Below are 115343 nucleotides of genomic sequence, written 5' to 3'. Positions count from 1 at the left end.
ACCTATCTCCAGTTGGTCGTATGAAGTTCAACCGTCGTTTGGGTCGTCCTTACGAAGTCGGTACTGATCAGAAATCGCGTGAAGTTGAAGGCATCCTATCGAACGAAGACATCACTGATGTATTAAAAACATTAGTTGAAATCCGTAACGGTAAAGGTGAAGTCGACGATATCGACCACTTAGGTAACCGTCGCGTACGTTCAGTTGGTGAAATGACTGAAAACCAATTCCGTGTAGGTTTAGTTCGTGTAGAGCGTGCTGTTAAAGAACGTTTATCACAAGCTGAAACAGACAACTTGTCTCCGCAAGATTTAATCAATGCGAAGCCAGTTGCTGCTGCAATCAAAGAATTCTTTGGTTCAAGCCAGTTATCTCAGTTCATGGACCAAAACAACCCATTATCTGAAATTACACACAAACGTCGTGTATCAGCGCTTGGCCCTGGTGGTTTAACACGTGAACGTGCGGGCTTCGAAGTACGTGACGTACATCAAACGCATTACGGTCGTGTTTGTCCAATTGAAACGCCGGAAGGTCCAAACATTGGTTTGATCAACTCGCTTTCTGTATACGCAAAATGTAACAACTTTGGTTTCTTAGAAACACCTTACCGTAAAGTGGTTGATGGCCGTGTAACAGACGAAGTTGAATACTTATCTGCAATTGAAGAAGTAGGTACTGTGATTGCACAGGCCGATTCTGCAGTTGATACAGACGGTAACTTATTAGAAGAAGTGGTATCTGTACGTCACCAAGGTGATTTCGTACGTATGCCGCCTGAAAAAGTAACCCATATGGATGTATCTGCACAGCAGGTTGTATCTGTAGCGGCGTCACTAATTCCTTTCCTTGAGCACGATGACGCCAACCGTGCGTTAATGGGTTCAAACATGCAGCGTCAGGCTGTTCCTACGTTAATCGCAGACAAACCACTTGTTGGTACAGGTATGGAAGCGAACGTAGCACATGACTCTGGTGTGTGTGTGATCGCGAAACGTGGTGGTCGTATCGAATTTGTTGACGCATCACGTGTGGTGATTCGTGTCAACGAAGAAGAGATGGTTGCGGGTGAGGCAGGTGTAGATATCTACAACTTGATCAAATACACACGTTCGAACCAAAACACTTGTATTAACCAAAAAGTTCTTGTGAACTTAGGTGATCAAGTGGGTCGTGGTGACGTTCTTGCTGATGGTCCATCGACTGATGGCGGTGAGCTTGCACTGGGTCAGAACATGCGCGTTGCGTTCATGACGTGGAACGGTTACAACTACGAAGACTCGATCTTGTTATCAGAGCGCGTACTTCAAGAAGACCGTTTAACATCAATCCACATTCAAGAATTATCATGTGTAGCACGTGATACTAAGCTTGGTGCGGAAGAAATTACTGCCGACATTCCAAACGTGGGTGAAGCAGCACTTTCTAAACTTGATGAGTCAGGTATCGTTTATATCGGTGCTGAAGTGACTGCGGGTGACATCCTTGTAGGTAAAGTAACGCCTAAAGGCGAAACTCAACTTACTCCAGAAGAAAAACTGCTTCGCGCGATCTTTGGCGAAAAAGCAGCTGACGTGAAAGATTCATCTTTACGCGTATCTTCAGGTGTTAAAGGTACAGTTATTGACGTTCAAGTGTTTACACGTGACGGTCTTGAAAAAGATGAACGTGCACAAGCAATTGAAAAAGCGCAGCTTGATGCTTACCGTAAAGATTTAAAAGAAGAGTTCAAAATCTTCGAAGAAGCAGCGCGTGAACGTATTATCCGTTTACTTGCTGGTCAAGAATCTAACGGTGGCGGTACAACTAAACGTGGCGATAAGTTAACTGAAGAGTTACTTGCTGGTTTAGAACTTGTTGACTTAATGGATATCCAACCAGTTGACGAAGGTATCGCGGAACGCTTAACTCAAATTCAAGTATTCTTGAAAGAGAAGAGCCAAGAGATCGACGAGAAATTTGCTGAGAAAAAACGCAAACTTTCTACAGGTGACGAACTTACAACTGGCGTATTGAAAGTTGTTAAAGTTTACTTAGCTGTTAAACGTCGCATCCAACCGGGTGATAAGATGGCGGGTCGTCACGGTAACAAAGGTGTTGTATCTAACATCCTACCTGTAGAAGACATGCCACACGATGCTAACGGCGTACCTGTAGACGTAGTACTTAACCCACTGGGTGTACCGTCACGTATGAACGTGGGTCAGATTCTTGAAACTCACTTAGGTATGGCGGCGAAAGGTCTTGGCGATCAAATCGACAAGATGATGAAAGAGCAACGTACTGTACTTGAGCTACGTGAATTCTTAGACAAGATTTACAACAAAGTTGGTGGCGAGCAAGAAGATCTTGATAGCTTAACTGACCAAGAAATCTTGGCATTATCTGGTAACTTGCGTAAAGGTGTACCTTTAGCGACTCCAGTATTTGATGGTGCTGAAGAATCACAAATCAAAGACTTACTTGAACTTGGTGGTATCTCACGTACGGGTCAAACCGTATTGTACGATGGCCGTACAGGTGAACGTTTCGACCGTCCTGTAACTGTAGGTTATATGTACATGTTGAAACTGAACCACTTGGTTGACGACAAGATGCATGCGCGTTCTACTGGTTCTTACTCACTAGTAACACAGCAGCCGCTTGGTGGTAAAGCACAGTTCGGTGGTCAGCGTTTCGGTGAGATGGAAGTATGGGCACTAGAAGCATACGGTGCTGCATACACGCTTCAAGAAATGCTTACAGTGAAATCGGATGACGTTGAAGGTCGTACCCGTATCTACAAAAACATTGTAGATGGTAACCATTATATGGACCCAGGTATGCCAGAATCGTTCAACGTATTGACCAAAGAGATCCGTTCTTTAGGTATCAACATTGAACTGAAAAATGGTGACTAATTAGTTCCATTTGATCCCCCAACCCCCTTGATAAAAGGGGGGGATTCACTCCTCTTAATCTTAAGGGGAGTTTCCCGCTTAAGTAGGCGGGATTGGACGGGGGATTAGTTCAGTTAAAAAACAATATTTGTGACCCAGTTGGGAAGCGAAAATCTTCTCAACACACGGAGAAAAAAATTGAAAGACTTGCTCGATATCATGCGCAAAAAGACGGACTCAGACGGTCACGCTCCTGTAGAGTTTGATCGCATCCGTATTGGTCTTGCGTCACCAGAAATGATTAAGTCATGGTCTCATGGTGAAGTGAAAAAGCCTGAGACAATTAACTATCGTACGTTCAAACCAGAACGTGATGGTTTATTCTGTGCCAAAATCTTTGGTCCAGTAAAAGATTACGAATGCTTGTGTGGTAAATACAAGCGTATGAAATACAAAGGCGTCATTTGTGAAAAATGTGGCGTTGAAGTAACAACTGCAAAAGTTCGTCGTGAACGTATGGGTCACATCGAGCTTGCTTCTCCAGTTGCACACATCTGGTTCTTAAAATCATTACCAAGCCGTATCGGTTTGTTACTTGATATGACTTTACGTGATATCGAACGCGTATTGTATTTCGAATCTTACGTTGTAACTGACCCAGGTATGACGCCTTTTGAGAAATACCAACTTCTTAACGATGAAGAATACTTCAATGCGTTAGAAGAACACGGTGACGAATTCACTGCGAAAATGGGTGCAGAAGCTGTTCAAGACTTGCTTAAAGACATCGATCTTGAAGCGGAAATTGCGCGTCTTCGTGAAGAAATTCCAGTAACAACTTCAGAAACTAAGCTTAAGAAAGCATCTAAGCGTTTGAAGTTAATGGAAGCATTCAACGATTCGAACAACAAGCCAGAATGGATGGTGTTAACTGTACTTCCAGTTCTTCCACCAGATCTTCGTCCGCTTGTACCACTTGAAGGTGGTCGTTTCGCAACTTCTGATTTGAACGACCTTTACCGTCGTGTGATCAACCGTAACAACCGTTTAAAACGTCTTCTTGACCTTGCAGCGCCAGACATTATCGTACGTAACGAAAAACGTATGTTACAAGAGTCTGTAGATGCATTGTTAGACAACGGTCGTCGTGGTCGTGCAATTACCGGTTCAAACAAACGTCCGCTTAAATCTTTAGCCGATATGATTAAAGGTAAGCAAGGTCGTTTCCGTCAAAACTTACTTGGTAAGCGTGTTGACTATTCTGGTCGTTCGGTAATTACTGTAGGTCCAAACTTACGTTTACACCAATGTGGTCTTCCGAAGAAAATGGCACTTGAATTGTTCAAGCCGTTTATCTTTGCCAAACTACAAGCCTCTGGTCAAGCAACCACCATTAAAGCTGCGAAGAAAATGGTTGAGCGCGAGACCCCAGAAGTTTGGGACGTTTTAGCCTCTGTGATTCGTCAACATCCAGTGATGTTGAACCGTGCGCCAACACTTCACCGTTTAGGTCTTCAAGCATTTGAACCGATTCTGATTGAAGGTAAAGCGATCCGTCTTCACCCACTCGTATGTGCTGCGTTCAACGCCGACTTCGACGGTGACCAAATGGCGGTACACGTTCCATTAACACTTGAAGCTCAGTTAGAAGCTCGTGCGTTAATGATGTCAACCAACAACATCTTGTCTCCAGCGAACGGTGAGCCAATCATCGTACCGTCTCAGGACGTTGTCTTAGGCTTGTACTACATCACACGTGATGCGATCAATGCCAAAGGTGAAGGCATGGTGTTTGCGGATACTCATGAAGTAAACCGTGCACTTGCAACAGGTCAAGTTGATTTACACGCTCGCGTGAAAGCACGTGTACACCAAACAGTGATTGACGAAGATGGTAACCGTGAACAACAAACTATTGTTGTAGACACGACACCTGGTCGTTGCTTACTTTGGGAAGTTGTGCCTGAAGGCTTAAGCTTCGAGCAAATTAACCTTGAGATGACGAAAAAGAACATCTCTAAGTTAATCAACTCTTGCTACCGTAAATTAGGTCTGAAAGATACGGTTATCTTTGCTGACCAATTGATGTACTTAGGTTTCCGTCAAGCAACACGTTCAGGCGTGTCGGTTGGTATGGAAGACATGCTGATTCCAGAAGCGAAATACTCAATTATTGAGAAAGCTGAAGCTGAAGTTCGTGAAATCGAACAACAGTTCGAGCAAGGTTTCGTAACTGCGGGTGAACGTTACAACAAAGTTGTCGATATTTGGGCGCGTACCAACGACCAAGTTGCTAAAGCAATGATGGACAACTTATCTTTCACTACTGTTAAAAACAAACAGGGTGAAGATGAGAAGCAAAAATCATTCAACTCAATCTACATGATGTCAGACTCTGGTGCCCGTGGTAGTGCGGCGCAGATTCGTCAGCTTGCAGGTATGCGTGGTTTGATGGCAAAACCAGATGGCTCGATTATTGAAACACCAATTAAAGCCAACTTCCGTGAAGGTTTGACCGTACTTCAGTACTTCATTTCAACACACGGTGCGCGTAAAGGTTTGGCCGATACAGCACTTAAAACTGCGAACTCGGGTTACTTAACGCGTCGTTTAGTTGACGTAGCACAAGACTTAGTGATCACTGAGCCAGATTGTGGCACGATGGGCGGTCTAGTCATGACTCCGTTCATTCAAGGTGGCGATGTCATCGAGAACTTAGGTACTCGAGTTCTAGGTCGTGTTGTTGCTGAAGATGTGAAGAAACCTGGTACAGATGAAGTTCTTCTACCTCGTAACACGTTGATTGACGAGAAACTTGCAACGTTCCTCGAAGACAACGGTGTCGACGAAGTTAAAGTTCGTTCTGTTGTATCTTGTGAATCAAGCTTTGGTGTATGTGCGAAATGTTACGGCCGTGACTTGGCACGTGGTCATCAGGTGAACCCAGGTGAATCTGTAGGTGTAATGGCTGCTCAATCAATTGGTGAGCCAGGTACACAGTTAACCATGCGTACCTTCCACGTGGGTGGTGCGGCAAGCCGAACGTCTGCTGCTAATAGCATCCAAGTACGTAACAAAGGTACAGTACGTTTCCACAACGTGAAAACCGTACAACATGCCAAAGGTCACTTGGTATCAACATCTCGTTCAGGTGAGATTGGTATTGCTGATGATATCGGTCGTGAGCGCGAGCGCTATAAACTTCCTTACGGTGCGTCTATCATCATTAAAGATGGCGAGAGCGTAGAAGCTGGCGGTATCGTAGCGACTTGGGATCCGCATACACATCCACTTGTTACAGAAGTTGCCGGTAAAGTACGTTTCAGCCAAATCTCTGATGGCGTGACTGTTACGACCAAAACTGATGATGCAACAGGTATGTCGACGATTGAAATCTTACCAGTGACTTCACGTCCTGCGTCAGGTAAAGATCTACGTCCTGCCGTTGTATTAGACACAACAGATGGCGGCGAACAGTTCTACTTCTTGCCACAAAACACCATTTTAACGGTTCGCGATGGCGAAACGATTGGTGTGGGTGATGTTATTGGTCGTGTTCCACAAGAAACTTCACGTACTCGTGATATTACCGGTGGTCTTCCACGCGTAGCGGATTTATTCGAAGCACGTAAACCAAAAGAGCACGCAATCTTGGCAGAAGTGTCAGGTGTTGTCAGCTTTGGTAAAGAGACCAAAGGTAAGAACCGTCTTGTGATCACTCCAGATGATGGCTCTGAGATCTACGAAGAGTTAATTCCGAAGTGGCGTACCATTAACGTGTTCGAAGGTGAGCATGTGAACCGTGGTGAGACGATTTCTGATGGTCCACAAAACCCACACGACATCTTACGCTTAAAAGGCGAAGTGGCGTTGACGAACTACATCGTGAACGAAGTTCAGGACGTTTACCGTCTGCAAGGTGTAAAAATCAACGATAAGCACATCGAAGTGATCGTTCGTCAAATGTTACGTAAAGTTGACATTACTGACGGCGGCGACACAAGCTTCATCAAAGGCGAACAAGTGGATTACATCCGCGTGATGCAAGAGAACCAAGCTGTTCTTGCGCAAAACAAATTCCCTGCGAAGTTTGAACGTCAATTGATGGGTATCACGAAAGCGTCGCTTTCTACTGACTCGTTCATCTCTGCTGCATCGTTCCAGGAAACAACTCGTGTGTTAACTGAAGCGGCTGTAACAGGTAAAGAAGATGATTTACGTGGTCTGAAAGAAAACGTAGTTGTAGGTCGTCTGATCCCAGCGGGTACAGGTTTGGCTTACCACTTAGAGCGTCGTCGTCAAGAAGCAGAAGCTGCAGAGCTTGCACTTCACAACGATTTCTCTGACGTTGACCAAGCGCTTAGCCAAGCATTTAGCGATGAGTTTAACGGTCTTTAATTAGCCCTTTAAACCAAGCATAAAAAGCCACCTTCGGGTGGCTTTTTTTATTGATCAATCATGTTTCTTTTAGCGCTGCAAAGTATGAGAAAACGCATCAAAAAATTATAACTTGGCGATTGTTTAAAAATTGCCTATATTCATTTCTAAAGCTTTATAAATAATTGTAAAAACTTAAAAATGAAGGGGCAATCTATGCAAATTAAATCAACACTTTTAACGTTGGGGTTAAGCTTAATTGCAATGGCTACAGTAGCAGCTGAAAACAAACCCATGCCAACCGCCATTGTTCTACCAGACAGTGCAGTTGTGCCTGTAGTAAAAACCCAAGTGATTCGTAGGGCTGAAGGTCAAGAGCCAGTTCGTACCACACAAGCGACCGTATTTGAAGTAAGCAATAAAGGCAAAGATATTATTGCGAAAGACATTTACTTTGCTGACAAAGACATGAAATTTTCTGAAGCGGGTATGGCACCTCCTGTGGTGCGTCGCGGTAGTATGATTGTACCCACCTTTAAAATTCAAGAAAGTAAACGCTTAACGCAAGAAGGGCAATTGGTATCTGAAAGCACACATATTGATGCAGCAGGTATGGAATTTCGTCGTGGTGAAATTGAACCTGTAAAACGCCAATTAAAGCTCGAGATGACAAAAGACCCAAAAAGCACACAACAAGTTGTACATAAAGTGGCTTCTGAAAATGGAGTAGTCACGAGTGATGTGGTGATTTTAGAAGATCAGAACTAACTTTGCTCTGACAAAGAAAGTGATTTTTACATCATTACAGCAATTCATTGCCAGCTTTAACAGTTTCAAAATAGTTAATCCTTAAATAAGCTTTAAACTAGTGCTAAACAACATGAGTTAGGATCAAAGCAATGAACAAATTTATGGGTGCAGCTGCAGTAGCGACATTGGCAGTTTTTAGCTTAACAGGCTGTGAAAGCATGAACTCTAACCAACAACGGATTGGCGCAGCAGCACTAGGCGGTGCTGTAGGTGGTGGTTTGGGCAACAGCGTAGGCGGTGGTGTGGGTTCTGCTGTAGGTGGCGGTGCTGGTGCTGCTGTAGGCAGTAAAGCACAAGGTGGTTCAAATCGTAATGCAACTTACAGTGGCGTAGGCGGTGCAATTGGTTCTGCTGTTGGTAAAAGCGTCTTTGGTGGTAACACTGGTGCAGCGATTGGTGGTGCACTGGGTGGTGGTGCCGGTGCAGCAATTGAACAAAAAAATCGCTAAAATGTAGACGAAAAAGAGCATCCAAACGGGTGCTTTTTTTACGCCTAAAAACTATTCATATTTCTAGCAAACGCCTCTTTTTTGCAAACTCTGATAAAATGCTGTTTTTATCATTCCTTCTCTTCTCTTATGTTCGCGATTCTAGCTGCTATCGGGGTCATGTTTGGCCTGTCGTTGGCTCGTGTGCCTGTGGTTTTCGCCCTAATTATTGGTGCCGTCACGGGTGGTTTGTTGGCAGGCTTAGGACTGCAAGGTACTTTAGAAGCCTTTAATAACGGCTTAGGTGGTGGGGCACAAATTGCCTTAGCCTATGGTGTATTAGGTGCATTTGCCTTGGCATTAGCGCGTTCTGGGTTACCTGATCTTTTGGCTTATAAATTGATTGAAGCCTTAAAAGGTGATGCCAGTGCAAAAGCACAAAATAAAGTCAAAATGATTTTATTCTTTACTGTTGCTTTAGCTGCGATCAGTTCGCAAAACGTGTTACCTGTACATATCGCCTTTATCCCTGTATTAATTCCGCCACTGCTGAGCGTATTTAACCACCTTAAACTTGACCGTCGTTTAATTGCCTGTTTATTGACTTTTGGTTTAGTTGCGACTTATATGCTGGTACCTGTCGGTTTTGGTGCAATTTTCTTAAATGATATTTTAGGGAATAACATCAATAATTTTGGTAAGCCGTACGGCTTTTCAATTAGCTATGACCAAATTCCAGCAGCTATGGCGATTCCTGTGTTGGGTATGTTTATTGGTTTGCTGATTGCAATCTTCTTTAGTTATCGTAAACCACGTGACTATCAAGATGTACAAGTTGAAGCATCAGCCAGTATTGCTGATGAAATTACAACTGACCAAACTGGTGCACCTAAAATTGCTAAATTTACACTGTACATGGCAGCATTTGCGGTAGTAGCCACCTTAGCGGTACAGCTCTATTCAGATTCAATGATTCTAGCAGGCCTAGTAGGTGTTTCTATTTTAAGCTTTGCGGGTATCTTTAAGTGGAAAGAAGCAGATGATGTAATCATTAGCGGTATGCGTATGATGGCATTGGTTGGCTTTATTATGATTTCCGCACAAGGTTTTGCTTCTGTCATTGAAGCAACCAACCAAGTGCCGGCACTGGTTGAGGCATCTGTACAGTGGATTGGTAATAGCCAAGCCTTAGCTGCATTTTGGATGCTATTAATTGGTCTTTTAATTACTTTAGGCATTGGTTCATCATTCTCGACTGTACCAATTTTGGCCATTATTTACGTACCACTTTGTTTACAGTTTGGTTTTAGTCCAGCGGCAACCATTGCCATTATTGGTACTGCGGCGGCCTTAGGTGATGCAGGTTCTCCGGCGTCTGACTCAACTTTAGGTCCAACATCAGGTTTAAATATGGATGGTCAACATGACCATATGAAGGACAGCGTGATCCCAACATTTATCCATTATAATATTCCATTAATGGTATTTGGTTGGATTGCTGCCATGGTGCTTTAAATCACGCTTTTATTAAAATCTGATAAAAACACTCAGATTTTAATTTAAAGATATAACCAACTTGGTCACACTTTTTAAAATTGACCAAGTTGGTTGGATTAAAATAAATTTATATAAAAATCAATAAATTAAAAATAAATGAATTAAATGCTAATTTATAGATATTGCATATTAAATATACTCTATGTTTAATATCTGTATAAATGATTTAAAGAGTAAGACTTTATGTTAAAACAAATTGCAATTGTAGCATTATTGGGGATGTCTACTGCAGCAGTGGCAGGTGAATGGCAAGTTAAAATTGGTGCATCTGCTCTAGCGCCAACAAGCGATACTCAAATCGATCTAGGTACAGTGAAAGCAGATAGCGAGCTTGGTTTTACTCCATCTGTTGAATATTTCTTTAACGACAATTTCTCTACAGAATTATTGCTGGCTACACCATTTAACCATGACGTATTACTCGATGGTGGCAAAGCGGCTAAGATTAAACACTTACCACCAACTATTACAGCAAAATACAATTTTAAAAACTCAACACGCTTCACACCTTATATTGGTGTAGGTGGTACTGCATTTATTGCTTGGGATGAAGAAGGTGCAGCGAAAGAGGTAAAAGAAGAGTTTGGCTTTGCGGGTCAAGTTGGTTTTAACTACCAACCTGCTGATGCGAAAAACTGGGGTGTGTATGCAGACGTACGTTATGCAGATTTAAGCCCAGAAGTGACTTTAATTGATGCAGTTGGTGGCGATAAATTTGATCTAGATATTGACCCAATTGTTTATACATTAGGTTATAGCTACAAGTTCTAATTGTAAGCGTATATATAAGCCTCCATTTTTGGAGGCTTTTTTATGTTTTGCAGAAAATAGCAGATTGCTAACAAAATTAGGCTATTGAATTTACAAACAATCTACTAAGCTTAACTGAAATATTGCCATGAATACTTGTATGAAAACACTCGCTTTAGTTTGCCTGCTTGGATTAGCATGTTCTGCTGCTGCGACACAAGCAGCGAGCTTTGTGTGTGAGCGCGCGCAGACGGCAACTGAGAAAGCCATTTGTAAGCACAGTGAGCTTAATGATGCCGATGTTAAAATGGCGACCACGTATAATATTTTGCGTAAATTGGTGCCGATGGGTACTCGTTCAGTAATTCAAGAAGAACAAATCAAATGGCTACAGCTACGTAATCAATGCCAAGATAATGTCAGCTGCCTCTTAGATGTATACAAAATGCGCCAACAAAAACTCGATTTACACCTAAATCGGATTTATAAAATGGGCCCATTTTAAATTTTTTTAACTTTCGCTATTGAAAAAATTTAAGGTCACTCCAATAGATATTGCATCTATAAATCGAGGAATGACCAATGAGCGAAGCAAACGCACAAAAACATAGTTTCCAAGCAGAAGTTGCCCAATTGCTACACTTGGTAACGCATTCTTTATATTCTAATCCAGAAATTTTTCTGCGTGAGCTGATTTCGAACGCTTCAGATGCCTGCGATAAATTGCGCTTTGAAGGCATCAATCATCCTGAATATTATGAAAACGACCCAGAACTACATGTTCGTGTCACTTTAGATGCCGATAAAAAACAAATTATTATCTCAGATAACGGTATTGGTTTAACTGAAGCGGAAGCGATTGAACATTTAGGCACCATTGCTAAATCTGGTACCAAAGACTTTATGTCAAAATTATCAGGTGATCAAAAATCTGATGCACAATTGATTGGTCAATTTGGTGTAGGTTTTTACTCTGGCTTTATTGTGGCAGAGAAAATTACTGTTGAATCGCGCCGTGCAGGTGTAGAGGCGAACCAAGGTGTGCGTTGGGTCAGCAATGGTACCGGTGAATTTGAAACAGAAAGCATTGAAAAGTTAAACCGTGGTACAGACATCATTTTACACTTACGTGAAGATGCAACTGAATACCTCGACCGTTTTAAAGTCAAACAGATCATCAATAAATACTCAGACCACATCAGCTTGCCAATTGAAATGCAAAAGCAAGTCTGGCAACAAGAAGAAGCTGCTGAAGGTGAAGAAGCAAAACCAGGTCAATATGTGACGACAGATGAGTGGGAAGCGATTAACTCAGCCAGTGCGCTTTGGACACGTAATAAAAACGAAGTCAGCGAAGAGCAGTACCAAGAGTTTTATAAAAACCTCACCCACGACTTTGCCAATCCTTTGGCATGGGCCCATAACCGTGTAGAGGGTAGTACTGAATATACCCAATTGCTGTATATCCCAAGCAAAGCGCCAAGTAATATTTTTACCCGTGAAGCCAAAGCTGGGATTAAGTTGTATGTAAAACGCGTATTTATTATGGATGATGCGGATAATCTGATTCCAAATTACTTACGTTTTGTACAAGGGATTGTCGACAGCGCCGATTTACCACTGAATGTCAGTCGTGAGTTATTGCAAGAAAGCCGCGACGTGAAAACTATTCGTGAAGGTAATGCACGCCGTATCTTGACTATGCTAGATGGCTTAGCTAAATCTGACGATGAAAAAGACCAAGAAAACTTTAAAACTTTCTACCGCGAATTTGCGTCGGTACTTAAAGAAGGTTTAGGTGAAGACTTCACTAATCGTGAGCGTATTTTAAAATTATTACGCTTTGCGACCTCAAGCAATGATGAAGTTAGCACTTCATTAAGTGATTACAAAGCACGTATGAAAGAAGGGCAAAAAGCCATTTACTACGTGACGGCAGAGAGCTTAAATGCTGCGAAAAACTCACCACAACTTGAGTTATTCAAGAAAAAAGACATTGAAGTGTTACTCATGACAGAGCGCGTCGATGAATGGGCAATGGAATTTGTACATGAGTTTGATGGTACACCGTTACAAAACGTGGCCAAAGGCGCAGTCGATTTAGGTGACTTACAAAATGCTGAAGAGAAGCAAGCCTTAGAACAAGCTGCAGAAGCATTTAAACCTGTGGTTGAGCAACTAACCACTTCACTCAAAGACAAAACCAAAGAAGTGCGCGTGACAACACGCCTAGTTGATTCACCAGCTTGTTTGGTGACTCCTGAAGGTCAATTGTCACCACAGTTAATTCGTATGCTTAAAGATGCAGGCCAGCCTGTACCAGACAGCAAACCAATTTTGGAAATTAACCCAAGCCATCCATTGGTACAAAAATTACAAGGTTCAGCACAGTTTGATAACTTAGCCAATGTGATTTTTGACCAAGCGGTGATTGCAGAAGGTGGTTTGCCTGAAGATCCAGCTGAATACGTAAAACGTATCAATAGCTTACTTTTAGCTTAGCGTGCAATGCTTAAAAAGCTCCCTTAGGGGAGCTTTTTTTTGCCTTTTTAAATATTTGATTTTACGAATAATATAAAAAACCGATGCTCAAAATAAGAAAATCCCGTCCAGTTTTAATCTATTGAATGAATTATTTTTTAATTAATGATCTATAATAGCGATCATTAACAAATGAAGTGGAAAGCGTATGAAAGTGCTGTTGAGTTTAGGTTTAGTGGCTATGTTAGGTCTCTCTACGCAGCTAATGGCTGCATCTACAGACATGCTAAAACGTAACGACCGTGTGCAAATTGCCAAAGTGACGACAATAAAGTCCGATACTGCAATGCAGAGTGTACAACGCACAGACCGTATTCAATTCAAAACCTTAGTCGCAACAGAAATTAATAAATTTTCACAGCGTCAGGATTTTATCCGTGAAAAACGCAATGATCGTGTCACGATCACACGCCGTGCCAGCTCTTAAATCAAGCCCATTGATATGGGCTTTTTTAGGCCTAAAATAAAGCTTCTAAACGAACTAAGGCACCTAAATGATGACTTTCATCTTCGCGATCATCATTGAGATAGTTTAAGTCGCCTTGTACAAAAAACCATTCACGCAGTACAGGTTGACGCCAAGAGACAAACGGCCCCCAACTGTTCAGACGTAGTTGATCCGCATTGTAATAACCACTGGTATGTAGACCATAGTTAAAGCGGTTGCCTTGGAAAAATTGATGTTGTCTAAAGCTATAGGTCGACCAGTTAAGATCATCTTCTGACTCATCTGCATAGATTAATGAAAATTGATTGGATAACAAAGCTTCATTGGGGCGTTCATGTACCAACTCTACATTGGTGCGTAGATAATTTTCGCTATCACTGCCATAGCGGTAGATTTGCTCGGCATGAAAGCGGAAGTCATTTTCGAGTTGCCAATCTTTTTCGGCTTTTAAGCGTAAATAGACGTCATCACCTGAGCGAATGCCAATATCTGCATCGCTATCAAAAGCTAAGTTTTTAGAAAAGTTATTCCAACGTAAGGCAATTGAACTGTTATCTTCACGGGTACGCTTACGATCATAGTTTTTGTCATCCGCTAAAGCTGGATTTTCATTGGTAATACTGACTTGGGTATCCAGTTGATCATCCAAACTATCGTCACCAAACACCAAGCTAAAGCGTTTTTCTAAAGTCGGTAAGTCAATTTTACCGCGAATACGAGGGCGGATTTCATAGCCATCATACTTGTCCCAGCGTTGATCAAGCAAAATTCTTAAAGTGGCAGAAGCTGGCTGTGCGGGATCGGTTTCACCAAACCAATCATCTACTTTATGTGCAGTGCCATCGACCCAGTTGCGTAGGCCTTTTTGTTTATGGTCAAACCAAGTTTTGTCTTCAGTGACCTGTGTGGTTGGCACAATAGGATGATTAGATTGTTTAGGAAATACGGTAGGTGTGGCATCAATGACACGAGGAATTTGATAGAGCAAACCTGTGGTTTGGCTATCATCTTGTGCCCAGACTAGATTACTGATGAGTACTAAACCGCCCCAAAGTGCTATTTTTTTAGTGATTGCCATTATTATCATTAAACATCAAGTTTTGGCTTAGTGTGGTAAATATAGGCAATTAAAAGCAAGATATTGCTACAAAATTACAGCAATCTAACTGCTTTGCTGGCAAATGGCTTGGTAAAGCGTAAGTGGATCGACAGGCTGTGCTAAGGTCTGAATGACCTCTTGAATAAGCTGCCAACTCACGCCTTGCTGACGATCAAGTATTAAATAAGGGTAAGCAATTTCATTGAAGGGCAAATGCAAACGCTGATCACCGTGAATAACACGAATTTTTTGGCGTTCTTTGAGCAGTAACAGCGGTGTATGAGTTGTGGCTGGTGCTTCAATAAATTGAATAAATTTATGTGTTTGAATCAGATGGAGTGGAATAAATGGATAATAGGGTTCCTGACTCCAAATTAATTCTGCTAGTGCATCATAGGTATAAAATAATTTATCAAAATCAAATAGATTCTGCTCTAAGTTGGGCCAGTCAATACGGCTGACAGCAGCCAACTTATTGGCTTGAGCATGACTGAAAATATGTGCCAAACGAATGGCTTGTAATTCACCTTGAGCACCAAACAAAGCTAAATATTTGACAAAACGACCTTGTCTATCGGTTTGTTCGGCTAAATAAATTGGTTGCTGAAAGACAGTGTTGATGTCCTGATCATGGAGCAGTAGATCAACATGTTCACACTCAATATGTTGAGGTTGGATGCGATAGAGCTGCTTTTCACGTGCAGCTTCAAATGAGAGTGCACTAATTTGACAAGGGTAGCCCTGTATCAGCAAATCTGGCAAAGCTTGTGTTTTTTTAAAGCGTAAGTTTTTCGAGCTAATCTTTGTGCTGCTTATAACCGCCCGTTCAGTAGGTGATGACTCACTATTAAGCGAAATGCGCTGCAATTGTTGTAAATCTTCTAGTCCTGTAGAGGGATGTGCTGCGGGCTTAAAATCAAATGCTTCAAAACTTGGCTCACGGCTTACTTGAGTAAGATTTGGCGCTACTGCCCCAAATGCTGCGGGAATATGCAGCGGAGGGGTTAACTTTAAATCTAAAGGCTCTAGACCTAAGTCAAACGACAGACCTTCGCTAATATCAGTCTCTTGTTTGCGTAATAAACGGCTCAGCTTAGGCGAAGGCGGTTGATTGGAGTCAAATACAGCCTCCTGCAAAACGCGTTTTTGAATCTGCTGTTGAGTATTATGCTGAGTCAGATCTGGCAAATGACTTACAGGAATTCGCATCGCTTGCTCAAGCTGCTGCGTCCGTGAAGAAACGGGTTCATGCTGCTGTGCCACATGGGGGTGATCTGCATTTCGTCCCATATTGTGTGGTGCGACTTGAAGCTGCTCAGGATCTAGAGCATCTTCAGGTGCTGCTACATGCGCTTTAAAACATTGATATTTCATTTGCTGGCTGACTAACCATGCATAGACACTTTCTAGCTCACCACTGTCACTAATTAATAAGGTTTGATTTGGCATTTGCAGCAGCCAAATTTGCCAACCTTCGCTTGGTTCATACAGCAATGCCCAACTCGATTGATCTTGTTGATATAAAATATCTTCTAAAGTACGATCTTTGCTAAAGACGCCACAACAAAATTCACGATAACGACATTGGTAGACGAAATCTTGAGCATATAATAGCGGTTCGAGTTGTTGTTGTTTTGGGCTTTTTTGTTGCAATACATAGCTACACAGTTGCTGTATTTCCACTATACGCTGCTTAGAACGAGCATGATCAAAATAAGACAAATTGCCATTCTCTAAACTTCTAATCAGTTCAGACAATTCTTGTGTTAATAATGCTTTATCTAAGGGCTTCATTTGGCTTCTCTACAGATACTCTTGCGCTTGTTTTAAATAACTGGCCAATAGTAGGTTGCTGGCAAGATCAATAATTTCGTATTCGGTCGAATCTGGATGAGGATGTAATAGCGCAAGTTCGACTAAACGTTCTAAACAGATCGCTTGAGGCGCAATTTGACCCTGAAGTAAGGCTTGTAATTCTTGCATAGGATTAATTTAAAAAGAAAAATATAAAAATGAATAGGTATTTAATTATAGAGTTTTCGATTCAAAAAAGGTAAATAGATACGAGTCTTTATTATACATATAGTCTAAGCTTATAGAATACAACAATAATAATGCAACTTAATTTTGCATATACACATACAAAAGGCAGAAGATGATCTGCCTTTTAGGATCTATTTTATTCTGCGCTGGTTTCAGTGGCGGATTGTGTTTGCGGATTAGATTCAGCTTTAACATCCTGACTTTGAGTAGGGAAATAAGGTAAATACACAATTTCAGCAGCTGCATGTGTTGCCAATGCCAATACAGTAGTTGCTAAGAAGACACGAATAGTATTCATAATATTAACCTTCAATTTGAGAGATATGTTCAATATGAACCGATTGAAAAATCAAATGAAGTTTAATGAAAAATAAACACAGGTAAATAGATTTAAGATGAATGGCAAGTCATTTTATTGTTATAAATCATATAATTAGAGTTTTTATTCTAAATTTGGAGCTTAAGTCTAAGCTCCAGATTTATAGGCTTAAGTTTTTAATATTTAGGCTTATTTAGACATTTTTTTTCATAGACCTTACCGCCAATGGCCCCAATAATTGCACCACTAATGGTTCCAAATACAGGTAATACGCTGCCTGCAACTGCACCAATTAAAGCGCCCTTCGCTGCAGGTGAAAAGCGCGATTTTTTAATGGGACAACTGGTGTCTTCTTGTTGTCGCTCTTGTGAAGGAGCATCGTCTAAAGCTGGATTGGGTTGTTGTAGATCATCATTATTTAGCATTGTCTTATTCGCCTCTGGTTTTATGCTATATATTGGATGTTTCTTAGCCTAAAGCGATTTTTTGATTGGGTGTGTAAAAAGGCCAACGCTTTTTGTAAATAAATGCTGCTAATGTAAAAAATCCCCAGTCTTACTGAGGATTTAAGCTTATTTATGTGAAGAATTAAAGCTTAGCGCCTTAAGCATCATCCTGTTCTGGTGCTTTTACTTCTGGAATCTGTTGGGCTTTTTCTAAGACTTTTAAAAACACATCACGTGGCTGTGCGCCAGCAAGAGCAATACGTTGGTCAAAGACAAAAAATGGAACGCCAGTCACTTTGAGTTGATCAAGAGCAACTTCTTGGTCAAATTGAACAAAGTCGGCAAATTCATCTGAATCAAGTAGATCATCAACTTCAACAGGATTAAGTCCAATACGCGCTGCGACATCCTCTAAGGTTTCGCGTTCGCCAATCGCTAAACCTTGGGTCATATAGCTATAAAATAAGGCTTCTTTGGCTTCATTACCTAAGCCTTTGCTTTGTGCCAAATGAATCAAGCGATGAGCATTGAAGGTATTGCCTGAATTGGCGTGTTGCCAGTTAAATTCAATCCCCTCAGCTTTGGCCATATCAGCAATATTACGCTGCATTTCTTCAACTTCAGCCACGGTACGACCATACTTTTGTGCAAGACGTTCAGTATTGGAAATGCTTTGACGCTCAGGTGCTTCAGGGTCTAACTGATAACTATGCCAATGTACTTCTAAGTCAACGCCTGCCTCTGCAGCAACTGCTTCTAAACGTTTCTTACCAATATAGCAAAACGGGCATACTACATCTGACCAAATATCTACGCGCATGGGACTTCTCAAATTCTATTTAAACTTTACATGAGGCTGATTGAGTAAATTTAAAGTTTTATGCTTGGAAAAAAATAGCGCAAAATATATTTAATGAAATTTTGGCGAAAAACACAGCAATGTAGGTATGATAAATAAAACTCAGCAATACTAGGAGCTGTCTATGCGCCGCGTGGTTGTGATCATTAGTACTGTGACTTTAGTGATTTTTGCTACCTTATTTTACCAATACAAACAACAACAAAATGAAGTGGCTCAGTTACATCTGTATCAAAGCGTACTCTATGAAAAAACTGAGCAGTTATATTTGCAAGCTCAGGACTGGCAAAAACCTATTCAAATGAGCACCCAAGATCAGCGTCTAAGTGGTGATTATCGAGTAATGGCAGACTTTATTTTAACTTATTTAAAAGACAATGCTGAGGCACGTAATTTATATTTGCGTGAACTTAAAAGTATTGGTTGGGATGAGTTTTTAGAGGTGAAGCGTTTAAGTATTGATAAAAAAAATCAGTACCAACAAACTCAGCAGATGCTAGATCATGCGCGTAGTTTGGCGCAGCAGTATGAACAAAATAGACTTGAGCGCCATCAGAAAGCTTTAAGTGCAGCCAAACACTTAGATATTCAAAGTCATTTAAAGCAGACCTTATTTGAGGGTCTAGAATACAGTGATGATCAGCAGAGTAATGCTGTATTTGCTTTGGAGCAACAGATTTTAGCCAAAGCTGAAGCAATGTTTGTGATTTTAAAGGCGCATCGTTGGGAAGCTCAACAAGGTAAGTTCTTTTTTTATGAGGATCAACCTTTAGCGCAATTTAATCAGCTCTATCAGCAAGTGTTAGACCTGAATAGTCAGATTGAAAGCATAAAAAACACGCATAAAGCCGAAGTGGAAGCTAAATTGTAAGTAGCGCTTGTCAGCAAAGTGTCAACAGCATAGATTAAACTGATACAACGCCATAACAACAATAAGAGTTTAAAAATGCTAAATACAACCTATTTGCCTGATTTAAAAGCCTACTATGTGCAATTTATTCATAGTCCAAAGCGCCCACAGCTGAAACGTCTAACTCATTGGGGGAAGCAGCGGTTTTTCTTGGCACAATATTTTGATGTGGTAGAAGAAAGCTATGAAAGACAGCAGATTGTACTGCGTTATCAGCAGCATTATGTTGAGCTAAATTTAAACCAAGCCCCTGACTTTATGAATCAAAGCGCTTACTTGGATTGGCTTAAACAACAACTTGCGCTTTAAGTCTTGGTATAGCTTTTGCATTGCTTGAGCTTTTGACTTGAGATAAGTTGTCATGTCTAGACTATGGATCAAACAGCCCTTAGCCGTATTTACCGGAAATGACTTAGATGCCAGTAACGGCATTGTCATTGAAGGCCAGCACATTGTAGAAGTACTCGGCCAAGGGCAATTGCCTAGCCAACCGGTCAGCGAAATATTTGATGCCAAAGATTTGGTGGTTTTACCGGGCTTGATCAATAGCCATCATCATTTTTATCAGACTTTAACTCGTGCTTGGGCGCCTGTGGTGAATGTGCCCTTGTTTCCATGGTTGGTTAATTTATATCCTGTTTGGGCACGTTTAACCCCTGAGCAATTACATGTGGCTACTCAAGTGGCATTGGCTGAGTTGTTGTTATCTGGCTGTACCTTTGCCGCCGATCATCACTATTTATTTCCGCAGCAATTAAGCGATGCCATTGATATTCAAATCAATGCCGCACAAGACCTAGGCATGCGCGTTATGCTAACCCGTGGTTCAATGAGTTTGGGGCAAGCAGATGGTGGCTTGCCGCCACAACACACTGTACAAGATATGCAGGTGATTTTAGAAGATAGCCAACGTTTGGTGGAAAAGTATCATCAGCGTGGTGCAGGGGCAATGGTGAATATTGCATTAGCGCCGTGTTCGCCTTTTTCTGTTACGCCAGAGATTATGCGCGAAAGTGCCAAACTCGCAGAACGCTTAGATGTACGTTTACACACCCATTTAGCCGAAACCTTAGATGAAGAGCAATTTTGTTTACAGCGCTTTGGTTTACGCACAGTTGATTACTTAGAAAGCGTAGGCTGGTTACAAAATCGCACTTGGTTGGCGCATGGGATTCATTTTAATGCAGACGAAATCACGCGTTTGGGGCAGGCGGGAGTTGGCATTTGTCATTGCCCACATTCCAATATGCGTTTGGCTTCTGGAATCTGTCCAAGCCTTGATTTACTGGCAGCAGGCGCGAAAATTGGCTTAGGCGTCGATGGTTCGGCATCGGGTGATGCTTCCAATTTAATCTTAGAAGTGCGCCAAGCGATGTACTTACAACGGCTCAAATATGGTGCAGAAAAAATCACCCCAGAGTTGGCTTTAGGCTTTGCGACTACAGGTTCGGCACAAATTTTAGGTCGTAGCCAAGATTTAGGTCAAATTGCGGTGGGTTATCAGGCCGATTTCGCTTGCTATAAGCTTGATGAATTAAAATTTTCCGGTAGTCATGACCCAATTGCAGCATTATTACTTTGTGGGGCAGATCGTGCCCATGATGTGATGGTGGCAGGTCAATGGCGAGTAAGGGCTGAGCAGATTCAAGGTATTGATATTGAAGAATTAAAATTTAAACATCGTGCTGCAGCCAAACAACTGTTAATGGCTTAAAATTACTTTATTTTTCAATTATATTTTCAACCTATTAAGTTCTGTTGTTGTCGGGAAGTTGCTCAGCTTGGCATATATATTGCTCCATGCCTTTTTAATCAGTTGCCAAGTGTTGGCAATTCACAAAAATGACAAGGGATGGGGCAGAATATGAGCGATCCAAAAAATACATCTCCCGAACATGAGTTTTTAGGGGTAGGTACCAGTTTTACCTATGGGTTACAGCATGTACTCACCATGTATGGTGGGATTGTTGCGCCACCACTGATTGTAGGTACAGCAGCAGGTTTAACTGGCGCACAGATTGGGATTCTAATTACTGCATCTTTATTTATTGGCGGTTTAGCCACTTTATTACAAACCTTAGGGGTGAAATACTTTGGCGCGCAGTTGCCTTTAGTGCAAGGCGTGTCTTTTGCAGGTGTTGCCACCATGATTGGCATTGCGACGACGGGAGGCGGCTTTAATGCCATTTTAGGCGCGGTGATCGCCTCATCTATTATTGGTTTACTCATCGCACCATTTTTTGCCAAAGTGATTCGCTTTTTCCCACCTGTGGTGACCGGCTGTGTGATTACCATTATTGGTCTATCGTTATTACCTGTGGCAGTACGTTGGACCATGGGTGGTAATAGTAATGCGCCAGATTGGGGTTCATTACAAAACATCGGTTTAGCCGCCATGACGCTTGGTATTTTACTGTTACTCAGTCGTTTTGGTTCAGAAGCTATCCGTCGTACAGGAATTTTGCTGGCCATTGTTTTGGGTACGATTTTGGCCTATGCACTTGGTTTTGGTGATTTTTCTAAAGTGGGTGATGGGGTGTGGTTTGCAGTACCTGAGTTTTTAGGCTTTGGTATGCCAACTTTCCATTTGTCGGCTATTTTAGCTATGACCATTGTCATGATTGTGACTTTAACTGAAACCACAGCAGATATTATTGCGGTGGGTGAAATTGTTGGCACAGAAGTGGATGATAAGCGTATTGCCAATGGTTTACGTGCTGATATGTTGTCATCAGCCATTGCACCGTTCTTTGGTACGTTTATGCAAAGTGCCTTTGCTCAAAACGTAGGATTAGTTGCGATTACAGGTGTCAAAAGCCGTTTTGTGGTGGCAGCAGGCGGTTTAATTTTGGTGTTTTTAGGCTTATTGCCAGTGATGGGACGTTTAATTGCCGCTATTCCAACGCCAGTTTTAGGTGGGGCAGGATTAGTGTTGTTTGGTACGGTAGCAGCCAGTGGTATTCGTACCCTTGCGAAATTAGATTATAGCCAGCAAAAGAATTTGATTATTGTGGCCACTTCTTTGGCAGCAGGGATGATTCCTATTATTGATCACTCTTTTTATGCACAGTTCCCTGTATGGTTTAAAACTTTATTCCACTCAGGTATTAGCGCAACATGTGTAATGGCAATTTTACTTAACCTATTATTTAACCATACTCATTTTGGGCACAAAATTGTGGGCGAGAAATCAAATTTGCCTGTGTTGCCTAAGCACGAACATTAAGAATAAACATAAAAAAAGGATGGTTTTAACCATCCTTTTTTTTATTGCAGCTTAAGCAAATTTGCTTTTAAACCAAGAGAAAATTGATTTTTTCTCTTCAGTTGCTTCTGCTTGTACTTCAGCTGTTTTTTCAGCAGCTTCTGTTGCGATCTGTGCTTTTTCAGCTGCTGCTTTTTGCTCTACAGCAGTCACTTTGTCAGCAGCTTGTGCTTGTACTGCAGCAGTTTCAGTTTGAGCTTGGGTATTTACAGCTGTAACTTTAGCAACAACAGCATCTTTAGCTGCTACAGTTTTTTCAGCAGCAACTTGTTGTGCTGTTACAGCTTTTGCGACAGCAGCATCTTTTACTTCAGCAGTTTTAGCTACAGCATTAGCTACAACAGCATTTTTTACTTCAGCTGTTTTAACCACAACAGCATCTTTAGCAGCTAGCGTTTTTGTTACAGTTGCTTCTTTGACTGCCACCGTTTTTTGAGCTGCTGCTTGGCCTGTAGCAAGAGCATCTGCTTTAACATCCTGTAATTGTGTAGTCACTGTTTGTTTTAAAGTTACTGGTGCAACTGGCGCAGTTGTTTGTGCCATTGCTGCAGTTGAGCCAGCCACCAAAGTTACAGCCAAAACTGTTTTGATTGCGTTCATGTGTATCACTCTTTAAAAAAAAGATAAAATTAAGGTGTTGATACTAACGCTAAAATTTTAAAGCTTTATAACAAGAAAAATTTAAAAAGATGATTTTGCGTGAAAAATACACTAATTTAACAATCTTATAACAGGATGTTGCAAAGGGGATACAGAGTGGGTTTTTCAGCAGTCCATAAAAAATCCCCCGCATAAAGCGAGGGATTTTTTAATATTTTATAACTTAAACACGTTCAATAATGGTCGCGATGCCTTGACCGACACCGATACACATGGTTGCTAAACCAATTTGAGTATCTTGTTGTTCCATCACGTTGAGTAATGTAGTGGTAATACGTGCACCTGAACAACCCAGTGGATGACCAAGCGCAATCGCACCGCCATTTAAGTTTACGATGTCTTGCTTATCAAATAGATCTAAACCTTTAAGTACTGATAAACCTTGTGCAGCAAAGGCTTCATTCAGTTCTACAGTTTGAATATCGTTAATTGACAAGCCTGCACGTTTTAACGCTTTTTGCGTTGCAGGGACAGGGCCATAACCCATAGTCGCAGCATCACAACCTGCCACAGCCATAGAGCGAATTACGGCACGCGGTTTTAAACCTAAGGCTTGCGCGCGTTCTGCCGACATTAACAGCATTGCTGATGCACCATCCGATAATGCTGAAGACGTTGCCGCAGTGACATTACCTTTTGGATCAAATACAGGGCGTAAACCACGGAAAGTTTCAATGTTGGCGTCTGGACGAATCACTTCATCGATGTCACATAACACTTTGAAACCAGCGGCATTATGGCCTTCAATGGCAATAATTTCGTTTTTAAAACGACCTTCTTGCGTGGCAGCCCAAGCACGTTGATGCGAAGTCACACCAAACTGATCTTGTTCTTCACGCGTAATATTAAACTGACGACCTAAAAGTTCTGCAGTTAAGCCCATCATATTGGAAGCTTTAGCAAAATATTTAGATGACTCAGGGCTAATATCAATGCCATGACCCATAGGAATATGGCTCATATGCTCGACACCACCAATGATAAAAATATCACCTTGGTTGGTTGCGATTTGTGCTGCTGCCGTGTGGATGGCTTGCATAGAAGAACCACATAAACGGTTAACAGTTTGACCTGCTACAGTTTTTGGTAGTTCAGCCAATAATGCTGCATTACGGGCAATGTTAAAGCCTTGCTCTTGGGTCTGACCGACACAGCCCCAAATCACGTCTTCAATTTCGTTTACATCAAATTGGTTACGAGCAACTAGAGCACGAATCAGATCAGCTGATAAACGTTCTGCACGTACATTACGGAACATACCGTTTTTGGTTTTACCCATTGCTGAACGTACGCCATCAACGATGACAACGTCACGAGGATTTAAAGTAGCCATTCGTGTCGCTCCTTAACCGTAAAATTTCTTGTTATTAGCAGCCATGTCGCGCAGCATTTGTGGCGCTTCGTAGCCTTTACCTAAGTGTGCATATTTGTCACAAAGCGCGACGTATTCTGCAACACCTGTTTGGTCGATATAACGACATGGACCACCGCGGAATGCAGGGAAGCCTACACCCATAATCATGGCCATATCGGCTTCAGCAGGGGTTGCCACGATGTTATCTTCTAAGCAACGGACGGTTTCGTTGCAGAAGGTAATCATCATACGGTCAATAATTTCGTCGGCATCAAATTCGCGTTTTTCAGCAGTGACACTTGGGGCAATCACGTCATACGCTGTTGGGTCAACAGTTTTGGCTTTTTTGCCTTTTTTATCCAGTTCGTATTTGTAGAAACCAACGTCGTTCTTTTGACCTAAACGCTTGGCTTCATACATCAGTTCAATCGCGCCTTTAAAACCAAGTTGCATACGGTCAGGGAAGCCTTCTGCCATCACTTCTGCGCCATGTACGCCAGTATCAATTCCCACAACGTCCATGAGGTAAGCAGGACCCATCGGCCAACCAAAACCTGACATGACTTTGTCAATTTGTTGGAAGTCTGCACCGTCACGGATTAATTGATCAAATGCGCCAAAGTACGGGAACAACACACGGTTCACTAAGAAACCTGGGCAATCATTAACCACAATTGGGGTTTTACCCATTTTTTGTGCCAATACAACCGTGGTGGCAATGGCTTCTGGTGACGTTTTTTCACCACGAATCACTTCTACCAATGGCATCAGTGGCACTGGGTTAAAGAAGTGCATACCGACAAAGTTTTCAGGACGTTCTAAGCCTTCAGCCAAGCGTGTAATTGAAATGGTTGAGGTATTTGAAGCAATAATGGTATTTGGCCCAACTTTGCTTTCTGTTTCACGTAGCACGATGTCTTTGATTTTTGGATTTTCTGTGACCGCTTCAATCACAATGTCCACGTCTTTAAATTCGTAGTAGCCTAGAGTTGGACGGATACGCGCCAAAGTTTCGCCCATTTGTAGAGGCTTCATTTTTTTGCGTTCAACTTGTTTAGTGAGCAGTTTGGTCGCTTCATCCATACCCAAAGCCAGCTGCGCATTACCAATATCTTTCATGATAATTGGTGTGCCTTTACTGGCTGCTTGGAAAGCAATACCACCACCCATGATGCCAGCGCCAATCACGGCTGCTTGCTTAACTTCATGCGCGCCTTTTTCGTATTTCTTCGAAGTTTTCTTGACCACTTGGTCGTTTAAGAACAAACCAATCAGCGCTTCTGATTGTGGTGTAACCGCTGCTTGAGCAAAGGCTTTGGCTTCTTCAGCTAAGGCTTCATTACGGCTTAAGCTCGCGCCTTTTTCTAATGAATCAAGCAGGAGTTTTGGTGCAGGGTACTGTGCAGGTTTGGCTTTAGCAAACACTACGCCTTTGGCTGAGTTAAAGGCCATGATTTGTTCAATGGCGTTTAACTTCACCGGCTCTAATTTTTCTTGGCGTTTAGCTTTCCAGTCTAAACGACCTGCAATGGCTTGCTTGACTAAGTCAATTGCTGCATCTTGCAGTTGCTCATGCGCAACCACAGCATCGACAGCACCTTCTTTCAGTGCTGCTGGGCCACGACGTGGTGCTGAAGTCGTAATCCACTCGACCGCGTTATCGACACCAATCACACGGCTTAAACGCACCGTACCACCAAAGCCTGGGATTAAGCCCAGTTTTACTTCTGGTAGGCCGACTTGTGCTTTGTCTGACATGACACGATAGTCACATACCAGGCACATTTCAAAACCACCGCCTAAAGCTACACCATTAATAGCAGCTACTTTAGGAATATCTAAATCTTCAAATGCATTGAACGTGTTATGTAGTGCTAACACCCAGTCCACAATTGCATCTTCGCCTGCGGCAAAGGTGGTTCCAAATTCAGTGATATCAGCACCGACAATAAAAGTCGATTTACCTGAAGTCACAATCAGACCTTTAACACTGCTATCGGCTTTTACAGCGTCAATTGCAGCTTGAAAGTCATCAATGGTTACACGGTTAAATTTGTTAACCGACTCACCTTGTAAGTCAAAGCGGAATTCTGCAATTCCGTCCGTAAGCATTTGGACGGTAATGGCATTGCCAGCGTGGATCATGCCTGATCTCCTTTATTCTGGAGGACTTTTTAGGTTAATGTTGTGAAGTGTGTGCGTATATTCCTGCGCACATCAAACTTGCTTCATCTTACGATAACTTTGTGTCAAAAAAACATCACAAATGCTATCTAGCTGTGACGCGAGGGTCATCTATTTATCTAGAGTTTCACCTCAAGCTTATATAGGGATTTTGTAACGCTTGTTTTAAGACAAATTTGAAGCAGCTGTTTCTATTTAAGTTTTTGTCATAAGACATGCTTTAGATTTAAGCAAGAATGTTCAGATTTGCAAGCAATTTTATCTTAGCTTTTAGTCAATATGGTCAATCACTAAGTTACAGCAGAGTTTTGCGCTTTTATTTGGGCTTGCTAAATACATCAAGCCTATAGAATCAAAGTGGCTAGCATTTTGTGGCTTGCCTGCTTATGCTGCTTTTAATATTTAGCTAAGATGTTCACTCTATTTCTTAATGAAGATTCAATCTATGAAAAATATAATAAGCAAAACTTTAGTGATTGTTCCTGCGCTATTACTCAGTTCAATGAGCTTTGCAGATTGTGATAACAACTTAAATCAAACCGATTTAAATATATGTACCGCGCAAGAATATAAAAAAGCGGATCAAAAGCTAAATAAGCTGTATCAAGCCTATACAGCCAAACTGAGCAATGCTCAGCGTAAACAATTTACCGCCATCCAAAAATCTTGGGTGAATTACAAGGACAAAGACTGCCACTATGCTGCCCAAGATTATAAGGGGGGCTCAATTTATCCAAGTCTATTAAACAGCTGTTTAACCGAAAAAACTGAAGATCGTATTGATGATCTAGAAGATTATTTACAAGAACAAAATCGTTAATGTATGACAAAAGACCACGCTGTATGCGTAGTCTTTTGATTTAAGTTATTTGAAAATGACCATTTTGGTAATCAAGGTTTAATTGAAATACATCAGGATGTTGTAAAAAATATATAGCCAACACTGGTTCAAGTTCGGTACGGATTTTACGCCCCAAATGGCGTGCGCCATAACGAATGTCATGATCTTGATAAAAATGTGCTTTGGCGGCATCAGTTAAACGCACTTGGCGTTTTTGGTGCTGTAGACGTTGATTGAGTTTAGCCAGTTCAATCTCTACTAAACGCGGTAAGGCATCGTCTTGTACTGGTGCATAATGCAAAGTGCGATCAATACGGTTTAAAAATTCAGGATCAAACTTACGCTGCATGACTTTTTCAATAATGCTTCGTGTTGGAACACGTTTTAAACATAAGTCTTGCATTTTCTTGGGTAAGAAGTTGAGTTTATCGAGATATTGCTGCGCCGCCTGCGCACCGACATTACTGGTCATAAAGATCATGCAATTACGAAAATCTATGGTTTTTGTGCCAGCGGTTAAGGTCAGTTTGCCCGTGTCTAGCACGTTCATTAAGCCGCGCAGGACTTCAGTCGATGCTTTTTCTAGTTCATCAAACAGCATAATGCCAGGGCGAGTATGACTCCCTGCAATTGCTGTTTCGTCAAATAAGCTATGACCTTCTTTAGAGCCCACATAACCCGGAGGGGCACCAGTGAGTGCCGCAGCATAATGTTCTTGCGCTAGGGTATTCATATCAATACGACAAAAAGCATCTGGACGACCATAAATCGCCTCGGCAATTAAACGTACTGTTTCTGTCTTGCCTACACCTGTTGGCCCTAGCATGAGGGTCACTGCCAAAGGACGTTCAGGATTAGAAAAGTCAGCTTTCACCACATGCAGCATTTTTTCAATTTCGTTCAGCGCGGCATCTTGGCCAATAATACGTTCACGCAATTTTTGCATCACTTGAGCAGGTTCAAAGTGAAAACGTGGTTTACCAATCAAGCGGTCTTTTTCTGAAAGACTATGGGTGGATGTGGCTGGTTGAATAATATGCATGGCAGGTGAAGATTGCGTCATAACATGGTTTCCCTAAAGCAGGGTTTAAGCATAGCAAAAATGTGCTGCTAGACCCATGAATTTTACTGATCATACAAGTGGTTAAAATTGCTAAGCTACATTTATTGGCTTGAAAGTTGAGCTTGAATCATCACATTATGTCCATAGAGATTGCCAGTTATAGGTTTTACGTGAACGAAAATGCCCGTCCTCATATCGAAAAAATCTTAGCCAACATGACCACTTTACCGGGGGTGTATCGCATGCTGGGCAAAGAGGGCGAATTGTTATATGTGGGTAAGGCTAAAAATCTAAAAAATCGTGTCTCGAGTTATTTTGTTAAAACCATTGAGCATCCTAAAACTCAAGCGTTGGTGGCGCGAATTTATGATATTGAAACCTTGGTGGTGCGCTCAGAAACCGAAGCCTTATTGCTGGAGCAAAATTTAATTAAGCTGCATCGTCCGCCCTATAACATTATGCTGCGCGATGATAAATCTTATGTCTATATCTATGTTTCGGCTGATAAACCTTATCCACGTATTGCCAGTGGACGGGGAAAAGGCAAACATCAAGCAGGGAAATTCTTTGGTCCTTATCCAAGTGCTGCTAATGCCAAAGATACGCTGCTGGTTTTACAAAAATTATTTAATGTACGCCAATGTGAAAATAGCTACTTTGCCCAGCGTAAACGCCCATGTTTGCAATACCAAATTAAACGCTGTAGTGGACCCTGTGTCGGGTTAATTTCGCCTGAAGATTATCAGCAAGATGTCGCCAACTCGCTACGTTTTTTACAAGGCGATACCAAAGAGCTGAATCAAGAATTAATTGGTAAAATGGAGACGGCAGCGGAAAGCTTAGAATTTGAAAAAGCGGTGTTTTATCGTGATCGTTTGGCGCTGCTGCGTGATGTACAAGCCAATCAAGCTATTTATAAAATCAAAGGTGAAGCGGATATTTTAGCGATTGCCTATCAAGCTGGTGTGACCTGCGTGCAAATTATGCATGTGCGTAATGGCAAAATGTTGGGTGGCAAAAGCTATTTTCCAGATATGCAAGGCGATGATTCGGGGCAAATGCTGAATGATTTTATCGCTAATTTTTACTTTCAGGTCGCTGATGAAGTGCCGAGTGAATTGATTGTGAATGTGGAATTACCAGATCGCAAAGAACTAGAGCAAGGTTTAAGTCAGCAATTTGAGAAAAAAATTCAAATTAAACATAAAGTGCGTGAAACCCGTGCCGAATGGCAAGAATTAGCCGAAATGAATGTACAACATGCGATTAAAGTGCAACTGGCCAATCATTTAGAACTCAATGAGCGTTTTCACCAACTAGAACAGGTGGTGGAGCGTCCTATTGATCGGATTGAATGTTTTGATATCTCGCATACCATGGGTGAAGCGACCATTGCCTCTTGTGTGGTGTTTGATAGTGGTGGTATGCGTAAACGCGATTATCGTCAATTTAGTATTGAAGACATTACTGAAGGCGATGATTATGCTGCGATGCGTCAAGCACTCACACGACGTTATCGCAAACATCTATTGCCAGATTTACTTTTGATTGATGGGGGTAAAGGGCAACTGAGTATGGCCATGCAAGTGATGCAAGATTTAGGACTCACTGAACAGGCCTTTTTGGTGGGTGTATCCAAAGGTGAGGGGCGTAAACCGGGCTTAGAAACCTTACATTTCACCGATGGACGTAAAGTACAGTTGCCTGAAGACCATAAAGCCCTGCACCTCATTCAGCAGGTACGCGATGAAGCGCATCGTTTTGCCATTACCAAGCATCGTGCTAAGCGTGATAAACGCCGCAGTTCTTCGGTATTAGAAGCCATTCCCGGTTTAGGGCCAAAGCGGCGCCGTGATTTACTCACTCATTTTGGTGGGATTCAAGGGGTGCTTAAGGCATCGGAAAAAGATTTAAGTTTAGTGCCGGGTTTAGGTGCTGTGATGGCGCGCACAATTTATAAGGTGTTACACGAATAAACTCAAGTGACTCAACTAGGGCTATTGGTTACAGCTAGTGACACTGTGGGTCATTTCGTATAAAGTGGCGCTATTCACACGAAAAAACCAAAATCATTGGCTGGTTTGATTACAGCATGGGGAAGCGTTGGCGGTGTCTATGACAACAGGTCGTATCCTGAATATTCCTAATATCTTGACCTTAGCGCGTATCGCGTTAATACCCGTATTTTTGCTGGTTGCCTATTGGCCACCGGCGGTAGGGGTGGATGGTCACGACGGTAGCATGACGCGCCATATTGTGCTGACCGCAATTTTTGTTATTGCAGCAGTGACCGATTGGTTTGATGGCTATTTAGCGCGTACTTTAAACCAAACCTCAGCCTTTGGACGCTTCTTAGACCCTGTGGCAGACAAGCTCATGGTCGCAGCTGCCTTAATTGTGTTGGTGCAATGGCAGCCGACGATTTCAATGGCATTTGCGGCAATTGTGATTATTTCGCGTGAAATTACCGTCTCGGCTTTACGTGAATGGATGGCGGAATTGGGCGCGCGTACCAGCGTTGCTGTGTCTGCGGTGGGGAAATATAAAACCGCCTTTCAAATGATTGCGATTTCAGTCTTTTTACTCAATTGGCCGCCGCTTGAAACCTTAGCGTATTTACTGCTGTATACAGCGGTGATTTTAACGCTGTGGTCGATGTTTATTTACTTAAAAGCAGCATGGCCATACTTAAAACAGCCGTAAAATAAAAGCTCCTCGCTGAGGGGCTTTTTTGATGAGCTACAAAAATTATTTACCTTATGATGGTATTGTTGAAGATTATGGGCTGATTTTTAGCGCCCAAGAGGCTGCCGATTGGTTTAACTATTTACAGCATCAATTGCCATGGCAAGCCGATGAAGTGCGCATTTATGGCAAGCATCATGTCTTAAAACGCTTAGTGGTGTGGTATGGCGATGCAGGGCAGAACTATCAATATTCAGGGATCGAGCGTATTGCGCTGCCATGGTCTGATGCAATGTTGCAACTCAAACACTATATTGAACAGCTGACCCAAAGCCAATTTAATTCCTGTTTAGCCAATTTTTATCCCTCAGGTAATGAAGGTATGGGTTGGCATAGCGATGATGATATGTCGCTCGAGCCAGAAACTACAATTGCATCTTTAAGTCTGGGCGCCAGTCGTAAATTTTATTTAAGCCATAAACATAGCCAAGAAAAAGTGAGCTTGGATTTAGCAAGCGGACAATTAATTGTCATGCGTGGTCAAACCCAGCAGCATTGGCAACATCAAATTCCTAAAATGCTGCGTGTGCGTGAGCCACGCATTAACCTGACTTTTCGGCAATTTTTGCTTTAGCTATGGGTTTCTTCTTCGCTATCATCTTCAAAGGTTTTGGCAATTTTTTCAATGTTTAAGCTTTTGGCCATGGCATCAAAAATTTCTTTATACACGCCATCTTGGTGATAGAGTGCCTCATGTTCACCGTGTTCGGCAATCCGACCTTCTTGCATCACATAGGTATAATCAGCATCAATAATTTGCGATAAACTATGGGAAATAATCACCACGGTGCGGCCTTGTTTAATTTCATCCAAACTTTGCTTAATTTGTTCACTGGCAATGGCATCTAAACTTGCGGTTGGTTCATCTAAAAAAATAATCGGTGGATTTTTTAAAAACATGCGCGCAATGGCAATCCGCTGTTGCTGTCCGCCAGAAAGCATCAAGGCATCACTGTGATAGCCCTCAGGTAATTGTAAAATTTGGCTATGAATTGAGGCTTTTTCTGCTGCCAAATAGACCTCTTCTTCTGTGGCATTCATTTTGCCGTAACGGATATTGTCAAAAATAGAGCCTTGGAAAATATGATTTTTTTGTAGCACCAAACCAATTTGATCACGCAGATATTGGGTGTCTATATGGTTTAAGTCTACGCCATCTAAAGTAATACTGCCGTCTTTAGGTATATAAAATTTATCCAGTAAACTAATTGAAGTTGATTTGCCTGCGCCAGATAAACCCACCAAAGCGGTAATTTTGTTGGGTTGAATGCTCATACAAATGTCTTTTAGTGCATGATGACCATTAGGGTAAAAGAAATTGACATTCTTTAGTTGAAATTCACCGCGAATGACGGGTTTTTGTGCACCACTGGCTTCAATTTCATCATCCGCTTCTAAAATTTTAAAGAAGCTTTCTGAATAAATCATGGCGTCATTGACTTCATCATAAATACGATGCAAGGAACGAATTGGGGCAGAAACATTATTAAAGAGCAACACATGATACATAATCATGCCAATACTCATTTTCCCATCCAATACAAAATAAGCAGTTAAAATAATGATCAGCACAATGCCAATTTGCTCAATAAAGGTTTTTAACCCATCAAAGATAAAACTGGTTTGCCGGGTCTGCATTTGGTTTTGGGTCAGCTCACGCTGTAAGCTTAATTGTTTATCAGATTCAATTTTTTCCCGATTAAAGGATTTAATCACGGTAATAGAGTTAATAATACTTAAAATGCCTTGGCTTTTTTTCTCGCGTCCATCGCGTAAATTTCGCCGCCAACCGCCCAGTTTTTGCGCTTGGCGGTAGGTCAGCCAAAAGTAAAGCGGCACAATCGCAGTGGCGACCAAACCCACATAGATATTGGCATAGTACATTAAGCCTAAAGCCACAATGGCACTGGTAAATAAGGGTAAAATATCAATAAAAAAGATTTGCACTAAACGGGTCAGTGAGCCAATACCACGGTCAATACGGGTTTGTAGTTTACCTGCTTGGTTATTATCTTGATTAAAAAAGCTCAGTTGATAGGTGAGAAATTTCTCAATAATGCCTTGGGCTAAATCTTGTGAGACAAAGATTCTGAGTTTCTCGCCATAAAATTTTTGCCCAAATTGTACAAAGGCATTGATGATTTCTTTACTAAGTAAAATCACCGAGATCGTGATTAAAATATGCCAACCGGCATCTAGACCTAAACCTTGTTCAAGCAAGGTATTAATTTGATCGACAGCATATTGTAAGGTCAAGGCATTAACCTGAGCGGTAAACGCAGCAATAAAGGTTAATGCTAAAGTGGCAAAAACTAATAACTTATAGGGCTGTACAAAAGGACGTAATTTTTGAAACAGTTGCCATAAATTCATAACGACAGCTTTATTGTTGTAAAGTCATTTTAGTGTAGCGAGATCTGATGCTTAAACTGTGGAAAAATTGTCAAAAAAAAGCCCATGTTGAACATGGGCGGAGTATAAAACCTTAGGCCTTGCCTTGCTCAAGTGCCAGAAATTTCTTTTCAATTAAAGCTGCATTCTCTTGTAAAATCTCAATAAGTTTCTGTAAATTTACAAATTCAAAACGATTTTTAGACGCAAGTAAGGTTAAAGCCAAAGGTGGCTCTTTAGTTGAGAATTTAACTGGTACCGAAAGACCGGCAATATGGGGATCGAGCTCACCATTTGAAAAGTAATAGCCCTGTTTTTTAATTTTTTTCATTAAGCTTAAAAATTCTTCTTCACTATGGGCAAAGTTAACTTCGGCCAGTTGAGCAGAAAAGCGTTGGTAATAGTCTAAAATTTGCTGTTTAGGCAAATGTGAAATAATCGCTTTAGGCGAAGAGCCTACATAGACAGGACGTGGGCAACCTCGTCCATAAGACAATAAGCTCATGTTTTTAAATACTTCATCATGTAGATCAATACATGAGTCGTAGTTTAGATGCGTCAGTAAACATGAAAACTCGGTGCGCTCCACAATATCTTTAATAAACGGAATGCTAATTTGCACTAAAGGGTCAGTGGTTCTAGAAATATAATCCAGCACAGCAATTTTAGAGCCTAAGGTGTAATCGCCTGAAGTACCGCTTAAGCGCTGTAATAATTCGGCAGAAACCAATTCTTTTAAATAGCGGTAGCTAGTGGGTTTAGATAGGCCAAGCTCTGCACTGATAATATCGACATTAATCACCGGTCGGGACACCGAAAAAAGATCTAAAACAGTCAGAATTTTACCAAAACTAGAAAGCGCCATAATTACCTGCGTACTCAAAAAAGGGTTTAATCAATAGTAATTCTCGATTACTTTACAACAAAAACGCCAAGCCGCGGCAAAGCTTTTACTTGGCTTTAGTAAAATGACTGATATTTATAAATAAATTTAAGAAAAGCATGTAATTTTAGAGACTTATGATGCTGAAGTTTTATTTTGATTCTTTGTATAAGAGATTAAGAGCTGAAAAAACTTAGATTTGGGAGAGATTAGGTCTGTCATTCACTCATGCTGTTTAAATCGACAATAAAAAAGCACCTCATCGGTGCTTATTGTGATTTAAGGTTTTAGACCTTGAGGGTCGCGGTACCAACTTTCGATAAACAAAGCCGCAGCGATACTATCCGCGGCAATATTTTTACCACGACCATTGGCTTGATAAGATACAAGTTCATCGCGTGCTTCACGGGTGGTTAAGCGTTCATCGACCATCAACGTTTCAATATTGGTTTGATGACGTAAGCGACGTGCAAACTTACGTGCGCGTGCAGAAAGTTCAGATTCTGTGTCATCCATATTTAAAGGCAAACCCACCAAAAATAGGCTAGGTTGATATTGTTGCACGATCTTCAGTAAGTTGTCCCATTGAGGAATCCCATCGCGCATGGGAAACAAGGCGAGGGGATGACTACTTTGAATGAGTGATTGCCCAACGGCCATGCCCATTTTTTGTGTACCAAAGTCAAAAGCCATAATCATATGGGGCTGATTTAAATCAGGCATGTCCAATCTCAGAAGATAACCAAGTGCGGTCGAGGCCTAGTTTTTTATAGGCTGCATCCCAGCGCTCGGCATAAGGTAAGTTAAAAATTAAATCCATATCAGCATCACAGACTAACCATTCACCGCGGGCCAGTTCTTGTTCAAGCTGATTTTTATCCCAACTGGCATAGCCAAGTGCAATTTGATAATTGCCTACACCTTGATTATGGGCAATCGCATCTAAAATGTCTTTAGAGGTCGTAATACACACATTTTCACCGACCGCGACTGAAGAATGCCAAGTGGGCTGTCCTGTGTGTAGGACAAAGCCCGCCTCAGGGCGCAATGGACCCCCTTGTAAAACTTCGTGTGGGTTCACATGGTCAGCAGTGATTTCAAGGTCATGTAATAACTCTTTCACCTGAATACCAGATGGGCGGTTAATGATAATGCCTTGGGCACCGTCTGCGTCATGCCGAGCCAGATAAATGACGGTATTTGCAAAAAAGTCATCCGCTAAATCCGGTGGGGCAATAAGGCAACGGTGCGTCAAATATTGTTTATTTGGCAATGCGGCAATTCTCCTTTTTTGCGTAAATCTCTCTATCCAAGTTACTAGAGTCAGACCAATAAACCAATGTCTTTTTGTGTATTTACATTACAACTGTTGGAATTTGAGCTGACGTAACTGTTTGGCATGTTGTAAGGTGGTTTGATTAATTTCAATGCCACCTGTCATACGGGCTAATTCTAAAATACGTGCTTCTTCATCCAACTCAAAAATGGTACTGCTGGCTGGGTCAGTCTGTTGTTTTTGCACCAATAAGTGCTGATCAGACTGAGCTGCGACCTGCGCTTGATGGGTAATACATAAAATCTGCACATGTTGTGCCAAGTCAGCCAATAGGCGTCCAACAATTTCCGCAGTACCCCCACTGATACCCACATCAATTTCATCAAAGACTAAAATCTCGGCATCGGTTTTCTCAGCATTCATGACTTGCATCACTAAAGCAATACGCGATAACTCACCGCCCGACGCGACTTTGGCCAAAGGTTGTGCTGGCATGCCTTTATTGGCAGTAAACAGCAATTGGATCAGGCTTAAGCCTTCAGCATTTGGCTGCTGTAAAGCTTCAAATTTAAACTCAAAATGCGCCTCAGGCAGCGCCAGTTGTTTGACATGTTCGGTCAGTTTAAGCGCCAAAGGCCCTGCTGCATCACGGCGTAATTGATCTAGGGCTTGGGCGTGTTGCATAAACGCTTGTTCAGCAATCAGCACTTGCTCTGCTAAGGTTTCAGGGTCTTCGAGCTGCTGTAATTGTTCAAGTTCAGTTTGCCAGGCCTCATATTCTTGTTTGAGTTGTTCTGGTTGGCTGCGGTATTTACGCGACAAACGATGGAAGACTTCCATTTGAGTATTTAACTCTTCCATACGCTCAGGATCAAAACTTTGACGATCAATAAACTGACGAATGCTGCTGGTGGCATCATCGAGTTCACTTTGTGCATTGAGCAAAGCATTGTAAATATTGCCAAGTTGTTCACTACGTCCGGCATGATCTTCTAAGCGGCGAATAATACTAGAGAGTTCTTGATTAAGATTTTGTTCAGCATCATCTAAAGCGGTGAGGGCATAACCGCAATCTTGCATAATACTTTCATGATGACTTAAGCGATCAAACTCTTGCTCAATCTCTTGATAGTCGAGTTGTACGATGTCCTCGAGTTCTTCAAGCTGTAACTCAAGAGTGGCGAGGCGCTGTTGGCGGCTTGCTTGTGCATCAAGGGCAGCTTGATGCTGACGAATGGTATTTTGCCAAATTTGATACGCATCGCGTACAGTTTGTGCAGGTTGTTGGAGTTGGCTATAACGATCTAACCAATGTTTAGGATAGGGCTGTTCTAGCAATTGTTGCTGACTATGCTGACTGTACAATTGGACCAATAAACGGCCCAATTCTTTGAGCTCAGTTAAACTACTTGGTCGGCCGTTGATCCAAGCTTTCGAGCGACCAGTGGCAAAAATCACTCGGCGTAAATGGATTTCGCCTGAATCATCATCTAGCTCTTGTTGTTTTAGCCACTTGGCTTCGGGGCTATGCTCTTTATAGCTAAATACCGCGGTGACATCGGCCTTATCGCAGCCAAAGCGTACATAATTGGTATCAGTACGTTCGCCTAAACAGGCAGATAAAGCATCTAATAATAAGGATTTACCAGCACCGGTTTCACCTGTTAACACATTAAAACCACTGTTAACGTCAAGGGCAAGGCGTTCAGCTAAAGCAAAATTGATCAGAGTTAAATGTGTCAGCATAAACCCATCCAGGCTGCAAAAAAATGAATTAAAAATCGTCAGCTTTTTTTTGTCATCGCCAGACTTTTATTCTAAGATGACGTAAAACATAACAATTCTATATTAAATTAAATATGAAAATACAATTAAGTTTTTCCAGTTCGCCTTATAAAACATTAAAACAACAACCTGAAGCAATACCGGCTGGCAGTGTGCCCACAATCCCAGATCAAAGCGCCTTAAAACAACGACTCGATACATTGAGTATTGCTTTTCGTAATGCAATTGCGCTTTCAGATTATGTTGCTGCACATCAAGCTGTGACTGAGGTTTTAGCCTTAATGCCCAATCATCCTACTGCAAAGATGGATTTAGCTTTTACTGAGCTACGTTTAGCGCGCTATTCAGAGGCGTATCAACATTATTTAGACGTATTGCAACTGCAACCCAATGAGCAAATTTACCATGTTTATGATGGCTTAGTAGAAGTTTGCTTGGCCTTAAATTTAACCCAAGAGCGACAAAAATATGGTGCTTTAGCGTTGTTACATAAACAACGCCAAGTGGAAAAAAATCATATTTTGACTTTTCCTCAACAGCGCCCTGAGTTTGATCCGAGTCAAGCCGAAGCAAATATTATTAGTTTTGCTTTAAATAGTGCAGACCCACGTTATTGTGAAAGTGCCATTTTAAATGTGCGTTATGCGCGAGATATTTTCCCTGAATGGACTTGCCGCTTTTATATCAATGATGCTGTGCCAATCGACGTGCAGTTACGTTTAAAAATTGCTGGGGCAGAGCTTAAAAAAGTCCCTCAGCATCAACAACATTATCCGGTTGAGTTTTGGCGTTTTTGGGTTATGGGTGATCCACAGGTTAAATTCTTTTTAATTCGTGATGTGAATACGTTGCTATCACGCCGTGAACGTGCTGCGGTCAACGATTGGTTGGATAGTGAATATTGGTTCCATCATATGCGAGACTATGCAACGCATACCGAACTTTTACTGAGTGCTTATTTAGGCGGTTGTTTTGGACCGTTTAAACATATTGAAAGCATTTTGCAGCAATATTGGCAATTGCATCAGCAAACACAAAAAAAGGACCAAGAATGGTACTTTTTAAGACAAATGTGGCCCACTATTTCACGTAGTTTACTGACTCACGATTCCCAAGGCTATAGCAGTGACGGTATCGCATTTCCGGATTACGTGGCCAAAAATGATTATGAAAAAGCCAACTATTTTTACGTTGGTGCAGATTTAGCAACTCCTGTGGTGGAAGTCAAAGTACACGAACCAGATGCACAACAGGTACGTTGGCATTTAGTGGATGAGCAGCATAATACGGTCTGTGCTTATGATGCCAAGGTAGATACAGGCAAGATCCGCATGAATTTACCGCGTGCTTATGCCGAACATTTAACGACAGGGCAGTGGAAAATATGCCTGCAAGCGTATTGATCAATTGATTAGTTGTTGGCGCAGATTTAAACTACAGCGATTGGAAGATTACAACATACTATTTGTGGAGAAAAAGCATGTCGACGCAGTTTGATCATGTATCTGTGGTAAAAAAATCAAATGTTTACTTTGGCGGTTTATGTATCAGTCACACGGTACAATTTGCTGATGGAACAAAAAAAACCCTAGGCGTGATTCTGCCAACGTCGCAAGCATTAACGTTTGAGACGCATGCTCCAGAACGTATGGAAATTATTTCTGGTGAATGTCGTGTGCAAATTGCTGACAGCACTGAAAGTGAATTGTTCCGCGCTGGTCAATCTTTCTATGTGCCAGGTAACAGCCGTTTTAAAATTGAAACAGATGAAGCACTAGATTACGTCTGTCACTTCGAAGGCTAATCCAAGCAATTTTACAGTGAATCAGTTAAACTGTAGCAATCGAAATCCTGTAAGGTGTACTTTGCAGGATTTTTTGTTTTTGGCATTGTCACAGTTAAATTTTGAGGTCGTTCATGGCTAAATTAGAATATTTTTATGGCGTTCACTCTGTGGAGTCATTGTTAGAGCTTGAGCCTGAGCGCGTTTTGAATCTATTTACCTTAAAAGGTCGTGATGATCAGCGCTTAAAAAATATTTTGGCTCTTGCAGAACCCTTTGGCATTAGCGTACAGCAAGCCAGCCGCGATAAATTAGAAAAAATGGCAGGCCAACCCTTCCATCAAGGCGTAGTGGCAGCGGTACGTCCACATCCAACCTTAAATGAACAAGATTTAGAAGATTTACTTAAACAAAATCCCAAGGCCTTGTTATTAGCTTTAGATCAAGTCACTGATCCGCATAACTTAGGTGCCTGTATTCGTACCGCAGCAGCGATGGGTGCAGAAGCAGTGATTGTACCGCGTGATCGTTCGGCAAGTTTAACGCCTACCGCACGCAAAATTGCTGCCGGTGGTGCCGAAAAAGTTAAATTTATTCAGGTCACTAACTTAGCGCGTACCCTTGGCAATATTAAAGATGAGTTTAATGTGCAAGTGGTCGGCACCATGCTAGATGAAAAAGCCTTACCTATCCAAGAGTTTGATTTTACGGGTACAGGGATTTGTATTGTGATGGGCGCAGAAGATACGGGTTTACGTCCAATTACCCAAAGTCAATGCGACCAAACTGTTTACATTCCAATGGCGGGTAATTTACAAAGCTTAAATGTAAGTGTGGCAACGGGTATGGCGCTATACGAAGCATGCCGTCAACGTAACGGACAATAGGCATGTCACCCAGATACCAAGGTTATTTATTTGTTCTGATTACCATGTGTATCTGGGGCGGCTTTACCCTGACAGCCCGCCTCAGTGCCAATTGGCATATTAGTGCTTGGGATATTACCGCGCTGCGTTTTGCCTTGGCATTTTTAATCTTAATGCCGATTCTAATCTACAAAAAAGACACTGCTTTTTTATGGAGTAAAAAGGCATTTAGCTTGGCAATGATTGGCGGTTTAGGATACTGCTTGATTTGTTATCAAGCCTTTCATTACGTACCTGCCGCGCATGCTGCGATTTTTTTAAATGGTTGTATTCCGCTGTGTACTGCACTTATGGCATGGCTATTGTATAAAGCACCATTTGATAAAAACACATGGATCAGCGTGGTGATTATGCTGCTGGCGATTGGCGGGATGAGTTACCTCATGTACCAAGAAAGCGGAATTGCTTTTGGCTTGGGTGATTTACTGTTTTTTATCAGCGCATTGCTGTGGGGCACATTTAGTGTGTTGCTACGTCAATGGAAGCTCTCTGCTTGGCATTCAATGGCCAGTGTTGCGATTTGGTCAGCTCTGGTTTACATCCCAATTTATCTGCTATTTTTGCCTAAAAATTTAAGTGAACCTGAGCCAATACATTTGCTGCTACAAACTATTTTTCATGGCATCTTTGTGGTGATTATTGCGACTTTAACTTATGTTGAAGCCATTAAACGTTTAGGGGCATTTAAAGCGGGCAGTATTGTGACCCTCGCGCCTTTTATGGCGGCTATCTTGGCAGTTCCGCTGCTCAATGAGCCTTTAAGTATGGCGATTATTTGCGGTTTAGTGGGGATGGCGATTGGTGCTTTGCAACCATGGCGTTGGCTGGGGCGTAAAGATCCTCTAGCCGCTAAATTGGCAGAAAAAAAGCAGTCTTAAGACTGCTTTTTTATTGTTCGCTTAAGGCTAAATAGTGTAAATGCAGCGGTCTTAATTGTGCATATAAATGCTCAAGCTCGCCATCATTGAGCACAATATCATCTGCCAACGCTTGTTTTTGCTCACGCGACATTTGGGCGGCAATAATACTTTGGATTTGTTCTAAACTTTGTCCATCACGTTGTGAAGCGCGCTCAATTTGTAACTCGACACTCGCATCAATCAATAGTGTACGTGAGGTGAGTTGGTTTTGCTGACTTTCAAATAAGAGTGGCGAGACCAAAATCACATAGGGGCTAGTGGCTTGTTCAAGCTGTTGAATAATCGATTGGCGAATCGCAGGGTGGGTAATTTGATTTAAGGTCTGCCGAGCATCTTGATGGCTAAAGACATGCTGACGTAAGGCACGACGATTAAGTTCGCCATTGTCGAGTAATACCCAGTCACCAAAACTTTGCACCAATTGTTGTAGTACAGGTGAACCTGCTTCGACCACTTCTCGTGCCACAATATCAGCATCAACTACAGTGATGCCTTGTTGTTCAAACCATGCACTGGCTGCAGATTTTCCGCTGCCAATACCACCTGTTAAACCCACAATCAACCGCATCTCGTTTTCCTTAACCTAGGTAAATTTGCATGATTTTCTCGCCCCATAAAAAGGCAATCCAACCCGCAATTGCAATATAGGGACCAAAGGCAAAAGCCTGATTCTCTTGGCGGATTTTTAGTAAAATAATGCCAATAATCGCGCCTACCACAGATGAAAGTAGCACAATCAAAGGCAGCATTAAAGGGCCCATCCATGCGCCTAAAGCAGCCAATAACTTAAAGTCACCGTAGCCCATGCCTTCTTTGCCTGTCACCAATTTAAATAGGTAATACACGATCCATAAGCATAGAAAACCAATCACATAACCCCAAATGGCTTGGGTAGGGGTGATATACAAGGCATAACTATTGACGATTAAACCTAAGGCTGCCAGTGGGAGTGTGTAGCGATCAGGAAGTAATTGGGTATCAAAATCAATAAAGGTCAAAGCAATCAGCACATAAGTCAGCACTAAACCAAACAGCATTTGCACTGTAGGGCCCAATACTGCCACCACAGTTAGCGCACAGGCTGCGGTTAGCAATTCAATCAGCGGGTAACGCATGCTAATGGGATTTTGGCAAGTGCTACATTTGCCGCGTAACACTAACCAACTTACGACTGGAATATTTTGATACCAGCGAATAGGGGTCTTACATTGAGGACAGCTCGAGGCAGGTTGGCTTAATGTTAACTTGCTGTCATCAATGATGGGGTGTTCAGGATGAATCAGCATTTGGCATTCATTGTGCCATTCTTGCTGCATCATTTTTGGGGTGCGATAAATCACCACATTTAAAAAACTGCCAATACACAGACTAAATAGTCCAACCACGATATACAGCGCAGTTGGGTTGTTGCTTAGAAAATACACAATGTCTTGCATTAGACCACAGAGCCCATTTGGAAGATTGGCAGGTACATGGCAATGACTAAACCACCCACTAACACACCTAAAATTGCCATAATTAATGGCTCCATCATAGAGGTTAAGCCATCCACTGCGTTATCGACTTCGTTTTCATAGTGCGTTGCGACTTTATCCAGCATGGCATCTAAAGCACCTGATTCTTCACCAATCGCCACCATTTGAATCGCCATAGAAGGGAATTTGTTGGTTGCGCGCATGGCAAACTGTAATTGTTGACCAGTTGAAACATCATCACGAATTTTGAGTACGGCTTCTTCATACACCACATTATTGGTAGCGCCAGCAGTTGATTCCAATGCATCAATTAACGGTACACCCGCGGCAAAGGTGGTGGCTAAGGTGCGGCTGTATCGCGCAATAATGGCTTTATAGATTAAGTCACCAAAAATTGGCAACTTGAGCGCAGCTTTATCTAAGCCATCACGGAATTTTTTACTGCGTTTTTTCGCTTCTAAAATCAGAGCAATCGCAATGGCAATACCAATAATAAGAATAAACCAGTAGCTTTGCATCCAGTTTGACATATTCACCACCATTTGCGTAAAGGCAGGTAAATCGGCACCAAAGGAGCTAAACAGGTCTTGGAATACAGGTACCACTTTGACCATCAAGATAATGGTAACAATCACCGCCACTACAATCACGGTGGCTGGATATTTCATGGCTTTTTTGATTTTTTGCTTGAGTAGCTCACTCTTTTCTTTATAGACCGCCACACGGTCGAGCATGGTTTCTAAAGCACCAGATTGCTCACCCGATTCCACCAGTGAACAGAATAACTTGTCAAAATGCTGCGGATATTTACGTAGCGCGCCAGCAAAGGTATTACCACCTTCAACTTCGCCTTTAATCCCCAGTACTACTTCACGCATGGCAGGGTTGTCTAAACCTTCTGCCACAATTTCAAAGCTTTGTACCAAAGGCACACCGGCTTTCATCATCGTTGCAAGTTGACGGGTAAAGATGGTGATATCTAAGGTCGTAACCCGTTTTTTGGTAAAAGCTTCAAGAATATTTTTTTTCTTTTCTCGAATGGTCTTAATGGTAATCCCTTGCTTACGGAGGGTGACTTTAGCCAAAGCCATATTCCGTGCTGGAATTTCCCCCTTAATTTTTATCCCCTTACGATCAACACCATCGTAGATGAAAGTTGGCATCATCTGTGCTTTTTTGACAGCCATGCAAGTTATCCTTATTTTAAATACTTGGTCTATTCGCTGGTTACGCGGTTAACTTCTTGTAAAGACGTTACCCCTTGCATCACTTTAAGTAAGCCTGAACGACGCAGGTTACTAAACCCCAATGCTTGTGACTGCTTAGAAATTTCAATCGAGTTGGCATCTTCCATAATCAATTTAGAAATTTCAGGCGTAATTTTCATGACTTCATAAATCCCCACACGCCCTTTGTAGCCTTCACGACATTCACTACAGCCCACAGGCTGATAAATTTGAAACTCTTGTTGTAAATCTTCTTCGGTAAAGCCCATTTCCAATAAACTGTTTTTGGGAATCTCAATTGGTGCTTTACACTGTTTACATAAACGGCGTGCTAAACGCTGTGCAATAACCAGGTTTACCGAAGTGGCAATATTAAACGAAGGCACACCCATATTACGTAAACGGGTTAAAGTTTCTGGCGCACTGTTGGTATGCAGCGTTGACATTACCATATGACCGGTTTGTGCCGCTTTAATGGCAATTTCTGCTGTTTCTAAATCTCGAATCTCACCGACCATGACAATATCTGGATCTTGACGTAAGAATGAACGCAGTGCCACGGCAAAGGTTAAACCGACTTTAGGATTGACGTTAACCTGATTAATACCCTCTAAGTTAATTTCAACCGGATCTTCGGCAGTGGAGATATTGGTATCTTCACGGTTTAAAATATTTAAACCTGTATACAGGGATACGGTTTTACCCGAACCTGTTGGCCCTGTAATGAGTAACATGCCTTGCGGTTTATCTAAGGCTTCCATAAACAGGGCTTTTTGCTCGGGTTCATAACCTAAAGCGTCAATACCCAGCATGGCACTCGATGGATCTAAAATACGCAGCACGATTTTTTCACCAAACAGGGTAGGCAGCGAGTTGACACGAAAATCGATGGCTTTAGTTTTAGAAATTTTAAGTTTAATGCGTCCATCTTGCGGCACACGTTTTTCGGAAATGTCCATTTGTGACATGACTTTTAAACGTGCCGATAAACGCGTGGCCAATTGCAAAGGTGGAGTGGCAATTTGACGCAGTACACCATCAATACGATAGCGCACACGATATACCTTTTCATAGGGTTCAAAGTGCAAGTCCGATGCACCCATACGAATCGCGTCAATCAGCAACTTATTAATATATTTAACAATTGGTGCTTCATCTTCTTGCGTTGGTTCATCGTGATCATGATGCGGTTCGGCATCGGCTTGTAAATCTAGATCAAGATCTTCGTCAAAATTAAAGGTGGTATCTTCAGCAAAGTTGGCTTCAATCGCACGTTCGAGTTTGTCGTGTTCAACAATCACCAATTCAACATTTTTTTTGCTGTTAAAGCGAATGGCATCTAAAGCATCAATATTGGTGGGATTACTGGTGGCTAAGTAAAGCAAGTGACCGCGTTGATAAATGGGTAAAACGCGATATTTTAAAATTAACTTGTCTTCAATTAAGTCATGAACTAAGTGAGAGGAGTCGTAAGCGTTTAAATCAAAGAGTGGTTCACCAAATTCTTGAGAAATTTTTTCAGCAATCGCATAAGGTGAAATATTTAAATGTTCAATTAAAAAAGGGACGATATCTTGTTCAGTTTTTTTGGCACTTAAGATCGCCTGTTGCATTGCTTCAGCGGCAATGATGCCGTCGTCGACCAAGCGTCGAATAAAGCCTGTGAATTTAGGCGCCCCGTGTGTAAATGACATGCCCCAATCGTCCTCAACATAAATTGTTTATAATACGTATAACAAAATTATACTTTTGTTGCGTGAAAATACTATATCCCAAAGTGTGGTGTTTACCTTAAATATAGATTAAAAATTGAATGAGTTAGAATTAAATCCATGCTTTTTCAATATTTAAGCTCAAGGCATCGACTGACTTGGAATTTGTAAATTCGTACAGTGTAAGAAAGTATGCTTGAAAATTTACAATTCCGTGTAGAATATGCGCGTTTTTATGAATTGTTTTTTATAGGTCATCTATGTCGGCTTCGACCATTACCCCTTGGGTTGTAGGCAACTGGAAAATGAATCCAGTGCAGGCACAAGCACAGCAATTGCTCAATGAATTTAAACAATTATTGCAAGAGCAACCCATTGCAGAAGAAAAATGTCACTTAGGTATTGCGCCCACTATGTTGGCTTTAGGTACTGTACAAGCACAATTGGCTGATGCTGTCCGCCCTGTGTATAGCGTCGCGCAAGATGTGTCGCGTATTGCAGGTACCGGCGCTTACACAGGTGAGGTGAGTGCTGAGTTGCTGGTGGATCATGGCATTGCTTATGTATTGGTAGGTCACTCAGAACGCCGTGAAATTTTTGCTGACGACCGTGAACGTTTAAATGCCAAAGTTCAAAATGCCTTAAATGCAGGTCTAAAAGTCATTTATTGCGTAGGTGAAAGCTTAGAACAACGTGAAGCGGGTCAAGCAGAAGCTGTGGTATTACAACAGATTTGTGATATTGCGGCCGTGGTGTCAGGTGATGCATGGGCCAATATTATTGTGGCTTATGAACCTATTTGGGCCATTGGTACCGGTAAAACCGCTTCTCCTGAAGATGCACAAGCCATGCATGCCAAAATTCGTGAAGGCTTAAAGCAAATTACTAGCTACGGCGCCAGTACAGCAATTTTGTATGGTGGTAGTGTAAAAGCTGAAAATGCAGTAGAGTTAGCGGCCTGTCCTGATATTAATGGTGCACTTGTTGGCGGTGCATCACTCAATGCCCAATCTTTCCATCAGATTGCTTTAGCATTTGCCAATACACAATAATTAGGAGTACAGCATGCAAACTTTTGTGCTGGTCGTACATATTATCTTAGCCTTGTTAATGATCGTATTAATTTTAGTACAGCACGGTAAGGGTGCAGATGCTGGCGCTTCGTTTGGTGGCGGCGGTGCAGCAACAGTGTTTGGTGCCTCAGGGTCGGGTAACTTTTTAAGTCGTTTAACTGCAATTTTAACGGCATTATTTTTTGTCACCAGTTTAACCCTTGCAATCTTTGCTAAGAATCAAAGCAATGACTCGTATAGCTTAAAATCGGTCTCTAGCACACAGACTGCACCGGTAACATTGCCTGAAACTTCACCAGTTGCACCAAAAACTCAAGAATAAGCTTCCCTTTTTGTCAAGGAAGGCTTAGAATGCGTGCTGCTGCGGTGGTGGTGGAATTGGTAGACACGCTACCTTGAGGTGGTAGTGCTTTCGGGCGTGGGGGTTCAAGTCCCCCCTTCCGCACCAACTTTAATCCAGAAGTTAAGTTGGTGTAAGCAGCAAATCTGTTGATGCGGGATGGAGCAGTCTGGTAGCTCGTCGGGCTCATAACCCGAAGGTCGTTGGTTCAAATCCAGCTCCCGCTACCAATCTTATTTAGCATACAAACTAAATGAGGGTTTAACTTGAAGTTAAATCAGAAAATTTTGTATATCGTTGCGGGATGGAGCAGTCTGGTAGCTCGTCGGGCTCATAACCCGAAGGTCGTTGGTTCAAATCCAGCTCCCGCTACCAATCTTATTTAGCTTGCAAACTAAATAAGCATTTAGCCTTTAAGTTAAATGAAAAAATTTGTATATGTTGTTGCGGGATGGAGCAGTCTGGTAGCTCGTCGGGCTCATAACCCGAAGGTCGTTGGTTCAAATCCAGCTCCCGCTACCACTTTTAATTAAGCCAGAACTTAATTAGTGCGATTGATTTTTAGATTGAAAATTAACCGTAATACAGATATAATTTTTGCACGTTGATGCGGGATGGAGCAGTCTGGTAGCTCGTCGGGCTCATAACCCGAAGGTCGTTGGTTCAAATCCAGCTCCCGCTACCAAGTTTTCTAAAGGCTCACAAAAAGGTGGGCCTTTTTGCACAGTGGGCATTTGTTTTCTGTGTAATAATGAGGGCGATTGACGCCCTTTTTTATTGGCTATCGTGTAGTGTCGACATCAATTGGTCAAATAGTCATGTTTCACTACTATTATAGTCCTGTCCAATCTTATGGTCGTTCTGACCATTGAATCGCACAAAATTGACGAGAGTAAATGAAGCTATCAAATAAAACTCAAGCACTCCAAGACCTAATCGCTCCGGCTGTGCAAGCTTGTGGTGTTGACCTATGGGGCATTGAATTCTTGCCACAAGGGAAACGTTCTTTATTACGTATTTACATTGACAAAGAAATCGATCAAAACGCAGCGCCTGTTTTAGATGAAGACGGTGAAGAAGAGCAAGGTCGTGGTATTGGTGTACAAGATTGTGTTCGCGTAACACAACAAGTTGGCGCAATGCTCGACGTGCATGATCCAATTTCAGGTGAATACTCATTAGAAGTATCATCACCAGGCTGGGATCGTCCGTTTTTCCAATTAGAACAAATGCCGGCTTATGTAGGTCAGCAAGTGGCATTACGTTTGATCAGTGCTGTAGATAACCGTCGTAAGTTCCAAGCAAAACTTGTTGCTGTGGATCTTGAAAACGAAATGATTCAAGTGGAAGTTGAAAAACAACAAGTGTTGGACATCGACAGTCACAATATTGATAAGGCAAATTTGGTCTACCAAGACTAATTTATAAAGAATCTGAACGAATAGGTGACTTATGGCACGTGAAATTCTTACCGTAGTAGAAACGGTTAGTAACGAAAAAGGTGTACCTCGTGAAGCAATTTTCGAAGCGCTTGAGCAAGCGTTAGTTGCTGCGACGAAAAAGAAATTTTACGAAGGCACACACTCGGAAGAAGCACAGTTACGTGTAGAAATCGATCGTAAAACAGGTGATTACCGTACTTTCCGTCAATGGGAAGTGGTGGCTGATGAAGATCATGAAATGCCAGCATGCCAAGATGCGATCTCTGATGTTGATCCTGCAAAATGGTCAATTGGCGACATTCGTGAACTTGAAGTTGAATCAATCGATTTCGGTCGTATTGCTGCGCAAATCGCAAAACAAGTCATCGTACAAAAGATTCGTGAAGCAGAACGCGCGTTAATCGCAGATGCTTATGAATCGAAAGTCGGTGAGCTGATTTACGGTGAAGTGAAAAAGCAAACCAAAGATGGCTTTATCATTGACTTAGGTGAAAATGCTGAAGCGTATCTTGCACGTGAAGAAATGATTGCAAAAGAAATTTTGCGTCCTAAACAACGTGTTAATGCGATTTTATTTAACGTAAACCGCGAAGGTCGTGGCGCACAGTTACAACTTTCACGTGCTAAACCTGACATGCTGATTGCGTTGATGAAAAAAGAAATTCCAGAAATTTCTGAAGAAATCATCGAAATTAAAGCAGCTGCACGTCAACCTGGCGTTCGTGCTAAAATCGCTGTAAAAACCAACGATCACCGTATTGATCCTGTAGGTGCTTGTATTGGTATGCGTGGTACACGTATCCAAGCAGTCCAACAAGAACTTAATGGTGAACGTATCGACGTTGTGGTATGGTCAGATGATCCAGCGCAATACATCGCAAGTGCTTTAGAACCTGCTGATGTATCAAGTATTGTGATTGATGAAGATGCAAAAACTGCAGATATCATCTTTGCAACCAGCGATCAGCTTGCTCGTGCCATTGGTTCACAAGGTCAGAACGTACGTTTAGCGTCAGAATTAACTGGCTTTAAACTCGATATGATGCTTGAATCAGAGTACCAAGCACGTCAACAAAATGAAGCACAACAATATCTAGACATGTTTGTGTCGCGTCTTGATATTGCTGAAGACCTAGCAATGGCTTTAGTGGAAATGGGCTTCACTTCGTTAGAAGAAATTGCATATGTTCCAGCGGAAACATTCGATGAAATCGAATTAGATGCTGCAACAGTTGAGATGTTACAAGGCCGTGCTAAAGAAGTAGCTTTAGCAGACGCACTGAAACAACAGGAAAATATCCAGGATCCAAGTGCTGAACTTCTAGCAATGGAAGGAATGACACAAGAGATTGCCTACGCGCTTGCTGCTCGTGGCGTGGTCACTGTCGATGATTTGGCAGACCAAGCTACTGATGATATCGCAGATATCGAAGGTTTAGGTGCTGAGAAAGCGGGTCAACTCATTATGAAAGCGCGCGAATCATGGTTTAACTAGGAGGTAATATGGCGGACAAGTCGATTAAAGATTTGGCATTGAGCGTTGATCGCTCGGTTGAAACACTTTTAGAGCAAGTTCGTGATGCAGGTTTACCGCAACGTAAGCCTGAAGATATTATTTCCACAGAACAACAAGATACCCTCGTGAACCATTTGAAGAAGATTCATGGTCAAGACGTGGGTCAAGCAGGACAAATCACGTTGAAACGTAAAACAACCAGCACCGCTAAGGTAGCAAGTACCTCAGGTAAGGCGAAAACTATTAACGTAGAAGTTCGCAAAAAACATACCTTTGTTAAGCCTGATCCAGAACAGATCAAAGCTGAAGCATTGGCAAAAGCTGAAGCTGATAAAGCGGCGAAAGCTCAAGCTGAACAAAACCAACCCGTGTCTGGCGCAAACAAAGCAAGCCAAGCTTTAGAAGCAATGCGTGCCGCTGCAAAACAAAGCAGCGAAAAGCAAGAAGTGTCTAAAGCGGCTGTTGTGGTAAAACGCAAGTCAACCAACAAGCCAGTGGTAAAATCACAGATTAAGCCTGTGGAAACCCCTGAGCAAAAACGTGCGCGTGAAGCACAAGCAGCACAGTTAAAAGCGACTGAAGAAGCAGCACGTCGTCGTGCAGCGGAAGAAGCGCAGCAACGTACGCTTGAGCAAATGCGTCAAATGGCGTCTAAGTATTCAGCTGAAGACAACGCGCCAACGATTCGTGTTGTAGATGATTCTCCACTTGCTGCGGGCCTTGTGGGTCAAGCATATGAAGATTCATTTAACAAAGAAGACCGCGAAATCAAGCGTGGTACCAATACGCCAGCTGCACGTTCACCGAAAAAGGGTGGTCGTCGTGGTGAAGAGCAATCTTTCCGTGATAACTCGCATAAACGCGGTTTAAAAACAAGCCAATCAAACAAACATGGCTTTGAAAAACCAGTTAAAAAGCAAGTTTATGATGTAGAAATTGGTGAAACGATTGTCGTTGCTGACCTTGCTGCCAAAATGGCAATTAAGGTGCGTGAAGTGATTAAATCGCTCATGAAAATGGGTGAATTGGTTACACAAAACCAAGCGATTGATCAAGAAATTGCAGCATTAATTGTAGAAGAAATGGGTCATAACCCAGTTCTTGTGTCTGATACGCAAGCAGAAGACAACCTTCTTGAAGCGGCTGAAGAAGCGCGTGGTGCGCAATCTACTCGTGCGCCAGTGGTTACCATCATGGGTCACGTTGACCATGGTAAAACTTCGCTTCTTGACCGTATCCGCCGTGCCAAAGTTGCAGCGGGTGAAGCAGGCGGTATTACACAGCATATTGGTGCTTACCACGTTAAAACTGAGAAAGGTATTATCACTTTCTTAGATACACCAGGACACGCGGCGTTTACTGCGATGCGTTCACGTGGTGCGAAAGCGACTGATATCGTGGTGCTTGTTGTTGCAGCAGATGATGGTGTAATGCCACAAACTGCAGAAGCAATTGACCATGCACGTGCTGCGGGTACGCCAATCATTGTTGCAATCAACAAGATGGATAAAGAATCTGCTGATCCAGATCGCGTATTGAACGAATTAACGACCAAAGAAATCGTGCCTGAGCAATGGGGCGGTGACGTACCAGTGGCAATGGTGTCTGCGCATTCTGGTCAAGGTATCGACGAACTTCTTGATTTAATTCTTATTCAATCTGAATTACTTGAATTAAAAGCATCTGAAGAGGGTGCGGCACAAGGTGTTGTTATTGAAGCACGTGTAGACAAAGGCCGTGGTGCGGTAACGTCTATTCTGGTTCAAAACGGTACTTTAAAAGTAGGTGACCTTGTTCTTGCAGGTGCATCTTACGGTCGCGTTCGTGCCATGACTGATGAAAACGGTCAACGTATTAAATCTGCAGGTCCTTCAATCCCGGTTGAGATTTTAGGTCTTCCAGAAGCGCCAATGGCGGGTGACGAAGTTCTTGTTGTCAATGACGAGAAAAAAGCCCGCGAAGTTGCCGATGCGCGTATGGATCGTGAACGTCAAAAACGTCTTGAGCGTCAATCTGCTATGCGTCTTGAAAACATCATGGCGTCTATGGGCAAGAAAGATGTGCCTATCGTCAATGTTGTTCTTAAGACTGACGTACGCGGTACTTTAGAAGCTCTTCACGTGGCGCTTGCTGAACTTGCAACTGACGAAGTGAAAGTACGTATTATTGGTTCAGGCGTAGGTGCAATCACTGAGTCTGATGTAACACTTGCTGAATCTTCAGAAGCGGTTCTTCTAGGCTTTAACGTCCGTGCTGATACTACGGCACGTCAAAAAGCAGATGCAGATAGCATCGATATTCGTTACTACTCAGTGATCTATCAATTGATTGATGACGTGAAAGCAGCGATGAGCGGTAAACTTGCCCCAGAACACCGTGAAACAATTCTTGGTGTGGCGCAAGTACGTGAAGTATTCCACTCAAGTAAATTTGGTGCAGCTGCCGGCTGTATGGTGCTTGAAGGCGTATTACATCGTAATAAACCGATTCGCGTATTACGTGATGACGTGGTTGTATTCCAAGGCGAGCTTGAATCACTTCGTCGTTATAAAGAAGTGGTTGAAGAAGTTCGTGCTGGTATGGAATGTGGTCTTGCGGTTAAAGGCTATAAAGACATCAAACCACTTGATAAGATCGAAGTGTACGATGTGCAATTAATTAAACGGAGTCTTTAATGGCGGGTAGTCAACGTCTGAAGCGTATGGCGGATACAGTACAACGTGAGTTGTCTGAGTTAATCCGTCAGGAGCTGAAAGATCCGCGCTTAGGTGGTCTAGTGACCATCTCTGCGGTGAAAGTCAGCCCAGACTTAGGTTATGCGGAAGTTTATGTGACTGTGATGGGTCGTGAGCTTGGCGATGAGCAAAGTGAAGTGGCAAATAAAGAAACCTTGGAAGTGTTAAATAAGGCTTCTGGTTTCTTACGCCATGAACTCAGTCGTCGTATCAACACACGTATCACACCACGTTTACGTTTCCATTACGACAAAACCAATGCATATGGTAACTATATGTTTGGTCTTATTGCAGAAGCTGTTAAGGATTTACCTGCAGCGGATGACAAGAAAGACGACGAATAAGTTGCTATAAAAAAAGCCACCTTCGGGTGGCTTTTTTTTGGCTATTCATTTTGCTTAAGTGATATCACTATTATCGTGTTTGACTTGCTTTTGATAGCGCTTAAAACTGCGACGATGCTTTTGCCAAGGCAGTGGTCGTTCTAAGCTTTCAGGCACATCACCACTCATAGAGCGTAGGCGTAAATGCAGTGCAGCTTGTGCCATGAGGTTGGCTGATACAGGGGCAGTAATAAAGGCAAATAAGGTAATTAATACCTCTGCAAAACCAAAACGTCCATGGGCAGCTGAAAATACAATGGCTGCCAACAAAAAGCCACCTAAACCTAGAGTACTGGATTTAGTTGGAGCGTGTAAGCGCATAAATAAATCCGGTAGGCGTACCATGCCAATCCCACCGACCAACATAAATAATGCCCCAATCACCAAAAAGATCGACACTAAAATTTCTAAAGCTAAATACATCATTTTGCTCCTAGTCGATCACATGGCCAGTGGTAAAATAACGTGCCAAAGCAGCGGTGGATACAAAACCAAGCATTGCAACCAAAAGTGCGCCTTCGAACAATGAAGTGCTGGTCCAATAAATCCCTAACACCACCACTAGACCTGTCGCGTTTAAAAATAAAGTATCCAACGCCAAGAGACGATCTACAATGGAGGGCCCAATCACTAAACGATACAAGCACATTAACATAGAGATGGTGATTGCCAAGAGACTAATTCCTAAGGCATAAGGCAAAATTGTGGTCATGCCGCATCTCCTATCTTTACATCAAAAATTTGTAGTAATGGCTGCTCATAGCGGGCTTTAATGGTGCGAATTTCTTCTTCAACATTATCAGTGCTTAACGCATGGACCAAAATATCGCCACGGTCTTGGTCAATACCGGCAGTGACTGTACCTGGGGTAGTGGTAATGATCATCGCCAGTAAAGTGTTGACTTGTTCATGCTGGGTTTCTAGCGGTACACGAAACCATTTTGGCTGTAATTGATCGGTGGGTCCTAGGACTAATTTAGCTACACGCACATTAGAAATCACAATATCCCAAAGCACGACTAAAAACAGTTTGATGGACGGCAGCCAGTGAATATCTGGTGTGCGTTCTACAAAGGGTCGAATTAAGCGTGGAATAACAATCGCCAAGATGAATGCCATGACTAAAGTGCCAATCGCTAGACTATGAGCCAGCATAATCCAACTGGCGGCAACTAAAACCGAGACAAAGGGATGTGGAAACCAGCGCTCAAGAAAGCTGTATTGCATTAATGCGCCTCCTGTACAGGTTGTAGTTTGTCACCTTGTGGATCATTAATTTCCTGTTCTTGTGCAGCAATTTGACGCTGTTTAAACTCAGAAATATGCTCACCTTTTAGTGTGTTTTCTGAGATCACATACGGGATTAAATGCGCATTTGGATCAAGACTTTCACCACCATATTTGGTTTCAGGTAAATTTTTCGGGTCATAAGGTTGTACGCTAATGATCTGATTATCACCATCACGTTTTAAAATCGTCTGCTCATAGAGCGGATTATTTTGTATTTGTGCTGCAGTATTTTGCATATAACGCTGAATCGGCGCTGCAAAAATGACATAAGCCATTAACATACTCAGTAAAATATAAATCGCAGCATCATTACGTAGAGGTGCTTTGTTTGGCAGGGCTTGATAGGCCACATAAGCTTCTGTATTGACGTCATCTTCAGGTTTGGTAGCGCGCCAAAATAAAATAAAGCCTACACGGGTAAAGCCAATAATACTGATTAAACTCACCAGTAAAATAATGCCAATAATCCAGCCTTGATAAGCATGACCTGCTGTGGCTTGCAAGATAAATACTTTACCTAAGAAACCACTAAACGGCGGTAAACCGGCCATCATTAATGCAATGACTAAAAAGGTGAGCGATGCTGCTTTTTGCTGCTTCATTTGCGGAGCAACTTTTAAATGATCTTTAAACTCGCCGCGTTGTGAAGTGATCCAGCCACTTAATAAATATAAGGCCGCAGCAATTAACGTACTATGCAGCATGTAATATAAGGCACCTGACCAAGCTTGAGTATTTTGCATGGCAATTGCGACTAAGATCGTCCCCACAGAGGATAAGATCATAAAGCCAACAAAACGACGTAAACGCTCAGCTCCTAAAGCGGCAACTGCACCATAGAGTGAGGTGACTAAACCAATCACCAATAACCAAGGCATTAAAATGTTGTGACTGAAATTGTCGTCAAACACGGTGCCATTGACACGTAAAATCGCATAAACCCCGACCTTGGTCATGATGGTAAAAAATGCAGCGACTGGAGTTGCGGCAACAGCATAAGTTTTAGGTAGCCAGAAACCGACAGGCAACATGGCAGCTTTAATACCAAATACCACAAACAGCATTAAGCCACCTGCCACAGCCAGTTTATACTGGTCGGGTTCAAGCAGGGGCATCAGACGTGCCACATCGGCCATATTTAGGCTACCAACACTGCCATAAATCATACCTAAACCAATTAGGAAGAGGGCAGAGGCCAGGAGGTTAATGGTGACGTAGTGAATGCCCAACTGAAAACGTGCCTTGCCTTGACCATGCAAAAGCAGCACATAAGAAGCCATTAACAGGATTTCAAAGAACACAAACAGGTTAAATAAATCGCCTGTTAAAAATGCACCACACAGTCCCATAATTAAGAAATGAAACATGGCATGGAAATAGCGACCGCGTTCATCCCATTGACGGCTGGCATACCATAAAATTGGCATGGCCAAGCCATAAGTCAGCATTAGCATCAGAGCAGAGAGCTGATCTAAAACCAAAATAATGCCAAACGGTGCTGCCCATTCACTTAAATTATAAGTAATGATCTGCCCGCTGCTGGCATAGCTCAAATAGCAAATGGCAGTGGCTAAGCCTAAAGCCGTCGATACATAGCTGATACCACGTCGCCATGGCTGACGCCAATCATAGGCCAATGAGCCTGAGCCAGGGTTGCCTAGCAGCACTAAAATAAATGCAGTGCAGGCAGGGATTAAGATACTAAAAATAGGTGCATGTTGCTGCCAAAATTGGAGAAGATCAGTCATTATGGCTCATCCTCACGTGGGTCAATGGCAGGCAAATCTTCTTTTGAGTCAACGTGATCTGTCCCGGATTCATAACGACTACGTAATGCAAGTTGCACAATAAAAGCGGTAGTGGCAAAACCAATTACAATTGCAGTCAGCACCAAAGCTTGTGGCAATGGATCAGTGGCCTGTGTGGTTTCAGTTAATACCGCTGGTGCATTAAGTTGTACACGCCCCATTGTGAATAAGAAAATATTCACTGCGTAACCAATCATGGCAAGTCCCAACACCACCGGAAAGGTACGCGCGCGTAGGATCAAATAAATCCCAGCTGAGACCAAAAGACCAATGGCAGAGGCTAATAAAAATTCTAAGCTAATCATCTTATTTCCCCTTTGGTACAGGACCAGTCATGGTCGAGTGACGTGAGTCGCCAAGTACAGAAATCAGTAGCATTCCTGCGCCAACGACGGTGATGTATACCCCTAAATCAAACAGGGCAGCAGACGCTAAATGCATCTCACCAATCAAAGGTGGTGAGACATAAATGTGGGCGCTGGTGAGGAATGGGCGACCCCAGAACCATGAACCTATGCCAGATAGAACAGCAATGACTAAACCTGTACCAATCCAAATCTCATACAGACGACCGGATTTAGCTTTCAACATCTGTTCAGTTTGATCTTGCCCAAGGGCAATATATTGAATGACTAAGGCCATAGAGGTAACTAAACCAGCAATGAAACCACCACCGGGTAAGTTATGACCACGCAAAAAGATGTAAACACTTACTACTAAAGCCAGCGGTAAAATCCACGAAGCGGTCATGCGTAGCATTAAAGGTGATGGATTAAAGCGATAGGTCAAACCTTGGGTAATGGTGGTGCCATGCGCGCGCATACCATCCATCATACATAGTGCACCAATGGCAGCGATGCCAAGCACAGTAATCTCGCCAAAGGTATCAAAACCACGGAAATCTACTAAGATCACATTCACAACATTCGTACCGCCACCGAGTGGAATAGATTGCTGCATAAAGAACCATGAAATTGAATTGTGATCACGGGTCATAATGAGCCAAGCAATCCAACCGACGGCAAAGCCACCCCCAATGGCAATAATGGCATCACGCCAACGACGTGAGCGACTAGATTCATAAGGCGTTAGCTGTGGCAATAACGATAAGCTCATCAACAGGAGTACAGTGGTCACGACATCAACTGTAATTTGTGTTAAAGCTAAATCTGGCGCAGATAAGCCGACAAAAACCATGGTGACAACTAAGCCAATTGCACCACTGATTAATACCGCTTTAATACGCTCATGATGGAACCACAGCATCATCCAGCACGCTGAGAACAATAACAACCATAATACGATAGCTAAAATTGGCGCTTGAGTGAGTTCGCGTGTACCTGTACCTAAACCTTGGAAGATCAGTGGCATGCCAACCAGAGTAATGGTAAAGACAATAATATAAAACAGATAGCTTTGTAAGGAGCCATTTTCGGTGCTGCGCTTGAGTTTTCGCGCAAACTGTAATAGATGTTTTAAAGCATCTTCAAACAGTAATTTACCTTGTAGCTTGCCTAAATATGGGTCGAGGTCAATCTCACGTAAGCGGCCACCTTTGGCGAGCGCGAAATAGAAGACTAAACCACCGATCAATGCAATTACACTCATCAATAAGGGTGCATTAAGACCATGCCAAATGGCCAAATGCGTGCCTTCAAAGGCAAAGTTTTGTGTACTGGCGCGTGCTGTCGCGTTGACAATCGGTTCAACCAAAAGTGCAGGCAACAAACCCACTAAAATACACAGTACAGCTAACAAAGTGGCCGGTGCACGCATACCAAACGGTGGTTCATGCGCATCTTTATTGGGCACATTTTTGCCAAGTGGGCCATCAAAAAATACGCCGTGCACCAAACGGGTTGAATATGCCACAGCAAAAATGCCAGCTAAGGTTGCGACCACAGCAGAGGCAATCATGACAGGGCCACTTAAATTGGCCAATAGCTCAGTAAAGAACATTTCTTTAGACAAGAAGCCATTGGTCAACGGTACGCCTGCCATAGATGCTGCAGTAATCATGGTCAGGGTGGCAGTAAAAGGCAGTAACTGCCAAAGACCAGATAACTTACGTAAATCCCGGGTACCGGATTCATGGTCGATGATCCCTGCAATCATAAACAGGGCGGCTTTAAAGGTGGCATGGTTAATAATGTGGAAAATCGCCGCAGCAACAGCCAGCGGTGAACCAATCCCCAATAAACACATGATTAAACCAAGATGACTAATGGTCGAATAGGCCAATAGACCTTTGAGATCTTCTTTAAAGATGGCAAAAAAGGCTGCCATACATAAAGTAAATAGACCCACAAAAGTCACAATATTATGAAATAGTGCGGCACCCGCAAAAATAGGTAATAAACGCGCTACTAAGAAAATACCAGCTTTCACCATGGTTGCCGAGTGCAGATAAGCCGAAACTGGTGTTGGCGCTGCCATGGCATTGGGTAACCAAAAATGGAAAGGAAACTGTGCACTCTTGGTAAAAGCACCCAGTAAAATCAACAATAAAGTGGGTACAAACAAGCCATGACTTTGAATTTGATCGGTCATGGTTAAGATCCGATCAATTTCGTAGGTGCCTGTGATTTGTCCAAGCAACACAAAACCACCCAGCATAGCCAAACCGCCCATACCGGTAATGGTTAAGGCCATACGTGAACCACGTTGGGCTGCGTCGTAATTGCTCCAATAACCGACCAATAAAAATGAGGAAATACTGGTCAACTCCCAAAAGGTCAGCAATAAAATTAAATTATTAGAGAGAGAAATTCCTAGCATAGCTGCCATAAACAGCATCAGCAGTAAGTACAACTTACTTAAGGAATTTTTAGGGCTTAAATAATAATAAGCATAAGTAAAAATTAAAGTACCAATACCGGTAATTAATAGGGCAAAAAGTAGGGCGAGCGCATCCAAGCGGAAGCTAAAATTTAAACCTAATTCTGGCAACCATGTCCAAGTTTGCGTAATGACCTGCCCATCAAAAACATCGGGGGCGTGTAAAAGCAAAAGAATCAAACTGCTTAAACTGACCCCGATTGCCGCGAAAGCCGTTACCCCGCGCGAAAAATTCTTCAGCCACGAGACAAGGGTGGTGCCTAGTACTAGCGGTAATAAGATAATAATCGGTAGCACACTGATATCCATTGTCGTGATAGGTCAAAAACCTAAGAGTGAATCTTATTTTTTCAAGCTTACAGGATCACAAAGAGTCATCCAAAGAGGCTCAAGCTTGAAAACCAAAGGTGTTTACAGGTGTATATAACAAGTTGTGTTGCGCAACTTGATGAAAAAAGCTACAGTAAAATCGGATTTTACTATAAAAGTGTTGATTTTATCTGATCTTATTACATGAACAAAACAACTTCAAACACTTTCGCGCAGACATAACAAAAACATTATACGCCTACCTTTTTGAGATATTGCTTGATGATTGAGCAGATAGCGGCTTTTAAAGAAGGTCTCTCACTCAGCTCATTTTTAATTTAAATCGGCATTGGGTTGATCTAAATGTTCATCATGAACAGCATACTGTTGTAAATCTTGTAGTAATTGTTGTTTTTGTTCAGGTGTTAAGTCATTTTGGATTTGGCTAAGCAGTTGGTTATAACAGGCTTGCTGATCGCTTAAGGGTTCTGAAATCGCTAACGCCTCTTCATCTTGTAATAGGTGGGCATAGAGTTGGCTATATTGCTCATCTAAAATTTGCGCTTGAGTATGTAAGGGTTTCAGTTCTAAATCTTGAAATTGTAAATAATGATAGCGATTTTTTTGTTGTAGCAGTTCAGGTTGTGAGCTGCTTACAATAATTTGTAGTTTTGGAAAGGCTTGTTCAAGGCGGCTTAAAATCTCAAAGCTATGTGGCTCATCAAGCTGTTGCTCAATTTGATCAATCATTAAAATGCCATCACCCATTACACAGGGTTCAAGCTGCTGCGGATTTAGCACACATAAACGCCGAACCACATCACCTACGAGGGCAATCCACACTTTTAAACTATTCGAAAGCTGCTGATAAAGTAGCACTTGGCCGCGGAGTTTGACCTTAAGTTGAATTTTGGGTTGATATTCTAAAATTAAATCTTCAACTTCAGGTAACACAGTGTTTAAGCTTTTTTTGAGTGCAGTTAAATGCGGACGTAGCGGCTGCATATGAAACTGCGCTTGAAAACTGTCGAGATCAATTTGGCTTAAATGTTCTACATAAGCTGCACTATGGGCATTTTCAACATCGTGCATTTCACGTAGCCATTCAAAAAAACGGCTAAAGGTGGTGTAAGGAATATGGGCTAAATCATAAGCATGGATGGGCTGCAGAACTTGAGGATTATTTTTACTGAGTAAATTAACGTCGTTAATAAAGCGTTCTGCTGGATAGTAGGCAATTAGAGGTAAACCATAATCTGGATCATGCTTCAACACCCGTTGATACAGCTTGACTAAGTTTTCGAGTTGCGTGGTTTCCACAGTGCTCATGCTGCTGTTAGCCGTCTGGGTTTTTTTTAGTTGCCATGTGTAAAGTTGGCTGGTTTGATCAGTAATATTGAGTTGCTGGCTACTTTCAAATAAGGCTTGAGAAATTTTGACACTGATGCGTATTTTTGAAGCTTGGGTTTCATGGCGAATATCCTGCGCGACCATCACCACACCTGCAGTCTTTAAATCGCGATAACGGCCTTGGAACCAAGTGAGTGCATGATAAAGATTTTTCAGGAGTGTGGTTTTACCACTGGCTTGTGCACCGCTAATCACGGTTACGGGGCAGTCTTCAGGAATAGTCAAATCGAGTTTAGAAAAATGCGCAGTATTATGCAGATGTAATGCGTAAAGCTTCATAGGTCACCTTATAGTTGTTTACCCTATCTACACATTGATGGCGGCGTCTTCTTTTTTAATAATTGCATCAAGTCATAAATATGGTGAATATTTAGACTTACTTTAGCACGGGTACAGGCTACGTAAAGTAAACGTAACTCTTCGTCACTAATTTTATAATCGTTTTGATTGAGTTTAAATTGGTAGTCATCTTCAATATGCACCCGATTCCACTCTAAACCTTTGGCTTTATGCGCCGTGGAAATAATATAGTCCGCCTGACCAATGGGGGTGATTTTGGCTAAAGCGCGCTTTAAGGCATCAGTACCATGATCGTCCACCAATTTCACTAAAGGCTTAATATCACTGCCTTCATTGGTTTCGCAGTATTCATGTACATCATGCCAAGAATTAAACCAAGCCAGTTCTGGTACATCGTTAGGGCGGCGGCCTTGTTTGAGCATACTGGCTGCATCAACAAAACGACCTAATTTGGCATGATCCGCTTGTAAGCTAACTTTGTCACCTTGCACCAAACCTGAAAGCAAAAGTTCCATAGCACGTGCATTGGTGCGGCATAAAATCGCATCACGTTGTTTGCTATGCGCTTTACGAATCACTTCTGAGTTGAGCGCATCATAACCCAGCAACGGTACCGTTTCACCCAAAGCACTTAACAGGGCATTGGCATTGGCTGCAATTTCAGGGCCAAAACGAAAAGAGGTGGTGAGACGTGATTCAGGTAAAGGCAGTTTTTGCATAGCATTAATTGCACCGCGCCATGCATAAATTTGTTGATGTGCGTCCCCCACATAGATGACTTGTGAACTCTGCTGACGCAGCAAAATACCGAGCATTAACGGGTCGGCATCTTGGGCTTCGTCAAACAAAACATAATCGGCAGGGATGTTGGGTTCAGAGAGAGCCCAAAGCTTGAGATAAATATCATGCCCAATACCGGCTTGATGATTCGGATCAATCGATTCCAACCAACGCCGTTCCACCGCAGGATACAAATGTTTTTGTAAACTTTCGATATCGTCAGGATGCAACCAACTGGGTGCTTGTAAATGTCTAGGTGCAGGATATTGTGAACTGGTGGAACAGAAAAAGCCCACTGCATCTGCAACTAAACTGGCCAAGCGCGAGGGCATCAATACGTATTTTTCGTAGCGTCCACCCATGAGGCGACGCAAGGTGATGGGTTGTAATTGATATTCTTTGGCTAGAAAACTTGGACTTAAACGGGGCAGGCGCAGTTTGTCGGTAATGCCACGCCCAACGTTGCGATAAGCCAGTGAGTGAAAGGTACGGCAATCAACATTGCTACCAAATTTTTGTTGGGCTTCGGTAGCAATGGCTTTGTTAAAAGCCAAGTACATGCCACGCCGCTTGGGCATGGCATGACTCATCATCTGTAAAGTAGTGGTTTTACCTGTGCCAGCATAGGCAATCACTTTAAAAGAATGACCTTGGCAAGCTTGTTCAACGGCAACGGCTTGTTCAGCGGTGGGCTGATGATTCAATGCAGACACAGACAGCACTTAATGTTGACGGTTAGCTTTTTCAAGCAAACCTGATAGACCTTGGCGACGTGCCAATTCATTGAGAACCAATTGCACATCAAGGTCAAAGTAACCGAGCATGACAATGGTATGGAACCAAAGATCAGCTACTTCATAGACTAAATCGTTTTTGTTGTCGTCAGAAGCTTCAGCTTTAAAATCTTTTGCGGCAATAATCGCTTCTACGCTTTCTTCACCGACTTTTTCTAAGATTTTATTTAAACCCTTGTGATACAGCTTGGCTACATAAGATGAATCAGGATCAGCGGCTTTACGTTCAGCCATCATCTGACCCAAGTAAGATAACACTTCGACTTGCTCAGCTTGAGCCTTTGAGGCATTCATGGCAAGCGTATGGGGATTTGTAGATTTTTCGCCATAGATCGCACTTGGATCTTTAAGCTGTGCATCAACAATTTCCCAACCATTTGGCGTGAGTTTACGGTAGAAACATGATTCACGACCAGTATGGCAAGCAATACCGCCATGTTGTTCAATTTGTAACACAATCACGTCTGCATCACAGTCTAAACGGATTTCATGTACCGTTTGGAAATGACCCGATTCTTCACCTTTATGCCATAATTTTTGGCGTGAACGGGAGAAATACACCGCTTGGTTTTTCTCAGCAGTTAAGGCCAACGATTCACGGTTCATCCAAGCCACCATCAACACGCGTCCAGTTTGATGATGCTGTGCAATAGCAGGTACCAGACCTTGTTCGTTAAATTTTACTTCATCGAGCCATTGCAGATTGTTCATTGGATTCACCTAGTGCGTATAAAAGGAAAGTGCAGAATTTTGCGTGACTCATCTTAGCTCAATCATGGCGATTTTGACATGATCAGGACCAAAAAAATCCGATTAAGCGACAGTGCATGTCGTTATAGCCAAAAGCACAGCAAGCACTTTGGTGGTATCGTTGATATGCTGATGTCAGCGCAGATGGATTTATAAATCTTGTAGTACATCGCCCCAATTTTGTTTTTCGAGCAATTCTAAAAATTCATCCCCCAAACGCTGACTTTCACTTACGCTTTGCTGCCAGTATTTAATGCGTGTGGCCTGATCTAAACCTTTTAAAGAAAAGTCTTTACGATCGGGTAAACGACCCAAAGGCAGACTGCTTAAATATTCAGATGAGGGTGAAATCAGTAAGGTACGTGCTTGATTGCTTGGATTGGCACGGCGTTTGATGGTTTTATCAAACCAACCGGGAGTAATGGAATCAGTAAAATGCGGATAGAGCACAATGCCTTGGCTATTAAAAGGCAGGTCAATATGATAATCAATTAAACCGCCATCGCGATAACTGCCTTTGGCATTTGGAATATCTTTGACCGCATTCATCACTCCGGGGATAGATGCCGATGCCATCAGCCAACTTAAAATATTATCTTGATTGAGTTGATGATAATGCGTAGTAAATTGATCTTGTACCTGAAATTGTGAACCATGCGCAGGTTGACTAATCACGCGTTGCATAAATAAACGGTTGTTTTTACGCGATAAGGCATTGGTGCCAATAATTCCAACAATTGAAGCCAGTAAAGGAAGCGCACGATCACTTTGAAATACATGCCGAGCTTTGGCAGAAATAATGGTCAGATGGTAATCGGGATGATGAAGCATGTACTGTTCACGGCCTTGGACTAAATCCAGCAGCATCTGCTGACAAATTTGACCAATGTCGTGCATTTTCATATGTTTATCAAAATACAAATGCGTGTATAAATCAGCTAAGCGGCTTAAGCCTTGGCTTGCACCCCAAGCAGTGATACTGGCAAAACGCCATGCCCCAATGGATGAGCCAATTAAGGTGCGGCGTTTTGGGGCTTGGGCTAAAAAGTGGTCAAAAATGGCTTGGTCTAAACCAAAAATGCCAATGCCTTTTGGGCCGCCTGCGGCGCCGGGAATAATATCCACATCTTGCGCTTGTAAGCCGTGTTGTAAAAGATGTTGCTGAGCGACATGACCAGCACGAAGACTTAAAGCAGGAACAGATTTTTTTAGAATATAGCGCATTGTGAAAATGGGGATGCGTCAAAATAAAAAGATCAACAAGCTTAGCATAAGCCTGTTGATCTGCTGCTATATGAGATGGGCTTAAGGTGCGATTTTAAATTTAGCTGTTATCCCTGAACCGTAGCTATTTTCATTCAGCTGATAACGTTGACTTAACACGATTTTTTCTTCAGCGTTGTTATTGGCAATATGAATGTCAGGATGATCAATCACAGCGGTCAAAGTAACTGTTTCACCACTGAGCGGTAAGCGAGTTAAACCTGCAAGATGCGGTGAAATTTGTGACAGTACATTGCCGTTTAAGGCCACTTGACCATTTTGTAATACGTTAGTGGCAGTATTTAAGGTCAACTCTATGCCACGTACACTGCTTAAATTTGACTCTAAATTGAGTTGGGTACCAGCGGGTAGACTAGCACTTTGCAAGCTACCATTGGCATTAAAGCCTAAATCTAAGCGATCTACCGCAATTGTGACTTGTTTGTTGCTAAGGGTGTTAATTTTTAAGCCAGCACTTACACGCAAGCTTTGATTACGCAATTTGCCATAGCTTTCTAAGCCTAAGCTGATCCCGTTGAGTTCAGATAAGCCAATTGGATTAAGCAAAGATGCATTGAATTGGTTGAGGTTATAGCTTTGATTTAAAATATTAAAACTTGCCAATTTTAAATAATCAGCATAAAACGCATCAATATTACTCAAATCGTCAAATAGCGTATCGGGATCAATATTGACATTAAGATCAGACTCTTGAATCAGTTCAAGTAATTGATCAAGTGGTGCAAGTAAGGCATTTTCACTGTTGCTACTTAAGGCTGCTGCAGCAATTTCTGCCAATATTGTGCTTGTTTGTTCAGCAGGTAAGACTAAAACCTCAGCCAAATTGTCAACCAATTTACTGGTCACGACTGACTCTTTAGCAGCTTGAATATCTTCTTGGGTTGCTTGCTGAATCGCTGCTACACCTTGATTGAATGTGTTAAGTGGTAAACTTTGTAAGGTGCTTTCTACAGCTTGTACATTTTCTAAAATAGCAGGAGTAGCTAAGGCAGCTAAATTGGCACTCACTGCAGCGAGATTGTCTTGATATTCAGGTGGCAAATAGTCTTGCACAGCACTCAAGGTTTGAGTAATGGTGGCTTGAATAATTGCAGGATCTTGTAAGCTGCTAGGTTGATTATCTGCAGTTAAAGCTGAGCTTAGCGCAGCAAAAGCGGCTAAAGTAAACTCTTCTTGTGCAATACCCTCAGTCAGCGGTGCAATACTGCTTTGAATTTGTTCAATTAACTGTTGTACCACCACAGTTTTGGTATACAGCTCTTTATTTCGCATTGGATCAGCAGAAAGCAAGTTAGTGCCTTGCAGACCTAAGACGCGCGCAATTTGCTGCGCTGCAGCATTGACATTTTGACCCGACTCAACTTGCGCTTGAATTAATGTCGTAAGTGGCGACACAATGATGTCATTGGCATTAGAGCGTGGTGCCTTTAAGGTTGAGCTAAACGGTAAATTGGTGGCGCGGTCAAGACCACCACTAACATGAATCGTACTAGAGCTACAGTTCGTCGGAAATTTAAAGAAACCATTTTCATCAGTTTCTGCGGTTTCTGGGTTTTTTGTCGTGGCATTCATACAGTTTTTAAAAACCACCAATGCCCCAGCTAATGGACCATCGACTGCACGACCTTGTGTTGCAGTTACACTGCCACCACTACTACTCCCACCCCCACCGCAGCCAACCAATATAGCTGCAATAGATAAACTTAAAAAAGATGCATAAAAGGCTTTATTTTTCATTCTGATATCCATGTTTAGAGTAATTTTGTTAATAGTTATAACAAAAAAAATATAAAAAAAAACACTAAGCTAAAAACAGATTTTTGAAGCAAAAAATATTTCTTATGTCTTTTTAAGTGGTTTATTTTTATAAACATTTGTTTATTAATTGGTATTTAATTTAAATTTAATGTGAATCATAAAATAAAAAAAGGCATTTAATTTTTAATTAAATGCCTTTTTAGTCAAAATGTATTAAAAACTATGTAAACGTAGTCCAAGCGACGCTAGACCATAACGGCGCTCTAAACGTGAGGCAGTGGTGCCATTATATAAAAAGGGGATATGACCAACAAAGTTGTGCTGATACAGTTCACCTTGCACAAAAGCGCTCATTTTTGGAGTGAAATCATAACTTAATTTTAGTCCAAGCACATGATTGTCTTTAATCGCACTGTGACCAAACTGGGCAACACGATCATCAATATCTTTGCGCCATAAACGTTGATATTGGTAAGCGACTTGACTCTCAAATTGTTGATAACGCCAATTCCATGAGCCGCCTAGGCTGGCAAAATAGCTATCGTAATTGAGATCTTTATCTACCTCTAAACCGTAGTCTTGGGCATCGCCGGTAATCTCAAGTTGATGTACGGTTGAACCGCCAATTTTACAGGGTTCTGCCAATTGACCGCTATATTGGTTATTGGAATCTACGCTGATATCAGCTAAACAACCTTGATAACGGGTACGTAATTTAAGCTGATCAACCTCGACTTTGCTGTAACCTAAACTAGCAAAGGCATTGATCTGATTCATATGGTCAATTTTACGCGAGAAGAGCGCATCAAATTGCAGTTGTAAATCTTGTGGTTGATCGACGCTGACCTTGTCAAAACTATGCCCATTCACTTGGGTGGAGGTTGATTTGCTTAGTTCATCGCTACGATTGCCCCAAACACTGGCACGTAAAGCCAACGCGTCATTTTTTGCTAAAAATGGTAGTTCAGGCTGATAACGTACGCCCAATAAACCGGTATGGATGGTATTGGTATCAGGTGCTAAGTCGATATCACGATAATAATAGCTGCCTTCAATACTCCAATGGGGATTGAGTTGGTATTCAGCTGCAATATGTCCGCCAATATAGTCGCCACGGTCACCGCGCACACCTTCACTTTGACGCATATCAAATATATCAATGCTGTCGTTGACGGCATCAATTGCAACAGTGACCTTAAGTGCTGAGTCTTGTGCTTTAAAGTCATCGGCTTGTAAAAATAGATCATTGGGTGCAGCCAAACTATAGCTACTTAGACCTGAAGCGAGCGCAATGATCAGATATTTTAATTTCATGTCGTTATACATATATTTGAGGGTCGTAAAAAAAGGTCAGCACATGTGCTGACCTTAGGTCTAAATTATTTCAGTTTAAAGTAAGCCGCTAGACTTGGTGCCGAAAAGCTATAGTTTTTAATCTTCATCGTTGAGACTTGTAAACCTAAAGCAGGATCAATCTTGTAGCTGCTTGGTTCCACAAAAATCTTAGCATTCATTGTGTTGCCAGAGACAAGATTACCTTTATAGGTATTATAAGCTGACTCTAAGCGCGGATCGCTTTTCAGGAGTTGGCTCAATGAGATGGTGCGGTCATTGCTCACAACAAAGGTACGTGGTGCTTCAGTTTGAATATAAGAGACGCTGCCATTTTGACCTGGCACAGGGAATTTCATGCTTGAATCAACAGTCAGTAAAGTACCTTCTGTAATCGTTGCTGTCGCAATACGACCCGTCTTATCAAAAGTAACTTTGACTTCATCTAAAATCACGTCAATGGTTTCGCGACGATCACCACCTTGTGCTTGAACGCTAAAGCCTAGACGGAATTTATCTTCTAGCGCTTTTTGAGTGTTTTGAATACCAAAATTAAACTCTAGCACGCGATCTATGTCTTGAGGATCAAGCAGAATAGGTTGTGCTTGGCTTGAATTTTTCAGATCTAAGACACTGTAGTCAGCTACAGTAAAATTGCCATAGATCGGTTGCGTGATGATCTCAGGTGCCGGCTCTTTTAAGGTCTCTTCAAGAACAGCCTGATTTTCTGGCTTTTTCAATTCTGCTAATAACTGGTTTGCATCACCGGCTTGTTCAATCAAGGTTGCTAAGAGCGTTGATAATTTCATTGCGTCAGCAGCAATACCATCGATTAAGCTTAACGGAATGGTTGCATCTGGATTTTTTGCTTGTAGTTGTTGTTCTGCAACGCTAAAAGCTTGATCAAGAACAGTATTTAAAATATTTTCATCAAAGCTAACGCTACCATCTTTAAATAATGGCTTGTCTTTAACAATGTCAATCACAGCTAAGAAAGCGATTTGTGCAGCTTGATTGCCATTAAATACTGAATCGCCATTTATGCTTAAGTTTTCTAAGTTGTCTTCAATTTTGTTGACCAATTGCTGTAGAGCAAATACTGCTGCTGCAGTTTGGGCACTACCGTCAGTCACAGGGTTAAAGCGACTTAAATTTTGAGCATCTACATCAGTAATGCCTAAGTTTTCTAAAATTTTAGCCAATTGATCTTGTTGACCTGCATCAACCAAATGTTTTTCTAAGGTTGTTAATGGGGTCACTGCAAGTTGAGTAGCTTGGTTGAAATCTGTGCTCTTTAATTGTAAGCGACCGGTAAATGGTAAGCCTGTCCCCGTATCTGTACCGCCTGTGATCAGCATTTCTGAGTTTTGGCAGGCTTGTGTGGTTTTAAAGCTAAATTGACCTTGAGCGTTGGTTTTAATCGAAGCACAGTTTGGGTTACTAAACGCAACCGTTGCATCTTTTAAGTAAAAGTCTACCGCTACACCATTAACTGTGGTGCTGGTATAGGTTGGAGCAGAGCTGCCACCGCCGCCGCCACATGCGGCTAAAGACGCCATTGCAGCACAAAGTAGAGAGATTTTTAAATTTTTGCTAAACATACGTAGACCAGCCCCAGATAAAAATAATGATTTTTTTGATAGCTTTAATTGCAACAAAGTAGCATTAAACTAATACGTAAAATTACATTGAGTTTGAATTATAGGCAGAATTTTTAGAAATACGAGTCTTTATGTACTGATTTTGTAGTTTTTTTAAAATATTGAACTCGGTCACAAAAAAAGACCGTTGCTTGAACGGTCTTTATGTAGTTTTATTTAGCAACTCGCCATAGCGCGAGTAAGCTACTCACAGCAATGAGTACCCAAGAAACGTACCAAGGAGCAATCACAGCAATCGCCAATAAAATGGCCATGATACTGCCAAATAACCATGAGCGCTTTTGTTGATGTTCCATTTGCAAGCGTAAATGTTGTAATTCACGCAATTGTTTTTCTTGCCAAGCAGACTGATTCTTTAAACCATTGAGGCTATCAATCATTAAGGTTGGGAGATCTTGGGCACCTAATAATAAATCTGGAATTCTTTCACCCAACTCTTTTAAGTTTTTCTGTGGGTTCATTTGCGCTTTTACCCAATCAGTCAAGATGGGTTTGGCCAATTTCCAAATATCAAGCTGCGGATAAAGATCTGTGCCTAAGCCTTCGACATGCACCAAAGTTTTAAGTAGCAGCATCAATTGTGGCGGAATTTCTAAATGGAAACGACGCGCAATATCCATTACTTGTAGCAAGATACCAGCAAAATCTAATTGGTCCATGGGTTTAGAGACCATAGGACCCACGGTACGGCGCATTTCACGCGCTAATTCATCTTGATTAGTCCCAGGTGGAATCCAACCCGCTTGATGCACAATTTGAATGAGCTGTAAGAAATTACTGTTCATCACGGCAAGTAACATGCGCGCTACCGTCATCTGGTCGCTTTTTGACAGTTCTCCCATAATGGCACAGTCGAGCGCGATATAACGTGGATTACTTGGATTAATGGTTTCGACAAACACATTTCCCGGATGCATATCGGCATGGAAAAAGTTATCACGGAAGACTTGGGTAAAGAAAATCGTCAGACCTTTTTCGGCTAAATCGGCGCGATCCATGCCCATTTCATCAAAGACATGAGTTTCAGAAATCGGCACACCTGTAATCCGTTCAGCCACCATCACATCGACGCTATCCATATACACTTCAGGCACATACATCATGCTTGAGCCTGTAAAATAATGGCGCATACGACGGGTATTGTCCGCTTCTAAGGTTAAATCCAACTCATTTAAGATGGTTTGACGATAGTTTTGGATGATTTCGGATAAATGTAGGGCACGCGCAGCTTCAAGGCGTTTTTCTAAAGTGATACCTAACCATTGCAGGATTTCAAAGTCTTGTAATAGTTGACGTTTGATGTCGGGACGGGTGACTTTAACCACCACTTCGCGACCATCATGCAGCGCTGCGGTATGCACTTGCGCAATTGAAGCTGCGGCCAATGGTTGTTCGTCAAAACGCGCAAACAGGGTGGCAATATCGGCTTTTAAGGCGTTTTGAATACGCATTTTAGCCACATCAGAACCAAAAGGTTTGACCCGATCTTGTAATAACACCAACTGCTGTAAGACTTCAGGTGGAATTAAATCACGACGCGTAGAAAGCAGTTGACCTAACTTAATCGCTAAAGGCCCCATATCTTCTAAAGCTTGTTTAAGCTTTAAAGGATTGTCTTTTTCTTTGCTTGACCACGCAGCAGGGTGCAGGCGAATTAAATTTAAAATGGGGCGGGCTTTGGCAGGTAATTCTTCGGCAGGAAACAACGTGTCGAGTCTATAGTGCGCGGCGATGCGCCAAAGTTCGAGTAAACGTGAAACATGCGGAATCATAAATGCCATTACCTAAGTTAAGAAATTTTTTGTTGCAGCGCTAAAATTTTCGCTTCAGCACGATCAAGATTTTGTTGTAAGCGACGCGTCGCTTGTTGTAAGTCATCCATTTGCCAACGTGGGGCAAATAGACCGGAATCTTCTTTTAAATAATCTTCGGCAATAAACGCTTGGCTTTGCAGTTGATCTTTGAGGACTTTGGGTAAGTGCTGTAGCTTGCCAATTTCATGCGCAATATTTGCACCTATCCACGGGCTTAAATGTGCTGCTAAATCCAGCTCACTGCTTTGCATAATGCGTTGCACATCTTGCAATAAACGGTAATCACCTTGCAGAGGGATTGTACCCACATCTTCACTCACGAGAAGTTTTAGCAGTTCAACTACGCTGCCTACATGCAAAGTTGCAGTGGCGCTTATGGGTACATTGACTGGATCAAAAGGGCGCTGTTCAAAGATTGATGGTGCTTGACTTTGACCTGTGGCAGTAGGTTCTAAACGTACCTTGCCATGGTCAAAAAATACATCCACCGACAGTTGTGGTGAGTCAATCACCACACGCAGCATTTTGCCTTGCAAGCTGTTGAGCTGAATGCGCGTAATCGCATCCAGATCAATCAAATGATGCATAAAGCGCTCGATTGCCCCTAAGGCAAGAATCGACCACATAATCAAGCCTTAGAGTTTAAAGCCACGGTGCACTGCGACAATACCACCTGTTAAGTTGTGGTAGTCACAGTTGCTAAAGCCAGCATTTTCCATCATACCTTTTAAAGTACGTTGGTCTGGATGCATACGAATCGATTCAGCTAAGTATTTATAGCTTTCTGCGTCATTGGCAATGATTTTGCCCATCACAGGCAATGCAGTGAATGAGTATAAATCGTAAAGTTTTGAGAAAGGTTCAAACACAGGTTTAGAGAATTCTAACACCAGTAAACGACCACCTGGTTTAAGTACGCGGTACATCGCTTCTAATGCTGCATCTTTATCGGTGACATTACGTAGACCAAATGAAATAGTTACTAAATCAAAGCTGTTGTCTGCAAATGGCTCTAAAGTTTCAGCATTGGCTAGAACAAAATCTACGTTGGCACAGCCGGCATCTAATAAACGATCACGACCGACATTCAGCATCGATTCGTTAATGTCAGATAACACTACGTGACCCGTAGGGCCAACTTCACGGCTAAAGACTTTGGCTAAATCGCCTGTACCGCCTGCAATATCCAGCACGTGTTGACCACGGCGTACACCTGACATGTTAATCGCAAAGCGTTTCCATAAACGGTGAATACCAAATGACATGAGGTCATTCATAATGTCGTATTTAGCGGCCACTGAATGGAACACTTCAGCGACTTTTTGCGCTTTTTCTTCGCTATTCACAGTTTGATAGCCAAAGTGGGTTTTTTCACCCACGTTACCGGTATTGGCACCGCGCGGTAAGTTGTATTTGGGAATAGCACGTGGCGCATCTTGCTGTACGCTTTGTTGCTGACCCTGAGGCGCACCTTGTGGTAGTGGCTCAGTTAAGAATGGGCTCACTTTGTCTGTGTTCTGTGCGTTAGTCGGCGTTTGATTTTCGTTAGACATGAGTCTCACTCCTAACCGGGAAATAGAGTTAAAAACAGTGCTGCATCATGACAGATTATAAAGCGTTGTACAGTCATGCAGCCTTGAATGTGTTCCATAATATACAGAAAAAAAGCACACTTGTTGTATTTATAGCGCAACTAAACATGCTTCAATCTGCTTAAGTTAAGCAAAAGGTGTTGGGTGACCAGCATGCACTTTAGCGACAATTTCGCGTTCTTGCTCGGTAAAATCACGAACAAATTTTTCGGCTGATTTTAACGGCTTCATGGCAGCAAAACCATCTTGCATAAACTCATACATCACATCAAATCGATGTTTATAAGCGGTGCTTTTACACATTTTAAATGCGGTATGAACCACAAAAGAACGTAAGTACTTGTCTAAGCTTACACCCAATTGATCCAGTTGACGCAGTTGTTCCAAACGCTGCGCACCTTGATCAAGCTTAAGGTAAGTAATACGCATAATTTCATCGGTCAGCGGGGTGTTTTCTGGATAATCTTCTAATAACTGTACGGCCACTTGTTCATCAAGCTGTACCGCCAAAATGGCCAATTGAATCCCAGCTGTACCGGTTTTAATGGCATTTTCTGGAATGAGTTTTTCAGCTTTATGAATTTTGGGAATTAAACGCTCAATTTGTGCTGCTAAAGCATCAAAATCAGGGCCGCCATAGAGGCGATTCATAAAATACTCTGCCATTAACACATTAGACTTTTGCTTAAATTCTTGTGCATGAGTACGAATAATACGTTGCTTTTGCCAATTTTGTACGTCGCGTAAACGTTGCAATAACTGCGGATTTTGGTGATAGTTTAAGTGTTGATAGTTAACTAAAAGTTCATTTAAAACCGCAAGTTTTGACATACGTACTCCAAGCTGATCATTGAGTCTTAAGCTTAATGACTTCGGCTGTGCTCGGCTATGACCAAAACCGATTTAAATATAAAAAAATGTATATCTCGATTGCAGAATGGACAAAATCTTTGTACACATAGCCATAAGCACAACAAAAAACAAATCTAAGGCGGTGGTCAATGAGTGAAAAATTCAAAGTCATGGATGAGGATCAGCTGTCTTTTGATCTCATCGAAGCGCAGTTTGCTTTACGTGAAAGCCGTGACCAGAAAAATGCCAAAAGCTTACTCATTTTGGTCAATGGGATTGATTTAGCAGGCAAGGGGGAGGCAGTTAAACAATTACGCGAATGGGTTGATCCACGTTATTTAAAAGTCAAAGCCGATCAACCCTTGGTGCTTGATCAAACCCAACCGTATTGGTTGCCTTATATGGGTTCTATTCCCAAAGAAGGGCAAATCACCATTTTATTTGGCAATTGGTATAGCGACTTAATCAATACTGCTATGCATGTATCTCATCCGATAGATGATAGTTTGTATGATGAATACATTAAAAAGATGGCAATTTATGAGCAAGATTTAAAAAATAATCACGTTGATGTGATTAAGGTCTGGTTTGATCTGTCATGGGAAACCTTGCAACAGCGCATTGAAGACATGCCACCGAGTGAAGCACGCTGGCATAAGTTGCATGGTATTGATTGGCGCAATCAACACAAATACGACACTTTACAACGCCTACGCAAACGCTTTAGCGATGATTGGTTTATCATTGATGGTGAGGATAAAAATCGCGATCAAATTTTTGCCCAGTATATTTTAAAGGCGCTCAAAGACTGCCCCGAACACCATCAAGGCAGTCAAACCAAATGGAAAGCCAAGCCTATTCCACAAGCATTGCTCCAACCTGAGCAGAGTGTTTTAGCAAAGGCTGAATATAAAGATAAACTGAAAAAGCTCACTGCAGAAGTGGCAGATGCCTTACGTTTTGATCCACGCCATGTGATTATTTGTTTTGAAGGTATGGATGCTGCAGGCAAGGGTGGTGCGATTAAACGCATTGTACAAAAGCTGGATCCGCGCGAATATGAAATTCATAGTATTGCTGCGCCTGAGCCTTATGAATTACGTCGCCCGTATTTATGGCGTTTTTGGCGACGTTTACAAACCGATGGTGATATTAATATTTTTGACCGCACTTGGTATGGGCGAGTTCTGGTCGAGCGAATTGAAGGCTTTGCCCATCCTGTCCAGTGGCAACGCGCCTATGCTGAAATTAATCGTTTTGAACAAGATTTAATTGATCATCATCACGTCATTATTAAATTTTGGCTGGCGATTTCTAAAGATGAACAAGAAGCACGGTTTAAAGCGCGTGAAGACACCCCACATAAACGCTTTAAAATTACCCAAGAAGATTGGCGTAATCGCGAGCGTTGGGATGATTATTTACAAGCCGCTGCGGATATGTTTGCCTATACCAGTAGCCATGACGCACCGTGGCATATCATTGCCACCGATGATAAAAATACAGCGCGAATTCAAGTGTTAGAAGCCATTTTAAAACAGCTCAAAGCCACATAAAAAAACGCTCAGATGAGCGTTTTTTTATAAAAAAGCTGCTTAGTTTTTAGCGGCATCATCTTGTTGCTTTTCAAGGCTTGGTACATTGGTTACAGGTGGGGCAACCGACTCACCACGTTCAACGCCTTGTTTGAGTTGAATGCCTTTGGCCAGTTTATAGCTTTCTTCAACATGTGCTTCGGCTACTTTTTTCATCACCATATAGCCGAGGCCGGCGGCAATCATTTGTCCGCCTAAAGGAATAAATTTAGTCACTTGTTTGGTGACATATTTGGCTGCAATATTATTAAACGATTTTTTCATGGCGGTCCGTGCTACCACCAAACCTGAAAACTCAATGCCACGTTTTTTGAGTTCATTCCAATGAATTTGTTTGGTTTTAGGATCAAAGACAGTAACTTGCTCAGGTGCTAAACCAAAGCGTGCGTTAATCTGTGGAATGAGTTGTGACAAAATTCCCACATCAATAAAAACATCTAAAAATGGAATAGGAATAATCGCAGCACCTGCAGAAACATAGGCACGTTTTTTGACCAATTCCAAGCACTCAGCACGGACTTGTTCTAAATTTAATTTGGGATCAATTGTTTGTGGAATATTATCAATTTTCATCGTGAAATACCTTAAACTAGTGTTGGATTTTTCTTGGTCTATAAAGTGGTGCATGACATCAACTTGGCTTTAATCTGACATAGCACAGGTCATGGGTCTAGTACTGAATCTTTATGATTTTGTAGACAAATTAATACTTTGATTGGGTTTTTGAGGACATTATGGCAATTCATGTGATGCAAAGTCAGCGGATTGAAGTGTTGTTTGAAGCAATGCTACGTGCCGTGCAACAAGCACATAGTAATCCAGTGATGGTATTAAAAGCCCAGCATTTTATTGTCCCTTCAGTTGCCTTAGAAACGTGGCTGACCCAGCGTTTGGCGGAAAAGCACGGCATTAGTGCCAATAACCAATTTCATAGCCGGATTCGTGGTTTTCAATGGTGGGCTTATCAGGAAGTTTTGCATGATCAACGGGATGAAGTGCGTAAAGCCAACTTACCGCGATTAATGATCAAATGGCGGATCTATCAAAGCCTTAAAAATTTTGTGCAAAGCCCGCTTAATCCTTTAACTCAGCAACACCCGTTATATCCCATTATTCAACGGATTTATGCCAGCGCCGACCGTTTAGAAGGCTTTGAACAACTCAATAAAAAACAAAGTATGTTGTATTGGGTGGCTGAGCAAGTATCACGTTTATTTTCCAACTATATGGAATATCGGAGTGATTGCAGCACATGTCATGGCATATGCCGCTGTGGCAGTAATTGGCTGCAAACATGGGGCGCCAACCAAGCCTTAAATGTCGAGCAGATGTTCTTTAATGTGGGTACAGAAATTGAACAATTTCAGTTACAGCAGGCTGTAGAGCTTGAAGCATGGCAACGTTGGCTGTGGCATGTCGTCTTTGCTGAAGATTTTAAGCAAGTGGCGCATATTGATCAGTTATTTTGGCAACGTCTAGAGGATGAAAGTACGCGGCAAGAGGCGCTCAAGCGTTTACCTAAACAGTTGGTGTTGTTTACCTTATTGGATTTACCACCAGTACAACTGCAGTTTTTACGCCGTTTAGGCCAATACCTTGATATTTTTGTACTGCATTACAACCCCTCACAAGAATATTGGGCCGATATGGTCGACCCGCATTGGAAAGCGCGTTATGACGCCCAATTAAGGCAGCGTTTTATTGAACGTGAACAAGCCCAAGGGCGCACGGTCGATGATGCAGCTATTCAAGCTTATGTACAAAAATTTAGCTTAGAATTTCATGCTGAAAAGCGTGATTCACATCATCCGTTACTTACTCGTTTTGGTAAGCAAGCCCGTGACCATTTCTCGTTACTTTCGAGTTTGTCATCCAATGAAGAAGGGCAGTGGTTTGATTTGTTTCCTGAGGATTATCCCAAGACTTTGTTGGGTAAAATCCAAAGCGATATTTTAAATTTAGTCCAACCTGAAGCCAACAGCTATGCTTTAGCAGCCGATGATCGCTCTATTCAAATTCATGTCTGCCATTCGAGTTTGCGCCAACTTGAAGTTTTAAAAGAACAAATTACCCATTGGCTGAGTCAAACTACACCCGATGCGCCGCGCCGTGCCAGTGATATTTTGGTGCTGTGTCCCAATTTAAAAGACATAGAACCGCAAATTCGCAGCACCTTTGCCGCGCCTGTCTCTGAGCGGGAAAGGAGCGAACAAGACAGCGTATATTTACCTATACAAATTGCCGGCGTGACGCAACTTGATGCACAAAATGCATGGCGTGCGGTGCTCGGTCGTATGCAACTGTTACAAGGGCGTTTTACTTTAGAGGAATTTGCAGATTGGCTCAGTTTATTGGCCACCCAGCAGCGTTATAACTTAGATGTCAATGGCTTAGAACGCATTTATGAGTTGCTACAAGCGGCTGGTTTTAAACGTGGTTTTGATGCGCTACATTTACAAGACAGCCTAACCGAAGGCGACGAAGATTATCGCTTTAGCTTTAAATTTGCCTTAGATCGTTTGGCGCTTGGCATTGCGATTCCTGAGCATACGCTGTTTGCACAGACCTTAAGCTATGCGCATGTTCGCCCCAGTGATTTCGCTTTAATTGGTACCTTAATTGAAATTTACCAAGATATTGCGGCACGGCGTACATGGCTCAATCAGCATGAAACCGAAGCCGAGCAAAGTGCAGAACATTGGCTCAATTGTCTCATGCAAGAGATTAACGAGTTTAAAGATGCAGGAGTTACGGTTTTAGATCAGGTTTACTTGTTGGTGAAAAAGCAAGAACGAATGCTGACTTTAACCAGTTTCTATGATGATGCTGAACAAGATGCGCTGCGTAGTTTAACCTTACCATTACCTTATATTTTAGCTGAAGTCGAAAAAAGCTTAACCACGCAATTAGAACACGCAGAACCGACAGGGCATATTACCTTTAGCCAAATGGGACAAATCCGTCCAGTGCCGTATAAATTGGTGGTAATGCTGAATTTAGATAGCGGTAAATTCCCAAATCGTGATCAGCATATTCCCTTTGATTTAATGCAAATTCTGCGGCCAAAATTGGGCGATCGTTCACGTTTAGAAGATGATCAAGGCGCATTTTTAGATGCCATATTGTTGGCCAAAGATAATGTTTGGTTGTTTTATAACGCTTTTGATTTAAATGACAGCGAAGTGCGTGATCCATCTAGCGTAGTACAAGAGTTTGTCCAGCACTTAAATTTCATTACGCAAAAGCATCCTAATCTTGCAGCCAATACTGATGTGCATGGCGTTGAAATTCCAAGTCAATTGCTAAGTGTCTATCAGATTCATCCTCTACAACCCTTTGATCCTGTAGGTTTTCAGCAAAACAACTTAATTCGTTATAAAAACCAATGGTTTAAGGTGGCTCAACAGCTCACTAGTGCCCAGCAGCCACGTCAAGCATGGAGCCGAGGTAACTATCAGTTACAGCAGCTCGATGCGCAGCTAGAAGTGTTGGACAGCGAGCAATGGATAGCAGATATTTTGTTTCCCGCGCGCAGTTATTTAAAAAACTTAGGTGTTAAAAACTTAAGCCCAGCTGATTTGGTTGAAACACAAGAGCCTTTACTCCTCAATGGTTTAAAAAAATATCAGTTACGCGAGTTTATGTTGCAGCAAGGCCAAGCGGAACCTGACCTGGTAAAAGATATTTTACCAGTTGGCAAAACCCAGCATGCGACTTGGCAGCAAAGCCTGTTAGAGCAGGAAAGTTTACTCGAGCGTTTATATGAGTTTGCGCCGCAGCCCAGCACGACCACACGCCAAGTACTAAAAATTCAGCCGCATTTGCAGATCAGTATTCAAGTGCCCAAACACGATACTGATATTTGGGTCAATGTGATGGCAGCAAGTGCTCAGCCTAAACGCCGTGGTCGGGTATGGTTAGAATATTTGTTATGGCTCGCTTATCTTGATTTAGGCCAAGGCGGCACACATTTAAAACGTGTTGCAGTCTGTAGCAATAAAACGCTGGTTTGCCAAGGGGTAAGCTCTGAGCAAGCAAGAGTGTGGCTGAATGATTGGCTTGAGGCGTGGCATTATGCCAAGCAGCAACCACTCTTGTTGCCGGCAGAATTAATTTTAAAAGATGAAGTCAAAGTCGAATGGACGGATGTGTCCAATGGTTTTATGCAAGTCAAAGATTTAGACAAATTATTTAAAGAATGGCGCAAGTCAGATCACTTCGCTGGCTATCGCTATGACCATCAAGAATGGAATATTAAACACCGCGATTGGCAGTTTATTTTACGTGATTGTGATAGTAATCAATTATTAGAAGAAGCCTGTTTAAACTTCTCTTATCGGCTTTATCAACCCATCTTTTGGCATCAAGAGGTACAGGACTAAATATGAATAGTTTTTATCAGCCTGAAGCTTCTTTTGCCCCGATTGTCGATATGCAATTTAAAGGCCTACACTGGATTGAAGCCTCAGCAGGTACCGGCAAAACCTATACGCTGTCGAGTTTAATGGTACGGGTATTGTTACATGATTATCTTCCACATCAAGTGATTGCCACCACCTTTACCCGCGCTGCTGCTGCAGAACTTAAAACCCGTATTCGTAAACGCTTACAAGAGACTTTACATTTCTTACACGGTTATCAAGTGTTTAGCCCAAGTGAAGTGTTGGCGAAAGCGAGCCTTGAACAAGACGTGCTCTTTCAGAAAATCTTACAGGATTATTTTGATAAAATTGGCTATGCCTGTGAGCGTTTAAAGTTAGTGCTTGATCAACTCGATGAGCTGTTTATTGGTACGTTAGATAGTTTTAGTCAAAAGCTGCTGACAGAGTTTTCTTTTGAAAGTGGCAAGATTGAGCATGTCGCAATTAGTGATAACGCGAAGCTGTATACTCAGCAAATTATTCACGATGTATTACGTGAATGGATTCAGTTGCAACCCCAAGTCGTGATTGATTATCTCCTGTTAAATCAAAAGCTAAAATCGGTAGAAAGCTACGCTGCTGTCGTAGAAAGTAGTTTGAATTTTGCATCAGCCAAACTCCAAAACATTCAAGCGCCTCGCCTTGATGTAAAGCAATTTGAACATGCCATTGATGCGCTGCTTGAGCTTGATCTTGCTAGCATTGAGACCTTACGCGATTATTATGCACCCGATGGCAAGCAGCATAGTTTCATTGCTAAAAAATGGCGAGATAACTGTGCCATGCAAGTACTACTCACAGAAAAATTACCGCCATTTTTACAGGCTTTAAAGCTGCGCCGTGGTCAAGCACTCTTTGCACAATCCTTTGAAAGCACTTTAAAAGGCATGATTGATTTAGCCACTAAAAAGGTGATGAATAAATGTAGTGCGGAGGTCTTAGCAGGCTTTGAACAACATCCAACGATTATGGCTTTAGCGAAGTTCTGTGCACAGCTTAAAGATTTACACTTAAATTTAGATGCTTTAGATACTTATCTTAAATATCATTTAGCCAGTGAAGTGAAACGTCGCTTACCGCAGCTTTTACAACAAAAAGGCGAAACCACGTTTTCGCAGCAAATGCGTAGCTTAAGTGAGGCATTACAAGGTGAGCAGGGACAGCGCTTTGCTCAATATGTGCATAGTCGCTATCCGTTGATTTTGGTGGATGAATTTCAAGACACCAACCAAGATCAAGACAATATGCTCAAGCACATTTGGCGTAACCCCAAATGGTATAGCCAAGGCTGTATGATTATGGTGGGCGACCCTAAACAGGCGATTTACGGCTTTCGTGGCGGTGACATGCTTACCTATAGTAAGGCACGTCAAGATGTATTGGCGAAGCAAGGGCGTTTGTATAGTTTAAAATATAATCAGCGTTCGGTGCGCGAGTTGGTTGAAGTGGTCGATGCACTGTTTCAACAGCAAATGGATTTTGGTGAAGGGGTGATCTATAGCCCTGTAGAAGCTGGTGCACGTTCACATCCCATTTGCTATCAACATCAAATCGCCAATCCGAAACCACTACGTTTTATTACGTTGACTGATGCTGACCAAGAGTCAATCCAAGTGGCTTGGCAGATTCGTCAGCTACTGAATTTAAGCGCGCAACAGCAGCTACATTTTGGTGAGCTGGCCGAGCAAAAATTCTTACAACCTGATGATATTGCCGTCCTATCACGTAATCATGACGCTTTAGATAAAGTGCAATATGAATTAAATCGCTTAAATATTCGTGTCAATCGTGCTTCAAAACGCAGTGTCTTTGACAGCCTTATTGCGCAAGATGTAGGTGCGCTGTTAACTGCCATTTTACACCCCTTTGATGAAGCCAAAGTCAAACGTGCACTGCTCAGTCGTTTAATTGGCTTAACGTTGCAAGATTTAACCCAATTGCACAGCCAACCTGAAGGTTTGAGTCAATATATGAATGACTTTGAACATATTCGGGAGATGTGGCTCAATAAAGGGTTCTTAACCGCTTGGCAATACACCCTAAACGTATTTGGAGTGTGGCAAAACTTAGTCCGTTATCAGCATCGTGATAATGAGCGCAGTGTAGTCAACTTACGCCATTTAACCGAAAGCCTGACCCAATACAGTGAAAGCTATCAAGGCGCACAGACTTTATATGCGTGGTATTTAAAACAGATTCAAGCACCCGGGCAACGTGATTGGGAAATGGAGCGTAGTTTAAGCAATAGTGCTGGCGTACAGCTCATGACGATACATCAATCTAAAGGCTTGGAGTTTAAGATCGTATTTTTATTGGGTGCGAGTTCTGCAGGGCGTGAGATGAATAAAACCCTGAACTTCTCTACTCAAATGCTGCCCAATCCGGAGACAGGCCAAGCCGAGCCACAGCGGATCGTGGCGATTAATGATAAACATGGCTTAGATGATGAGGCTATTGCTCAGCACGACGCCCGCCTTGAAGCCGAGCAGCATCGTTTATGGTATGTCGCGCTCACCCGCGCCAGCCATCGTGTATATGCCATGCTCAGTGCTAAAGCCTTGGATAAACCTCATGGTTTACTGTTTTGGAAAAATGCTGCAAATGGCTTTAATCATCCCGGCTGTGTAGATGAGCCCTTGATTTTAGAATGTCCTGAGTTGATTGGTTCGCAGCAAAAGCTTGAGCAAGTGGCTTTAGATGCACTGCCATTGCCTATACAGCGTTTTTATCCGCGTAGTAAAACCAGTTTTAGTGCTTTATCGCAGCATTTAAGCCGTAAACAAGCCATGGATGCACTAGCAGCACAACGTGAACACAATGACAGTGCGGGTGATGATGTGCATGTTGAAGTTGCAAATCAAGTCATCCATCAACCCTTGTCTTGGATCAAACGCAATTTCCCTATGGGAACTTTGGCGGGTGATTTTCTACATGAAATTTTTGAGCATATTGATTTTCAAGACAATAGTGACTGGGGCTTAGAGCTACATCGTCGCTTTAAGAACACCTATCCTGTGCTATGGCAAGAATTACAGCAAAAATATGCCGCTGAATTTGGCGCGCCGCATGATGAGCAGTTATACGCCATGCTAGGTGAATGGTTAGCAGAAGTGTTAATCACACCGTTATTTGATGACTTTAGCTTAAGCCAACTTGAGCCTGAGCAGCATAGTGCTGAATTTCCGTTTTATCTGTCGCTAGCGGATCGCGTGTTTGGGGTACAGCGAATAAGTGAACTATTTCGTGAATACGGCATAGAGATGCTGGCCCTTAATCATGCCAATTCAGCGCGTTATTTAACAGGTTCAATTGACCTTGTATTTTATGATGGTCAGCGTTATCACATTGCTGATTATAAAAGTAACTTTTTAGGCCAAGATCAAGCAGATTATGCCAACGCTAAAATTCAAGCCAATATGTCACAAGCCAGTTATTGGTTGCAAGCGGGTTTGTATTTGGTGGCCTTACATCGGCATTTAAGTGTGCAACTGCAAGATTATGATATGGCAACCCATTTAGGCGGAGCCAGTTATTTATATTTACGTGGTATGAATGGGCACAGTCAGCAGGGCATCCATTATTTTAAACCTGAAGATGAGTTTATTTTACGTTTAGATGCCTTATTAGGGCGTATGCAGGATAAAGCCTAATGCAACAGCAACAACTTGAAACACCGTGGCTCGCGGCATGGAGTCAATATCTCGGAGGTGATTTATCGGCTCAAGCGCAGAATCTGATGCAAGAGGTGTTAATGGCGATGCAACATGGCCACAGCTGTGTTACAGCCTTACCCAAACAGGTACAGACACTGGGTAACTTGGTAGCACCACCTGATCAGGTCGCACCATTTATTTATGATCAAGAATTATTGTATTTGTATCGTTATTGGCAGCTTGAGCAGCATTTAGCTCAGCATGTGCGACGCTTACAACAAGCACAAGTCAGCTGCTTTGCTGTGGATGCCTATAAAAACCTGTTTACAGACCCCCATCAAAATGCTGCTTTAGAGGCTGTTGCGCAGCAAGCATTGACGATGATTACTGGCGGGCCTGGAACCGGTAAAACCTATACCTTGGCCCGTATTATTGCTGCCCTCAATCAAGCCTTGCCCAATTTACGGATTGCTATGGCGGCACCGACCGGTAAGGCTGCCCAGCGTATGAAAGAGGCGCTACAAAAATCCTTTAATGATGACAATATTCGTAACTTAGTCACAGAAGATTTAAAAAATTTAAATCCCATTACCTTGCACCGTTTATTGGGTTTAGGTACGCAGCACCAAGCGCGTTATTCAGCCCAACAGCCATTACCTTTTGATGTGGTGGTGGTAGATGAAGCTTCGATGCTGGATTTAAATCTGGCGAGCCTATTATTTGCTGCTATTGGTGCGGGAACACGTTTGATTTTATTGGGGGATGCCAATCAGTTGGCTTCTGTAGATGTCGGCGCAGTGTTAGCAGACTTACAGCAAGTCAATGCTTTAGCGCCACATCGGGTGCATTTACATACCAGTCGACGTTTTAAGCAAGGTGCCCGTATTGGTGAAGTGGCAGGCTTTATTCAAAAGCAGCATCAGGCAGATCGTGTATTAACTGAATTTGAACAGTTGGTACCCAATGCGATATGGCAAGCAGTTGAACTCAAGGATGAAATGAATGACATTGTACAATTGCAATATTTACCTGAAAGTCTAACAGCAGAGCTTTATAGTCAATACTATGATCAATTGATGTTGGGTTTTTCAGGCTATGTAACTGCATTAAAAGATTATTTAGAGAGCCAAGAACCAGAAACACATGTGGCAAACGTATTAGCACGTTTTGATGACTATCGTATTTTAACCGCCATTCGACAAGGTCAATTGGGACTTTATCAAATTAATCAACAGATTGAAAAACGCATTTTGCAGCAATTAGCCTTACATACGACGAAACAAGGCGATTGGTACGTTGGACGACCAGTCATGATGACCTATAACGATTATCAACTGGGCTTATCGAACGGTGATATTGGCATCTGTTTGCAGCGTTTTCGTGATGGTGAATGGCAGTTTGATGTGTATTTCCCAAGTTTAGAAAAGTGGCTGCCTGCAGCACGCTTACCCAAAAATATTGAAACTGCTTTTGCTCTCACCATTCATAAGTCACAAGGTTCAGAGTTTAAACATACGGCTTTGGTGCTAGATCGCTATGCAGCTAATTTGTTGAGTCGTGAGTTGATTTATACGGCAATTACGCGAGCCAAGTCAGTAGTGAGCATTTTGGCAGATAAACATAGCCTCCAACAGGCGCTGCTTGTCATGACAACCCGTCAAAGTGGTTTGCAAAAAAAACTAGCTTAAAAGTGATTTTTTTTGACTATTTGGTCTAAAACCTCACTTTGTAAGCAATGGCTTACAAGGATTCGAGAAATTGACGCATAGAGCTTAACTTGAGTTTCTGCGAATATAGCTTTAACAAAAGCTCAACACGGAATGTTGAGAATAATCGCATAACGATAATCATAAGTCGAAATGACAGCGAACTTACAGGAAGGTAAGTCACAGAGGAAACTTACAGCCGCTAAGCCTTGTAGTTTTGGGAGAGACTACAAGGCTTTTATTTATCTGCGCTGTTCACGTAAGCCAAAGCGCACAGCATAAGCAGCCAAATTCGACTTGGTTTAACCTCACTTTGCTTTACAATTGTTGATATAAGGAAAGCAAAACTCACAAGGAATAAGTGGGTATTACAACAAAAATATATAAAAGCAAAAATAAGTGAAGAAATTACAGCGCAAAAAGCCCAAGTTCTGCTTGGGCTTTTTTATTTTGTTTATTGAATAGTGACTAAGATTATTAAGTTTTCCCATCAACTTAGCCTGATAAATCACATTTAAGCGAAAGCAATTTTGCAATCGTATGCAATATGGCTTAAAATAGTTGCCTTGCTGTAGTGATGCACGGCAGTCAATTTGCAGAAATTGATTAATATCGAATTTTTTTACAAAAGCATCTCGGAGAAATCGAATGGCTTTAACAAACGCAGATCGCGCAGAGATCATCGCTAAATTTGCTCGTGCTGAAAACGACACTGGTTCTCCAGAAGTTCAAGTAGCGCTTTTAACTGCTCAAATCAATGACTTACAAGGTCACTTCAAAGAGCACAAACACGATCACCATAGCCGTCGCGGTCTTATCCGTATGGTTAACCAACGTCGTAAGCTTCTTGACTACCTTAAAGGTAAAGATGCTACTCGTTACAGCGATTTGATTGCTGCTTTAGGTTTACGTCGTTAATTCGATTTAAACTTTGTTTTTGGATTATTGCATGCTAAGTGCCGTAGGACTAAAAACAAAAGTATATCTAACTTCGGTTAGATAATGGGGAAGGGGCGAATGTTCGCTCCTTCTTTGTGTTTAAAATCTAGTGAGGTCGGCTTCTAAGCTTTGTCATTTATGCTTTGGCTTAAAAAAGTACCGATGAATGCCAAACCTTAGGGGTCTCCACTAGAATAAAATCAGGAAAGAATAGAACATGTCGATGTTTAATATTATTCGTAAAGAATTCCAATTTGGTCAGCACCAAGTTGTGTTAGAAACAGGTCGTGTTGCACGTCAAGCAAACACTGTTGTGATTACTATGGGCGGTGTAACTGTACTGGTTGCAGTTGTAGCACAGCCTACAGCAAAAGCGGGTCAAGATTTCTTCCCTTTAACTGTTAACTATCAAGAAAAACAATATGCTGCGGGTCGTATCCCTGGTGGCTATGGTAAGCGTGAAGGCCGTGCTTCTGAGTCTGAAACTTTAATTTCACGTTTAATCGACCGTCCAATTCGTCCATTGTTCCCAGAAGGTTACTACAACGAAATCCAAGTAACGGCAACGGTTGTATCTTCTGACAAAACGATGGAAGCTGACATTGCAGCCATGTTGGGTACCTCTGCAGCACTTGCGATTGCAGGCACACCATTCCGTGGTCCAATTGGTGCGGCGCGTGTGGGTTTAATCAACGGCGAATACGTTTTAAACCCAAGCCATGAGCAATTAAAAGAATCTGACCTTGACCTTGTGGTTGCAGGTACAGAATCTGCAGTACTGATGGTTGAATCTGAAGCGAAAGAACTTTCAGAAGACCAGATGCTAGGCGCAGTACTGTTCGGTCATGACGAAATGCAAATCGCGATTCAAGCGATTAAAGAGTTTGCTGCAGCAGCTGGCGCGAAAGAATCTGATTGGGTTGCACCAAGCAAAAATGAAGATCTTCGTGCAAAATTAAAAGAAGCTTTTGAAGCGAAAATCTCTGAAGCTTATACCATTGCAGTGAAACAAGACCGTTACGCGGCACTTGATGCATTACACGCTGAAGCGCTTGCTCAATTCGTTCCTGAAAATGATGAAACAGGCATTGCAGACGAATTAAACGAATTATTTGAAGATCTTAAATACCGCACAGTACGTGACAACATCTTGTCTGGTAAACCACGTATTGATGGTCGTGACACTAAAACTGTACGTGCCCTTGATGTACAAGTCGGTGTATTAGACCGTGCGCACGGTTCTGCATTATTCACACGCGGTGAAACTCAAGCGTTGGTAACAACGACTTTAGGTAACACGCGTGATGCATTAATGGTTGATACTCTTGCAGGTACCAAAACTGATAACTTCATGCTTCACTACAACTTCCCTGCATACTCTGTAGGTGAAACTGGTCGTGAATCTGGTCCTAAACGTCGTGAAATCGGTCACGGTCGTTTGGCACGTCGTGGTGTGCAAGCGGTTCTTCCACCAGCTGATCGCTTCCCGTATGTGATCCGTATTGTATCTGACATTACAGAATCAAACGGTTCATCTTCAATGGCTTCTGTATGTGGTGCTTCATTATCTCTTATGGATGCAGGTGTTCCACTTAAGGCGCCAGTTGCGGGTATCGCAATGGGCTTAGTAAAAGAAGGCGAGCGTTTTGCAGTCTTGTCTGACATCTTAGGTGATGAAGATCACTTAGGCGACATGGACTTTAAAGTGGCTGGTTCTGCTAACGGTATTACTGCGCTACAAATGGACATCAAGATCGAAGGGATTACCGAAGAGATCATGGAAGTTGCATTAAACCAAGCATACGCTGGTCGTATCCATATCTTAAATGCAATGAACCAAGTGATTTCACGTGCGCGTCCTGAAATCTCTATGCATGCGCCTACATTCCAAGTGATCAACATCAACCCTGACAAGATCCGTGATGTGATTGGTAAAGGTGGTGCAACTATTCGTGCTATTACTGAAGAAACTAAAGCGGCGATTGATATCGAAGACAACGGTACAGTTCGCGTATTTGGTGAAACGAAATCTGCTGCAATGGCTGCAATCGCTAAGATTCAAGCACTGACTGCTGAAATTGAACCAGGTACAATCTACACAGGTAAAGTGATTCGTATTGTTGAATTTGGTGCGTTTGTGAATATCCTTCCGGGTACTGATGGTTTACTTCACATCTCACAAATCTCAAATGAGCGTATTGCAAACGTTGCAGACGTACTGACTGAAGGTCAAGAGATTAAAGTACAAGTGGCTGATGTCGACAACCGTGGTCGTATTAAATTGACTATGAAAGACATCGAACAAGCATAATTGTTGATGACTTGAAAAAGCCCGCATTCGCGGGCTTTTTTTATTGGCTTTGCGCCTGTAATAACATCAAATACATTTGATCTTTAAGTTTTAATTTCTGCCGTTTGAGCAGTTCTATGTCGTCACGAATTTGCTTGACTGGATCTTGTTCCAATAAATTCACCTCACGATCGAGTTGTTCATGCTGTTCGAACATTTTGGCAAAATGGGGATTTTCTTCGCGTAATTTGGGAATTAAATCCTTAAATTCCGGAAACATGAACTTGGTCTTTTTATTACATTCTTTGGTCTTCATAGCGTGTTAATGATCTCAACAAAGCGTCTATAGACATACAGCAGCTTAAAAGCTGCTGTGCGAAGGGGATGGAGCAATTTAACTATGCATAAAGTTGCAATGTTTAACCTGCTTACGTAATTGTTGCACTTCATCAATTAAGTCAAGCATCATGGCAACTGCAGAAAAACTGGCGTTAAAATCGCGTTGCAAACGGTAGGCTTGTTGGGCACGCACAACATCAGCAGCAAAAAACTGATGAATGCGTTCTTCAGGTCGGCGTGGCAGAATGTCGTATTCTAAGAGCTGTAATACCCACTCTGGGCTTTGCTCACACGCCTCAGCAAAGCTTTGTAAGTCAAAACTTAATGGCTCATCAACATGGTCTAGGGTTTCACGATAATGGATTGTGGTCATGGCCATCTCCTTATAATCGGGTGTAGCAGTATTACTTTGCTACAAAAAAACTCTATTAAGCATAAAAGATTGCGGTTGTGATTACACAATGAGTTCAGTCTTGAAAATGTGTATTTATTGTTGGCCAAGACTAAGGTGGCAATATGCTTAATCTGTCTATTATTTAGTCATTATTCTATGTTTTGCTAAATACGCCTAGAGGGTATTTGTGAGGCTTTGTTGCAAAGTGATAAACGGTTAAATATAAAAAAGGCAGCTAAGCGCTGCCTTTTTTGATGATAGCTTAACTTAAGTGTTCGCCAAATAAGCCTAAAGCCTCTTCTGCGCTAAAGGTATACACTGTGTTACAGAATTGACAGTTCATATCAATTGGGTTTTGATGTTCTAAAGTTTCACGTACACCGCTGACGCCCAATTGTTCTAGTGCAATCGCACAGCGCTCTTTCGAGCAAGTACAGCCAAATTTGAGTTGTTCAGCTTCAGGTAAGCGCACTTCTTCTTCGTTATATAAACGATATAAGATATCGGTTGCAGTTAAATCAGTCAGCTCTTCAGCTTTTAACGTGCTGGTCAACATAGTTAAACGTGGCCATAAATCTTCATCCACGCGTTGCTGTTCTTCTTCACTGTTACGTGGTAACAGTTGGATGAGTAGGCCACCAGCACGTTGTTCATTGCTGGCAAGGACAATACGCGTTGCAATTTGCGCAGATAAATCATAGTACTGCATTAAGCAGCCGGCTAAAGTGTCATGCTCAAGCGGCACAATACCTTGATAACGTTGACCCACATCTGGCTCAATATTAATAAATAATACGGGTTTGACTAAAGTCTTTAATACTGTGCTTGAGTCAATCGCTTGGTTAAAATGCGGGTCAGCTTCGTATTCGGCTAAGGCACGGACTTCACCTAAATGGTTACATTCAGCCATGGCCCATTTTAAAGTGCCTGATGCTTGAATTTGTAAGCTAATACGACCTTGAATTTTTAAGGTGCTGGCTAATAATGCTGTGGCGCTCAGCATTTCACCCAATAAAATTTTAATGGCAGGGGCATAGTCGCGCTGCGCTAAAATGGTGGTTAAGGCATGCTCAAGATGCACCACTTCGCCACGAACAGGGCTATCTTCAATAAAAAAACGTTGACGTAAATCAGACATAAAATTCTCCAAACCCTGTCTTAATGGTGGCTATATTGTAAATCACAAGTCATTTGCCTTCATCTGTTGTAATGCGGAGGCTGGTGTTAAATCATCCACTGTCGCTGCACTTCGTTGACTTTTGAGTTGTAGATCTTGTTGCATTAAATAATGCAATTCATCTAAGGCCGCTTCTTGGGTTTGATATAGTTTAATATCATCGTATTCAATGTGCTGTTGCTGACGTTGTAGTTTTTGGTCGTGAATACGAAACTGAGTAATATGCTCTTGGGCACGATCTTGAGGTACGCCTAAATATTGCAAGCTGTGTTGAGCTAAATCTAAGGCCGATAAATAGGTTTCACGCCAAATATGCTCGATACCTAAATCACGCAGCAAATGGGCATGATGCCGATCTCGGGCACGGACTAAAAGCTGAAGATCAGGATAATTGAGCTGTAAATAACGCACGATATTGATATTGTCTTCTACATCATCTACAGCAATAACAACAAGTTTTACATCGGCTAAAGGAAGTTGTTGTAAAGCTTGCTCATCGCTAGCATCCATTTTAATCAAGCAGCCGCCATAAGCACTTAAATCTTGCTGAGGATGGATATGGTTATCAATGGCGCTAAAGCCAATATGGTTTGCATGCGCCACGCGCGCCACCAATTGTCCAACGCGGCCAAAACCAATAATTAGCAGGTCTGCCAGCTCGTGAGAATAAGCAGCATTCTCTTGATGATGGAGTCGTGGTAATACATAACGCTGAATGAATTGCATGATCAATGGTGCACTGATAAAGGACAGTAGCAACAGCAGTAAATAAGGCTCAAGGATGTGCGCAGGAGCAAGTTGGCTGGCAAAGGCACTGTATAACAGAATAAAACCAAACTCACCGCTACTGATGAAAGCTGTACTGATTAAGCAACTCTCTGAGCACGGCACTTTAAAATAACGTGCTAAAGCGAAGTAAATGCTGGTTTTTATAAAAATGAGCAGCAATAAGCCTAGTGCTAAAAACAGTGGCTGCTCGAGTATAAGATGCAGGGGCAGGCTCATGCCCAACACAATAAAAAATGCCGCAAACACCAAACCTTTAAACGGAGCACTATACTGCGCAATGCGATGATGAAAGCGCGAGTCAGAAATTAAAAATCCAGCCAATAACGCCGCTAAAGTATCATGAATACCTAAAGCATCTAAGGCAATAAAGCTTAAACTTGCAGTCAGTACAGCACTGGCCAAAACTAGTTCATGGGTATGTGTTTGGTCTAAATAGTCAAAAATAGGTTGTAGCACATAGCGCTGTAATAAAACTAAACCACTCAGCGCAGCAACAATGCTCATGACATAGGCCAAGCTATGTTGGGGAGAGGCGAAGCCGGCTAAAATGGGCAGACAAGCAATCAACACCACTGCCCAGATACTCTGTACGATCCCAAAGTTAAATAGTTGCTGACCCAGCGATTGATGAAATTGCTTGGGTAACTTAATTTGTTGTTGTAACAGGCTAAAACTGACCAAGATTAAAGCTGAGCTTATGATAAAACTGACCAACAGCGATAAGTCCAAACACCATATGCCAATACTGCTGAGCAGCAATATACTTAGTCCTAGGGCATAACTGGGCAGTTGAATGTCTAGTGCTTTAAGCTGCATCAAACGTGGTACTTGCAACTGCATACCGATTAAAAACAACAACAGCAATAAACCAAGATGTTGTAATTGTTTAAGCTCCACACTTAAAGGGATGACATCCAGTAAGTAAGGGCCAAGGGCAATACCTGTACCAACATAGCCGATAAGTGTGGGTAAGCCTAGCCGTTTGGTGAATGGCACCAAAACTAAGGCAAACGCCAAAATAATCGTCAATTGAATCAGTAAAGACATGCGCCTTCCTTTGCATTTTAAAGCATAGAGTGTACTGAATTAACTCAGTTCTTGTGGGTCAATATCTAGACTAAGTTTCATATGTGATGGCTTTTGTTGCAATAGATTTGGCCACCATACGCCCAACTGTAAGTGCAATTGGCTACGCTCTGTGGCTAAAAGCACCATATGCGCATGAAAACGTCCAGCTTTGCGTTCCATTGGCGCGGGAATCGGGCCCCAAATTGTGATCTGATGATCTGACATATCACGTAAAAATTGTGCATGTTGAGTCAGTATATCTAGATTTTGATCTTGATTACGGGATTCGCAGCGCACTAAAGCGGCATAACGAAATGGCGGTAATTGCGCAATTTCACGCTCCGCCAAAGTTTGCTTGGCAAAAGCGCGATAATCATTGTTGACCAAGGTACTCAGCAGTGGATGATCAGGTCGTAGGGTTTGTAAATAGACATCACCTTTACGCTCACCGCGGCCAGCACGCCCCGCTACTTGAATAATAAGCTGTGCTGTACGTTCGGGCGCGCGAAAATCCACGCTAAGTAAGCCTGAATCAATATCTAAAATGGCAACCAAAGTTACATATGGAAAATGATGACCTTTGGCGAGCATTTGCGTCCCCAATAAAATCAGCGGCTCGCTGCTATGAATCTTGTCATAAATTTTTTGCCAACTGCCGACCCGACTCGTCGAGTCCCGATCGACGCGTAACACAGGATAATCGGGGAATAAATCTGCGAGCTGTTCTTCGACTTTGCCTGTGCCTAAACCAATCGGTTTGAGGTCTTGATGATTACAGCTTGGACAAGTATCGGGTTTACGTTGAATCGTGCCGCAGTGGTGACAATGTAAATGTACATAAGGCTGATGATGCACGGTAAAGTTGGCATCGCAATTGGGGCATTTGGCTTGCCATGCACAGCTATCACAAAGTAAAACCGGTGCATAACCCCGTCGGTTTAAAAACACCAACACTTGTTCTTTTTTTTCTAAGCGCTTTTTAATTTCGCCAATTAAGCTTTGGCTAATGCCATGCACTTTGGGTTCAACTTTTAAATCTAAGACATGAATTTTCGGCATTAGCGCCGTGCCTGCACGCTGATTGAGTTGCAACGCGGTCATTTTACCTTGTTGCACCAAAGCATAGCTATCAATACTTGGCGTGGCTGAACCTAAAACAATTGGGCATTGTTGTAAATGCGCCCGATACAGCGCCACATCCCGCGCATGATAACGGAAGCTTTCTTGTTGTTTAAACGATAAATCATGTTCTTCGTCTAAAATGATCAGGCCTAAATGGGCCATAGGGGCAAAAATGGCTGAACGTGTGCCTAAAATAATCGAAGCTTTACCCGTTTGTGCATGTTGCCACGCTTGTAAACGTTTGGAGTCATTTAAGCCTGAATGCATTAAGACAATATTGCAGTGGAAACGCGATTGAAAACGGCTAATGGTTTGCGGGGTCAGCCCAATTTCAGGCACCAACACCAAAACTTGTTTGCCTTGTTTTAAGACCTCTTGCATGACTTGCAAATAGACTTCGGTTTTACCACTGCCGGTTAAACCATCGAGCAAGAAAGCTTGGTATTTGTTTTTGGCTTTTAAAATACTTTGAATTGCGGCTTTTTGCTCATCATTGGCAGTTAGTGGCATTTGTGCCAAGGTCATTGGCATGGGGCTAAAATCTTGCGGTTCTAGCACACAATCTACAATGCCTTTTTTTTCTAAAGCTTTTAAGGTGGCGGTTTCAATACCCGCTAAATTTAAAATATTTTCTGCGGTCCCCGTCGGATGTAATTTTAAAACTTTATAGGCTTCGCGCTGTTTTTCCGAACGTTTTAGTTTATCTTCGGCAATCACATCCAATACTCGCCACATACGCGCCAACAAATTATAGGGTTTACCTTGGCGTAACAGAGTGGGTAGTGCGCTATGTAATACTTCGCCGAGTGGAAATTGATAATATTTAGCAGCCCAATACAGTAGTTTTAAAGTAGTTTCATCAAAAATAGCGTCGTCATCTAATAATTCGGTAATACTTTTTAGTTTAATATTGGGGTCTAAGGGCGCATCAAGTGCGAGTTTTTCAGTAATGATGCCCACTAAGTTTTGTCGACCAAATGACACCGCCACCCTTGCGCCCACTTTCGCTTGCTGATATTGGCTTTCAGACAGCATATAATCAAAGCAATCGTAAAGGTGTACCGGTACGGCAACACGGACACGATAGTGAAGATGGGACATAGCACGCTCAACTTTAGCAAGTAAACTCAACTGAGTGTGTGACAAGTAGTTATGTTAGAGTGACACACAATTTTATAGCCCTCACTATGAATGATTTTGCGCTTTCGACGCAACTGAAGTTCGGGGATTTTTTGGAAAAATTAGAGCATTGACATGCCTGCATATCAATTTACTGCACTCGATGCGGCAGGGAAACAGCAAAAAGGTGTACTTGAAGCGGATTCAGCACGGCAAATTCGTCAGCAATTGCGTGATCAACATTTACTACCAATCCACGTTGAACCTGTAGAACAAAAGCAAGATGCTGCACGTGCAACGTGGTGGCAAAAAAAGGTCAGTGCCTACGATTTAGCCTTGATGACACGCCAGCTTTCGGTATTGATTGCCGCAGCAATTCCCTTAGAAGAAGCGCTACGCGCGGTGAGTAAACAGTCTGAAAAAGCCCATGTACGCAACTTACTGATTTCCGTTCGTTCTAAAGTTCTAGAAGGTTACTCACTGGCCAAGGCCTTAGATCAGTCTGGACGTTTTCCTGAATTGTATATCGCGACGATTGCTGCAGGTGAGCGTTCTGGACATTTGGATCTTATCTTAGAGCAATTGGCGGATTACACCGAAAATCGTTTTGCTATGCAAAAAAAGATTCAAGGTGCAATGATTTATCCCATTATCTTAATGCTCATGTCTTTTTCGATTGTTATGGGGTTAATGACTTATGTGGTTCCTGATATTGTCAAAACCTTTGATCAAAATCCTGAAGCATTGCCCTGGATTACGGTGGCTTTAATGTATGCCAGTGATGTGATTCGTATGGCATGGCCAGCAATGTTGCTGATGAGTGGAGTAGGACTGGTACTGTGGCTACGCTTTTTAAAAACCAATGCTGGGCATTATGCCTTTGATCGCGTAGTCCTGAAGCTGCCTTTGTTGGGTAAATTATCACGCGGGATTAATGCGGCACGTTTTGCCAGTACCTTATCTATTTTGACCCAGTCGGGTGTACCTTTAGTGGATGCCTTAAAAATTGCCGCAGCAGTGAGCAATAATTGGGTGATTCGTGATGCTGTTAATTTAGCTGCAGAAAAAGTCACCGAAGGTGGCAACCTAGGTACGCAACTAGAGCGCAGTGGCTATTTCCCACCCATGATGGTACAAATGATCAAAAGTGGTGAAAGTTCTGGTGAGCTAGACCGTATGTTAGAACGCTCTTCAACCATGCAAGACCGTGAAGTGACCAGTTTGATTAGTACTTTATTGGCGCTACTTGAACCTTTAATGTTGGTACTCATGGCCAGTATTGTGTTAGTGATTGTGATTGCGGTGATGCTACCGATCGTCAATATGAATAATATGATTTAACAAAAACGTGTATGAACGAGATGAACATGAATACAGCAAAACAAGCGCTGCCACGTTTTAAACGTGCTGCGGGTTTTACCTTAATTGAAGTCATGGTGGTGATTGTGATTTTAGGGGTGTTAGCAGCGCTGATTGTCCCAAATGTGATGGGGCGTGGTGAAAAGGCCAAAGTTGATACCACAGTGATTACCTTAAAAGGGGTCGCAGGTGCTTTGGACCAATATAAATTAGACAACAGTCGCTATCCAAGTATGCAAGATGGTGGTTTAGAAGCCCTAGTCACGCAACCTGAATCAGCGAAAAACTGGATGCCAGGTGGTTATATCAAAGGTGGTTATCCAAAAGACAGTTGGGATAATGACTTACAATATATCGCACCAGGCAGCGATGGTCGTGCCTTTGATTTATATTCATTTGGTGCAGATGGCAAAGAAGGTGGTGAGGGTACAGACGCCGATATTTTCTACCAACCTTAATTAAGAATCATTCTAGATTTTTAAGTGATGGAATATATCACTTCAGTTAATCGGGTCTTTCTATTTATACTGAAGTGATAATACATCTTAATTAGAAATATTATATTAAGTTATTGATTTATATTTATTAAAATAATAATCGCGTGATGCGATTTATAATAAGAATTATTCCCATATTTATTGATTACAATAATTGAAAAATATGCAGATTAATGGGGTTTTTATTTAAAAAATAAAATCGCATAATGTCCTCAAGGCAACATTTTTGACTAAGGAGGATGGAATGAAAGCATTAATTTTGTCGGATGAAATCAACCAATTCCATTGGTCAATGTTAAAGTCGGTACTACTAGTATTAAGCTTATTACCGATGAGCCAATTATTTTTAAATTTATGGCAAAGCACTGAAGGCAGCAGCCAAATTATGCTGGGATTTTTTGCGATTAGCTTATTTAGCGCTTTAACCTTATTAAGTTTTTGTTTTGCGCTACAGGCTACAGTGACCAAGCTTGAGCACGCTGAAGTGAGCCGCTTTGAACAAGCTGTGGTGCAGTTATATCGTTATGTACCTATGTTGTCTTTGGCAACGATGTTGTCCTATTTAGCGTTACAAGCATAAAAAAAACCGAGGCCTAGACCTCGGTTTTGAGTATTTAGCGTCGTGATTTAAACGACACATCGACTGTTTTGGGGCGGAATATCCAACCTAAAATCAGCAATAACAATGACAAGATTAAAATAGGCCAATCACTTAAACGGTTATATAAGGTTTGACCTTGTATGGCAGGTAATTCACCACGTAACACAGTACGTTGATCCATTGCGGCTTGCTTAACAATCTGACCTTCATGGTTAATGATGGCTGTGACCCCTGTATTGGTCGCGCGAATAAACCAACGCCCATTTTCTTTGGCACGCATTTGCACCATTTGCAAATGTTGCAGCGGGCCCGCAGTGCCTGTAAACCAAGCATCATTAGACACAGTCACCAAGAAATCACTTTGGCTCGCGTTACGACGGGTTAAATTTGGATAAGCCACTTCGTAGCAAATTGCCGCACCCAAGTTTTGCTGCTTAATTTTAAGTGGCACTTGATCACTGGCACCACGGCTAAAGCCACTCATAGATGGGTCGTTTTGCAAGGCAGGAAGGACCCAACTGAGTAAACCAGACAATGGAATATATTCACCAAAAGGCACTAAACGTTGTTTTTTATATAAGCCTTCTGCTTCTGCACCTGAAGCCATAATACTGTTATAAAACATGGGCTGTGCTTGGCGTTTTGATTCAGCTAAATCCCAATACGGAATACCTGTGACCCAAGCTGTGCCGGTATTTTTGGCTTGCTGCTGCATAAGCTCTAAAAAGGGCTGGATATCGGTTTGGAACATTGGAATCGAAGATTCTGGCCAAACAATCAGATCACGTCCCCATTCTGTGCGGCTTAAATCGGCATAAATACTCAAAGTTTTGCCTTGGTATTCGGTGAGCCATTTTAAGTCTTGCGGAATATTGCCTTGAACTAATGAGACAGAAAGCGGTTTTGTGGCTTTTTGCTCAACAAATTCAATTTGGCTGGCAGCCCAAGCACCCAATAATAAAATGGCTGATGGAATCACCCAAATCAAGCGTTTACGACATAGCTCGACCAAAGCACAGGCTAAAACAATCACCACAAAAGACACACCAAACACACCAAACAGCGGTGCATAGCCATCTAAGAAATAACCGGTAAAGGCATAACCGGCAAACAGCCACGGAAAACCAGTGAAGACCCAAGTTTTCGCCCATTCAAACAGCACCCAAAGTGGCGCAAAGGTTAATGGGGTTTCTGGGAAGAAACGACGGTAGCTCCAAGCTTGAAAAGCACTAAATAAGCCCATGACGATCGCCATAATGGCAATCATTAAAATGGCCAGTGGTGCGGCAGTATCACCATAGACATGGATTGAGGTGTAGAGCCAAAAAGCACCTACAAACCATAAGCCAATCCCGTAGCTTAAACCAATAGCAAAGGCATGTTTGGCAGAGCGTTTATGTAAGGCCGCATACAATAAAGCCGGTGACAGCAGTGCAATATACCACTGCTCAAAGGGTGCTAATGCAAGGCTAAAAATGGCACCAGCAAATAGCGCCAGTAATAATGGATAAATCAGCGGCAATGCTTTTTTCTGCTCTACATCACGCGCTAATTTTGTAAAATAAGCTCTCATTGACGCACAGCCTGAATTAACTGAATGCTACGTGCATCGGCTTGTAAAATGGTAAATTGCCAATCATCAATTTGGATGGTTTGACCCTGTAAATCGCTCACCAAACCAATTTCTTGCAGTAATAAGCCGCCCATGGTTTCCACTTCATCATCTGGGAATTGGGTATCGAGCATATTGTTAAAATACTCAATTGGGGTTAAGGCTTGTACTAACCATGTATTAGCAGTTTTGGGATCTTGATCTGGCACAATATATTCTGATTCTGGATCAGCTTTATCGTGTTCATCTTCAATCTCACCGACAATTTCTTCTAAAATATCTTCTAAAGTCACCAAACCTGAAGTACTGCCATATTCGTCAATTACAATAGCAATATGGGTTTGGGTGTTTTTAAGCATACGTAACACTTGGTCAGAACGTGCGCTTTCTGGCACAAACAATGGCTGACGCATTAAGGCATGCACATTAATGTTTGGATTTGGGTGGATCAAAAACGGCAATAAATCTTTGGCCAATAAAATCCCGACCACATTGTCTGGTTGATCAACAGAAAACACAGGAAAACGTGAATGCGCTGATTCAACCAAAACTGGCAAAATATCGATGAGCTGATCATCTTCTTGTAGGCTGACAATCGCAGGGCGCTGGGTCATGACTTCGCGAATTTTAGTCGCAGGTAAGTCAAGAACACCTTCTAGCATTGCAACTGTGTCGGGCTCTAAAAAACGACGTGAATCTTGTACTAATTTTAGCAATTCATCGCGGGTTTCTGGTGCGGTACCTAACCATTTACGTAAACCGCGCATACCCCACGATGGGCCTGATTCCTCGTGCATGATCTTTCCTAAAGACTCTTAATATCAAAAAAACATAATTTTAATCATACCGAAGAAAATACGCTTGTCTATGTATAAACATGCCTGAAGCGCGGCAGAATTTAACTTTGTCTGAGATATGTTAAAATAATTCAGGTTTTTTATTCTGAGCGTCAGCATGGCCGATCTTGTTCCCAGTATTCAACTTAATACCCGCGGTTTACGTTGCCCTGAACCAGTGATGATGTTGCATCAAGCGATTCGTAAATCTAAATCAGGTGATGTAGTGGAAGTATTTGCCACGGATAACTCAACCTCTTGGGATATTCCAAAGTTTTGTATGCACTTAGGTCATGAGCTGTTATTACAAGAAGAGCGCTTAGATGAAAATGGCAATAAAGAATTTCATTATTTAGTGCAAAAAGGCTAATTGGCTGTGTAGTCACAAACAAAAAAATCCCTGCACTTGGCAGGGATTTTTTTATGTATGTGCAGAGTAGAATTCTACTCAATGCGAATTACATATTTGGGTATGAGAAGCAATGCTTCGCAAGGTTACCCTAACATTACATGTTAGGGTATGAGCTCGCGTAAGAACTAGCCGAATTACATATTCGGATAGTTTGGACCACCGCCACCCTCAGGTGTTACCCAAGTAATGTTTTGTGATGGGTCTTTAATATCACAAGTCTTACAATGTACACAGTTGGCCGCGTTAATTTGGAAACGCTTAGAACCGTCTTCATTGTCCATGATTTCATAAACGCCAGCAGGGCAATAGCGCTGTGCAGGTTCATCCCATTTTGGTAAGTTTACATTGACAGGAATCGAGGCATCGGTCAGTTTTAAATGCGCCGGTTGATTCTCTTCGTGCACCGTATTCGATACAAACACTGACGATAAACGGTCAAAAGTCAGCTTACCATCTGGTTTTGGATAGTTCGGTTTAAAGTTCACCGCATCGACAGTTTTCAGTGCGCTAAAGTCAGGCACTAAGTCATGTAAAGTAAATGGTACTTTAAATACGTTTTGATCGATGAAGTTAAATGCACCACCGCCAAAGGTACCAAATTTATGCATCGCAGGGCCAAAGTTACGCGCACTGTGCAACTCTTCTTTCAGCCAACTGTTGTTAAATTTGTCGGTATATGCCGTTACTTCTTTAATAAAGAAATCTTCGCCTTCAGTGACACGGGCAATGGCTAAATCACCGCCTTTTTCTACACCAGCAGCAATCGCTTCAAAGACGGCTTCACCACACAGCATGCCTGATTTCATGGCGGTGTGTGAGCCTTTAATTTTGGCAAAGTTTAAGAAACCTGCGTCATCACCAATTAAACAACCACCTGGGAAGGTGAACTTCGGTAGTGAGTTTAGACCACCTTTGACTACAGCACGCGCGCCATAAGAAATACGCTTACCACCTTCTAGGAATTGCTTAATCAGCGGATGGGTTTTCCAGCGCTGCATTTCCATAAATGGATACATGTGTGGGTTTTGGTAAGAAAGATCGACAATCATACCCAAGGTCACTTGGTTGTTTTCTGCATGGTATAACCACCAACCGCCTGAAGAGCCAGTTTCAGTTAAAGGCCAACCTGCACCGTGCATTACAGTACCGGCTTTATGTTTGGCAGGATCAATTTCCCACAGCTCTTTAATCCCAATACCGTAATGCTGCGGATCGGCATCTTTGTCTAAATTAAATTGCGAAATTAAACGCTTACCTAAATGACCACGGCAACCTTCAGCAAATAGAGTGTATTTGGCATGTAATTCGTAACCTGGCATAAAGTTATGCGTTGGTTCGCCATCTTTACCAATGCCCATGTCGCTGGTTTGAATACCTTTTACCGTGCCATCTGCATGGTACAAGATTTCAGAGGCAGCAAAGCCTGGGAATACCGATACTTCTAACTCTTCAGCTTTGGTATTTAACCAACGCACCACATTACCGAGTGAAATGACATAGTTGCCATCATTGTGCATGGTTTTTGGCACCATCCAATGTGGCATTTCTTGTGATTTTTCATCAGAGAGTAAGAAATACGTTTTATCTTCTGTTACTGGAACATTGAGCGGTGCGCCTTGTTCTTTCCAGTCTGGGAACAGTTCATTCATGGCGCGTGGTTCTAACACTGCGCCTGATAAAATATGTGCACCGACTTCGGAGCCCTTTTCCACGACACAAACGGACAAATCGTTTAGGTTATTTTCAATTGCAAGTTGACGAATTTTAATCGCAGCAGAAAGGCCAGCAGGACCTGCACCAACGATGACTACGTCAAACTCCATCGATTCACGTTCGATGTGTTCCATGTAGGACTCCTCATATAATTGACGGGTGGCAACCGATGATTTCCTTAATCGGCGCTGCCATGAGTGTGCTTAATACTTCGGCATGATGATGATCATACCTTGATTGTGGGTTAGTATAGTTTTAAACCGAGTTCTAGCCAATTGGCTGAATCCTATTATTTTTACGTCAGACAGGTATTTAACTATGGAAAATCAAAATAATTCCAATCATCCGACGCAAAATCCAGTCAACTCTGATAATAAAAACTTAAATTCAATAGCACAATACGCAAAAAGTGCACAGGTGGGTCACAAAAAGTCAATTCCCCCTGTAGACACTTGGCAACCAAAACGTTGTGGATCAATGGATTTGACTGTAAAAGCCAATGGTGAATGGTGGCACGAAGGTCAATTAATTAAACGTAAGGCCTTAACGGACCTGTTTGCCAGTGTGCTTTGGAAAGAACAGGGTAAGTTTTATTTAAAGACCCCAGTCGAGCAGATTGAAATTCAGGTTGAAGATGAACCCTTGTTTATTCAGTCGGCTTGCCAAGTGGACATACAGGGCAAACGCTATATTCAACTCATCAGCGACCATGAAGATGAAATTATTGTTGATTCAGAGCATGCCATTTTTATGCGCGATTACCAAGGTGAGATGCGTCCTTATGTGCATGTACGTTTTGGCATTAATGCCTTAATTGGTCGTGCGGCATTTTTCCATTTAATTGAAATGGGCGAGCTGAGTGAAAACGAAGAGGGCGCTACAATTTTACAGCTACAAAGTGGTGATTTACGCTTGCAATTACAAAGTTGAGGTTTAAGCTTGTCAGATTATTTCTCGCATTTTACTGGCTATGAGCACGCGTTATCCTCTACCTCCTTTAACTCATCCCATGCCTAAAGCATCTAATGATGCACCGATTGGGATTTTTGATTCAGGAATTGGCGGATTATCGGTCGCACAAGAGATCGCACGCTATTTACCCAGCGAACGCATTGTCTATTTCGCCGATACAGCCCATGTGCCTTATGGACCACGCTCTGACCAAGAAATTCGCGAGCTGACCGCGCATGCCATTGAATGGTTATATCGTCAGGGCTGTAAGGTCGCTGTGGTGGCCTGTAATACTGCGTCTGCCTTTAGTTTGGATTATTTACGTGAGCATTATGGCGAAAATTTTCCAATTATTGGCTTAGTGCCTGCACTTAAACCTGCGGTTTTACAGACAAAAACTAAAAAAGTGGCTGTGCTAGCTACCCCTGCTACCTTTCGTGGCAAACTTATTAAAGAGGTCATTGCCCGTTTTGCAGACCCTGCTCAGGTCGAGGTATTACCGGTCACTTGTTTAGATTTAGTGCCTTTTGTTGAAGCAGGGCAGCAAATGAGTGCAGCATGTTTAGAAACTTTGCAAGCCTTGTTAACCCCAGTGGTGGATCAGGGCGCGGATCATTTGGTTTTGGGGTGTACCCATTATCCATTTTTAAAACCAGCAATTGAGCAGCTTTTTGCACGGCGATTGAGCTTAGTTGATTCAGGTTTAGCTGTAGCACGACAAACTGCGCGAATTTTGATTAAAAATAGCTTATTAGCTGCGCCGCAGCAGACGACACCACGACTATGCTGTTATGTTAGTGGTCGTAATGCCAAACAATTGCAGCCAATTTTACAACACTTAATCACACCAGATATTAGCTGGACGATGGCTAACTTGCCTTAGTCAAGCAGCATAAAAATAACTACAGGCATGACACGGGGAGCAGGCATGCAAGACAAGCGTTATCAAGTCTTTATCGCAACTTCAGGGCCAGATATGCGCCCTGAACGGATGAGTTTGAGCCAAATTTTAATTGGGATGGGCTTTTTCTCGTGGGGACTTGAACAGCGTACACCATTGAGTACTGCCTTTGCACGTCGTCAAATCGATGAAAGTGATTATGTGGTGCTGTTGCTGGGTAGCCAATATGGTGAGCTGTCGGTGTCTGGGGTGAGTTACTTGCATCTAGAATATTTGTATGCCAAAAGCAAACATAAACCAATTGTGGTGGTGATGTATGAAGCGCCAGACAGCCGTGCCCCAGAACTACGTGAAAGTAAAGCCGATCTGCTTGAAAAATTTAGTAGCTTCCGTCAGCAACTGACCAATGAAAATGAGCATGTTTTTAGCTATCGCACACTACGCGATTTAGAGCTGGTGGTGCGTCAACAAATGCCACAAATGCTAGAGCGTTATCCTGCTATTGGCTGGGTACGTCCTGAAAGTACACAAAAATTACTGGATGAAATTGAAAAGCTCAAGCATCAACTCACCAAACTTGAAGTGGATCAAGGGCGCCGTGATGCAGATCCTGTGATGAATATACAAAAAGTGGCCATGCACGATGACTTCGAATTTGAATACCGTATTCATGCTTATCAAGATGGCAACTTTAAAGAATTAAAACTGCTGCGCAAAATGACATGGGCACAACTGCTCTTGGTCTTAGGTGAAACTTTTACACGTACGATGCCAGAAGAATATTTTAGTAAACGTTTAAATGATTATCTTAATGACACCGCGATGGATGAGGCGAGAATGCAAATGCCGCGAGTACATGCTGTGGCGCGAGCGCAAATTCACATTCGGGCTTTACATCATATTAAATCGCAAATGCGTCAGAATGAATGGATCAGCCCACATGGGCGCGATGAAAGACAACGTTTATTGTGGAAAATTACGCCTAAGGCACAAAAGCTTATCGAGAGTCGTATATTAGATAATCATCGTGTTTCTCAATTAAAATCCTCGAATTAATCCATATAGCACAGGCTCAAAAAACTGTTAAAGTAGGCTCACATTCATAAGGGTGCCCATGTCATGACGTCTGTACAAAAGCCAAAAGTGAGCATTATTGTTGCCAATTTAGGTACGCCAGATGCGCCGACCATTGCTGCGGTTAGGCGATTTTTAGCACAGTTTTTATCAGACCAACGTGTCATCGAGATTCCCAAACCCCTATGGCAAATAATTTTACGCCTGTTTATTTTACCGTTTCGTCCTAAACGCGTCGCTGAGGCTTATGCAAGTGTGTGGAAGCAAGACTCGCCCATGCGTGAAATTTTATTCAAGCAAGTCGAACAACTCAAACAACAACTGCCTGCTCAATTCCCTGAATTTGAGCTGAATATTGTGCCTGCCATGACCTATGGCAACCCAGGAATTACGCAGTTATTAGCGCAGTTGAGCCAAAACCCACAAGATCATGTGATCTTACTGCCGTTATTTCCGCAGTATTCAGCCACATCGACTGCACCATTGTATGATGCTTTAGCCAAATGGATGTTAAAGCAGCGCAATTTGCCGGGCATTAGTATTGTGCGCGATTATTATCAGCATCCTTTGTATATCCAAGCTTTGGCGCAAAGCGTACAAGAATTTAGAGCCCGCCATGGCAGTGCAGATAAGCTATTAATGTCATTTCATGGTATTCCACAGCCTTATGCGGATAAAGGTGACCCCTATGCCGACCGCTGTCGTATCACGGCGCAATTGGTGGCCAAACAGCTAGGTTTAGCTGATGATGAATGGGCGATCAGCTTTCAATCACGCTTTGGAAAGCAAGAATGGGTTAAACCTTATACCGATGCTTTACTACAAGATTGGGCAGCCCAAGGGGTCAAGTCGGTACAGATTATGAGTCCGGCATTTTCGGCAGACTGTTTAGAAACTTTAGAAGAGCTGGCCATTGAAAATGCAGAAAATTTTAAAGCGGCAGGTGGCCAAAGCTATGCCTATATTCCAGCTCTGAATACGCGTCATGATCATTTACAATTGCTAAGCCAATTGCTTCAAGCTAATCTTGAGGCCTTACGCCAGACACTGGCCATTTCGTCTTGAGGATTGCCCATGTTGCAAGTTCAAATTGTGCCGGTGACGGCATTTGCCCAAAATTGTTCGATCGTTTGGGATAAAGACAGTAAAGATGCCATTTTAATTGATGCAGGTGGCGAGCCAGAAAAGCTGCAAGCTGTGGTTGAAGAATTAGGTTTAAAGGTTAAAGCCTTATGGTTAACCCATGGCCATTTAGATCATGCTGGAGCGGTCGGTAAACTCAAAGCCTTATGGCAAGTCCCTGTCATTGGACCACATAAAGAAGATGCGTTTTGGCTAGATCAAATCCAAGAAGTGTCAGCGCGTTATGGTTTTCCAATCCCTGAAAAAGTAATAGTTGATCAGTGGCTTGAAGGCGGTGAAGTACTCACTTTAGGTGAAGAAAAGTTTGAAGTGCGTTTTGCACCCGGACATACCCCAGGGCATGTGATGTTCTATAACCAAAACTACGGTTTACTTTGGACAGGGGATGTTTTGTTTAAAGGTTCCATTGGACGTACCGATTTTCCACGGGGCAATCATCAACAGTTGTTAGATTCAATTGAGCGTGAATGTTTTAGCTTACCCGATGAAACACAATTTATTTCAGGGCATGGCCCGCTTTCAACCATTGGTTATGAAAAACAACATAATCCATTTGTAGCCAGCAAAGCAGGTTAAGTCAAAAGGCCAGTTGCACTGGCCTTTTTTAATTGTTGATTAACGGAATGGATGGCGAGTAATTTTCTTAATCTCTGTAAATACAAGCAATGCTGCACATTCGATTAAAGCTCCTATTACTAGACATAGCATATCACTGGCATATAGGCCAATGCCTAGGAAAAAAATCCCAAGCCCTATCAAGGCGACCAGTAAAAATTTTAACCCCCATGCTGTCATTTTATTTCCCCTCAATTATTATAAAAATTAAATTTTAAGAGGACATTGTCGACTAAATAAGCTGCATTTTCTAGCACTAATTATAATATCAATCTCATTTTTTACGCTATTTAGTGTTGGTTTTCGTCGGGGTCGCCTTGGGCTTGTGGGGCATCTTGAGTAGGTAAACGGTATTCATCATTGGCCCAAGCACCTAAATCAATCATTTTGCAGCGTTCAGAACAAAAAGGACGAAAGTCATTGCCTTGCCATGTGGTGGTTGTGCCGCAGCGTGGGCATTGCAGTGTGGTGGGCATAAGTTTCTCCGAGAAATAAGCAATAGATTAGGCAAATACGAGCACACTTGATAGACTTGTGCGGATTTTTCTAAGTTTGATCTGATTATGCCAATTCGTCAATTTCAAGCCCAACGTATGCGTGCACCACGTGACTTTCAAGCGATAAGCAATCACCCAATTTGTGTGGAAATTGGTGCAGGTAAAGGTAAACATGCTTTATTGTTTAGTGCCAGCCATCCACAGGAACAATTGATTGCCATTGAACGCACGCGCGAGAAATTCTTGGCCATGCAAAAGCAGCATCAACTTGAAGGTCAGCAGAATTTAACACCTGTACATGCCGATGCATTGCCTTGGGTGGTACATGCGTTATTTCCGCAGCAAGTGAAGCAATTCTTTATTTTATATCCAAATCCAGAACCGCATAACCCAGCACAGCGCTGGCTAAATATGCCGTTTTTTGAATTTTTATTGTCGCGTTTGCAGCCCGGTGGTCAGATTACTTTAGCCAGTAATATTCCAGAATATATCCAAGAAGCGCAGCAGCAATTGATTGAGGTGTGGCAACTGCCTTTTGTCAAAGAAAAAATTGCTGCTACATCGGCTCGTACCCATTTTGAAGTCAAATATTTACAGCGTGGGGAATTGTGTCAGCAGTTAATCATCACTAAGCCTGCGGATTACCGCACTCGTTTTGATGACTTTGCACCCTTACAAGGGCAAAACATGGTGACTGATTAAGCCATGAAACGCATTGCAATTATTGGTGCAGGCCCAGCAGGTTTAATGGCCGCAGAAGTCCTGAGCCAGTATGACTATCAGGTACAGGTCTTTGAGCAAAAGCCATCTGCCGCACGTAAATTTTTAATGGCAGGTAAAACAGGTCTTAATATTTCCCATGCTGAAGCGTTACCACAATTTATTGCCCGTTATGACCAAGCCGAGTGGCTGGCACCTTGGATCCAACGGTGGGATGCCACATGGATTCAAGATTGGATGCAAGGTTTAGGCATTGAATCTTATGTGGGGTCATCAGGGCGAATTTTCCCAATTGAAATGAAAGCTGCACCTTTGTTACGTGCTTGGCTTAAACGTTTAAGTGCAGCAGGGGTTGAATTTTTCTATCGACATCAGGTGAAAGCTCTACAAGATAAGAGTCTGAAACTGCATGATTTAAAACAAGATCAACTCCGTGTCGAAGAATTTGATGCGATTGTTTTAGCCTGTGGTGCGGTGTCATGGTCACAACTTGGCAGTGATGGAGCATGGCAAGAATGGCTCAGTCCAAACAGCATTGAACCCTTTCAGGCCAGCAATGCTGGGGTTGAATATCCGTGGTCTAAGTTTATGCAACCTGTTTTTGGTCAACCCTTAAAACGTGTTGAGGCATGGGTTAACCCTAGCGACAAAAGCACAGGGGATATTGTAATTAGCCATTATGGTTTAGAAAGTGGTTTGATCTATAAACAAGGTCGCGCGTTACGTGCCATGCTTAAAACTGGTTCAATGCAGCTGAATTTGGATCTAATGCCAGAGCTCAGTGTAGCGGAACTGGCGAAAAAGCTGCTCCCCAGTAAAAAGCAATCTCTTAGCAATGTTTGGCGTAAAGCCGGTCTAGACAATGCCAAAGCCAATCTAGTACGCGAATTGGTGGCTAAAACGCTTTGGCATGATGCTGAACAATTGGCCTATGCCATTAAACACTTAAGCCTAAATTTAACTGGCTTTCGTCCTATTGAAGAGGCGATCAGCTGCGCTGGAGGCGTGCGCCGTGAGGTACTGAATTCGCATTTGGCATTTCAGCAACAGCCGTATTTATTTGCTTGTGGTGAAATGCTAGATTGGGACGCACCCACTGGTGGCTATCTACTTACAGCTTGCTTTGCCACAGGCCGTGCTGCAGGCCAAGGTGTACACGCTTATTTGCATCAATAAGCTGTATTGCTTTGATGATATTGTGCTTGCCAGTGTTCTAATTGTTCATGCGCATGTAAAAAATCTCCAATCCCTTGCATTGGAATTTGCTGTTGGGTGAGCTGGGTTTGGCCGGAAATTTTATCGGCATATAGCTGATCTTGCTGCTCCCAATAGCGATACATAATGCCTTGAATATAACGGCCTTGCTCAGTTTTAAGGTGTAAATCTTTTAGCATCAGCAGCGCAGATTGAATATTGTCACGTTTACGCAATAAGGCAAAATCTTCACTTAAGCTGCCTGCTTGGCGCATCTGAATCAGTTCATCTTCAGTGGCATCACTCATGGCTGAAAAGCGTTGATCATAGTCGGTGAGGGTATTGAGATCATCGAGATCATCCGCGCTGAGCTCAAAGCTTTTTACATTTTGTGTGATGAGTTGTTGCATGACACTGTTTTGTGCCTTAGGGGGTTCTGGTTGTTCTTTACAGGCGGTTAGGTTGATGACTGTACCAAGTAACACCGGAATAATCAGGTACGCAATGTGCATCTTCAGTTCTCATTATTTTGGCTTAAGGCAATCTTGTAAAATGGTAGGCGAAGGTTTGGTAAGGGAAACAGATTTCCTCATGTGGCCGACGACCAGTATAGTCCAAGACAATTTTTTCAAATTGTTGTTTAAGTTGTTGTTGCTCATCCTGAGGCAAAGCAGCAATAAAGCTGGTGGAAAGTAGGCGTTTAGACACCACTTGTTCAACGCTACCTGTATGCTGCTGTGGAAATACTTTTAAGTTTACAATATCAAATAGATTTTGATTTTCAAAGACTTTTTCCCATTGGTCATCATGGTAACGTGGTGTATTCGCTTCTAAAGGGGCAATATGTTCTGCTAAAGCTTTGACCCAAGGTATGCGGCAATCACGCTGATTCCAAATTAAAGCCAAAGGTGCATTGGGTTTTAAAATACGTGCAATTTCTGCCAAAGAGGTAGGGTTGGCAAACCAATGAAAAGATTGTGCACAGATCACGGCATCTATACTTTGATCGGCTAAAGGTAAATCTTCACTTTTGGCTTGTATGCTCGAGATTTCAGGAAATTTTTGTCGCAATTGCGCTAGCATTTCAGCAATGGGTTCAACTGCGCTAATATGCGCAGTAATGTGCTGCAAATACGGTAAAAATTTACCAGTTCCTGCACCTAAATCGACAATATGGCTGTGGCTGCTTAAATTCAACTGTTGTAACAGCCAAGTGGTCATGGCATTGGGATAACTGGGTCGCACATTTTCATAAAGCACTGCTGCCACGCTAAATCCTTGTGCTGCGGCAGGATGCAATGATTGTGTCATATTTTGTGCTTTTTAATCTGATTGATATCTATAAAATAGCATTATTCATCGCGCTGACAAGTAGCTTTGCGGATTGTACCTTGGGAATAAAAATAAGCGCCTAACGCTTTGGGTTAACACATGGAAAAACAGATTATTTTTGAAGATCAGCATATACGCGTGATTTGGATGCCGGGTAGCTCTGAGCAATTGATCTTCTCGTTTGGTGATTTAATTACTCGAGCCAAAGGTAATAACATCAATGCTGAAAAGTCATTAGCCAAGTATCAATTTAATGTGATTGGTATTATGCCAAAAGAGCGTTCATGGTTTCCCGAGCAATCGATGCATGCCATGTTAGACGCAATTCGTCCGATTTTGGCCAAGTTTAAACAACATATCGCTTACGCAGGTTCTATGGGCGGTTATGCTGCCATTAAATATTCCAAAATGTTGGATTGCCAACGGGTTGTGGCTTTGGTGCCGCAGTACTCCATTGATCCACAGGATGTTGATGATCCGCGCTATAACATGTTCTTTCATCAAGAGAATAATCACAACATGCGTGTGCAGGCTGAAGATGTCTCCAGCACATGTGAATATCTGATTGTCTATGATCCCTATTGTGTTGAAGATCGTCGTCATTATGAAAAGCTCAAAGCCGTATTGCCCAATCTGCATACCCTAAAATTGCCTTTTACAGGCCATGATGCAATTGCGGTTTTGGCCAGCTCTGAGCTATTAAATGAGTTTTTAACTCATGAATTTGATGCCGAATTTTTCTATAAAAAAATGCGTCAAGTGAAAAAGAACAGTAAATTCTATTATCGTAAAGTCATTGAAAATTTACTGCCAAGGCATCGTTTTGCGTTGGGACGCATTTTAAAGAACAATCATTTAGCACTTGATCAGCAATTTTTTGACAGCAAACTCAAACAAAGTTTGGTACGTGAATTACTTAGTAATAAGCAAGTTAGTCAGCAAGATTTAGAAAAGCTCGGCATTAGCTTTAACTTGCCGCAAGAAAATCAAAATCATTTGCTTGATAGCTTTGGGCATGCCTTGGTATTTAATGTCATTAGTCAAAATATTGAAAGTTATACCTTTGATGCAATCGATTTAAACCATAAATTCTTAATTCCTATTTATGCGCAGCACAATGCCTTGGTTAGAATTTTGGTTAATGACGAGCCCTACTTAATTACCATGAATGATCGGCATATTATGAAGCTGTGTAAGATACAAGATCCTCTAGGTGTAGGCATGCATCCATTAATTTTAAAGAAATATAGTGATTACTATGTTTTAAGCTATAAACACTTGAATTTAAGTAGTAATGCCTTTGGTGCCACCGAATTTAGCGACAGCTTAAACGAGCACAGCCAGTTTGTGACCCAATTGGATTAAGCAGTAACTGTGCCATTTAAATTGGGACTATAGTCTAAAATTTAAGCACTTGCTTTTGTCTGCCAATGTCTTAAGATCAAATTGAGGTCATGAGCATGGCACATAAGGAGAGTGTAATGCCGCAGTGTATTTCAATGATGTGGGTGCTAGTGGTTGCTTGTAGTCCTAGTCTTGCCTTTGCAGAAAGTATCGCTGCAGCGGCATATATCACCATGGGCAGTGGTATTTTAGTGGTCATAGGACTTGCCGCTTATATCATTCGACAAATGCGTTATCTGATTCGTCAACATCACAATAAGCCTGCAGATTAAGCAGGCTTTTTAATGCTTGAATCTTAAGGCATAAATTGGCTTTAATAAGGCTCTCTCTTTGCCAAGGATAGCCCCATGCAGGCGGTATTTTTAGATTATCAATCTTTAGATCAACATGACCTAGATTTAACTGGGCTGGCTCAAGATTTTAGCCATTTAGCGTTATTTGCGGCAACCGATCCTGAGCAGGTGTTAGCGCGTATTCAACAAGCTGATGTCGTGATCAGCAACAAAGTGAAGATAGACGCAGAGATTTTAAAACAATGCCCACAGCTAAAACTGATTTTGATTTCTGCTACAGGCACTAATAATGTGGATTTAGCCCAAGCCAAAGCACAGGGTATTGTAGTATGTAATTGCCAAGCCTATGGCACAGCTGCCGTAGCGCAGCATACCTTAATGCTCATGCTTAATTTAGCCACTTCCTTTTTAAACTATGATCGTGCGGTACGGGCTGGAAAATGGCAACAGTCGCATCAATTTTGTTTACTGGATTTCCCTATTCTTGAGCTAGCAGGTAAAACTTTAGGTATTGTCGGTTATGGCGAGCTTGGTCAAGCGGTGGCGAAACTGGCCGAAGCATTTGGTATGCGCGTGTTGGTAGCACAATTACCGAATCGTCCACTACAACAACAGCGTGTGCCTTTGGCAGCGTTATTGACAGAAGTGGATTTTTTAACTTTACATTGCCCGTTAACTGATGAGACACGTGATTTGATTTCGAGTGAGGAACTTGAAGCGATGAAGTCATCGGCATTTTTAATTAACTGTGCGCGTGGTGGCATTGTTAATGAAGCTGCTTTAAAACAGGCATTGGTGAGTGGTCAAATTGCGGGTGCTGCAACTGACGTATTAACTGTTGAACCACCTGTTGCGGGCAATGTATTACTTGACCCGAGTATTCCAAATTTAATTATTACTCCACACAGTGCATGGGGCAGTGTTGATGCAAGACAGCGTATTGTGGAGCAAATGCGCGAAAACTTTGCTGCTTTTAAGGCCGGTCAGCCCATCCGCCAAGTCAATTAAGTTACGCCGTGCCCAGCACGGCTTTTTTAAGGGCTATTATTGGAAAAATAGTCATCTTCAATTTCGGCTGGAATTTGTTCAATAATAATGCGTGGTTCTCGGACATTGAGACGCGATAAATCCACTAACTGCGGAATATGAATGACGTTATGGGTAGATAAAGGCGCTAAATTGGCTGGGTGCTTTGCTATTTGCTTGTGTACCACTACGGCTTGTGCCTGCGGTATTTTTTGGGGTTGTGGCGCTTTAGGGGTAAGGGGTAAGCGAATCAAGTGTTGATTGACTGCTTGTAAATCTAGGCTGGGCTGTACTTGGGTTTGAGGGGCTGCAACTTGTGATGTATTAATGGGAGGCGCTAAAACGGTGGAAGATGGTAGTAATTTTTGTTTGGTTTTATACAGCAGCACCCGCATTAAATTGGGGTTATCGCCATAGCTAGGTTGCTGATATGCCATGTGGCTAGACGCAAAGCTTGGCGTTATAAGTGTGAGTGTGACCATACTCGTGAGAATCTGAGCTGCAAAGCGTAGTTTAAATATCATAGCCATTGATAAACGAAGAGCTTTTAAAATCACTGGAATTGTAAAGTTTTTAATAAAAATGTGATACAGATTTTAAAAATATTATTTTTAGTGATGTATATCTGTTTTATCCCTAAGCCAAAGCTCAGGGATAAAAGGATTTAGTTTATTGGCATTGCTTCAAAGCATCTTTATGGAAATGATTTTTAAGTGCCATAAAGTTAGCTTGTCTGTCTTGGTCGTAAAGATCAAATTTAGTGGCAGTACTGGTGCCATCTTTGGCAAAGACTGCTGAACCACCTGAAATTAAGCTATTGCCCGAGAATGACCATTGTTCTACGACTTTGCCGCCTTCCATAAAGCCAGTAAATTCAATCACGCAGTTGTCTTTGAGTTTGGTAAGTTTGGCTTTATTGTTTTTGGTATCAGGATAGACTTCGAGGTCTGTGACTTCTTGCAATACGCCAGCTTGCAGTTGTGGGATTTTTGGTGCAGAGGTACATGCAGTGATTGAAAGGCAAGTAAGACCTGTAAGTAGTAGCGTTTTTAGTTTCATAGCTCGGTTCTTGTTGGTTAGTTGTTAAGTTAAGTATAGGGAATTGAAATAAAAATGACTACTTCTTGTTAAGAACGCTATTTAACTTATATCGTACTCATTGGAGTAATAGAAGAAAAAGGCATGACACATTCTTTTTCTAATAAAATAGAACATAATTGATATAAAAATTGATTCGGGGAAAGATTAACAAATTCACTGACAACAGGTCTTAAAGTACCTTCTAGTAATTCATTTGCTTCATTAGGTCTATAACGTGCTACTGAGCCTAAATAAAACATACATAGTAATGTATATGCTAAATGTGGTAATTCAGGATTTTTTAAGTCAACATAATAACGATAACCTGTATTGGTTAAAATTGGAACAATATCAAATTTACAGTAATCTTTTAAAATATTTTGATAGATCGTATTAACATTATCTTTAGTAAAAGATTTTCTTCGCTTTGAACGATAAACTATTTTACCCTCACGCGGTAAGCCATTTATAAAGTATTTCTCTCGTTCATTTTTTAAAAACTTATTCATATCAACTTTAGTTTTTTGCTCATTAGATCTCTTTCATAAATCAAAAAATGATCTTCTTTTTGATTAATATTTGCACTCCATATTTCTTGACATTCGTGCATAATCTGCGGATGAAATACATCGATTCAAACAAGCTTTCTGATCCTCAGTTCAAGCGATACACGGGCATCTCATGGTCAACCTTCTATTTGATGGTTGTGCAATTGCAGAAGCATGTCCCTGCCAAAGGCAGACCACCCAAGTTAAGCCTGGAGGATCAGGTTCTGCTCTGTTTGAGCTATTGGCGGGAAAATACCGAACCTTATTTCACGTTGCGACGAGTTACGGGGTTTCAGAGCCCACAGCCTCAAGAATTGTCCGTCATGTTGAAGACTGCCTGATTCGGTCCAATCTTTTTAATTTACCTAAAGATTTACCCGAGGGCAAAGGCATAGACTGGAATGTGGTGATCGTGGATGCCACAGAAATTCCAATCCAAAGGCCTAAAAAAACAGAAGAAAAGCTATAGCGGCAAGAAAAAGACCCATACCTTTAAAGTACAGGCCATGATTCACTACAAGACTCAGCAAATTCTGAGTTTATGTACCAGTCGTGGTGCTGTACATGATTTCGAGCTCTTCAAACGCAATTTAAACCAGATTCCTTCAGGAGCCTTTGTTCTTGCAGATAAAGGTTATCAGGGGATTTATACTTTGTATCCCAATAGCCTGTTGCCCTTAAAAGCCAAAAGACGCTGTAAATTGGATCCTGAACTAAAAATCTATAATCAGGAAATCAATAAAAGAAGAATAGCAATTGAGCATGTATTTGGCAGCCTGAAAACCTTCAAGATCCTTGCGGAACGTTATCGCAATAGAGCTAAAAGACTTGGTTTGAGATTCAATCTAATTGCTGGAATTTATAACTTGGAGCTGAGTAAAAAATGATTTATGAAAGAGGTCTATTA

The 115343-nt window shown here is 42.1% G+C and carries 100 protein-coding genes and 5 tRNA genes (1 of these 105 running past the window's edge); 54 read left to right on the top strand and 51 right to left on the bottom strand.

The features are described 5' to 3' along the window. From rpoB to AC5YCI_RS09100, 9 genes are all read left to right on the top strand, one after another. Positions 1–2900 carry the 3' portion of a DNA-directed RNA polymerase subunit beta gene (gene rpoB / locus AC5YCI_RS09140; RefSeq protein WP_496129355.1) on the top strand. The gene continues 1189 nt to the left of window position 1, outside the view, so the window shows 2900 of its 4089 coding nt (coding positions 1190–4089); its start codon lies off the left edge, out of view; the stop codon is at positions 2898–2900. Positions 2901–3077: 177 nt separating this feature from the next. Beyond that, complete coding sequence (rpoC, locus tag AC5YCI_RS09135) at positions 3078–7277, top strand: DNA-directed RNA polymerase subunit beta' (RefSeq protein ID WP_496129356.1); 4200 nt, start codon at positions 3078–3080, stop codon at positions 7275–7277. A gap of 195 nt (positions 7278–7472) precedes the next feature. Continuing rightward, positions 7473–8024 (top strand): hypothetical protein, encoded by a 552-nt coding sequence (locus AC5YCI_RS09130; RefSeq protein ID WP_496129357.1) that lies wholly within the window; start codon positions 7473–7475, stop codon positions 8022–8024. Positions 8025–8155: 131 nt separating this feature from the next. Further along, a complete protein-coding gene (locus AC5YCI_RS09125; protein WP_496129358.1) occupies positions 8156–8515 on the top strand; it encodes a DNA transfer protein p32 in 360 nt (119 codons plus the stop codon). 129 nt (positions 8516–8644) lie between these two features. Continuing rightward, positions 8645–10009: a Na+/H+ antiporter family protein gene (locus AC5YCI_RS09120; RefSeq protein WP_496175444.1), complete on the top strand. Its 1365-nt coding sequence runs from the start codon at positions 8645–8647 to the stop codon at positions 10007–10009. 225 nt (positions 10010–10234) lie between these two features. Beyond that, positions 10235–10822 carry an OmpW/AlkL family protein gene (locus AC5YCI_RS09115; protein WP_496129360.1) on the top strand — a complete coding sequence of 196 codons (588 nt, stop codon included), beginning with the start codon at positions 10235–10237 and terminating at the stop codon, positions 10820–10822. 139 nt (positions 10823–10961) lie between these two features. After that, positions 10962–11306 (top strand): lysozyme inhibitor LprI family protein, encoded by a 345-nt coding sequence (locus AC5YCI_RS09110; protein ID WP_496129449.1) that lies wholly within the window; start codon positions 10962–10964, stop codon positions 11304–11306. A gap of 77 nt (positions 11307–11383) precedes the next feature. Continuing rightward, complete coding sequence (htpG, locus tag AC5YCI_RS09105; RefSeq protein WP_496129361.1) at positions 11384–13303, top strand: molecular chaperone HtpG; 1920 nt, start codon at positions 11384–11386, stop codon at positions 13301–13303. A 187-nt stretch (positions 13304–13490) separates the two neighbouring features. After that, positions 13491–13769 (top strand): hypothetical protein, encoded by a 279-nt coding sequence (locus AC5YCI_RS09100; protein ID WP_496129362.1) that lies wholly within the window; start codon positions 13491–13493, stop codon positions 13767–13769. 31 nt (positions 13770–13800) lie between these two features. Here AC5YCI_RS09100 and AC5YCI_RS09095 read toward each other — a convergent pair whose 3' ends face one another. The 6 genes from AC5YCI_RS09095 to AC5YCI_RS09070 form a co-directional block, all read right to left on the bottom strand. Beyond that, positions 13801–14877: a hypothetical protein gene (locus AC5YCI_RS09095; RefSeq protein WP_496129363.1), complete on the bottom strand. Its 1077-nt coding sequence runs from the start codon at positions 14875–14877 to the stop codon at positions 13801–13803. Positions 14878–14952: 75 nt separating this feature from the next. After that, the gene (locus AC5YCI_RS09090; RefSeq protein ID WP_496129364.1) at positions 14953–16683 is read right to left on the bottom strand and encodes a hypothetical protein; all 1731 of its coding nucleotides are present in this window, start codon (positions 16681–16683) and stop codon (positions 14953–14955) included. Positions 16684–16692: 9 nt separating this feature from the next. Continuing rightward, on the bottom strand, positions 16693–16872 hold the full coding sequence (locus AC5YCI_RS09085; RefSeq protein WP_496129365.1) for a hypothetical protein: 180 nt from the start codon (positions 16870–16872) through the stop codon (positions 16693–16695). Positions 16873–17068: 196 nt separating this feature from the next. Continuing rightward, positions 17069–17230, bottom strand: coding sequence for a hypothetical protein (locus AC5YCI_RS09080; protein ID WP_496129366.1), 162 nt, complete (start codon positions 17228–17230; stop codon positions 17069–17071). A 197-nt stretch (positions 17231–17427) separates the two neighbouring features. Then, on the bottom strand, positions 17428–17676 hold the full coding sequence (locus AC5YCI_RS09075; RefSeq protein WP_496175443.1) for a glycine zipper family protein: 249 nt from the start codon (positions 17674–17676) through the stop codon (positions 17428–17430). A gap of 178 nt (positions 17677–17854) precedes the next feature. Next, on the bottom strand, positions 17855–18517 hold the full coding sequence (locus AC5YCI_RS09070) for a DsbA family oxidoreductase (RefSeq protein WP_496129368.1): 663 nt from the start codon (positions 18515–18517) through the stop codon (positions 17855–17857). A gap of 163 nt (positions 18518–18680) precedes the next feature. Between AC5YCI_RS09070 and AC5YCI_RS09065 the strand changes: the two genes are divergently transcribed. The 4 genes from AC5YCI_RS09065 (at position 18681) to AC5YCI_RS09050 (ending at position 22692) form a co-directional block, all read left to right on the top strand. Next, the gene (locus AC5YCI_RS09065; protein ID WP_496129369.1) at positions 18681–19427 is read left to right on the top strand and encodes a hypothetical protein; all 747 of its coding nucleotides are present in this window, start codon (positions 18681–18683) and stop codon (positions 19425–19427) included. Positions 19428–19502: 75 nt separating this feature from the next. Beyond that, on the top strand, positions 19503–19775 hold the full coding sequence (locus AC5YCI_RS09060) for a hypothetical protein (protein ID WP_496129370.1): 273 nt from the start codon (positions 19503–19505) through the stop codon (positions 19773–19775). A 52-nt stretch (positions 19776–19827) separates the two neighbouring features. Then, on the top strand, positions 19828–21180 hold the full coding sequence (locus AC5YCI_RS09055) for an 8-oxoguanine deaminase (protein ID WP_496175442.1): 1353 nt from the start codon (positions 19828–19830) through the stop codon (positions 21178–21180). Between the two features lie 150 nt (positions 21181–21330). Then, on the top strand, positions 21331–22692 hold the full coding sequence (locus AC5YCI_RS09050; RefSeq protein ID WP_496129372.1) for a nucleobase:cation symporter-2 family protein: 1362 nt from the start codon (positions 21331–21333) through the stop codon (positions 22690–22692). Positions 22693–22743: 51 nt separating this feature from the next. Here the strand turns inward: AC5YCI_RS09050 and AC5YCI_RS09045 are convergent, their stop codons facing one another. From AC5YCI_RS09045 to fadB, 3 genes are all read right to left on the bottom strand, one after another. After that, a complete protein-coding gene (locus tag AC5YCI_RS09045; RefSeq protein ID WP_496129373.1) occupies positions 22744–23331 on the bottom strand; it encodes a hypothetical protein in 588 nt (195 codons plus the stop codon). 223 nt (positions 23332–23554) lie between these two features. Further along, positions 23555–24724 (bottom strand): acetyl-CoA C-acyltransferase FadA, encoded by a 1170-nt coding sequence (gene fadA, locus AC5YCI_RS09040; protein WP_496129374.1) that lies wholly within the window; start codon positions 24722–24724, stop codon positions 23555–23557. Between the two features lie 12 nt (positions 24725–24736). Further along, positions 24737–26890 (bottom strand): fatty acid oxidation complex subunit alpha FadB, encoded by a 2154-nt coding sequence (fadB, locus tag AC5YCI_RS09035; RefSeq protein ID WP_496129375.1) that lies wholly within the window; start codon positions 26888–26890, stop codon positions 24737–24739. Between the two features lie 484 nt (positions 26891–27374). On the opposite strand from fadB, the gene AC5YCI_RS09030 reads away from it, so the two are divergent. Then, positions 27375–27749, top strand: a complete 375-nt coding sequence (locus AC5YCI_RS09030) for a lysozyme inhibitor LprI family protein (protein WP_496129376.1) — start codon at positions 27375–27377, stop codon at positions 27747–27749. Positions 27750–27789: 40 nt separating this feature from the next. On the opposite strand, the gene AC5YCI_RS09025 is transcribed toward AC5YCI_RS09030, so the two are convergent. Continuing rightward, positions 27790–28833: an AAA family ATPase gene (locus AC5YCI_RS09025; RefSeq protein WP_496129377.1), complete on the bottom strand. Its 1044-nt coding sequence runs from the start codon at positions 28831–28833 to the stop codon at positions 27790–27792. A 170-nt stretch (positions 28834–29003) separates the two neighbouring features. Here AC5YCI_RS09025 and uvrC point away from each other — a divergent pair, with 170 nt between their 5' ends. The 3 genes from uvrC to AC5YCI_RS09010 all read left to right on the top strand — a co-directional run bounded on the left by uvrC (position 29004) and on the right by AC5YCI_RS09010 (position 32152). Next, positions 29004–30809, top strand: coding sequence for an excinuclease ABC subunit UvrC (gene uvrC, locus AC5YCI_RS09020; RefSeq protein WP_496129378.1), 1806 nt, complete (start codon positions 29004–29006; stop codon positions 30807–30809). Positions 30810–30948: 139 nt separating this feature from the next. Further along, entirely contained in the window at positions 30949–31536 is a 588-nt protein-coding gene (pgsA, locus tag AC5YCI_RS09015; protein WP_122898948.1) for a CDP-diacylglycerol--glycerol-3-phosphate 3-phosphatidyltransferase, read from the top strand. 31 nt (positions 31537–31567) lie between these two features. Beyond that, positions 31568–32152, top strand: a complete 585-nt coding sequence (locus AC5YCI_RS09010; RefSeq protein ID WP_496129379.1) for an alpha-ketoglutarate-dependent dioxygenase AlkB family protein — start codon at positions 31568–31570, stop codon at positions 32150–32152. On the opposite strand, the gene AC5YCI_RS09005 is transcribed toward AC5YCI_RS09010, so the two are convergent. The 5 genes from AC5YCI_RS09005 to recN form a co-directional block, all read right to left on the bottom strand. Then, positions 32149–33951 (bottom strand): ABC transporter ATP-binding protein, encoded by a 1803-nt coding sequence (locus AC5YCI_RS09005; RefSeq protein WP_496129380.1) that lies wholly within the window; start codon positions 33949–33951, stop codon positions 32149–32151. The genes AC5YCI_RS09010 and AC5YCI_RS09005 overlap by 4 nt on opposite strands. Before the next feature lie 112 nt (positions 33952–34063). Continuing rightward, positions 34064–34834 carry an IclR family transcriptional regulator gene (locus AC5YCI_RS09000; RefSeq protein WP_496129381.1) on the bottom strand — a complete coding sequence of 257 codons (771 nt, stop codon included), beginning with the start codon at positions 34832–34834 and terminating at the stop codon, positions 34064–34066. A gap of 297 nt (positions 34835–35131) precedes the next feature. Then, complete coding sequence (gene ruvX / locus AC5YCI_RS08995) at positions 35132–35575, bottom strand: Holliday junction resolvase RuvX (protein WP_496129382.1); 444 nt, start codon at positions 35573–35575, stop codon at positions 35132–35134. Further along, positions 35568–36125, bottom strand: a complete 558-nt coding sequence (locus tag AC5YCI_RS08990) for a YqgE/AlgH family protein (protein WP_496129383.1) — start codon at positions 36123–36125, stop codon at positions 35568–35570. Before AC5YCI_RS08990 ends, ruvX begins: the two co-directional genes overlap by 8 nt. 87 nt (positions 36126–36212) lie before the next feature. After that, a complete protein-coding gene (recN, locus tag AC5YCI_RS08985; RefSeq protein ID WP_496129384.1) occupies positions 36213–37874 on the bottom strand; it encodes a DNA repair protein RecN in 1662 nt (553 codons plus the stop codon). 113 nt (positions 37875–37987) lie between these two features. Between recN and AC5YCI_RS08980 the strand changes: the two genes are divergently transcribed. The 4 genes from AC5YCI_RS08980 to AC5YCI_RS08965 all read left to right on the top strand — a co-directional run bounded on the left by AC5YCI_RS08980 (position 37988) and on the right by AC5YCI_RS08965 (position 41500). Continuing rightward, a complete protein-coding gene (locus AC5YCI_RS08980) occupies positions 37988–39316 on the top strand; it encodes a tetratricopeptide repeat protein (RefSeq protein WP_496129385.1) in 1329 nt (442 codons plus the stop codon). 77 nt (positions 39317–39393) lie between these two features. Continuing rightward, positions 39394–39717 (top strand): pyrimidine/purine nucleoside phosphorylase, encoded by a 324-nt coding sequence (gene ppnP / locus AC5YCI_RS08975; RefSeq protein ID WP_496129386.1) that lies wholly within the window; start codon positions 39394–39396, stop codon positions 39715–39717. 113 nt (positions 39718–39830) lie between these two features. Beyond that, a complete protein-coding gene (rlmB, locus tag AC5YCI_RS08970) occupies positions 39831–40583 on the top strand; it encodes a 23S rRNA (guanosine(2251)-2'-O)-methyltransferase RlmB (protein ID WP_496129387.1) in 753 nt (250 codons plus the stop codon). A 2-nt stretch (positions 40584–40585) separates the two neighbouring features. Beyond that, entirely contained in the window at positions 40586–41500 is a 915-nt protein-coding gene (locus AC5YCI_RS08965; RefSeq protein WP_496129388.1) for a DMT family transporter, read from the top strand. 10 nt (positions 41501–41510) lie between these two features. Here AC5YCI_RS08965 and coaE read toward each other — a convergent pair whose 3' ends face one another. From coaE to pilB, 4 genes are read right to left on the bottom strand one after another with little or no spacing between them, the layout of a single operon-like run. After that, positions 41511–42110 (bottom strand): dephospho-CoA kinase, encoded by a 600-nt coding sequence (coaE, locus tag AC5YCI_RS08960; RefSeq protein ID WP_496129389.1) that lies wholly within the window; start codon positions 42108–42110, stop codon positions 41511–41513. Positions 42111–42120: 10 nt separating this feature from the next. After that, positions 42121–42978, bottom strand: a complete 858-nt coding sequence (locus AC5YCI_RS08955) for a prepilin peptidase (RefSeq protein WP_496129390.1) — start codon at positions 42976–42978, stop codon at positions 42121–42123. After that, a complete protein-coding gene (locus AC5YCI_RS08950) occupies positions 42978–44204 on the bottom strand; it encodes a type II secretion system F family protein (RefSeq protein WP_496129391.1) in 1227 nt (408 codons plus the stop codon). Before AC5YCI_RS08950 ends, AC5YCI_RS08955 begins: the two co-directional genes overlap by 1 nt. A gap of 29 nt (positions 44205–44233) precedes the next feature. Then, positions 44234–45937: a type IV-A pilus assembly ATPase PilB gene (pilB, locus tag AC5YCI_RS08945; RefSeq protein ID WP_496129392.1), complete on the bottom strand. Its 1704-nt coding sequence runs from the start codon at positions 45935–45937 to the stop codon at positions 44234–44236. Between the two features lie 278 nt (positions 45938–46215). On the opposite strand from pilB, the gene tpiA reads away from it, so the two are divergent. The 11 genes from tpiA to AC5YCI_RS08890 all read left to right on the top strand — a co-directional run bounded on the left by tpiA (position 46216) and on the right by AC5YCI_RS08890 (position 53405). After that, positions 46216–47007 carry a triose-phosphate isomerase gene (gene tpiA / locus AC5YCI_RS08940; RefSeq protein ID WP_496129393.1) on the top strand — a complete coding sequence of 264 codons (792 nt, stop codon included), beginning with the start codon at positions 46216–46218 and terminating at the stop codon, positions 47005–47007. A gap of 13 nt (positions 47008–47020) precedes the next feature. Further along, positions 47021–47350, top strand: coding sequence for a preprotein translocase subunit SecG (gene secG / locus AC5YCI_RS08935; protein ID WP_496129394.1), 330 nt, complete (start codon positions 47021–47023; stop codon positions 47348–47350). A 41-nt stretch (positions 47351–47391) separates the two neighbouring features. Continuing rightward, a tRNA-Leu gene (locus AC5YCI_RS08930) sits at positions 47392–47476 on the top strand. Between the two features lie 45 nt (positions 47477–47521). Further along, a tRNA-Met gene (locus AC5YCI_RS08925) sits at positions 47522–47598 on the top strand. A 68-nt stretch (positions 47599–47666) separates the two neighbouring features. Next, a tRNA-Met gene (locus AC5YCI_RS08920) sits at positions 47667–47743 on the top strand. 70 nt (positions 47744–47813) lie between these two features. Further along, positions 47814–47890: transfer RNA gene (locus AC5YCI_RS08915), tRNA-Met, on the top strand. 86 nt (positions 47891–47976) lie between these two features. Continuing rightward, positions 47977–48053 (top strand) — tRNA-Met (locus tag AC5YCI_RS08910). A gap of 211 nt (positions 48054–48264) precedes the next feature. Next, positions 48265–48789 carry a ribosome maturation factor RimP gene (rimP, locus tag AC5YCI_RS08905; protein ID WP_496129395.1) on the top strand — a complete coding sequence of 175 codons (525 nt, stop codon included), beginning with the start codon at positions 48265–48267 and terminating at the stop codon, positions 48787–48789. Between the two features lie 31 nt (positions 48790–48820). After that, positions 48821–50305, top strand: coding sequence for a transcription termination factor NusA (gene nusA / locus AC5YCI_RS08900; protein ID WP_496129396.1), 1485 nt, complete (start codon positions 48821–48823; stop codon positions 50303–50305). 8 nt (positions 50306–50313) lie between these two features. Next, complete coding sequence (gene infB / locus AC5YCI_RS08895) at positions 50314–53001, top strand: translation initiation factor IF-2 (protein WP_496129397.1); 2688 nt, start codon at positions 50314–50316, stop codon at positions 52999–53001. Next, the gene (locus AC5YCI_RS08890; protein WP_496129398.1) at positions 53001–53405 is read left to right on the top strand and encodes a ribosome-binding factor A; all 405 of its coding nucleotides are present in this window, start codon (positions 53001–53003) and stop codon (positions 53403–53405) included. Before infB ends, AC5YCI_RS08890 begins: the two co-directional genes overlap by 1 nt. 54 nt (positions 53406–53459) lie before the next feature. Here the strand turns inward: AC5YCI_RS08890 and AC5YCI_RS08885 are convergent, their stop codons facing one another. The 17 genes from AC5YCI_RS08885 to AC5YCI_RS08805 all read right to left on the bottom strand — a co-directional run bounded on the left by AC5YCI_RS08885 (position 53460) and on the right by AC5YCI_RS08805 (position 73995). Then, positions 53460–53867 carry a Na+/H+ antiporter subunit G gene (locus AC5YCI_RS08885; protein ID WP_496129399.1) on the bottom strand — a complete coding sequence of 136 codons (408 nt, stop codon included), beginning with the start codon at positions 53865–53867 and terminating at the stop codon, positions 53460–53462. A gap of 10 nt (positions 53868–53877) precedes the next feature. After that, entirely contained in the window at positions 53878–54156 is a 279-nt protein-coding gene (locus tag AC5YCI_RS08880) for a monovalent cation/H+ antiporter subunit F (RefSeq protein WP_122898902.1), read from the bottom strand. After that, positions 54153–54671: a Na+/H+ antiporter subunit E gene (locus tag AC5YCI_RS08875; RefSeq protein WP_496129400.1), complete on the bottom strand. Its 519-nt coding sequence runs from the start codon at positions 54669–54671 to the stop codon at positions 54153–54155. Before AC5YCI_RS08875 ends, AC5YCI_RS08880 begins: the two co-directional genes overlap by 4 nt. Next, a complete protein-coding gene (locus AC5YCI_RS08870; protein WP_496129401.1) occupies positions 54671–56482 on the bottom strand; it encodes a monovalent cation/H+ antiporter subunit D in 1812 nt (603 codons plus the stop codon). The genes AC5YCI_RS08875 and AC5YCI_RS08870 overlap by 1 nt, the downstream gene beginning before the upstream one ends. After that, positions 56482–56847, bottom strand: a complete 366-nt coding sequence (locus tag AC5YCI_RS08865; RefSeq protein WP_496129402.1) for a Na+/H+ antiporter subunit C — start codon at positions 56845–56847, stop codon at positions 56482–56484. Before AC5YCI_RS08865 ends, AC5YCI_RS08870 begins: the two co-directional genes overlap by 1 nt. 1 nt (position 56848) lies before the next feature. Beyond that, positions 56849–59689: a monovalent cation/H+ antiporter subunit A gene (locus tag AC5YCI_RS08860; protein ID WP_496129403.1), complete on the bottom strand. Its 2841-nt coding sequence runs from the start codon at positions 59687–59689 to the stop codon at positions 56849–56851. Positions 59690–60022: 333 nt separating this feature from the next. Beyond that, entirely contained in the window at positions 60023–61378 is a 1356-nt protein-coding gene (locus tag AC5YCI_RS08855) for an AAA family ATPase (RefSeq protein WP_496129404.1), read from the bottom strand. A gap of 23 nt (positions 61379–61401) precedes the next feature. Next, the gene (locus AC5YCI_RS08850) at positions 61402–62892 is read right to left on the bottom strand and encodes a UvrD-helicase domain-containing protein (protein ID WP_496129405.1); all 1491 of its coding nucleotides are present in this window, start codon (positions 62890–62892) and stop codon (positions 61402–61404) included. A gap of 9 nt (positions 62893–62901) precedes the next feature. Then, a complete protein-coding gene (hisIE, locus tag AC5YCI_RS08845; RefSeq protein ID WP_496129406.1) occupies positions 62902–63684 on the bottom strand; it encodes a bifunctional phosphoribosyl-AMP cyclohydrolase/phosphoribosyl-ATP diphosphatase HisIE in 783 nt (260 codons plus the stop codon). 189 nt (positions 63685–63873) lie between these two features. Next, entirely contained in the window at positions 63874–64947 is a 1074-nt protein-coding gene (locus tag AC5YCI_RS08840) for a patatin-like phospholipase domain-containing protein (protein WP_496175441.1), read from the bottom strand. Positions 64948–65028: 81 nt separating this feature from the next. Beyond that, positions 65029–66744 carry a hypothetical protein gene (locus AC5YCI_RS08835; protein ID WP_496175440.1) on the bottom strand — a complete coding sequence of 572 codons (1716 nt, stop codon included), beginning with the start codon at positions 66742–66744 and terminating at the stop codon, positions 65029–65031. Positions 66745–66978: 234 nt separating this feature from the next. Continuing rightward, a complete protein-coding gene (locus AC5YCI_RS08830; RefSeq protein WP_496129409.1) occupies positions 66979–68079 on the bottom strand; it encodes a hypothetical protein in 1101 nt (366 codons plus the stop codon). A 65-nt stretch (positions 68080–68144) separates the two neighbouring features. Beyond that, positions 68145–69656, bottom strand: coding sequence for a hypothetical protein (locus tag AC5YCI_RS08825; protein WP_496129410.1), 1512 nt, complete (start codon positions 69654–69656; stop codon positions 68145–68147). Between the two features lie 254 nt (positions 69657–69910). Further along, entirely contained in the window at positions 69911–71530 is a 1620-nt protein-coding gene (locus tag AC5YCI_RS08820) for an ABC1 kinase family protein (protein WP_496175439.1), read from the bottom strand. Between the two features lie 17 nt (positions 71531–71547). Continuing rightward, positions 71548–72198: a ubiquinone biosynthesis accessory factor UbiJ gene (locus tag AC5YCI_RS08815; RefSeq protein WP_496129411.1), complete on the bottom strand. Its 651-nt coding sequence runs from the start codon at positions 72196–72198 to the stop codon at positions 71548–71550. Between the two features lie 9 nt (positions 72199–72207). After that, positions 72208–73125, bottom strand: coding sequence for a bifunctional demethylmenaquinone methyltransferase/2-methoxy-6-polyprenyl-1,4-benzoquinol methylase UbiE (gene ubiE / locus AC5YCI_RS08810; protein WP_496129412.1), 918 nt, complete (start codon positions 73123–73125; stop codon positions 72208–72210). A gap of 165 nt (positions 73126–73290) precedes the next feature. Continuing rightward, the gene (locus AC5YCI_RS08805) at positions 73291–73995 is read right to left on the bottom strand and encodes a DUF8198 family protein (RefSeq protein WP_496129413.1); all 705 of its coding nucleotides are present in this window, start codon (positions 73993–73995) and stop codon (positions 73291–73293) included. A 170-nt stretch (positions 73996–74165) separates the two neighbouring features. Here AC5YCI_RS08805 and pap point away from each other — a divergent pair, with 170 nt between their 5' ends. Then, positions 74166–75572, top strand: a complete 1407-nt coding sequence (pap, locus tag AC5YCI_RS08800; protein WP_496129414.1) for a polyphosphate:AMP phosphotransferase — start codon at positions 74166–74168, stop codon at positions 75570–75572. A gap of 39 nt (positions 75573–75611) precedes the next feature. Here pap and AC5YCI_RS08795 read toward each other — a convergent pair whose 3' ends face one another. Further along, on the bottom strand, positions 75612–76184 hold the full coding sequence (locus AC5YCI_RS08795; RefSeq protein ID WP_496129415.1) for a hypothetical protein: 573 nt from the start codon (positions 76182–76184) through the stop codon (positions 75612–75614). A gap of 161 nt (positions 76185–76345) precedes the next feature. Here AC5YCI_RS08795 and AC5YCI_RS08790 point away from each other — a divergent pair, with 161 nt between their 5' ends. The 5 genes from AC5YCI_RS08790 to pnp all read left to right on the top strand — a co-directional run bounded on the left by AC5YCI_RS08790 (position 76346) and on the right by pnp (position 88641). Beyond that, positions 76346–79993: an exodeoxyribonuclease V subunit gamma gene (locus tag AC5YCI_RS08790; protein WP_496129417.1), complete on the top strand. Its 3648-nt coding sequence runs from the start codon at positions 76346–76348 to the stop codon at positions 79991–79993. Positions 79994–79995: 2 nt separating this feature from the next. Beyond that, complete coding sequence (locus AC5YCI_RS08785) at positions 79996–83682, top strand: UvrD-helicase domain-containing protein (RefSeq protein ID WP_496129418.1); 3687 nt, start codon at positions 79996–79998, stop codon at positions 83680–83682. After that, positions 83682–85373: an exodeoxyribonuclease V subunit alpha gene (gene recD, locus AC5YCI_RS08780; RefSeq protein ID WP_496129419.1), complete on the top strand. Its 1692-nt coding sequence runs from the start codon at positions 83682–83684 to the stop codon at positions 85371–85373. Before AC5YCI_RS08785 ends, recD begins: the two co-directional genes overlap by 1 nt. Before the next feature lie 666 nt (positions 85374–86039). Then, positions 86040–86309 (top strand): 30S ribosomal protein S15, encoded by a 270-nt coding sequence (gene rpsO / locus AC5YCI_RS08775; protein ID WP_004692669.1) that lies wholly within the window; start codon positions 86040–86042, stop codon positions 86307–86309. Between the two features lie 244 nt (positions 86310–86553). Further along, a complete protein-coding gene (pnp, locus tag AC5YCI_RS08770) occupies positions 86554–88641 on the top strand; it encodes a polyribonucleotide nucleotidyltransferase (protein WP_496129451.1) in 2088 nt (695 codons plus the stop codon). 40 nt (positions 88642–88681) lie between these two features. On the opposite strand, the gene AC5YCI_RS08765 is transcribed toward pnp, so the two are convergent. The 5 genes from AC5YCI_RS08765 to AC5YCI_RS08745 form a co-directional block, all read right to left on the bottom strand. After that, positions 88682–88936: an HP1242/YdcH family protein gene (locus tag AC5YCI_RS08765; protein ID WP_496129420.1), complete on the bottom strand. Its 255-nt coding sequence runs from the start codon at positions 88934–88936 to the stop codon at positions 88682–88684. 78 nt (positions 88937–89014) lie between these two features. Further along, positions 89015–89332, bottom strand: a complete 318-nt coding sequence (locus AC5YCI_RS08760) for a chaperone modulator CbpM (protein WP_496129421.1) — start codon at positions 89330–89332, stop codon at positions 89015–89017. Positions 89333–89615: 283 nt separating this feature from the next. After that, a complete protein-coding gene (gene hslO, locus AC5YCI_RS08755) occupies positions 89616–90491 on the bottom strand; it encodes an Hsp33 family molecular chaperone HslO (RefSeq protein ID WP_496129422.1) in 876 nt (291 codons plus the stop codon). A 42-nt stretch (positions 90492–90533) separates the two neighbouring features. Beyond that, complete coding sequence (locus AC5YCI_RS08750) at positions 90534–92366, bottom strand: cation:proton antiporter domain-containing protein (protein ID WP_496129423.1); 1833 nt, start codon at positions 92364–92366, stop codon at positions 90534–90536. 39 nt (positions 92367–92405) lie between these two features. Next, positions 92406–94610, bottom strand: coding sequence for a primosomal protein N' (locus AC5YCI_RS08745; protein WP_496129424.1), 2205 nt, complete (start codon positions 94608–94610; stop codon positions 92406–92408). Between the two features lie 153 nt (positions 94611–94763). On the opposite strand from AC5YCI_RS08745, the gene gspF reads away from it, so the two are divergent. The 3 genes from gspF to AC5YCI_RS08730 all read left to right on the top strand — a co-directional run bounded on the left by gspF (position 94764) and on the right by AC5YCI_RS08730 (position 97064). Beyond that, positions 94764–95969 (top strand): type II secretion system inner membrane protein GspF, encoded by a 1206-nt coding sequence (gene gspF / locus AC5YCI_RS08740; protein WP_496129425.1) that lies wholly within the window; start codon positions 94764–94766, stop codon positions 95967–95969. Positions 95970–95980: 11 nt separating this feature from the next. Next, positions 95981–96445, top strand: coding sequence for a type II secretion system major pseudopilin GspG (gspG, locus tag AC5YCI_RS08735; protein ID WP_496175438.1), 465 nt, complete (start codon positions 95981–95983; stop codon positions 96443–96445). Positions 96446–96728: 283 nt separating this feature from the next. Continuing rightward, on the top strand, positions 96729–97064 hold the full coding sequence (locus AC5YCI_RS08730) for a hypothetical protein (RefSeq protein ID WP_496129427.1): 336 nt from the start codon (positions 96729–96731) through the stop codon (positions 97062–97064). Positions 97065–97098: 34 nt separating this feature from the next. Here AC5YCI_RS08730 and lnt read toward each other — a convergent pair whose 3' ends face one another. Beyond that, a complete protein-coding gene (gene lnt, locus AC5YCI_RS08725) occupies positions 97099–98658 on the bottom strand; it encodes an apolipoprotein N-acyltransferase (protein ID WP_496129428.1) in 1560 nt (519 codons plus the stop codon). Next, positions 98655–99494: a CorC family transporter gene (locus AC5YCI_RS08720; RefSeq protein WP_496129429.1), complete on the bottom strand. Its 840-nt coding sequence runs from the start codon at positions 99492–99494 to the stop codon at positions 98655–98657. Before AC5YCI_RS08720 ends, lnt begins: the two co-directional genes overlap by 4 nt. Positions 99495–99651: 157 nt before the next feature. On the opposite strand from AC5YCI_RS08720, the gene tusA reads away from it, so the two are divergent. Next, positions 99652–99903: a sulfurtransferase TusA gene (gene tusA / locus AC5YCI_RS08715; RefSeq protein ID WP_496129430.1), complete on the top strand. Its 252-nt coding sequence runs from the start codon at positions 99652–99654 to the stop codon at positions 99901–99903. A 176-nt stretch (positions 99904–100079) separates the two neighbouring features. On the opposite strand, the gene AC5YCI_RS08710 is transcribed toward tusA, so the two are convergent. Further along, entirely contained in the window at positions 100080–101792 is a 1713-nt protein-coding gene (locus tag AC5YCI_RS08710; RefSeq protein ID WP_496129431.1) for an electron transfer flavoprotein-ubiquinone oxidoreductase, read from the bottom strand. A gap of 184 nt (positions 101793–101976) precedes the next feature. Between AC5YCI_RS08710 and AC5YCI_RS08705 the strand changes: the two genes are divergently transcribed. The 5 genes from AC5YCI_RS08705 (at position 101977) to AC5YCI_RS08685 (ending at position 106303) form a co-directional block, all read left to right on the top strand. Next, positions 101977–102588 carry a DUF1285 domain-containing protein gene (locus AC5YCI_RS08705; protein WP_496129432.1) on the top strand — a complete coding sequence of 204 codons (612 nt, stop codon included), beginning with the start codon at positions 101977–101979 and terminating at the stop codon, positions 102586–102588. A 40-nt stretch (positions 102589–102628) separates the two neighbouring features. Continuing rightward, entirely contained in the window at positions 102629–103492 is an 864-nt protein-coding gene (murI, locus tag AC5YCI_RS08700) for a glutamate racemase (RefSeq protein ID WP_496129433.1), read from the top strand. A gap of 45 nt (positions 103493–103537) precedes the next feature. Further along, positions 103538–104566 carry a DUF4062 domain-containing protein gene (locus AC5YCI_RS08695; protein WP_496129434.1) on the top strand — a complete coding sequence of 343 codons (1029 nt, stop codon included), beginning with the start codon at positions 103538–103540 and terminating at the stop codon, positions 104564–104566. A 63-nt stretch (positions 104567–104629) separates the two neighbouring features. Continuing rightward, positions 104630–105649: a ferrochelatase gene (gene hemH / locus AC5YCI_RS08690; RefSeq protein ID WP_496129435.1), complete on the top strand. Its 1020-nt coding sequence runs from the start codon at positions 104630–104632 to the stop codon at positions 105647–105649. A 9-nt stretch (positions 105650–105658) separates the two neighbouring features. Continuing rightward, entirely contained in the window at positions 105659–106303 is a 645-nt protein-coding gene (locus AC5YCI_RS08685; RefSeq protein ID WP_496129436.1) for an MBL fold metallo-hydrolase, read from the top strand. Between the two features lie 329 nt (positions 106304–106632). Here the strand turns inward: AC5YCI_RS08685 and AC5YCI_RS08680 are convergent, their stop codons facing one another. After that, entirely contained in the window at positions 106633–106818 is a 186-nt protein-coding gene (locus tag AC5YCI_RS08680) for a DNA gyrase inhibitor YacG (protein WP_496129438.1), read from the bottom strand. Positions 106819–106899: 81 nt separating this feature from the next. Between AC5YCI_RS08680 and AC5YCI_RS08675 the strand changes: the two genes are divergently transcribed. Then, positions 106900–107541 (top strand): class I SAM-dependent methyltransferase, encoded by a 642-nt coding sequence (locus tag AC5YCI_RS08675; protein ID WP_496129452.1) that lies wholly within the window; start codon positions 106900–106902, stop codon positions 107539–107541. A gap of 3 nt (positions 107542–107544) precedes the next feature. Then, the gene (locus AC5YCI_RS08670) at positions 107545–108735 is read left to right on the top strand and encodes a TIGR03862 family flavoprotein (protein ID WP_496129439.1); all 1191 of its coding nucleotides are present in this window, start codon (positions 107545–107547) and stop codon (positions 108733–108735) included. Here AC5YCI_RS08670 and AC5YCI_RS08665 read toward each other — a convergent pair. Both AC5YCI_RS08665 and AC5YCI_RS08660 read right to left on the bottom strand, forming a co-directional pair. Next, positions 108729–109265 (bottom strand): hypothetical protein, encoded by a 537-nt coding sequence (locus AC5YCI_RS08665; protein WP_496129440.1) that lies wholly within the window; start codon positions 109263–109265, stop codon positions 108729–108731. The genes AC5YCI_RS08670 and AC5YCI_RS08665 overlap by 7 nt on opposite strands. 22 nt (positions 109266–109287) lie before the next feature. Further along, positions 109288–110064: a class I SAM-dependent methyltransferase gene (locus AC5YCI_RS08660; RefSeq protein ID WP_496129441.1), complete on the bottom strand. Its 777-nt coding sequence runs from the start codon at positions 110062–110064 to the stop codon at positions 109288–109290. A gap of 120 nt (positions 110065–110184) precedes the next feature. On the opposite strand from AC5YCI_RS08660, the gene AC5YCI_RS08655 reads away from it, so the two are divergent. From AC5YCI_RS08655 to AC5YCI_RS08645, 3 genes are all read left to right on the top strand, one after another. Next, a complete protein-coding gene (locus AC5YCI_RS08655; protein ID WP_496129442.1) occupies positions 110185–111450 on the top strand; it encodes a hypothetical protein in 1266 nt (421 codons plus the stop codon). Positions 111451–111566: 116 nt separating this feature from the next. Beyond that, positions 111567–111761, top strand: a complete 195-nt coding sequence (locus AC5YCI_RS08650; protein ID WP_496129443.1) for a hypothetical protein — start codon at positions 111567–111569, stop codon at positions 111759–111761. Between the two features lie 75 nt (positions 111762–111836). Next, positions 111837–112790, top strand: coding sequence for a 2-hydroxyacid dehydrogenase (locus tag AC5YCI_RS08645; protein WP_496129444.1), 954 nt, complete (start codon positions 111837–111839; stop codon positions 112788–112790). 26 nt (positions 112791–112816) lie between these two features. Here AC5YCI_RS08645 and AC5YCI_RS08640 read toward each other — a convergent pair whose 3' ends face one another. From AC5YCI_RS08640 to AC5YCI_RS08630, 3 genes are all read right to left on the bottom strand, one after another. After that, positions 112817–113245, bottom strand: coding sequence for a hypothetical protein (locus AC5YCI_RS08640; RefSeq protein ID WP_496129445.1), 429 nt, complete (start codon positions 113243–113245; stop codon positions 112817–112819). A 232-nt stretch (positions 113246–113477) separates the two neighbouring features. Further along, entirely contained in the window at positions 113478–113867 is a 390-nt protein-coding gene (locus tag AC5YCI_RS08635) for a hypothetical protein (RefSeq protein ID WP_496129446.1), read from the bottom strand. Between the two features lie 86 nt (positions 113868–113953). Next, the gene (locus AC5YCI_RS08630; protein WP_496129447.1) at positions 113954–114397 is read right to left on the bottom strand and encodes a YaaC family protein; all 444 of its coding nucleotides are present in this window, start codon (positions 114395–114397) and stop codon (positions 113954–113956) included. Between the two features lie 172 nt (positions 114398–114569). On the opposite strand from AC5YCI_RS08630, the gene AC5YCI_RS08625 reads away from it, so the two are divergent. Together AC5YCI_RS08625 and AC5YCI_RS08620 are read left to right on the top strand one after the other, a co-directional pair. Beyond that, positions 114570–114905 (top strand): transposase family protein, encoded by a 336-nt coding sequence (locus AC5YCI_RS08625; RefSeq protein ID WP_496175437.1) that lies wholly within the window; start codon positions 114570–114572, stop codon positions 114903–114905. After that, positions 114853–115323 carry a transposase family protein gene (locus AC5YCI_RS08620; protein WP_496129748.1) on the top strand — a complete coding sequence of 157 codons (471 nt, stop codon included), beginning with the start codon at positions 114853–114855 and terminating at the stop codon, positions 115321–115323. Before AC5YCI_RS08625 ends, AC5YCI_RS08620 begins: the two co-directional genes overlap by 53 nt. Positions 115324–115343: the final 20 nt, after the last annotated feature.

The sequence above is a fragment of the Acinetobacter sp. CY17 genome, assembly GCF_059515825.1.
The sequence above is the reverse complement of the archived record's forward strand: the minus strand, read 5'-3'. Positions and strand labels throughout refer to the sequence as shown.

Bases quoted from the DNA above. Each gene is read 5' to 3' on its own strand.
- recD (WP_496129419.1), top strand. From the start codon at position 83,682: ATGCAACAGCAACAACTTGAAACACCGTGGCTCGCGGCATGGAGTCAA.
- pgsA (WP_122898948.1), top strand. From the start codon at position 30,949: ATGACAACAGGTCGTATCCTGAATATTCCTAATATCTTGACCTTAGCG.
- AC5YCI_RS08855 (WP_496129404.1), bottom strand. From the start codon at position 61,378: ATGAAGCTTTACGCATTACATCTGCATAATACTGCGCATTTTTCTAAA.
- gspF (WP_496129425.1), top strand. From the start codon at position 94,764: ATGCCTGCATATCAATTTACTGCACTCGATGCGGCAGGGAAACAGCAA.
- AC5YCI_RS08655 (WP_496129442.1), top strand. From the start codon at position 110,185: ATGGAAAAACAGATTATTTTTGAAGATCAGCATATACGCGTGATTTGG.
- hemH (WP_496129435.1), top strand. From the start codon at position 104,630: ATGACGTCTGTACAAAAGCCAAAAGTGAGCATTATTGTTGCCAATTTA.
- fadA (WP_496129374.1), bottom strand. From the start codon at position 24,724: ATGGCTACTTTAAATCCTCGTGACGTTGTCATCGTTGATGGCGTACGT.
- AC5YCI_RS09120 (WP_496175444.1), top strand. From the start codon at position 8,645: ATGTTCGCGATTCTAGCTGCTATCGGGGTCATGTTTGGCCTGTCGTTG.
- ppnP (WP_496129386.1), top strand. From the start codon at position 39,394: ATGTCGACGCAGTTTGATCATGTATCTGTGGTAAAAAAATCAAATGTT.
- AC5YCI_RS08730 (WP_496129427.1), top strand. From the start codon at position 96,729: ATGAAAGCATTAATTTTGTCGGATGAAATCAACCAATTCCATTGGTCA.
- AC5YCI_RS09005 (WP_496129380.1), bottom strand. From the start codon at position 33,951: ATGAATTTATGGCAACTGTTTCAAAAATTACGTCCTTTTGTACAGCCC.
- AC5YCI_RS08680 (WP_496129438.1), bottom strand. From the start codon at position 106,818: ATGCCCACCACACTGCAATGCCCACGCTGCGGCACAACCACCACATGG.
- AC5YCI_RS08650 (WP_496129443.1), top strand. From the start codon at position 111,567: ATGCCGCAGTGTATTTCAATGATGTGGGTGCTAGTGGTTGCTTGTAGT.
- AC5YCI_RS08745 (WP_496129424.1), bottom strand. From the start codon at position 94,610: ATGTCCCATCTTCACTATCGTGTCCGTGTTGCCGTACCGGTACACCTT.
- pap (WP_496129414.1), top strand. From the start codon at position 74,166: ATGAGTGAAAAATTCAAAGTCATGGATGAGGATCAGCTGTCTTTTGAT.
- AC5YCI_RS08790 (WP_496129417.1), top strand. From the start codon at position 76,346: ATGGCAATTCATGTGATGCAAAGTCAGCGGATTGAAGTGTTGTTTGAA.
- pilB (WP_496129392.1), bottom strand. From the start codon at position 45,937: ATGTCATTTACACACGGGGCGCCTAAATTCACAGGCTTTATTCGACGC.
- AC5YCI_RS09080 (WP_496129366.1), bottom strand. From the start codon at position 17,230: ATGAATACTATTCGTGTCTTCTTAGCAACTACTGTATTGGCATTGGCA.
- AC5YCI_RS09130 (WP_496129357.1), top strand. From the start codon at position 7,473: ATGCAAATTAAATCAACACTTTTAACGTTGGGGTTAAGCTTAATTGCA.
- AC5YCI_RS08795 (WP_496129415.1), bottom strand. From the start codon at position 76,184: ATGAAAATTGATAATATTCCACAAACAATTGATCCCAAATTAAATTTA.
- AC5YCI_RS09030 (WP_496129376.1), top strand. From the start codon at position 27,375: ATGAAAAATATAATAAGCAAAACTTTAGTGATTGTTCCTGCGCTATTA.
- AC5YCI_RS09065 (WP_496129369.1), top strand. From the start codon at position 18,681: ATGCGCCGCGTGGTTGTGATCATTAGTACTGTGACTTTAGTGATTTTT.
- AC5YCI_RS08860 (WP_496129403.1), bottom strand. From the start codon at position 59,689: ATGGATATCAGTGTGCTACCGATTATTATCTTATTACCGCTAGTACTA.
- AC5YCI_RS08620 (WP_496129748.1), top strand. From the start codon at position 114,853: ATGCCACAGAAATTCCAATCCAAAGGCCTAAAAAAACAGAAGAAAAGC.
- AC5YCI_RS09070 (WP_496129368.1), bottom strand. From the start codon at position 18,517: ATGCGCGTAGATATTTGGTCAGATGTAGTATGCCCGTTTTGCTATATT.
- AC5YCI_RS08705 (WP_496129432.1), top strand. From the start codon at position 101,977: ATGGAAAATCAAAATAATTCCAATCATCCGACGCAAAATCCAGTCAAC.
- AC5YCI_RS08765 (WP_496129420.1), bottom strand. From the start codon at position 88,936: ATGAAGACCAAAGAATGTAATAAAAAGACCAAGTTCATGTTTCCGGAA.
- AC5YCI_RS08665 (WP_496129440.1), bottom strand. From the start codon at position 109,265: ATGCACATTGCGTACCTGATTATTCCGGTGTTACTTGGTACAGTCATC.
- AC5YCI_RS08640 (WP_496129445.1), bottom strand. From the start codon at position 113,245: ATGGCATATCAGCAACCTAGCTATGGCGATAACCCCAATTTAATGCGG.
- AC5YCI_RS08695 (WP_496129434.1), top strand. From the start codon at position 103,538: ATGCAAGACAAGCGTTATCAAGTCTTTATCGCAACTTCAGGGCCAGAT.
- AC5YCI_RS08875 (WP_496129400.1), bottom strand. From the start codon at position 54,671: ATGCAATACAGCTTTCTTGAGCGCTGGTTTCCACATCCCTTTGTCTCG.
- AC5YCI_RS08645 (WP_496129444.1), top strand. From the start codon at position 111,837: ATGCAGGCGGTATTTTTAGATTATCAATCTTTAGATCAACATGACCTA.
- AC5YCI_RS08880 (WP_122898902.1), bottom strand. From the start codon at position 54,156: ATGACCACAATTTTGCCTTATGCCTTAGGAATTAGTCTCTTGGCAATC.
- rimP (WP_496129395.1), top strand. From the start codon at position 48,265: ATGAAGCTATCAAATAAAACTCAAGCACTCCAAGACCTAATCGCTCCG.
- AC5YCI_RS09090 (WP_496129364.1), bottom strand. From the start codon at position 16,683: ATGAAGCCCTTAGATAAAGCATTATTAACACAAGAATTGTCTGAACTG.
- AC5YCI_RS09000 (WP_496129381.1), bottom strand. From the start codon at position 34,834: ATGGCGCTTTCTAGTTTTGGTAAAATTCTGACTGTTTTAGATCTTTTT.
- htpG (WP_496129361.1), top strand. From the start codon at position 11,384: ATGAGCGAAGCAAACGCACAAAAACATAGTTTCCAAGCAGAAGTTGCC.
- AC5YCI_RS08965 (WP_496129388.1), top strand. From the start codon at position 40,586: ATGTCACCCAGATACCAAGGTTATTTATTTGTTCTGATTACCATGTGT.
- AC5YCI_RS09050 (WP_496129372.1), top strand. From the start codon at position 21,331: ATGAGCGATCCAAAAAATACATCTCCCGAACATGAGTTTTTAGGGGTA.
- AC5YCI_RS08840 (WP_496175441.1), bottom strand. From the start codon at position 64,947: ATGCGCTATATTCTAAAAAAATCTGTTCCTGCTTTAAGTCTTCGTGCT.
- AC5YCI_RS08835 (WP_496175440.1), bottom strand. From the start codon at position 66,744: ATGAAAAATAAAGCCTTTTATGCATCTTTTTTAAGTTTATCTATTGCA.
- AC5YCI_RS08955 (WP_496129390.1), bottom strand. From the start codon at position 42,978: ATGCAAGACATTGTGTATTTTCTAAGCAACAACCCAACTGCGCTGTAT.
- gspG (WP_496175438.1), top strand. From the start codon at position 95,981: ATGAACGAGATGAACATGAATACAGCAAAACAAGCGCTGCCACGTTTT.
- rlmB (WP_496129387.1), top strand. From the start codon at position 39,831: ATGGCTAAATTAGAATATTTTTATGGCGTTCACTCTGTGGAGTCATTG.
- AC5YCI_RS09055 (WP_496175442.1), top strand. From the start codon at position 19,828: ATGTCTAGACTATGGATCAAACAGCCCTTAGCCGTATTTACCGGAAAT.
- murI (WP_496129433.1), top strand. From the start codon at position 102,629: ATGAGCACGCGTTATCCTCTACCTCCTTTAACTCATCCCATGCCTAAA.
- AC5YCI_RS09125 (WP_496129358.1), top strand. From the start codon at position 8,156: ATGAACAAATTTATGGGTGCAGCTGCAGTAGCGACATTGGCAGTTTTT.
- recN (WP_496129384.1), bottom strand. From the start codon at position 37,874: ATGCTGACACATTTAACTCTGATCAATTTTGCTTTAGCTGAACGCCTT.
- AC5YCI_RS08660 (WP_496129441.1), bottom strand. From the start codon at position 110,064: ATGACACAATCATTGCATCCTGCCGCAGCACAAGGATTTAGCGTGGCA.
- AC5YCI_RS08885 (WP_496129399.1), bottom strand. From the start codon at position 53,867: ATGTATTTAGCTTTAGAAATTTTAGTGTCGATCTTTTTGGTGATTGGG.
- AC5YCI_RS08635 (WP_496129446.1), bottom strand. From the start codon at position 113,867: ATGAAACTAAAAACGCTACTACTTACAGGTCTTACTTGCCTTTCAATC.
- AC5YCI_RS08670 (WP_496129439.1), top strand. From the start codon at position 107,545: ATGAAACGCATTGCAATTATTGGTGCAGGCCCAGCAGGTTTAATGGCC.
- ubiE (WP_496129412.1), bottom strand. From the start codon at position 73,125: ATGTCTAACGAAAATCAAACGCCGACTAACGCACAGAACACAGACAAA.
- AC5YCI_RS09075 (WP_496175443.1), bottom strand. From the start codon at position 17,676: ATGCTAAATAATGATGATCTACAACAACCCAATCCAGCTTTAGACGAT.
- hslO (WP_496129422.1), bottom strand. From the start codon at position 90,491: ATGTCTGATTTACGTCAACGTTTTTTTATTGAAGATAGCCCTGTTCGT.
- lnt (WP_496129428.1), bottom strand. From the start codon at position 98,658: ATGAGAGCTTATTTTACAAAATTAGCGCGTGATGTAGAGCAGAAAAAA.
- AC5YCI_RS09110 (WP_496129449.1), top strand. From the start codon at position 10,962: ATGAAAACACTCGCTTTAGTTTGCCTGCTTGGATTAGCATGTTCTGCT.
- ruvX (WP_496129382.1), bottom strand. From the start codon at position 35,575: ATGCCTGATTTAAATCAGCCCCATATGATTATGGCTTTTGACTTTGGT.
- AC5YCI_RS08750 (WP_496129423.1), bottom strand. From the start codon at position 92,366: ATGTCTTTACTGATTCAATTGACGATTATTTTGGCGTTTGCCTTAGTT.
- AC5YCI_RS08825 (WP_496129410.1), bottom strand. From the start codon at position 69,656: ATGGCGTCTTTAGCCGCATGTGGCGGCGGCGGTGGCAGCTCTGCTCCA.
- AC5YCI_RS08720 (WP_496129429.1), bottom strand. From the start codon at position 99,494: ATGCACGAGGAATCAGGCCCATCGTGGGGTATGCGCGGTTTACGTAAA.
- AC5YCI_RS08820 (WP_496175439.1), bottom strand. From the start codon at position 71,530: ATGATTCCGCATGTTTCACGTTTACTCGAACTTTGGCGCATCGCCGCG.
- AC5YCI_RS08815 (WP_496129411.1), bottom strand. From the start codon at position 72,198: ATGTGGTCGATTCTTGCCTTAGGGGCAATCGAGCGCTTTATGCATCAT.
- AC5YCI_RS08625 (WP_496175437.1), top strand. From the start codon at position 114,570: ATGGTCAACCTTCTATTTGATGGTTGTGCAATTGCAGAAGCATGTCCC.
- AC5YCI_RS08890 (WP_496129398.1), top strand. From the start codon at position 53,001: ATGGCGGGTAGTCAACGTCTGAAGCGTATGGCGGATACAGTACAACGT.
- AC5YCI_RS09045 (WP_496129373.1), bottom strand. From the start codon at position 23,331: ATGAACGCAATCAAAACAGTTTTGGCTGTAACTTTGGTGGCTGGCTCA.
- AC5YCI_RS09115 (WP_496129360.1), top strand. From the start codon at position 10,235: ATGTTAAAACAAATTGCAATTGTAGCATTATTGGGGATGTCTACTGCA.
- AC5YCI_RS08870 (WP_496129401.1), bottom strand. From the start codon at position 56,482: ATGACTGATCTTCTCCAATTTTGGCAGCAACATGCACCTATTTTTAGT.
- AC5YCI_RS08710 (WP_496129431.1), bottom strand. From the start codon at position 101,792: ATGGAACACATCGAACGTGAATCGATGGAGTTTGACGTAGTCATCGTT.
- AC5YCI_RS08830 (WP_496129409.1), bottom strand. From the start codon at position 68,079: ATGAAATTAAAATATCTGATCATTGCGCTCGCTTCAGGTCTAAGTAGC.
- coaE (WP_496129389.1), bottom strand. From the start codon at position 42,110: ATGCGGTTGATTGTGGGTTTAACAGGTGGTATTGGCAGCGGAAAATCT.
- AC5YCI_RS08760 (WP_496129421.1), bottom strand. From the start codon at position 89,332: ATGACCACAATCCATTATCGTGAAACCCTAGACCATGTTGATGAGCCA.
- nusA (WP_496129396.1), top strand. From the start codon at position 48,821: ATGGCACGTGAAATTCTTACCGTAGTAGAAACGGTTAGTAACGAAAAA.
- AC5YCI_RS08685 (WP_496129436.1), top strand. From the start codon at position 105,659: ATGTTGCAAGTTCAAATTGTGCCGGTGACGGCATTTGCCCAAAATTGT.
- AC5YCI_RS09010 (WP_496129379.1), top strand. From the start codon at position 31,568: ATGAGCTACAAAAATTATTTACCTTATGATGGTATTGTTGAAGATTAT.
- tusA (WP_496129430.1), top strand. From the start codon at position 99,652: ATGGCCGATCTTGTTCCCAGTATTCAACTTAATACCCGCGGTTTACGT.
- AC5YCI_RS09095 (WP_496129363.1), bottom strand. From the start codon at position 14,877: ATGATAATAATGGCAATCACTAAAAAAATAGCACTTTGGGGCGGTTTA.
- AC5YCI_RS08805 (WP_496129413.1), bottom strand. From the start codon at position 73,995: ATGTCAAAACTTGCGGTTTTAAATGAACTTTTAGTTAACTATCAACAC.
- AC5YCI_RS08630 (WP_496129447.1), bottom strand. From the start codon at position 114,397: ATGAATAAGTTTTTAAAAAATGAACGAGAGAAATACTTTATAAATGGC.
- AC5YCI_RS08865 (WP_496129402.1), bottom strand. From the start codon at position 56,847: ATGATTAGCTTAGAATTTTTATTAGCCTCTGCCATTGGTCTTTTGGTC.
- secG (WP_496129394.1), top strand. From the start codon at position 47,021: ATGCAAACTTTTGTGCTGGTCGTACATATTATCTTAGCCTTGTTAATG.
- infB (WP_496129397.1), top strand. From the start codon at position 50,314: ATGGCGGACAAGTCGATTAAAGATTTGGCATTGAGCGTTGATCGCTCG.
- AC5YCI_RS09025 (WP_496129377.1), bottom strand. From the start codon at position 28,833: ATGACGCAATCTTCACCTGCCATGCATATTATTCAACCAGCCACATCC.
- AC5YCI_RS08950 (WP_496129391.1), bottom strand. From the start codon at position 44,204: ATGGCTGTCAAAAAAGCACAGATGATGCCAACTTTCATCTACGATGGT.
- AC5YCI_RS09085 (WP_496129365.1), bottom strand. From the start codon at position 16,872: ATGCAAGAATTACAAGCCTTACTTCAGGGTCAAATTGCGCCTCAAGCG.
- hisIE (WP_496129406.1), bottom strand. From the start codon at position 63,684: ATGAACAATCTGCAATGGCTCGATGAAGTAAAATTTAACGAACAAGGT.
- pnp (WP_496129451.1), top strand. From the start codon at position 86,554: ATGTTTAATATTATTCGTAAAGAATTCCAATTTGGTCAGCACCAAGTT.
- AC5YCI_RS09100 (WP_496129362.1), top strand. From the start codon at position 13,491: ATGAAAGTGCTGTTGAGTTTAGGTTTAGTGGCTATGTTAGGTCTCTCT.
- AC5YCI_RS08785 (WP_496129418.1), top strand. From the start codon at position 79,996: ATGAATAGTTTTTATCAGCCTGAAGCTTCTTTTGCCCCGATTGTCGAT.
- AC5YCI_RS08980 (WP_496129385.1), top strand. From the start codon at position 37,988: ATGAAAATACAATTAAGTTTTTCCAGTTCGCCTTATAAAACATTAAAA.
- rpsO (WP_004692669.1), top strand. From the start codon at position 86,040: ATGGCTTTAACAAACGCAGATCGCGCAGAGATCATCGCTAAATTTGCT.
- tpiA (WP_496129393.1), top strand. From the start codon at position 46,216: ATGTCGGCTTCGACCATTACCCCTTGGGTTGTAGGCAACTGGAAAATG.
- fadB (WP_496129375.1), bottom strand. From the start codon at position 26,890: ATGATCCACGCTGGCAATGCCATTACCGTCCAAATGCTTACGGACGGA.
- AC5YCI_RS09060 (WP_496129370.1), top strand. From the start codon at position 19,503: ATGCTAAATACAACCTATTTGCCTGATTTAAAAGCCTACTATGTGCAA.